Annotated in this window: 103 protein-coding genes and 1 pseudogene (2 of these 104 only partly in view); 58 read left to right on the top strand and 46 right to left on the bottom strand. The window is 70.0% G+C overall.

Going from position 1 to position 111,722, the window contains the following annotated elements; genetic code table 11:
- Positions 1–178, bottom strand: the beginning of a protein-coding gene (locus tag OF850_RS08635) for an alpha/beta fold hydrolase (RefSeq protein WP_301589622.1). It extends 635 nt beyond the left edge of the window; the window shows 178 of its 813 coding nt (coding positions 1–178); it begins with the start codon at positions 176–178; the stop codon falls past the left edge of the window.
- A gap of 177 nt (positions 179–355) precedes the next feature.
- On the opposite strand from OF850_RS08635, the gene hisD reads away from it, so the two are divergent.
- From hisD to OF850_RS08610, 5 genes are read left to right on the top strand one after another with little or no spacing between them, the layout of a single operon-like run.
- A complete protein-coding gene (hisD, locus tag OF850_RS08630; protein WP_301589621.1) occupies positions 356–1,651 on the top strand; it encodes a histidinol dehydrogenase in 1,296 nt (431 codons plus the stop codon).
- A gap of 40 nt (positions 1,652–1,691) precedes the next feature.
- Positions 1,692–3,056 (top strand): ABC transporter substrate-binding protein, encoded by a 1,365-nt coding sequence (locus OF850_RS08625; protein WP_301589620.1) that lies wholly within the window; start codon positions 1,692–1,694, stop codon positions 3,054–3,056.
- A 2-nt stretch (positions 3,057–3,058) separates the two neighbouring features.
- Entirely contained in the window at positions 3,059–3,955 is an 897-nt protein-coding gene (locus OF850_RS08620) for a carbohydrate ABC transporter permease (protein WP_301589619.1), read from the top strand.
- A complete protein-coding gene (locus OF850_RS08615; protein WP_301589618.1) occupies positions 3,952–4,839 on the top strand; it encodes a carbohydrate ABC transporter permease in 888 nt (295 codons plus the stop codon). The genes OF850_RS08620 and OF850_RS08615 overlap by 4 nt, the downstream gene beginning before the upstream one ends.
- Positions 4,840–4,844: 5 nt before the next feature.
- Positions 4,845–5,945 (top strand): ABC transporter ATP-binding protein, encoded by a 1,101-nt coding sequence (locus OF850_RS08610; RefSeq protein WP_301589617.1) that lies wholly within the window; start codon positions 4,845–4,847, stop codon positions 5,943–5,945.
- A gap of 64 nt (positions 5,946–6,009) precedes the next feature.
- Here the strand turns inward: OF850_RS08610 and OF850_RS08605 are convergent, their stop codons facing one another.
- Positions 6,010–6,303 (bottom strand): hypothetical protein, encoded by a 294-nt coding sequence (locus tag OF850_RS08605; RefSeq protein WP_301589616.1) that lies wholly within the window; start codon positions 6,301–6,303, stop codon positions 6,010–6,012.
- A 1,154-nt stretch (positions 6,304–7,457) separates the two neighbouring features.
- Between OF850_RS08605 and OF850_RS08600 the strand changes: the two genes are divergently transcribed.
- Genes OF850_RS08600 through OF850_RS08585 form a run of 4 tightly spaced genes read left to right on the top strand, consistent with a single transcriptional unit; the run spans position 7,458 to position 17,594 of the window.
- Positions 7,458–8,279: a cellulose synthase operon protein YhjQ/BcsQ gene (locus OF850_RS08600; RefSeq protein ID WP_301589615.1), complete on the top strand. Its 822-nt coding sequence runs from the start codon at positions 7,458–7,460 to the stop codon at positions 8,277–8,279.
- Positions 8,276–12,757, top strand: coding sequence for a UDP-forming cellulose synthase catalytic subunit (bcsA, locus tag OF850_RS08595; protein ID WP_301589614.1), 4,482 nt, complete (start codon positions 8,276–8,278; stop codon positions 12,755–12,757). Before OF850_RS08600 ends, bcsA begins: the two co-directional genes overlap by 4 nt.
- The gene (locus OF850_RS08590; RefSeq protein ID WP_301589613.1) at positions 12,757–16,419 is read left to right on the top strand and encodes a cellulose biosynthesis protein BcsC; all 3,663 of its coding nucleotides are present in this window, start codon (positions 12,757–12,759) and stop codon (positions 16,417–16,419) included. The genes bcsA and OF850_RS08590 overlap by 1 nt, the downstream gene beginning before the upstream one ends.
- Before the next feature lie 23 nt (positions 16,420–16,442).
- Entirely contained in the window at positions 16,443–17,594 is a 1,152-nt protein-coding gene (locus tag OF850_RS08585; RefSeq protein ID WP_301589612.1) for a mandelate racemase/muconate lactonizing enzyme family protein, read from the top strand.
- A gap of 4 nt (positions 17,595–17,598) precedes the next feature.
- Here OF850_RS08585 and OF850_RS08580 read toward each other — a convergent pair whose 3' ends face one another.
- Complete coding sequence (locus OF850_RS08580) at positions 17,599–18,690, bottom strand: enolase C-terminal domain-like protein (protein WP_301589610.1); 1,092 nt, start codon at positions 18,688–18,690, stop codon at positions 17,599–17,601.
- A 129-nt stretch (positions 18,691–18,819) separates the two neighbouring features.
- Between OF850_RS08580 and OF850_RS08575 the strand changes: the two genes are divergently transcribed.
- A complete protein-coding gene (locus tag OF850_RS08575; protein WP_301589609.1) occupies positions 18,820–19,791 on the top strand; it encodes a Bug family tripartite tricarboxylate transporter substrate binding protein in 972 nt (323 codons plus the stop codon).
- Here OF850_RS08575 and OF850_RS08570 read toward each other — a convergent pair.
- Together OF850_RS08570 and OF850_RS08565 are read right to left on the bottom strand one after the other, a co-directional pair.
- Complete coding sequence (locus tag OF850_RS08570) at positions 19,788–20,177, bottom strand: winged helix-turn-helix domain-containing protein (RefSeq protein WP_301589608.1); 390 nt, start codon at positions 20,175–20,177, stop codon at positions 19,788–19,790. The two genes, OF850_RS08575 and OF850_RS08570, sit on opposite strands and share 4 nt — an antisense overlap.
- A 24-nt stretch (positions 20,178–20,201) precedes the next feature.
- Positions 20,202–21,185, bottom strand: a complete 984-nt coding sequence (locus OF850_RS08565) for a Bug family tripartite tricarboxylate transporter substrate binding protein (protein ID WP_301589607.1) — start codon at positions 21,183–21,185, stop codon at positions 20,202–20,204.
- A 214-nt stretch (positions 21,186–21,399) separates the two neighbouring features.
- Here OF850_RS08565 and OF850_RS08560 point away from each other — a divergent pair, with 214 nt between their 5' ends.
- From OF850_RS08560 to OF850_RS08540, 5 genes are read left to right on the top strand one after another with little or no spacing between them, the layout of a single operon-like run.
- Complete coding sequence (locus tag OF850_RS08560) at positions 21,400–21,627, top strand: biotin/lipoyl-binding carrier protein (protein ID WP_301589606.1); 228 nt, start codon at positions 21,400–21,402, stop codon at positions 21,625–21,627.
- A complete protein-coding gene (locus OF850_RS08555) occupies positions 21,627–23,015 on the top strand; it encodes an acetyl-CoA carboxylase biotin carboxylase subunit (protein ID WP_301589605.1) in 1,389 nt (462 codons plus the stop codon). Before OF850_RS08560 ends, OF850_RS08555 begins: the two co-directional genes overlap by 1 nt.
- Positions 23,012–24,568, top strand: a complete 1,557-nt coding sequence (locus OF850_RS08550) for an acyl-CoA carboxylase subunit beta (RefSeq protein WP_301589603.1) — start codon at positions 23,012–23,014, stop codon at positions 24,566–24,568. The genes OF850_RS08555 and OF850_RS08550 overlap by 4 nt, the downstream gene beginning before the upstream one ends.
- On the top strand, positions 24,565–25,527 hold the full coding sequence (locus OF850_RS08545) for a Bug family tripartite tricarboxylate transporter substrate binding protein (RefSeq protein ID WP_301589600.1): 963 nt from the start codon (positions 24,565–24,567) through the stop codon (positions 25,525–25,527). The genes OF850_RS08550 and OF850_RS08545 overlap by 4 nt, the downstream gene beginning before the upstream one ends.
- Positions 25,528–25,532: 5 nt before the next feature.
- Positions 25,533–26,486 (top strand): Bug family tripartite tricarboxylate transporter substrate binding protein, encoded by a 954-nt coding sequence (locus OF850_RS08540; protein ID WP_301589599.1) that lies wholly within the window; start codon positions 25,533–25,535, stop codon positions 26,484–26,486.
- Positions 26,487–26,497: 11 nt separating this feature from the next.
- Here OF850_RS08540 and OF850_RS08535 read toward each other — a convergent pair whose 3' ends face one another.
- Positions 26,498–26,743 (bottom strand): DUF3297 family protein, encoded by a 246-nt coding sequence (locus OF850_RS08535; RefSeq protein ID WP_301589597.1) that lies wholly within the window; start codon positions 26,741–26,743, stop codon positions 26,498–26,500.
- A 153-nt stretch (positions 26,744–26,896) separates the two neighbouring features.
- On the opposite strand from OF850_RS08535, the gene rpmE reads away from it, so the two are divergent.
- Both rpmE and OF850_RS08525 read left to right on the top strand, forming a co-directional pair.
- The gene (rpmE, locus tag OF850_RS08530; RefSeq protein WP_301589596.1) at positions 26,897–27,124 is read left to right on the top strand and encodes a 50S ribosomal protein L31; all 228 of its coding nucleotides are present in this window, start codon (positions 26,897–26,899) and stop codon (positions 27,122–27,124) included.
- 187 nt (positions 27,125–27,311) lie between these two features.
- On the top strand, positions 27,312–27,776 hold the full coding sequence (locus OF850_RS08525) for an Hsp20 family protein (protein ID WP_301589594.1): 465 nt from the start codon (positions 27,312–27,314) through the stop codon (positions 27,774–27,776).
- A gap of 42 nt (positions 27,777–27,818) precedes the next feature.
- On the opposite strand, the gene OF850_RS08520 is transcribed toward OF850_RS08525, so the two are convergent.
- Positions 27,819–28,007 (bottom strand): DUF1192 domain-containing protein, encoded by a 189-nt coding sequence (locus OF850_RS08520; RefSeq protein WP_301589592.1) that lies wholly within the window; start codon positions 28,005–28,007, stop codon positions 27,819–27,821.
- Between the two features lie 110 nt (positions 28,008–28,117).
- On the opposite strand from OF850_RS08520, the gene OF850_RS08515 reads away from it, so the two are divergent.
- On the top strand, positions 28,118–28,681 hold the full coding sequence (locus OF850_RS08515) for a DUF1013 domain-containing protein (RefSeq protein WP_301589591.1): 564 nt from the start codon (positions 28,118–28,120) through the stop codon (positions 28,679–28,681).
- A gap of 30 nt (positions 28,682–28,711) precedes the next feature.
- On the opposite strand, the gene OF850_RS08510 is transcribed toward OF850_RS08515, so the two are convergent.
- On the bottom strand, positions 28,712–28,975 hold the full coding sequence (locus OF850_RS08510) for a YdcH family protein (protein WP_408906464.1): 264 nt from the start codon (positions 28,973–28,975) through the stop codon (positions 28,712–28,714).
- A gap of 96 nt (positions 28,976–29,071) precedes the next feature.
- On the opposite strand from OF850_RS08510, the gene OF850_RS08505 reads away from it, so the two are divergent.
- The 4 genes from OF850_RS08505 (at position 29,072) to OF850_RS08490 (ending at position 32,193) form a co-directional block, all read left to right on the top strand.
- The gene (locus OF850_RS08505; RefSeq protein ID WP_207538886.1) at positions 29,072–29,272 is read left to right on the top strand and encodes a YdcH family protein; all 201 of its coding nucleotides are present in this window, start codon (positions 29,072–29,074) and stop codon (positions 29,270–29,272) included.
- Positions 29,269–29,757 carry a 5-(carboxyamino)imidazole ribonucleotide mutase gene (gene purE / locus OF850_RS08500; protein WP_301589590.1) on the top strand — a complete coding sequence of 163 codons (489 nt, stop codon included), beginning with the start codon at positions 29,269–29,271 and terminating at the stop codon, positions 29,755–29,757. Before OF850_RS08505 ends, purE begins: the two co-directional genes overlap by 4 nt.
- Complete coding sequence (locus OF850_RS08495) at positions 29,744–30,826, top strand: 5-(carboxyamino)imidazole ribonucleotide synthase (protein WP_301589588.1); 1,083 nt, start codon at positions 29,744–29,746, stop codon at positions 30,824–30,826. Before purE ends, OF850_RS08495 begins: the two co-directional genes overlap by 14 nt.
- 203 nt (positions 30,827–31,029) lie before the next feature.
- On the top strand, positions 31,030–32,193 hold the full coding sequence (locus OF850_RS08490; protein ID WP_301589586.1) for an OmpA family protein: 1,164 nt from the start codon (positions 31,030–31,032) through the stop codon (positions 32,191–32,193).
- A 148-nt stretch (positions 32,194–32,341) separates the two neighbouring features.
- Here OF850_RS08490 and OF850_RS08485 read toward each other — a convergent pair whose 3' ends face one another.
- The 3 genes from OF850_RS08485 to OF850_RS08475 form a co-directional block, all read right to left on the bottom strand.
- On the bottom strand, positions 32,342–32,938 hold the full coding sequence (locus tag OF850_RS08485) for a hypothetical protein (protein WP_301589585.1): 597 nt from the start codon (positions 32,936–32,938) through the stop codon (positions 32,342–32,344).
- Positions 32,939–33,052: 114 nt separating this feature from the next.
- On the bottom strand, positions 33,053–33,607 hold the full coding sequence (locus tag OF850_RS08480; RefSeq protein WP_301589583.1) for a COQ9 family protein: 555 nt from the start codon (positions 33,605–33,607) through the stop codon (positions 33,053–33,055).
- A complete protein-coding gene (locus OF850_RS08475) occupies positions 33,604–34,104 on the bottom strand; it encodes a peptide deformylase (protein ID WP_301589581.1) in 501 nt (166 codons plus the stop codon). The genes OF850_RS08480 and OF850_RS08475 overlap by 4 nt, the downstream gene beginning before the upstream one ends.
- 143 nt (positions 34,105–34,247) lie before the next feature.
- On the opposite strand from OF850_RS08475, the gene rpsU reads away from it, so the two are divergent.
- Entirely contained in the window at positions 34,248–34,451 is a 204-nt protein-coding gene (gene rpsU, locus OF850_RS08470; protein WP_027286066.1) for a 30S ribosomal protein S21, read from the top strand.
- Between the two features lie 116 nt (positions 34,452–34,567).
- On the opposite strand, the gene OF850_RS08465 is transcribed toward rpsU, so the two are convergent.
- The 5 genes from OF850_RS08465 to OF850_RS08445 all read right to left on the bottom strand — a co-directional run bounded on the left by OF850_RS08465 (position 34,568) and on the right by OF850_RS08445 (position 40,779).
- The gene (locus tag OF850_RS08465; RefSeq protein ID WP_301589576.1) at positions 34,568–35,974 is read right to left on the bottom strand and encodes an NAD(P)(+) transhydrogenase (Re/Si-specific) subunit beta; all 1,407 of its coding nucleotides are present in this window, start codon (positions 35,972–35,974) and stop codon (positions 34,568–34,570) included.
- A 5-nt stretch (positions 35,975–35,979) separates the two neighbouring features.
- A complete protein-coding gene (locus tag OF850_RS08460; RefSeq protein WP_301589574.1) occupies positions 35,980–36,378 on the bottom strand; it encodes an NAD(P) transhydrogenase subunit alpha in 399 nt (132 codons plus the stop codon).
- Positions 36,379–36,391: 13 nt separating this feature from the next.
- Complete coding sequence (locus tag OF850_RS08455; protein WP_301589573.1) at positions 36,392–37,504, bottom strand: Re/Si-specific NAD(P)(+) transhydrogenase subunit alpha; 1,113 nt, start codon at positions 37,502–37,504, stop codon at positions 36,392–36,394.
- A 93-nt stretch (positions 37,505–37,597) separates the two neighbouring features.
- Positions 37,598–38,908, bottom strand: coding sequence for an ABC1 kinase family protein (locus tag OF850_RS08450; protein WP_301589672.1), 1,311 nt, complete (start codon positions 38,906–38,908; stop codon positions 37,598–37,600).
- A 41-nt stretch (positions 38,909–38,949) separates the two neighbouring features.
- Positions 38,950–40,779 (bottom strand): M3 family oligoendopeptidase, encoded by a 1,830-nt coding sequence (locus OF850_RS08445; RefSeq protein ID WP_301589572.1) that lies wholly within the window; start codon positions 40,777–40,779, stop codon positions 38,950–38,952.
- Positions 40,780–40,836: 57 nt separating this feature from the next.
- Here OF850_RS08445 and OF850_RS08440 point away from each other — a divergent pair, with 57 nt between their 5' ends.
- Entirely contained in the window at positions 40,837–42,528 is a 1,692-nt protein-coding gene (locus tag OF850_RS08440; RefSeq protein WP_301589570.1) for an AMP-dependent synthetase/ligase, read from the top strand.
- 67 nt (positions 42,529–42,595) lie between these two features.
- On the opposite strand, the gene OF850_RS08435 is transcribed toward OF850_RS08440, so the two are convergent.
- Positions 42,596–43,762 carry an OmpA family protein gene (locus tag OF850_RS08435; RefSeq protein WP_301589569.1) on the bottom strand — a complete coding sequence of 389 codons (1,167 nt, stop codon included), beginning with the start codon at positions 43,760–43,762 and terminating at the stop codon, positions 42,596–42,598.
- A gap of 130 nt (positions 43,763–43,892) precedes the next feature.
- Between OF850_RS08435 and OF850_RS08430 the strand changes: the two genes are divergently transcribed.
- A complete protein-coding gene (locus tag OF850_RS08430; protein WP_301589567.1) occupies positions 43,893–45,887 on the top strand; it encodes a protein-disulfide reductase DsbD family protein in 1,995 nt (664 codons plus the stop codon).
- On the opposite strand, the gene OF850_RS08425 is transcribed toward OF850_RS08430, so the two are convergent.
- From OF850_RS08425 to dnaG, 3 genes are all read right to left on the bottom strand, one after another.
- Positions 45,877–46,446: a GNAT family N-acetyltransferase gene (locus tag OF850_RS08425; protein WP_301589564.1), complete on the bottom strand. Its 570-nt coding sequence runs from the start codon at positions 46,444–46,446 to the stop codon at positions 45,877–45,879. The two genes, OF850_RS08430 and OF850_RS08425, sit on opposite strands and share 11 nt — an antisense overlap.
- Complete coding sequence (rpoD, locus tag OF850_RS08420; protein ID WP_301589562.1) at positions 46,446–48,365, bottom strand: RNA polymerase sigma factor RpoD; 1,920 nt, start codon at positions 48,363–48,365, stop codon at positions 46,446–46,448. Before rpoD ends, OF850_RS08425 begins: the two co-directional genes overlap by 1 nt.
- Before the next feature lie 64 nt (positions 48,366–48,429).
- Complete coding sequence (gene dnaG / locus OF850_RS08415; protein WP_301589561.1) at positions 48,430–50,202, bottom strand: DNA primase; 1,773 nt, start codon at positions 50,200–50,202, stop codon at positions 48,430–48,432.
- 52 nt (positions 50,203–50,254) lie between these two features.
- Between dnaG and OF850_RS08410 the strand changes: the two genes are divergently transcribed.
- On the top strand, positions 50,255–50,461 hold the full coding sequence (locus tag OF850_RS08410) for a DUF3126 family protein (protein WP_207538662.1): 207 nt from the start codon (positions 50,255–50,257) through the stop codon (positions 50,459–50,461).
- A gap of 27 nt (positions 50,462–50,488) precedes the next feature.
- On the opposite strand, the gene OF850_RS08405 is transcribed toward OF850_RS08410, so the two are convergent.
- Entirely contained in the window at positions 50,489–50,941 is a 453-nt protein-coding gene (locus OF850_RS08405; RefSeq protein WP_301589559.1) for a GatB/YqeY domain-containing protein, read from the bottom strand.
- Between the two features lie 91 nt (positions 50,942–51,032).
- On the opposite strand from OF850_RS08405, the gene carA reads away from it, so the two are divergent.
- The 6 genes from carA to OF850_RS08375 all read left to right on the top strand — a co-directional run bounded on the left by carA (position 51,033) and on the right by OF850_RS08375 (position 58,515).
- Entirely contained in the window at positions 51,033–52,391 is a 1,359-nt protein-coding gene (gene carA, locus OF850_RS08400; RefSeq protein WP_301589558.1) for a glutamine-hydrolyzing carbamoyl-phosphate synthase small subunit, read from the top strand.
- Positions 52,388–53,140, top strand: coding sequence for an SDR family NAD(P)-dependent oxidoreductase (locus tag OF850_RS08395; protein ID WP_301589556.1), 753 nt, complete (start codon positions 52,388–52,390; stop codon positions 53,138–53,140). Before carA ends, OF850_RS08395 begins: the two co-directional genes overlap by 4 nt.
- A 27-nt stretch (positions 53,141–53,167) precedes the next feature.
- Positions 53,168–53,425, top strand: a complete 258-nt coding sequence (locus OF850_RS08390; RefSeq protein ID WP_301589555.1) for a hypothetical protein — start codon at positions 53,168–53,170, stop codon at positions 53,423–53,425.
- 5 nt (positions 53,426–53,430) lie between these two features.
- Entirely contained in the window at positions 53,431–56,691 is a 3,261-nt protein-coding gene (gene carB / locus OF850_RS08385) for a carbamoyl-phosphate synthase large subunit (protein WP_301589554.1), read from the top strand.
- A 101-nt stretch (positions 56,692–56,792) separates the two neighbouring features.
- The gene (gene greA, locus OF850_RS08380) at positions 56,793–57,263 is read left to right on the top strand and encodes a transcription elongation factor GreA (RefSeq protein ID WP_301589552.1); all 471 of its coding nucleotides are present in this window, start codon (positions 56,793–56,795) and stop codon (positions 57,261–57,263) included.
- 46 nt (positions 57,264–57,309) lie between these two features.
- The gene (locus OF850_RS08375) at positions 57,310–58,515 is read left to right on the top strand and encodes a threonine ammonia-lyase (RefSeq protein WP_301589550.1); all 1,206 of its coding nucleotides are present in this window, start codon (positions 57,310–57,312) and stop codon (positions 58,513–58,515) included.
- Here OF850_RS08375 and OF850_RS08370 read toward each other — a convergent pair whose 3' ends face one another.
- Positions 58,516–59,016, bottom strand: a complete 501-nt coding sequence (locus tag OF850_RS08370; protein ID WP_301589548.1) for an Lrp/AsnC family transcriptional regulator — start codon at positions 59,014–59,016, stop codon at positions 58,516–58,518.
- Between the two features lie 62 nt (positions 59,017–59,078).
- Between OF850_RS08370 and trxB the strand changes: the two genes are divergently transcribed.
- Positions 59,079–60,125: a thioredoxin-disulfide reductase gene (gene trxB, locus OF850_RS08365; RefSeq protein WP_301589546.1), complete on the top strand. Its 1,047-nt coding sequence runs from the start codon at positions 59,079–59,081 to the stop codon at positions 60,123–60,125.
- Positions 60,125–61,030: a LysR family transcriptional regulator gene (locus tag OF850_RS08360; RefSeq protein WP_301589671.1), complete on the top strand. Its 906-nt coding sequence runs from the start codon at positions 60,125–60,127 to the stop codon at positions 61,028–61,030. The genes trxB and OF850_RS08360 overlap by 1 nt, the downstream gene beginning before the upstream one ends.
- A gap of 222 nt (positions 61,031–61,252) precedes the next feature.
- On the opposite strand, the gene OF850_RS08355 is transcribed toward OF850_RS08360, so the two are convergent.
- Genes OF850_RS08355 through OF850_RS08345 form a run of 3 tightly spaced genes read right to left on the bottom strand, consistent with a single transcriptional unit; the run spans position 61,253 to position 63,386 of the window.
- Entirely contained in the window at positions 61,253–62,203 is a 951-nt protein-coding gene (locus tag OF850_RS08355; RefSeq protein WP_301589545.1) for a Bug family tripartite tricarboxylate transporter substrate binding protein, read from the bottom strand.
- Positions 62,204–62,259: 56 nt separating this feature from the next.
- Positions 62,260–62,853 (bottom strand): thiamine pyrophosphate-dependent enzyme, encoded by a 594-nt coding sequence (locus OF850_RS08350; RefSeq protein WP_301589544.1) that lies wholly within the window; start codon positions 62,851–62,853, stop codon positions 62,260–62,262.
- Between the two features lie 5 nt (positions 62,854–62,858).
- On the bottom strand, positions 62,859–63,386 hold the full coding sequence (locus tag OF850_RS08345; protein ID WP_301589543.1) for a decarboxylase: 528 nt from the start codon (positions 63,384–63,386) through the stop codon (positions 62,859–62,861).
- Positions 63,387–63,502: 116 nt separating this feature from the next.
- Here OF850_RS08345 and OF850_RS08340 point away from each other — a divergent pair, with 116 nt between their 5' ends.
- Positions 63,503–64,570: an alpha/beta fold hydrolase gene (locus tag OF850_RS08340; RefSeq protein ID WP_301589542.1), complete on the top strand. Its 1,068-nt coding sequence runs from the start codon at positions 63,503–63,505 to the stop codon at positions 64,568–64,570.
- Here OF850_RS08340 and OF850_RS08335 read toward each other — a convergent pair whose 3' ends face one another.
- From OF850_RS08335 to OF850_RS08320, 4 genes are read right to left on the bottom strand one after another with little or no spacing between them, the layout of a single operon-like run.
- On the bottom strand, positions 64,571–65,944 hold the full coding sequence (locus OF850_RS08335) for an alpha,alpha-trehalose-phosphate synthase (UDP-forming) (protein ID WP_301589541.1): 1,374 nt from the start codon (positions 65,942–65,944) through the stop codon (positions 64,571–64,573). It abuts the gene before it with no gap.
- A complete protein-coding gene (locus OF850_RS08330; protein WP_368044680.1) occupies positions 65,932–67,749 on the bottom strand; it encodes a glycoside hydrolase family 15 protein in 1,818 nt (605 codons plus the stop codon). The genes OF850_RS08335 and OF850_RS08330 overlap by 13 nt, the downstream gene beginning before the upstream one ends.
- A complete protein-coding gene (otsB, locus tag OF850_RS08325) occupies positions 67,722–68,435 on the bottom strand; it encodes a trehalose-phosphatase (RefSeq protein ID WP_301589540.1) in 714 nt (237 codons plus the stop codon). The genes OF850_RS08330 and otsB overlap by 28 nt, the downstream gene beginning before the upstream one ends.
- A 42-nt stretch (positions 68,436–68,477) precedes the next feature.
- Positions 68,478–69,917 (bottom strand): MFS transporter, encoded by a 1,440-nt coding sequence (locus OF850_RS08320; protein WP_301589539.1) that lies wholly within the window; start codon positions 69,915–69,917, stop codon positions 68,478–68,480.
- A gap of 117 nt (positions 69,918–70,034) precedes the next feature.
- Here OF850_RS08320 and OF850_RS08315 point away from each other — a divergent pair, with 117 nt between their 5' ends.
- On the top strand, positions 70,035–70,955 hold the full coding sequence (locus OF850_RS08315; protein WP_301589538.1) for an ROK family protein: 921 nt from the start codon (positions 70,035–70,037) through the stop codon (positions 70,953–70,955).
- Positions 70,956–71,003: 48 nt separating this feature from the next.
- Positions 71,004–71,975 (top strand): Bug family tripartite tricarboxylate transporter substrate binding protein, encoded by a 972-nt coding sequence (locus OF850_RS08310; protein WP_301589537.1) that lies wholly within the window; start codon positions 71,004–71,006, stop codon positions 71,973–71,975.
- Here the strand turns inward: OF850_RS08310 and OF850_RS08305 are convergent.
- From OF850_RS08305 to OF850_RS08295, 3 genes are all read right to left on the bottom strand, one after another.
- The gene (locus OF850_RS08305; RefSeq protein WP_301589535.1) at positions 71,972–72,610 is read right to left on the bottom strand and encodes a phosphoribosyltransferase; all 639 of its coding nucleotides are present in this window, start codon (positions 72,608–72,610) and stop codon (positions 71,972–71,974) included. The two genes, OF850_RS08310 and OF850_RS08305, sit on opposite strands and share 4 nt — an antisense overlap.
- Before the next feature lie 32 nt (positions 72,611–72,642).
- Positions 72,643–72,837, bottom strand: coding sequence for a hypothetical protein (locus OF850_RS08300; protein WP_301589534.1), 195 nt, complete (start codon positions 72,835–72,837; stop codon positions 72,643–72,645).
- Between the two features lie 81 nt (positions 72,838–72,918).
- Positions 72,919–73,671: an SDR family NAD(P)-dependent oxidoreductase gene (locus OF850_RS08295; protein WP_301589533.1), complete on the bottom strand. Its 753-nt coding sequence runs from the start codon at positions 73,669–73,671 to the stop codon at positions 72,919–72,921.
- 95 nt (positions 73,672–73,766) lie between these two features.
- Between OF850_RS08295 and OF850_RS08290 the strand changes: the two genes are divergently transcribed.
- On the top strand, positions 73,767–74,699 hold the full coding sequence (locus OF850_RS08290; RefSeq protein WP_301589532.1) for a hypothetical protein: 933 nt from the start codon (positions 73,767–73,769) through the stop codon (positions 74,697–74,699).
- 2 nt (positions 74,700–74,701) lie between these two features.
- Here the strand turns inward: OF850_RS08290 and OF850_RS08285 are convergent, their stop codons facing one another.
- The 3 genes from OF850_RS08285 to OF850_RS08275 form a co-directional block, all read right to left on the bottom strand.
- Positions 74,702–77,905, bottom strand: coding sequence for an error-prone DNA polymerase (locus OF850_RS08285; protein WP_301589530.1), 3,204 nt, complete (start codon positions 77,903–77,905; stop codon positions 74,702–74,704).
- Positions 77,902–79,323 (bottom strand): Y-family DNA polymerase, encoded by a 1,422-nt coding sequence (locus tag OF850_RS08280; protein WP_301589528.1) that lies wholly within the window; start codon positions 79,321–79,323, stop codon positions 77,902–77,904. The genes OF850_RS08285 and OF850_RS08280 overlap by 4 nt, the downstream gene beginning before the upstream one ends.
- A 371-nt stretch (positions 79,324–79,694) precedes the next feature.
- Entirely contained in the window at positions 79,695–81,152 is a 1,458-nt protein-coding gene (locus OF850_RS08275; protein WP_301589527.1) for an amidase, read from the bottom strand.
- 283 nt (positions 81,153–81,435) lie between these two features.
- Here OF850_RS08275 and OF850_RS08270 point away from each other — a divergent pair, with 283 nt between their 5' ends.
- From OF850_RS08270 to OF850_RS08255, 4 genes are all read left to right on the top strand, one after another.
- Positions 81,436–82,398: a Bug family tripartite tricarboxylate transporter substrate binding protein gene (locus OF850_RS08270; RefSeq protein WP_301589525.1), complete on the top strand. Its 963-nt coding sequence runs from the start codon at positions 81,436–81,438 to the stop codon at positions 82,396–82,398.
- 126 nt (positions 82,399–82,524) lie between these two features.
- Positions 82,525–83,658, top strand: coding sequence for an acyl-CoA dehydrogenase family protein (locus tag OF850_RS08265; protein ID WP_301589524.1), 1,134 nt, complete (start codon positions 82,525–82,527; stop codon positions 83,656–83,658).
- A gap of 154 nt (positions 83,659–83,812) precedes the next feature.
- Positions 83,813–84,751: a 3-hydroxyacyl-CoA dehydrogenase NAD-binding domain-containing protein gene (locus tag OF850_RS08260; protein WP_301589523.1), complete on the top strand. Its 939-nt coding sequence runs from the start codon at positions 83,813–83,815 to the stop codon at positions 84,749–84,751.
- Positions 84,752–85,290: 539 nt separating this feature from the next.
- Positions 85,291–85,602, top strand: coding sequence for an EthD family reductase (locus tag OF850_RS08255; protein ID WP_301589522.1), 312 nt, complete (start codon positions 85,291–85,293; stop codon positions 85,600–85,602).
- Positions 85,603–85,680: 78 nt separating this feature from the next.
- Here the strand turns inward: OF850_RS08255 and OF850_RS08250 are convergent, their stop codons facing one another.
- Positions 85,681–86,058, bottom strand: coding sequence for a MerR family transcriptional regulator (locus OF850_RS08250; RefSeq protein WP_301589668.1), 378 nt, complete (start codon positions 86,056–86,058; stop codon positions 85,681–85,683).
- Between the two features lie 271 nt (positions 86,059–86,329).
- On the opposite strand from OF850_RS08250, the gene OF850_RS08245 reads away from it, so the two are divergent.
- Positions 86,330–87,157, top strand: coding sequence for a DMT family transporter (locus tag OF850_RS08245; protein ID WP_301589521.1), 828 nt, complete (start codon positions 86,330–86,332; stop codon positions 87,155–87,157).
- 113 nt (positions 87,158–87,270) lie between these two features.
- Here OF850_RS08245 and OF850_RS08240 read toward each other — a convergent pair whose 3' ends face one another.
- Complete coding sequence (locus tag OF850_RS08240) at positions 87,271–87,885, bottom strand: helix-turn-helix domain-containing protein (protein ID WP_301589520.1); 615 nt, start codon at positions 87,883–87,885, stop codon at positions 87,271–87,273.
- Between the two features lie 130 nt (positions 87,886–88,015).
- On the opposite strand from OF850_RS08240, the gene OF850_RS08235 reads away from it, so the two are divergent.
- The 10 genes from OF850_RS08235 to OF850_RS08185 all read left to right on the top strand — a co-directional run bounded on the left by OF850_RS08235 (position 88,016) and on the right by OF850_RS08185 (position 98,184).
- Positions 88,016–89,650: a peptide ABC transporter substrate-binding protein gene (locus tag OF850_RS08235; protein WP_301589519.1), complete on the top strand. Its 1,635-nt coding sequence runs from the start codon at positions 88,016–88,018 to the stop codon at positions 89,648–89,650.
- A 1-nt stretch (position 89,651) separates the two neighbouring features.
- Complete coding sequence (locus OF850_RS08230) at positions 89,652–90,602, top strand: ABC transporter permease (protein ID WP_301589518.1); 951 nt, start codon at positions 89,652–89,654, stop codon at positions 90,600–90,602.
- Positions 90,599–91,462 carry an ABC transporter permease gene (locus OF850_RS08225; protein WP_301589517.1) on the top strand — a complete coding sequence of 288 codons (864 nt, stop codon included), beginning with the start codon at positions 90,599–90,601 and terminating at the stop codon, positions 91,460–91,462. The genes OF850_RS08230 and OF850_RS08225 overlap by 4 nt, the downstream gene beginning before the upstream one ends.
- Positions 91,459–92,454 (top strand): ABC transporter ATP-binding protein, encoded by a 996-nt coding sequence (locus OF850_RS08220; RefSeq protein ID WP_301589516.1) that lies wholly within the window; start codon positions 91,459–91,461, stop codon positions 92,452–92,454. The genes OF850_RS08225 and OF850_RS08220 overlap by 4 nt, the downstream gene beginning before the upstream one ends.
- Positions 92,451–93,455, top strand: a complete 1,005-nt coding sequence (locus tag OF850_RS08215; protein WP_301589515.1) for an ABC transporter ATP-binding protein — start codon at positions 92,451–92,453, stop codon at positions 93,453–93,455. The genes OF850_RS08220 and OF850_RS08215 overlap by 4 nt, the downstream gene beginning before the upstream one ends.
- Positions 93,439–94,767 carry an NAD(P)/FAD-dependent oxidoreductase gene (locus tag OF850_RS08210; protein WP_301589514.1) on the top strand — a complete coding sequence of 443 codons (1,329 nt, stop codon included), beginning with the start codon at positions 93,439–93,441 and terminating at the stop codon, positions 94,765–94,767. Before OF850_RS08215 ends, OF850_RS08210 begins: the two co-directional genes overlap by 17 nt.
- A complete protein-coding gene (locus tag OF850_RS08205) occupies positions 94,767–95,684 on the top strand; it encodes a 2-hydroxyacid dehydrogenase (protein ID WP_301589513.1) in 918 nt (305 codons plus the stop codon). The genes OF850_RS08210 and OF850_RS08205 overlap by 1 nt, the downstream gene beginning before the upstream one ends.
- A gap of 287 nt (positions 95,685–95,971) precedes the next feature.
- Complete coding sequence (locus OF850_RS23435; protein ID WP_302474221.1) at positions 95,972–96,604, top strand: cold-shock protein; 633 nt, start codon at positions 95,972–95,974, stop codon at positions 96,602–96,604.
- 63 nt (positions 96,605–96,667) lie between these two features.
- Positions 96,668–96,862: a hypothetical protein gene (locus tag OF850_RS08190; protein ID WP_301589512.1), complete on the top strand. Its 195-nt coding sequence runs from the start codon at positions 96,668–96,670 to the stop codon at positions 96,860–96,862.
- A 320-nt stretch (positions 96,863–97,182) separates the two neighbouring features.
- Entirely contained in the window at positions 97,183–98,184 is a 1,002-nt protein-coding gene (locus OF850_RS08185; RefSeq protein WP_301589511.1) for a P1 family peptidase, read from the top strand.
- A 30-nt stretch (positions 98,185–98,214) separates the two neighbouring features.
- Here the strand turns inward: OF850_RS08185 and OF850_RS08180 are convergent, their stop codons facing one another.
- On the bottom strand, positions 98,215–98,412 hold the full coding sequence (locus tag OF850_RS08180) for a hypothetical protein (RefSeq protein WP_301589510.1): 198 nt from the start codon (positions 98,410–98,412) through the stop codon (positions 98,215–98,217).
- A 110-nt stretch (positions 98,413–98,522) separates the two neighbouring features.
- Here OF850_RS08180 and OF850_RS08175 point away from each other — a divergent pair, with 110 nt between their 5' ends.
- The 4 genes and pseudogenes from OF850_RS08175 (at position 98,523) to OF850_RS08155 (ending at position 102,497) form a co-directional block, all read left to right on the top strand.
- A complete protein-coding gene (locus OF850_RS08175; protein ID WP_301589508.1) occupies positions 98,523–99,050 on the top strand; it encodes a GNAT family N-acetyltransferase in 528 nt (175 codons plus the stop codon).
- A 742-nt stretch (positions 99,051–99,792) separates the two neighbouring features.
- Positions 99,793–100,167 (top strand): PRC-barrel domain-containing protein, encoded by a 375-nt coding sequence (locus tag OF850_RS08170; protein ID WP_301589507.1) that lies wholly within the window; start codon positions 99,793–99,795, stop codon positions 100,165–100,167.
- A 763-nt stretch (positions 100,168–100,930) separates the two neighbouring features.
- Positions 100,931–101,398, top strand: a complete 468-nt coding sequence (locus OF850_RS08165; protein ID WP_301589506.1) for a deoxycytidylate deaminase — start codon at positions 100,931–100,933, stop codon at positions 101,396–101,398.
- A 106-nt stretch (positions 101,399–101,504) separates the two neighbouring features.
- Positions 101,505–102,497 (top strand): annotated as a pseudogene (locus tag OF850_RS08155) (DDE-type integrase/transposase/recombinase).
- A gap of 394 nt (positions 102,498–102,891) precedes the next feature.
- On the opposite strand, the gene OF850_RS08150 reads toward OF850_RS08155, so the two are convergent.
- Both OF850_RS08150 and OF850_RS08145 read right to left on the bottom strand, forming a co-directional pair.
- A complete protein-coding gene (locus OF850_RS08150) occupies positions 102,892–103,497 on the bottom strand; it encodes a 2-hydroxychromene-2-carboxylate isomerase (protein ID WP_301589504.1) in 606 nt (201 codons plus the stop codon).
- Positions 103,498–103,632: 135 nt separating this feature from the next.
- Complete coding sequence (locus tag OF850_RS08145; RefSeq protein ID WP_301589503.1) at positions 103,633–104,058, bottom strand: H-NS histone family protein; 426 nt, start codon at positions 104,056–104,058, stop codon at positions 103,633–103,635.
- 420 nt (positions 104,059–104,478) lie between these two features.
- On the opposite strand from OF850_RS08145, the gene OF850_RS08140 reads away from it, so the two are divergent.
- Complete coding sequence (locus tag OF850_RS08140) at positions 104,479–105,336, top strand: alpha/beta hydrolase (RefSeq protein WP_301589502.1); 858 nt, start codon at positions 104,479–104,481, stop codon at positions 105,334–105,336.
- Here OF850_RS08140 and OF850_RS08135 read toward each other — a convergent pair.
- The 6 genes from OF850_RS08135 to OF850_RS08110 all read right to left on the bottom strand — a co-directional run.
- Entirely contained in the window at positions 105,290–106,264 is a 975-nt protein-coding gene (locus tag OF850_RS08135) for a Bug family tripartite tricarboxylate transporter substrate binding protein (protein ID WP_301589501.1), read from the bottom strand. The genes OF850_RS08140 and OF850_RS08135 overlap by 47 nt on opposite strands.
- Positions 106,265–106,366: 102 nt before the next feature.
- Positions 106,367–108,415, bottom strand: coding sequence for a CoA transferase (locus OF850_RS08130; RefSeq protein WP_301589500.1), 2,049 nt, complete (start codon positions 108,413–108,415; stop codon positions 106,367–106,369).
- Positions 108,412–109,371 carry a Bug family tripartite tricarboxylate transporter substrate binding protein gene (locus OF850_RS08125; protein WP_301589499.1) on the bottom strand — a complete coding sequence of 320 codons (960 nt, stop codon included), beginning with the start codon at positions 109,369–109,371 and terminating at the stop codon, positions 108,412–108,414. The genes OF850_RS08130 and OF850_RS08125 overlap by 4 nt, the downstream gene beginning before the upstream one ends.
- Positions 109,372–109,413: 42 nt before the next feature.
- A complete protein-coding gene (locus OF850_RS08120; protein WP_301589498.1) occupies positions 109,414–110,193 on the bottom strand; it encodes an enoyl-CoA hydratase/isomerase family protein in 780 nt (259 codons plus the stop codon).
- Between the two features lie 2 nt (positions 110,194–110,195).
- Positions 110,196–110,606, bottom strand: a complete 411-nt coding sequence (locus OF850_RS08115) for a Zn-ribbon domain-containing OB-fold protein (protein ID WP_301589497.1) — start codon at positions 110,604–110,606, stop codon at positions 110,196–110,198.
- Positions 110,603–111,722: the 3' portion of a thiolase C-terminal domain-containing protein gene (locus tag OF850_RS08110; protein WP_301589496.1), read on the bottom strand. The gene runs 41 nt beyond the window's last position; the window shows 1,120 of its 1,161 coding nt (coding positions 42–1,161); its start codon lies off the right edge, out of view; the stop codon is at positions 110,603–110,605. Before OF850_RS08110 ends, OF850_RS08115 begins: the two co-directional genes overlap by 4 nt.

Below are 111,722 nucleotides of genomic sequence, written 5' to 3'. Positions count from 1 at the left end.
AGGCGACGCAGGTACGGTGCGGCGCGAAATGCGCGACCTGCTGCCACCACGACATCAGGTTTCCGCCCAGCCCGTGCGCGAAGACAAGGGCGGGTCCGCTACCCGTCACCTCGTAAGCGATGCGGCAATCGGGGCGCTCAACAAAGCCGGCACGGCGCGGTGGGGCGGAGAAGCTCATCGGACGACCTCGGAGGTGACGGAGCGAGGCTAGGCCATGGCCGCGCAACCGCCCAGGGCAGCGACGCAACGCGAAGCGCGCAGCGTTGGGACTTTCGTTCATCGCCGGGATAGGTCTAGGCTGCGCGCCGGAGGCCAGAGGCCACCCAAGGAACGACACTTGAAGCATGGAGGAAGCGTGGCGCGCCGCTACCTGAAGCAGGCTCGTCCTCCCGCGCCCGGCGACCGGCGCGCGCTGGAGGACCGTGTCCGGCAGATCCTGGACGACATCGCCGCCAACCGCGACGACGCCGTGCGTCGTTACGCGCGCGAATTCGACCGCTGGGAGTCGCCCGAGTTCCGCGTCAGCGAGGACCAGATCCGCCGCGTCGCCCGCGACCTGCCCGAGACCTTCAAGGAGGATTTCGCCTACGCCCACGCCAGGGTGACCGACTTCGCCAGGGCGCAGCGGGACTCGCTCGGCGAGTTCGAGACGGAGATCGAGCCGGGCATCATCCTCGGTCAGAAGCAGATCCCGGTCGGCAAGGCGGGCTGCTACATCCCGGGCGGCAAGTATCCGCTGATCTCCGCCGCCATCATGTCGGTGGCGACGGCCAAGGTCGCGGGCGTCGGCCATGTCGTCGGTGCGGCCCCGCCACGCGACGCGGAAGGCATCTATCCGCAGACGCTCTATGCGCTGCACGCCTCGGGCGCGGACGAGATCTACTGCATCGGCGGCGTGCAGGCCCTCGCCTCCATGGCCTTTGGCTGCATTGGCATGACGTCCCGCGACATGATTACCGGCCCCGGCAATGCCTTCGTGGCGGAAGCGAAGCGCCAGCTTTTCGGCACGGTGGGCATCGACCTGCTGGCAGGCCCGACGGAGATCCTGGTGATTGCCGATGACAGCGCCGATCCGGCCCTGGTCGCCACCGACCTGCTCGGCCAGGCGGAGCACGGGCCGGACAGCCCGGCCTGGCTCGTCACCACCTCCGCGCGGCTGGGCGAAACCGTGCTGAAGGAGATCGCCCTCCAGCTCGAGACGCTGCCGACCGCCGCCATCGCCGGCAAGGCCTGGGAAAGCCTGGGCGAGATCATCGTCGTGGACAGCGACGAGGAGGCCGCGACGGTCAGCGACGAGTACGCGCCCGAGCACCTGGAGGTGCAGACCGCGCGCGACGACTGGTTTCTCGCCCGGCTGCGCAACTACGGCAGCCTTTTCCTCGGCGAGCAATCCACCGTTGCCTATGGCGACAAGGGCGTGGGCACCAACCACACCCTGCCGACCGGACGGGCCGCCCGGTACACGGGCGGGCTCTGGGTCGGGAAGTTCATCAAGACCGTCACGTGGCAGCGGCTGAGCGACGACGCGTCGCGCCGCATCGCGCCCATCATGGGCCGCATCTGTCACGAGGAGGGGATGCTGGCGCACGAGAAGACGGCCGATGTGCGCTTCGCACGCTATGCGCCCAAGAACGTCCAGGGAACCGACTGATCGGGGAAGCACCCGAGTCACGGAGGGAGGAGTTCACGCCATGAGCACGACCAGCCTTCTCGCCACGCGCCGCGCTGCCTTGCTGGGCGGCTCGGCCCTTGCCGCCGGACTCGCCGCCCCGGCCCTCGCGCAGAACCAGCCGCGCGTCGCGCGCGTCTGGGGCGAGCCCGGGCCCTATGGCGGCGTCTTCGTGCAGGGCATGAACGAATGGGCCGAGCGCAACAATGCCGGCATCCGCTTCGAGGTGGAGCAGATCCCCTGGGACGGGGTGACGGTGAAGCTCACCACTGACCTCGCGGCAAGGCGCCCTCCGGCGCTGATCAGCGTGGAAAGCCCCATCGCCTACCAGCTTGCGGCTGAAGGCTTGCTGGAACCGGTGGAGGACGTGAACAACGCCATCCGCGCGCGGGAGCGGCTGGTGGACGGGTTCTCGCTGGAGCAGTTCGGAGCCTGGAAGGGCGTGCAGTACGCCGTGCCCGTGCACCACCAGCCCTGCCTGCTGGTCGTGCAGCAGGACATCGTGAACGAGTTGGGGCTGGGTGACCCGGCCAGCTGGAACTGGGACCAGTTCGCCAACGCTGCCCGCACCATCAGCGAGCGCAAGCCCGGCATGGCGGGCTACACCATGGCGCTGGGCCGCAACCTCTGCGCCGATTACCACATCACGCAGTTCATCTGGCAGGCGGGCGGGATGACCTGGGACCCGCGCGACGGGTTCAAAACCGTCTTCGACAGCCCCGCCACGGTGGAGGCCTTCGACTTCATCCGCCGCCTGCACCCGTTCATGCCGCGCGCAGCGGTGGAGTTCTCCTTCCTCCAGGTCGTGGATCAGCACGTGGCCGGCCGCACGGGGATGTCCGCCTATTGGGGCCGCACCATGGGCCGAGCTGCGGAGGAAACTCCGCAGCTCTTCAACAACATGGAATACTACTTGAACCCGGCCCATCCTGGCACAGGAATGCGCTGGTCCTGGACCGACATCAACGGCTGGATCATCCCGCGCCGCGACAACGCCTTCATCCGCGAGACGAAGGAAGCCGTCACTTACGTTTCCAACAACGTCGACTGGTTGGTGCGCTACAGCCAAAGCCTGATGCCGAACGTGGGCCCAGTCTTCAAGGACGTGGCCACCGCGCCCGCCATGCTGGCCCACCCCTTCTACCAGTCGAAGCGCCGCTCGCTGGACGTGATTTTCAGCCAGTCCGTCCCGCACACCTGCAACACGGGGCTTGAGCTTCGGCACGGGGTCAACCCGCTGGCCGGCTCCGCACATGGACGCAGCGTCTGGGCGCAGGCGGTGCAGCGCATGCTATTGAACAACGAGCAGCCGCGTCAGGCGGTCCAGTGGGGCCAGCGGCAGTTCGAGACCATCCGGCGCGACAACGCGCGCATGCTGGCTGGCTGAGGATGCGGGGATTCCGCCTGTCCGACCGGCAGGTCGGAATCCTCTTCATGCTGCCCTTCCTGGTCACGGCCGGTGCCTTCATGGTCTGGCCCGTGGCCGAGGCGGTGCGGCTGGCCTTCTACAGCTATAACCCCCTCCGGCCCGACGATTTGACCTGGGTGGGGTTCGAGAATTTTGAGCGGATCTTTAACGATCCGCTGTTCTGGGAAAGCTTCAGCCAAGCCCTGGTCTGGACGGGGTGGTCCATCGTCCTGCAGACGCTGCTCGGCGTCGGACTTGCCATGCTGCTTCATGTGGCGCTGCCGGGCATCGCGGTATTCCGTGGGCTTTTGCTGTTTCCCTACATCGTGCCGACGGTTGTGATCGCGCTGAACTGGCGTTGGATCTTCAACTCCGAAATCGGCATCGTGAATCACGCGCTCGTCTCGCTTGGCATCATCGAGCAGAACATTGCTTGGCTCTCGACGCCGAACATGGCCATGACCTCGGCCGTGCTGCTGAACGTGTGGAAGTACACACCCTTCGTCATCATCTGCGTCCTGGCCCGGCTGCAGACCATCCCCACCGAGCTTTACGACGCCGCGAAGGTGGATGGCGCGGGCGCCTGGCGCCGCTTCACCGACATAACCCTGCCGATGCTGAAAGAGGTGCTTGTAGTGGTGATCGTGTTCCGCACCATTTGGACCTTCAACAAGTTCGAGGAAATCTACCTGCTGACGCGGGGCGGGCCGGGCACGTCCACCTTCAACCTCGCCGTCTATGCCTTCGAGGAGGGGATGGCCAATCTCCGTCTCGGCGTCGCGGCTGCAACGGGGGTGGTGATGATCGTCCTGCTGCTGGCGGGCACGGTGGTCTATGTCCGTGTCTCGGGCTTCGGGCAGGAGGAGAAGGCGACGTGAGCGCCAAGATCGTGCTGGGCCGCGTGGCGCTCTATGCGCTGCTCTCGGCCGTCACCTTCCTGGTCTGCTTTCCGCTGGTCTGGGCCTTCTTCACCAGCGTGAAGCCCAAGGAGGAGATCTTCCGCTGGCCGCCGACGCTGTGGCCTGAAAGCTGGACGCTCGAAAACTACCGGGCGCTGCTGGAAGGCAAGCAGGCCTATTTCCAGGCCGGCGCGGCGGCCGCCAGCGGTCCACCTCCCTCCGCCTTCTTCCTGGACTGGTTCCTCAACAGCGTCATCGTCACCCTCGGCACCACGGCGATCAGTACGATCGTCTCCACCCTCGCAGCCTACTCGTTGACGCGGTTCCGCTTCCCAGGGCAGCGCGCGGTGCCCTATCTCGCGCTGGTGGGCTACATGGTGCCGTCCATCATCTTCGTGTTTCCCATGTTCCTGGTGATGGCCGATCTGCGCCTGACCGACACGCTCTTCTCCCTCATCCTCGGCTATGTGTGCATCACCCTGCCCTTCTGCATGTGGCTGATGTGGGCCTTCTTCCGCGGCGTGCCGATCGAGATCGAGGAGGCGGCGCTGGTGGACGGCGCCTCCCGCCTGCGCGTGTTCTGGGAGATCGTGCTGCCGACGGCCTGGCCAGGCATCATCGCGGCGGCGATCTTCACCCTGATCGTCTCCTGGAACGACTACCTGTTCGGCCGCGTCTTCATGAACTCCATGGAGAACCTGCCGCTGACTGTCGGCGTGATGCACTTCTTCGACGGCACGCACGTGGATTGGGGGCTGATGATGGCTTCCTCCGTGATGATGACGGTGCCGATGGCAGTGCTGTTCATGCTGCTCCAGAAGCACCTCGTCGCCGGCTTCGGTGCCGGTGCGGTGAAGGGCTGACCGCGATGGATGTTCGCCTCGAGGGCCTCTCGAAATCTTTCGGCTCCAACCAGGTGCTGAAGTCGCTCGACCTGACCTTCCCCGAACGGCGCTTCGTCACGCTGCTCGGCCCCTCGGGCTGCGGCAAGACCACGCTGCTGCGCATGATCGCGGGGCTGGAAAAGGCGACGGAGGGCGCGATCTGGTTCGGCGGCCGCCGCGTGGACCACCTTTCCCCCGGCGAGCGCAACATCGCCATGGTGTTCCAGTCCTACGCCTTGTACCCGACCATGGATGTGGCCGCGAATATCGGCTACGGCCTCAAGGTGCGCGGCATGGCGAAGCCCGAGCGGGCAGAGAAGGTCGGCATCGTCGCCAAGGTGCTGGAGATCGCGCATCTCCTCGCCCGCAAGCCCAAGGCTCTATCGGGCGGTCAGCGGCAGCGCGTGGCGCTGGGGCGCGCCATGGTCCGCAAGCCCGACATCTTCCTGATGGACGAGCCGCTGTCCAACCTGGACGCCAAGCTCCGCACGACGATGCGCGGCGAGTTGCGGCGCTTCCACCTCGACCTCCAGACCACCTCCATCTACGTCACGCATGACCAGCTGGAAGCGATGACGATGTCCGACCTCGTCGCCGTCATGGATGCGGGAGTGGTCCAGCAATTCGGCACGCCGGAGGAGGTCTATGACCGGCCGGCCAATCTTTTCGTGGCGGGCTTCATCGGCTCTCCGCCCATGAACTTCGCGGAGGTTGAGCTGGGCGCCGAGGGTGGGCGCCCGGTGCTGCGGCTTGCGGGCACGGCGCTGCCCGCGCCAGACCATTTCGACCTCGCCGGCGCGCCGTCCCGCCTCGTCCTCGGCATTCGGCCACAGGATGTGAGCGTGGCCGAGCCCGGTGCCGAGGGTGCAGTGCCGGGCACGGTCTGGATGACAGAGCTCATTGGCTCTGAGCGGCTGATCGAGGTCGAGATCGCGCCGAAGCTTCGCTTCACCGCCGAGGTGAAGAGCAGCGTGCGATGCGCCCTGAACGCTCCCGCGACCCTGCGCCTCGACCCCGGGCGCATCCACCTCTTCGACGCCGCGACAGGGCAGAGCCTTGCGCGGCGGGACGCGCTGCGAGGCTGACCGCACCGCCAAGCCTGGGAAGCGGGTCACGGGCCGCCGGGACGCGGCGGCCCGTGGCTTCAGCTTAGCGCCAGCCGCCCTGCCACGGCATCACCGGCTGGTGCTGGTGGTAGGCGTCACGCCTGCCAGCCTCGTAGGCTTGGCGCTCCATCGCGTGGCGCTGGTGGCGCCAGTATTCCCGGCGGGCGCGGCGCTCCATGCGCTCCTGCCACTCCGCCTCCCGTGCCCAGGCGCGGGAATGGCGCCCTCGATCATAGGATTCATAGCCGCCCTGGCCGTAATACTGCGCCTGCGCCGCCGGCGCCGTGGCGAGGGCGCCTGCGACCAGAAACAAAGCCCCCAGCAAAGCCTTTTTCATCGTTGCCTCACACTGATAGGCCCCTTTGGCCTGTCGATGCGCAGTATCGGCACCATCAGGGCATTTGCATGACGGTTGTTGCCTTTCTTCGGTCGCACATGACGCCCGGCGGCGGGCGACCTCGCCATTCTTCCCGATGGCTACGTGTAAGCCCGCGTTGCTGGGGTGTGGGGGGATGCGTAAACCGGTTCGCGGTGCAGTTGCGTCCGTTGAATTTTTGCGGAGCGCCCCCGGAATTCTTCCGGGGGCGCTCCCTTTCTCGGGGCATCCACCTTTCCGGAAATTTAAGGTGCATCCTTCGCCATTTTTGTCTTGAGCATTCGCTGCGAACTCATATTTTGAGCATCGTCCCAAGGCGGACAGCGGGGCGACACAATTGGCGCGACTGCACCCTGCGTGGTCTGGCAGCCTCTCACGCCGGACCTCGCCCCGTTCCTGCCTTTGTTTGTCGGTCTCGGTTCTTCGCGCATTTCATTGAAGTCGCGATGCGGGTAATCGCGTACTTACGCCCGACGGCCGTGTGTGCCATCCACGGCAACGGGCAGATGATCGGGACCAAGCGTGACGTTTGCGATGGATGGGAGTCGGACCAGGGAGGCGCCAAGCGGCTTCCGCCACTTGTTCTCCTCGCGTCTTGCGAAGCCGGACGCGGCTGCATTCCAGGATCCGCAGGAATGCGGGCCGGGATGGGACGCACAGCTGCAACGCCCCACCATGATGATGGCAAGTGCTGTCTCTGGAGAGGCCGGCATGGCCTCTGCCTCGAATTCGCTGGAAGGTGAGGTGGGGCGGGTCGCCAAGGCGACCGGGCTCAGCGGCTTCCGTTACCTTGGGTTCGAGCCGCCGGCATTCGAGTCCTCCCTTCCCGCCTCCGCTCCGCCCGAGCCTCAGGAAGACGTGGTCGAGGCGCTGCCAATGGTGCAGCCCGCGCCGGAGGCGGCCGCATCTCCTCCTCCAATGGCCGAGCCTGCCGCACTCGAGGCTGCGGCAGCCCCCCCGGCACCGCCGCGACGCGAGGCCGCGGCCTTCCCATTTCTCGCCGAGGTGACGGGCTCGCCCGCGCCGAATCCGGCGGCCAGCCCTCCCCGTCCTCCCTCGCGGCGTCCCAGCGCCTTCGCCGCCTTGCACAAGCTCCGGCCGGAGCAAGGTTCCTGATGCCTCTGATCTGCCTGTCCTCGCCCAAAGGGGGCGTGGGCAAGACCACGCTCACGGCCCATCTGGCCGCGATCCTCGCCGCGCGGGGACACCCCGTCATCGCGCTGGACCTCGATCCGCAAAACGCGCTGCGCCTGCATCTGGGCCTCCCCTTCAACGAGGAGGGCGGGTTGTTCTCGGAGCCGCCCCGCCCCTGGCGCGATGCCGTGCGCAACACCGCATGGGGCGCGCGCGTGCTCCCGCACGGCTCGCTGGACCCACGCAAGGTCATGCGCCTGCAGGCGGGGCTGCTGGATGCCCCCGACCGCGTCGCTGGGCCGGTGGGGGAGATGCTTAGCCAGCCAGGGACCGTGGTGATCGTGGATTGCCCGCCTGGGCCTTCCGCCGGGCTTTCGGCCCTGGTCCCGCTCGCGGACCTGCTGCTGGTCGTGCTGATGGCGGATGCGGGCAGCGCCGCGATGCTGCCGCTGGTCGCCTCCGGCCGGGTGCTCGGGCATGGCACGCTGTCCAGCCGCCTTTCCGCGAAGGTGGCGGTGGCACTCAACCAGGTGGCGCTCGACCAGCCCCTCTCCAAGGCGGTGATGGAGGCTGCGTCCCGCACGCTGGGCGACCGCCTGATCGGCGCGGTGGCGCAGGATGAGACACTCGGTGAGGCGCTGGCCCAGAAGCGACTGCTGCTGGACGGATCCGAGGGCGGCGCCGGGGAGGACCTGCAGATGCTGGCCGACGCCGTCATCGAGCGCCTCGGCCTCCGACCGGCCGCGCCTGGCGCGCCGCGCCGGGACTACACCGCGCTGTCCGACTGGGGCCTGACCGAATGAGGATTCGTGCGGCGCAGGGCCGGGCCCTGCGAGGGGTCTCCATCGCGGCGGGGCTGCTGCTCGCCATTTCCGTCATCACCCTGCCGCTGAACGCGGCGCAGCAGGGGCTGCTGACCCTGCTCGGCATCGCCGTGTTCCTGGTGGTGAACCGCTTCCGGTCCCGGGCCGCGTCGCTCGTGCTGATTGCCCTCTCGGGCATGGTGACGCTCCGCTACCTGTTCTGGCGCGCGACCGAGACGCTCGAGTTCGAAGGATTTCTGCAGACCCTGCTCGGCACCGGGCTGGTCTGCGCCGAGCTGTACGCCGCGATCCTGCTGTTCCTGTCCTATTTCCAGGGTGCCTGGCCGCTCGGCCGGAAGCCCGTGCCGCTGCCGCCCAATCCGGAGGAGTGGCCCGAGGTCGACGTCTACGTCCCCACCTACAACGAGGATCTGGAGATCGTCCGGCCGACGGTGCTGGCCTGCATGCAGATGGACTACCCGCAGGACAAGCTGAAGGTCTGGATCCTGGATGACGGCCGCCGCCCGGAGTTCCGCGCCTTCGCGGAGGAGGCGGGCTGCGGTTACATCATCCGGCCAGACAACAAGGGCGCGAAGGCCGGCAACCTCAACCACGCGATGCGTCACACGAGCGGCAAGTACATCGCCATCTTCGACTGCGACCACGCCCCGACCCGCGCTTTCCTGCAGATGACGCTGGGCTGGCTGGAGCGGGATTCGCGCATCGCCATGGTGCAGACGCCGCACTACTTCCACTCGCCCGACCCATTCGAGCGCAACCTGGCCCGTGGGCGCCCGGTGCCGAATGAAGGCCTGCTCTTCTACGGGCTGATCCAGGACGGCAACGACACCTGGAACGCGGCCTTCTTCTGCGGCTCCTGCGCAGTCATTCGGCGCGAGGCGCTGGAAGAGGTGGGCGGCGTTCCGCACGAGACGGTCACGGAGGACTGCCACTGCTCCTTCCGGATGCAGTCCAAGGGCTGGCACACCGCCTATCTGCGCCTTCCGCTCGCTTCCGGCCTCGCCACGGAGCGGCTGGCGATCCATATCGGCCAGCGCATGCGCTGGGCACGCGGCATGATCCAGATCATGCGGCAGGAAAACACGCCCTTCGCCCGGGCGCTGAGGGTGACGCAGCGCCTCTGCTACTTCACCGCCTCCTATTCCTATCTGTTCGCGCTGCCGCGCGTCGTCTTCCTGACGTCGCCCCTGGCCTTCCTGTTCTTCGGGCAGTCGGTCATCGCCGCCTCGCCGCTCGCGATCGTGGCTTATGCGGGCGGGCACCTGTTCCACGCCGTCGCCACCTCGGCGCGGTTGAATGGGCCGAACCGCCACTCCTTCTGGTCGGAAATCTATGAAACCGCGATCGCGATCCAGCTTCTTCCCGTGACGGTCGTCACCCTCCTCGACCCCAAGCGGGGCAAGTTCAACGTGACCGACAAGGGCGGCATGCTGGACGAGGGCTACCTGGATTTCCGCGTCGTATGGCCCACGATCACCCTGTTCCTGCTGGTCTTCGCCGGGTTCTGCGTGGGGGTGGTGGGATCGCTGACCACCACGATGGGCACGCTGGAGTTCCAGGCCTATCTGCTCAACACCATCTGGGCCGGGCTGTGCCTCATCCCGCTCTCCGCCTCCATCGCGGTGGGGCGCGAACGGGAGCAGTCGCGACGCCGCGCCCGGTCCCCGGCCGTGCTCCCGGCGCGGCTCTCCATGCCCGACGGCACGGAGGTCGCGGCGCAGACGGTCGATCTTTCCCTTTCCGGCTCGCGTCTGACCATCGAGCGGCCGCTGGGCGTCGCGGAGGGCGACGCGATCCGTGCCTCCTTCCATGCCGGCGGCGAGTGGGTGACGGTTCCCGCGCGCATCGTCTCCTGGGAGGGGAGCGTGGCCTTCCTGGAGTTCACGCCTTCCGGCCTCGCGGACGAGGCGGCGATCGTGCGGGTCTTCTTCGGGCGCCCGGACGCCTGGCTGCACTGGGACAAGTGGCCCGCGGACCGGCCCTTGCGCGCCCTGGGCATGGTGGTGGGTGCCACGGCGGATGCGGTGTTCCGCCGCTACCGTTTTGCCCTGAGCAAGGCGCCGAAGCGCGTGCCGGACGCACCCGCCGCAGCGAAGGGTCCGGTGCGCGTGTCGGACGTGTTGCCGCCTCGCCGCGCCGTGGCCACCACCGCCGCGGCGCTGGCTTTGTTGCTGGCGGGGGCCGCGCCGGCCCTTTCGCAAGTCCGCTTTCCGCCATCGTCGGCGCCGGCCCAGCTTCCGCCGGCGCTTGCGCCCCTGCCTCCGCCCCTCCTGGCGCCGTCGCCCGCACCCTTGGAACTGCCCCCGGCCTCGGGCCGCGAGATCCGCCTGACGCTGCGCGAGCTGGGCCAGCAAGGCCCGATGCAGCTGCGCGGCACGGCCGACCTTCAGGGCGTCCTGTTCGGCATCCGTGCCGATGAGGTGGTGACGGAGGGCCGGCTCAGCCTTTCCGGCGCCGTGTCGCCCTCGCTCCTGCCCTCGCTGTCGCAGCTGGCGATCACGCTGAACGAGCAGCCGGTCGGGCAGATCACCCCCGACCCGGCGCGCCCCGCCTTCGGCCCGCTCGATTTCCCGCTCGACCCCGTCGCCTTCACCGAACTGAACCGGCTGAACTTCCGCTTCACCGGCCGCTACGCCGTGGAGTGCAACGACCCGCTCTCCGGCCTGCTTTGGGCGACGGTCTCCGAGCGCACGACGATGACGCTGCGGGTGGAGCGCCTGCCGCCGCAGCGCGACCTCGCCCGCCTGCCCGAGCCTCTCTTCGACCCGCGCGATCTGCGCTCCGCGCTGCGCCTGCCGGTGGTGCTGGCCGAAAGTGCGGGTCCGCAGGCGCTGCGTGCCGCCGCCATCGCCACTTCCTGGTTCGCGGTGCAGGCCGGGTATCGCGGCGCCCGCTTCCCGGTGGAGCGCGAGATTCCCGCGCGCGGCGACGCGATCCTCTTCGCCGTCGGGGCCGAGGCCTGGCCCGAACTGAGCCTGCCGCGTCTTGAAGGCCCGACCCTCGCCGTGGTGGCGAACCCTAACGACTCGTTCGGCACGCTGCTCGTCGTGGCGGGACGGTCGGAGGCTGAGGCGGCGCAGGCCGCCACCGGCCTGGCCGTCGCGCGCGCCGGCCTGTCCGGCCCGTTGGCGACACTGGGCGACGTGCGGCCCGCGCCCCGCCTTCCCTATGACGCGCCGCTCTGGCTGCCGCCCGACCGTGCCGTCCCGGTGGGCGAGTTGCTGCCGGCGGAGCGCCTCCAGGCATCCGGCTACCAGCCCGGTCCTATCCGCGTGCCGCTGCGCACCGCCCCCGACCTCTACACCTGGCGGAACCGCGGCATCCCGCTGGAACTCGCCTGGCGCGCCCCGCCCGGGCCGGTGGTCGACACCGGCTCCTCGCGCTTCGACGTGCTCGTTTCGGGCAACTACCTCCGTTCGTTCCCGCTCGGCGAATGGGAGCGATCGGCCTGGTGGGACTGGTTGATGCGACAGGCCGGCGCCAACGCCGACGTGCGGCGCGGGCGCATGGCGATCCCGACCTATTCACTGTTGGGACGCGAGGACCTGGAGCTGCGCTTCGACATGCGGCCCATGAATCGCGGCGATTGCGTGGCGGTGCCGGGCGACATCCGCGCCGCGCTGGATCCGACCAGCCGCGTGGACCTTTCCGGCGCCTATCGCTTCGCCCGCCTGCCCAATCTCGGCTTCTTCGCCTCGGCGGGCTTCCCCTTCACCCGCATGGCGGATCTCAGCGAAACCACCGCCATCCTCCCCGACCGCCCCAACGCGGTGGAAACCGGCGCCTTCCTCGACCTCGTCGGTGGGCTGGCCGCGCATGTGGGACTGGCGGCCACGGGCCTCCAGGTCGTGGGGCCGGGCGGGGTGCAGGCGGCCGCCGGGCGTGACCTCCTGGTCTTCGGGACGCTGGGCCGCCAGCCCGCCCTGGCGACGCTGCTGGCGGACACGCCCATGCAGATGCAGGGGAACCGCCTTTCCGTCGCCCTGCCGCCGATGCTGCAGGACGTGCGGGCCCTGCTTTCCGACGCACCGAGCAGCACGGAGCGCAACCGCGCCACCGCCCACCTCTCGTCCATCGGCGAGGGCATGGGCGCGTTGATCGGCGCACGCAGCCCGCTCAGCTCGTCGCGATCCGTCGTGGCGGTGACCGGCGCCACCCCCGCGGCGATGGGCGAGGTGGTGTCCGCCCTGCTCGACCCCGCGCGGGTTGCGCAGATCCAGGGCGACCTGTCCGTATTCTCCGGCACCGGCATCGCGGCCTTCCGCACCGGCGCCACCTACGGGGTCGGCGACCTGCCCTGGTGGCTGGTGCCCCAGGCCTGGATGCAGGGGCGCTTCGAGCGACTTGCCATCGCGCTCGTGGCGGCGGCCTTCCTGCTCGGCCTGCCCTGGTACTGGATCATGCGACGCAAGGCGGCATCCCGCCTGCGCGCCCGCACCCCGAAGGAGCCGCGCTAATGCGTCGCCTCGCGCTTCTCGCCCTGGTCGCTGCGGCCCCGCCTGCCCTGGCGCAGGAGGCGCCCAACGCGGCGCTGGGCGTCCTGCTGCGCCAAGCGGAGAACTGGCTGCGCCAGGATCGGCCCGACCTCGCCGCGCTTTCGGTCGAGCGCGCGCTGACGGTCGATCCCCGCTCGCGCGAGGCGCTGGTGCTGGGGGCGCGGGTCGAAGCGGCGCGCAACCGGCGCGAGGCAGCGGGCCGCTATCTCGCGCGCCTGCGGGAAGTGGGCGGCACGGCGGAGCAGGTGACCGAGGCGGAAGGCGCGCTGCGCGCCGGCACGATCGACCGCGCGGCGCTGGACGACGCGCGGCGCCTCGCGCGCGAGGGCAGGAGCGCGGATGCGGCCGCGCGCTACCGGTCGCTGTTCGGCACGGAGCCGCCCCAGCCCTTCGCGCTGGAATACTACCAGACCCTTGCGGGGAACCGCGCCACCGCACAAGAGGGTCAGCGGGGCCTGGAGCGCCTCGCTGCCGCCCCGAATGCCGACGGGCGGGCGCAGCTGGCGGCGGCTCAAGCCCTGACCTACCAGCCGGGCGGCCGCGTCGAGGGCGTGCGCCGCCTCGCGGGCCTCGTGGACCGGCCGGATGTGGGCGCGGAAGCGCGGGACGCCTGGCGTCAGGCGCTGATCTGGGCAGGCGGCGATCCGGCCTTCGGGCCATCGGTGGAGGCCTTTCTGCGCCGCTTCCCCGAGGATGCGGAGATGCGCCAGCGCGCGGCGGCGGCACAGCAGGCAGCGGCGCGCGAAGGCACGGCCGCGCTGCGCCAGGAAGGGTTTCAGCAGCTCGAGGCGGGTGCGGCCCGCCAAGCGGCACAGCGTTTCGATCGGGCCCTGGCGCAGAACCCCCAGGATTCCGATGCGCTGGGCGGTCTGGGCCTCGTCCGGCTGCGCGAGGGGCGCACGGCCGAGGCGCGGCAACTGCTGGAGCGCGCCATCGCCGCCAACCCGGCCGGGCGCGCGCAATGGCAGCGTGCCCTGGATGGCGCGCTTTACTCGGAGGAGCTGGCGGAAGGCCGCGCGGCGCTGCGGCGCGGCGCGCTGGACGCCGCCGAGGACGCGGCGCGGCGCGCCCGCAGCCGCGAGGCGGAGGACACCACCGACGCCGACGTGCTGCTGGGCGACATCGCCCTGCGCCGCAACGACGCTTCCGGAGCGGAGCAGCGCTTCCGGGCGGCCCTGTCCCGCCGCCCCGGCTTCGCACCCGCGCAGCAGGGGCTGAACGCCGCGCTGCGCGCCCAGGGCCGCATCGCGGAGATCCCGCGCACCGCCACGCCTTCCGGCAGCCCAGCCGCCCCCACGATGAGCGGGCTGCGTGCCGAGGCCGCGCGGACCCAGGACCCCGGCGTGGCCGTCGCGCTGCTTCGCGGGGCGCTGGAGAACACGCCGAACGACCCGTGGCTGCGGCTTGATCTCGCGCGCGCGCTGCGCCGCGCCGGCCGCCTGGGCGAAGCCCGCGCCGTTGCCGAGGAAGGCGCTCGCGCCGGGACGGCCGACGGGCTCTACGCCGCCGCGCTCTTCGCCGAGGAGGATGGGCGCCCGGGAGACTCCGAGGCGTTCCTGTCCCGCATCCCGGCCGGTTCGCGCAGCACGGACATGCAGCGCCTCGCCACGCGGCTGCGGGCGCAGCGCGAGGTGGCGACCGCCGCTGCCGGGCTGCGCGCGGGCGGGACAGATGCGCGCGCCGCACTGCTGACACTGGCGGCGCGGCCGGACCCCACCGGCTCGACCGGCGCCGCGGTGATCCGTGCCTTCGCCGCCAACAACGACAATTTCGGCGCAGCGGAAGCGGCGCGTGTTGCGCAGGCGGCGAACCGCACCGCCGGGCCGGCGCACCGCATCGCCCTGGCGGGGGCGCTCCTTTCCGCCGGGCTGGATGCCGAGGCCACGGCGCTGGCCGACGCGACGAATGAGCCAAACCTGACGCCGGAGCAGCGCAATTCCCTGGCCGGGCTGCGCTCTGGCCTCGCCATCCGTGCCTCCGACCGGCTGAATGCCAGCGGCGACCAAGCCAGCGGCTTCGAGCGCCTGCGTCCCGTGTTGTCCGGCGACCCGCAGAACGCCGATGCCAACCTCGCTCTCGCGCGGCTCTACCAGGGCGCGCGTCAGCCTTCCGAGGCGCTCCGCGTCGCCGAGGCCGTGCTGCGCCGCGACCCACGCAACGCCGATGCCCGATCGGGCGCGATCCAGGCGGCCATCTCGCTCGGCGACCGGCAGCGGGCCGAGGCGCTGCTGCGCGAGGCGCAGGCCCTAGCCCCTCGCGACAGCCGCACCCTGCTGCTGGAGGCGCGCATCGCCCGCGGCTTCGGCGACGACCTCCGCGCCCGGCAATTGCTGGAACAGGCGCAGCTTCAGCGCCAGGCGGAACTCGGGGTGCCCGCCCCGCCCCAAGCCGCACGCGCACTGCCGGTGCTGTCGGGCGCCCTGGAGAACCCTTTCGCGCGCGGCACGGGCGGCACGCTCGCCAGCGCCGCGCCGCAAGCCATGTCGACCGACGCGGTCGCGCGAGAAATCACGCAAGAACTGGCGCTGGTGCGCGGCGAGACGGCGCCCACCGCCACGCTGCTGGCAGCGGGCCGCATCCGCTCCGGCTCGGCGGGGCTGGACCGCTTGCAGGAATTCGGCGCGGGGGTGGAGGGCAGCGTGGCAGCGCCCGGCATCGGCGGTCGCCTGACCGCGCGGGCTCAGAGCGTCACGCTGCAATCTGGCAACATGGGCAGCGACCCGGCGACGCTGAACCGCTTCGGCATCAACGCGGTGGGCGGACCGGCCACGCGGCCCGCCGCCTCCGCCTCGGGCGTCTCGGTCTCGCTCGGCTACCAGCGGGGCGACCTGTTTCGTGCCGAGGTGGGGACCAGCCCGCTCGGCTTCCGCCAGACCACGGTGCTGGGCGCCGTGGAAATCGCGCCGCGCATCACCGACACGTTGCGCCTGCGCGTGCAGGGCGAGCGGCGATCCGTTTCCGACAGCATGCTTTCGTATGCCGGGCTTCGCGACGGCCGGACGGGCGCCTTCTGGGGCAATGTCGTCCGCTCCGGCGGACGGGCGCAGATCGAGATGCCGCTGGGGACCGGCGCGGTCTATGTCGGCGGCGGCTACGCGCAATATGCCGGCACCAACGTGCAGAACAACGCACGGGTCGAGGCGGGGGCCGGCTTCTCCCTGCCCGTCATCCGGCGTGATGGTGCGGAACTGACGGCCGGGGTGGACCTCGTGTATTTCGGCTTCGACCGGAACCTGCGCGAGTTCACATTTGGACAGGGCGGGTATTTCTCGCCGCAGCAATATTTTGCGCTGAACATCCCGGTGGATTACCGCGGTCGCTCCGGCAACGTCGCCTGGCGCGTGGGCGGCAGCGTCGGCTACGCCACCTATCGTGAGGATTCCTCGCCGCTCTTCCCGACCAGCGCGTCGCTGCAATCGGCGGTCGAGGCGCGGTCGCGGCTGGACCCGACCGTGCAGGCGCGCCTTCCCGACCGCACGCGCTCCGGCGTCGTGGCCGGCGTGCGCGGCGAGCTGGACGTGAACCTGACGCCGAACCTGTCGCTGCTCGGCGCCATCCGCTTCGACAAGGCGCCGCAATTCGACGAGACGCAGGTCATGCTGCGGCTGCGCAACCGGTTCTGAAACTCGGCGGACGGGGGGGCGTCATGCGGATCGCTTCGGTCGAGTTCCTCGGCGTCAATGTCACGCCCAAGACCAATTGGTGCTTCCTCCTGGTGCGGACGGAAGATGGGCGCACCGGCATCGGCGAATGCACCCTTTCCGGTCAGGAGGCCTTGCTGGAGGCGGAGGTCGTGCGCCTCGCGCCTGCCCCGCTTGGCGCCGATGCGAGGGACCGCAACCGCCTTGCCCGCCTGTTGCCGCATGCGCCGGGCGGCCTCGTCGCGCACACGGTGCTGTCGGCGCTGGAGCAGGCACTGTGGGATCTCGCAGGGCAGGACGCCGGGCAGTCGCTGCACCGGATGCTTGGCGGGGCGCTGCGTCCTACCGTCACGCTCTACGCGAACATCAATCGCGGCGCGAACCCCCGCACCCCGGAAGGCTTCGCCGCCGCCGCGCAGCGGGCCGTCGCGGACGGGTTCCGCGCCGTCAAGCTCGCGCCCTTCGAACCGCTGGTGTGGGAGGACGCCTCCGACCCTGCGCAGCGCGCCGCCTATGCAGAAGGGATCGCGCGCATCGCGGCGGTCCGCGATGCGGTCGGGCCGGGCGTGGAGGTGATGGTGGACGCGCATTGGCGCTTCTCGCCGGGTGGCGCCGCCGCGCTCATCCGCGACCTCGCGCCTCTCGGGCTGTTCTGGCTGGAGTGCCCCGTCGCCGAGGCGAACCACGCCGAGATCCGTCGCCTGCGCTCCATGGCCAATGAGCGCGGCATGCGCCTCGCGGGAGCGGAGACGCTCGCGGGCCTCGCCGCGTACCGGCCGTTGGTCGAGATGGGCTGCTACGACGTGCTGATGCCCGACGTGAAGCACGCGGGCGGGCATGAGGAGATCCGGCGGATCGCTGCCCTGGCGCAGAGCGCGGGGGTCGAGGTGGCGCCGCACAACCCCACCGGCCCGATCTGCCACGCCCATTCCGTGCATCTCTGTGCCACCCTGCCGAACTTCCTCCTGCTCGAGGTGCAGTTCGGCGAGACGGAGCGCTTCTTCACTCTCGTCGAGGGCGAGGAGCTGCGCTTTCCCGGAGGCGTCGCCCCCCTGCCCGCCTCCCCCGGCCTGGGCATCCGGCTGCGGGAGGAGGAGGCGCGCGCCGCGCCCTGGGTGGTGATGGCGCAGCCCTGGCTCGACCCACGCCTGGGCTGACCGCCTAGACCGAGGCAGCGTAGTGGCGCAGCGCCGCCTCGTCCCATTCCAGTCCGAAGCCCGGACGCTCGGGCACGATTGCCATACCGCCCTCCACGCGCAGGGGCTCGCGAAGCAGCGGGCCGGCGATGTCCAGGTGCTCCAGGTAATGCGCGGTGGGCGTGGCGGGCAGGAGTTGCGCGCTGGCTTCCACGAAGATGTGCGACGACATGGGGATTCGCGCAGCCTCGGCGATGGAAGCGGCCTTCATCCATCCCGTGACGCCGCCGATCTTCATCACGTCGGGCATGCACAGATCCGTGGCCCCAGCGGCGACGGACCGAGCCATGCCGGCGGGGCCCCACCAGTTCTCGCCACCCTGCACCGGCAGGGAGAGACTGCGCGCCAGGGCGGCGAGGCCGGCGTCGTCGTGGACGTGCAATGGCTCCTCGAGCCAGCGCACGTCCAGCGCCTCTAGCGCACGGCCGCGCCGCTCCGCCTCCGGGCGTCCCAGCCCCTGGTTGTAGTCCACGAGGATCTCCACCCCTTCGCCCACCGCAGCGCGCACGGCACGCACCGTGTCAAGGTCGTCCGCCAGCTTCGGATGGCCCAGCTTGAATTTCACCGCGCCCACGCTCATCCGCGCCACGGCCTCGCCAGCTTCGCGCTCCAGCATCCGCGGCCCCCAGCCGCGCAGCGATGCATAGGCAGGAAGCGGGCGCGGCTCCGCGCCCAGCAGGCGGCAGAGCGGCATCTCCGCCGCGCGCGCCAGCGCATCCCACATCGCCATGTCGAGCGCCGCGAGGGCGATGCCGACGAGCCCTTCCGCGCCGAGAAGTCGGTAGCGGTTGTGCAGTTCCATCCACAGGCTCGCAGGCGTGAGGGCGCGGCCCACGAGGCTCGCCCCGATGTCGCGCGTCAGCGCGGCGGTGGGCCCCAGCGCCTCCACCGCGTAGGGCCAGACATAGGTGGTGCCGCTCGCGCCTTCGCGCGTCCGGAGGTCCACGATCACGAGCGGGGCGCGGGTGATGGTGTTGAGGCTGTTGCGCAGGGGCGGGTCGAGCGGCGCATCCACCGCCCGCACCTCGACCGCCGCGATCGTGAGCGCCGGCGCCATCGTTGCTCCCTCTTGTTCCTTCGGGGCGACCATGCCGGAGGGAAGCGGCGACGGCAACGGACGCTTCCGTTTGACCTCAGCCGCGCCGCGTCCCGATACTCGCCTCCAACAAGGAATTTGGAGGAAACCATGGGTCACAGCCTCGCGACGCGGCGCGTCCTGCTGGCGGGGGTGGGCACGCTGCTCGCCGCGCCTTCCCTGGCGCAAGGTGACTGGCCGCAGCGCCCGGTGCGCATCGTGGTGGGCTTCCCCGCGGGAGGCACCACCGACATCCTCGGCCGTCTCGCCGCGCAGATCCTGCAGGAGGCGCTGGGCCAGTCCTTCATCGTGGAGAACCGGCCCGGCGCCGGATCCAACATCGCGGCGCAGGCCGTGCTGCGCGCACCGGCGGATGGCTACACGCTGCTGCTCGGCTCGCCGGGGACCAATGCCATCAACCCGCATCTCTACAGCAATGCGGGCTACGACCCGCTCACCGACTTCATGCCGATCAGCCAGATCGCGGAGGTGCCGAACCTGATTGCCGCGCATCCGAGCCTCGGCGTGCACGACGCGGCGGGGCTGATCGCCCTGGCGAAGCAGCGCCGCCTTTCCTACGGCGAGACGAGCATCGGCGGCTCCACCCACCTCGCGGCCGAGTTGTTCCGCGTGATGGCGGAGATCCAGGCGACGCACGTTCCCTATCGCGGCAGCGCGCCGATGATGACCGACCTCCTGCCCGGGCGCATCGATTTCGGCACGGACAACCTGCCTTCCATCCTGCCGCATATCCGCTCGGGCGCGCTGGTGCCGATCGGCGTCACCTCGAGGGCGCGCTGGCCCTCCGCGCCGGAGATCCCCGCCATCGCCGAGACGCTTCCGGGCTACGAGGTGGTGGCGTGGTTCGGGCTCGTGGCGCCGCGCGGCACTCCGCCGGAGGTGATCGCCCGCGTCAATGCGGCGCTGCGCGCGGGGCTGGGGAAGCCGGAGATGGTGTCGCGCCTCGCGGAGCTGGGCGCGCGGCCCATTCCCGGGACGCCCGAGGAGTACCAGGCCCGCAATGCCGCCGAATTCGCGCGGCTGGGCGAGCTGATCCGCCGCGTCGGCATCCGCGCCGACTAGGGCGCGGGGGCGAGTCGCGTCTCCAGCCAGCGCAGCGGCTCGGCCGCGGCGATTTCGGCCAGCGCCTCGATGCGGCGATAGGCGGCCAGCACCTCCTCCCCGAAGGGGGTGAGGTGACTGCCACCGCCGCGCGACCCGCCCTTGGCCGGCGCCACCACTGGCTCATGGAAATGCGAGTTCATTGCGGAAACCAGGTCGTGCGCGCGCTGGTAGGACATGCCGAGGCGCCGCCCGGCCGCGGCGATGGATCCCGTCTCGCGCACCGCCTCCAGCAGGTCGGCCTTGCCCGGCCCGAAAGGGGCGCCCTTTCCGAGCAGGATTCGGATGCGGAGGCGATGCCCTCGCGGGGAACCGGGCGTGTCGTCGGCCATGCGGCAGGGAAGCACGGAACGCCGCCCTGCCGGAACTCGCTACCCGGCGCGGATGTTGGCGCGGCGGATCACCGCACCCCATTTCTCGCGCTCGGAGCGCAGGATGTCGCCGAGTTCCTCCGGCGTGCTGGACATGGGCGGGGAGCTTCCGGCCTCGCGCATCCGGGCATGCAAGCCGGGATCGGCGAGCACCTTCACCAGCGCCTGGTTCAGCCGCTCGATGGCGGGGCGCGGGGTGCCGCTGCGGACACAGACATAGTTCACCACCCCGACCTCGAAGCCGGGCAGCGTTTCGCCGATGGTGGGCACGTCGGGCAGTTCCGGGTAGCGCTCGCGGCTCGTCACCGCGATGGGGCGGAGGTTGCCCGCCTGGATCATCGGGATCATCACGCCATAGGTGTCGATGGACATGGTGACGCGCCCGGCCGCAACGTCCTGCACCGCCTGCGCCGTGCCGCGATACGGCACGTGCGACATGCGCACACCCGTTTCCATGCACAGCAACTCGCCGGCCAAGTGGCTGCCCGCGCCGACGCCCGCGCTGGCATAGGACAGTTCGCCCGGCTGGCGGCGTGCCAAATCGACCAGTTCCCGCACCGTGCGCACCGGAACGTCGCGATGCACGGCCAGCAGGTAGGCGCCACGCGTCAGCAGGCTGACCGGCGCGAAGTCGCGCTCCGCGTCATAGGGCATGTTCTGCATCAGGAAGGGATTGGTGATGAGCGGCCCCGGCGTGCCGTAGAGCAGCGTGTGCCCGTCGGCCGGGGCCTGCGCCACCGCCGCCGTGCCGATGGTGCCACCGGCGCCGCCGCGATTCTCCACTATCACGCTTTGCCCGAGTTCCGCCGCCAGCGGTTCCGCCACGAAGCGCGCCGTGGTGTCGGCGCCCCCGCCTGGCACGAAAGGCACGATGAGGCGCAGCGGGCGGCTCGGAAAGGATTGCGCGTGGCCCGTCCCGACGAGGGGCATGGCCAGGGCCGCGCCCAGCGCGACGCGGCGCGACATCGTTGCCGTTGCGGACATGGCTCCACCCTCGTCTGGTTCGTTGCGGCAACGCTAGACAGCGCGCCGCCCCGCTGTCCAGCCCGACCGACCGGTCGGTCGAGGCTTGCCGAGCTCATGTCGGCTGACCTAGCCTCGCCCCGGCCCGCGTTGACAGCTTCGGGCACCCGCCCGACGCTCCGGGCCAAGCGCCCGCGCAGCATGGCGACGGGACACAAGGAACGAGGAAATATCCATGGCCGAGGGTGCCACCACCATCCATGCCGAGATCGGCGCCGCCGTGTGGAAGATCGCCGCCCCGGCCGGCACCGTGGTGGCCGAGGAGGAGCCGGTGGTGATCCTCGAATCGATGAAGATGGAGATCCCGGTCCTCGCGCCTCATTCCGGGACGGTGCTGGAATTGCTGGTGGAGGAAGGCCAGCAGGTGGAGGAAGGCCAGCCCCTCGCCACGCTGCGGCGCTGATGCTGGGCCCGGTCCTGATCGCCAATCGCGGCGAGGTGGCGGCGCGCATCGCCCGCACCTGCCGCCGCCTGGGCATCGAAAGCATCGCGGTCTTCTCCGAGGCGGACGCCGCCGCGCTCCACGTCGAGGCCGCCGACCGCGCGGAGCCCATCGGGCCGGCGCATCCGCGCGAAAGCTACCTGTCCATTTTCGCCTTGCTCGAAGCCGCGCGACGCTCGGGGGCGCGCATGGTCCATCCGGGCTACGGCTTCTTGTCCGAGCGCACCGAGTTCGCTGAAGCCTGCGCCTCAGCGGGCCTGGTCTTCGTCGGCCCTTCGCCCGCAGCCATCCGCGCCATGGGCGGCAAGGCGGAAGCACGCGCGCTGGCGGAAAAAGCCGGCCTGCCCTGCCTGCCCGGCGACCCCGGCGCGGACCAGTCGGATGAAGCGCTGGAGGCGGCAGCCGCGCGGGTCGGCTTTCCCGTGATGATCAAGGCCATCGGCGGCGGAGGCGGGCGCGGCATGCGCCTCGTCGCATCGCCCGAGGGTTTCGCCGCCGCCCTGGCTGCCGCGCGACGCGAGGCGGCGATCTTCGGCGATGACCGGGTGATGCTGGAACGCGCCGTCCCGTCTGCGCGCCACATCGAGGTACAGATCCTCGCCGACGCGCATGGCACGGTGCTGCACCTGGGCGAACGCGACTGCACCTTGCAGCGCCGCCACCAGAAGCTGGTGGAGGAGTGCCCCGCCCCCGGGATGTCCCCCGCCCTACGCGAGGAACTGGGCCGCCGCGCCTGCACCCTGGCCCGCGCCGTGGGCTACGTGGGCGCCGGCACGGTGGAGTTCATCGCCGAGGCGCCGCTGCATCCGGACCGCGTCTGGTTCATGGAAATGAACACGCGCCTCCAGGTCGAGCATCCGGTGACGGAAATGGTGACCGGGCTCGACATCGTCGAATGGCAGCTGCGCGTCGCCGCCGGGGAGGCGCTGCCCTTCCGGCAGGAAGACATTGCCTGGGGCGGCCATGCGGTGGAGGCACGGCTCTGCGCGGAGGATCCATCGCGCAACTTCCTCCCCTCGCCCGGCCGCCTCGCGCTCCTGCGCCTGCCGGCAGAAGCCGAAGGGCTGCGCGTGGATTCGGGCATCCGCGAGGGCGACGCGCTCTCGCCTTTCTATGATTCGATGCTCGCCAAGGTCATCGCCCACGCGCCGACGCGCGAAGCGGCGCTGGAGAAGCTGGCCGCGGCGCTGGATGGCTGCGTGGCGGAGGGGGTCAGGCTGAACGCCGCCTTTCTCGCCGCCGCCCTGCGCGCGCCGGAGATGCGGGAGGCGCGGATGGACACGCGCTTCCTTGAGGCGGCGCGCAAGCGCCTGCTGGACTCGCTCGCAAAGGAACCTGCCCTCCCATGAACTGGCAACCCGAACTGGACGAGCTGCGGCTGCGCGAATCCCATGCGCGGGAAATGGGCGGCCCGGACAAGGTGGCACGCCAGCACGCGGGCGGCCGCCTGACGGTGCGTGAGCGCATCGAGAAGCTGGCCGACCCCGAATCCTTCCACGAGACGGGCGCCATCGCCGGGCGCGCCGAGTATGACGAGGCCGGCAACCTCCAGCGCCTGACACCATCGAACTGCGTGATGGGCCGCGCGCGCGTGGATGGCCGCCCCGTGGTGATCGTGGGCGACGACTTCACCGTGCGCGGCGGCAGCGCCGACGCCACCATCCGCGAGAAGCCGGTGATGGCCGAAAAGCTGGCGATGGAGTTTCGCCTGCCCATCCTGCGCGTGATCGAGGGCTCGGGCGGCGGCGGGTCGGTCAAGACCATCGAGACGACGGGCCGCGCGAATTTGCCGGGCGGCGTGGGGATGTCGCAGCTCTTCCACCTGACGACGGAGAATCTGGCGCACGTGCCGGTGGTCGGCCTGGGCCTGGGTTCCGTCGCCGGGCTGGGGGCGGCACGGCTCGCCGCCGCGCATTTCTCCGTCATGACCAAGGAGAGCGCGATGTTCGTGGCTGGCCCGCCCGTGGTGGCGCGGCTGGGCCAGGACCTGTCCAAGAAGGAATTGGGCGGCTGGGAAATCCAGACCAAGTCCGGCGCCGTGGACAACGCCGTGGACACGGAGGAGGAAGCCTTCGCCGCCGCGCGTCGCTTCCTGTCCTACCTACCCTCCTCCGTCCACGCCCTGCCGCCCGTCACGCCCGGCGACGACGACCCGGCGCGGCGGGACGAGAAGCTGTTCACTGCCATCCCGCGCGACCGGCGCCGCGTCTACCAGATGCGGCCCATCGTGGAGTCCGTGGTGGATCGCGGCTCCTTCTTCGAGATGGGGCGGATGTTCGGGCGCCCGATCATCACCGGGCTCGCGCGGCTGAAGGGCGTGCCGGTGGCGCTGATGGCCAGCGACCCGTTCTTCTATGGCGGCTCCTGGACCGCCGATGCCTGCGCCAAGATCATCCGCTTCCTCGACCTCGCCGAAACTTTCCACCTGCCCGTCGTGTATCTTTGCGACTGCCCGGGCTTCATGGTGGGGCTGGAGGCGGAGAAGGCGGCGACGATCCGTCTCGGCGTGCGGGCCATGGCGGCGATGGGACAGACCACCGTGCCCTGGTGCACCGTCATCATCCGCAACGCCTTCGGGGTGGCGGGCGCCGCCCATGCGCCGGCCGGGCGGCTTTCCCTGCGCTATGCGTGGCTTTCGGCCCGCTGGGGCTCGCTGCCGCTGGAAGGCGGGATCGAGGCTGCCTACGCCGCCGACATCGCCGCGGCCGAGGACAAGGACGCCAAGCTGGCGGAGATCGAGGACCGGCTGAACAAGCTGCGCTCCCCCTTCCGCACCGCCGAGACCTTCTGGGTCGAGGAGATCATCGACCCACGCGACACGCGGCGCCTCCTTTGCGAGTTCGCCGATCTGGCGCTGCCCCTGCTCTCCCCCACCCCATCCAGGTTGAGGATGCGTCCATGAGGAAACGCCTGCTTCCCCTGCTCGCCGCCTGCCTCCTGCCCGCCTTCGCGGCCGCGCAGGGCTTCCCGGACCGCCCGCCGCGCATCCTGGGCGGCTTCGCGGCCGGGGGCACCAGCGACATCGTCAACCGCATCCTGGCCGAGAGTGCGGCCCAGACCCTGGGCCAGCGCCCGGTGGTGGAGGTGCGGACCGGGGCCAATGGCTTCATCGCCGCCGCCGAGGCCGCGCGCTCCGCCCCCGACGGGCACACCATCGTGCAGTGCTCGACCGGGATGCTGACGATCTCGCCCGAGCTGCCCGGCGTGCAGACACCGATCGACCCGGCGCGCGACCTCCAGCCGATTGCCAATTTCGCGCATTCGACACAGGTCATGGCCGTCACGGCGAACTCGCCGCACCGCACGGTGGCGGGGTTCCTGGACGCCGCCCGCGGACGGCCCGGCACGCTGACCTATGCCAGCGCGGGCATCGGCTCCGTTTCCCACTTGTCCGGGGCGCGGCTGGAGCAGATGGCGCGCGTGCCCTTGGTCCACGTTCCCTTCCGCGGCGCGGCGCCGGGCGTGCTCGACGTGATGGCCGGGCGCGTGGACACGATCATCACCAACCTCGGCGACGTGGCGCAGCAGGTGCGCGGCGGGGAGATGCGCCTCCTCGCCTTTGCGGACGGCATCGGCATGGACGGGTTCCCGGGAGTCGGCCAGATCGGCGACACCGTGCCGGGCTACGCCGTGTCCGGCTGGTTCGGCTACTGCGCGCCGCGCGGCACGCCGGAGCCGGTGGTGGCGCGCTGGGCCGACGCCATCCGCGCTGCGACCGAGGATGCCGCCACCCGCCAGCGCCTGCTCCAGAGCGGCCTCGTGCCCCGCTTCGAAGACCCGGCCCGCTTCAGCCAGACCATCGCCGCCGACCGCGCCGCCTGGGGGGCGGTGATCCGGAGCGGCAACATCCGCGCGGAGTGAACCCCATGCGACGCATTCTCCTGGCCGCCCTCGCCGCCAGCCTCCTGCCGCTTGCCGCTTCCGCGCAGGAACGGACGATGCGGATCGTTTCCGGCTTCGCGCCGGGCGGCACGGCCGATCTCGTGTCGCGCCTCATCGCCGAGGCGGCGGGGCCGCATCTCGGGGCGCGGGTGGTGGTGGAGAACCGCACCGGCGCCAATGGCTTCATCGCGGCGGAGATGGTGGCGCGCAGCCCGGCTGATGGCTCCGTGCTGCTGCAATGCCCGATGGGCACCATGACCATCTCGCCGGAATTGCCGGGCGCCGTGCTGCCGGTGGACCCGCGCACCGAGCTGGTGCCGGTCGTCAACATCGCCCTCTCCTCCTACGGCGCCGTGGTCGGGGCGCGCAGCCCCTACCGCTCGGTGCAGGACGTGCTCGCCGCCGCGCGGGCACGGCCGGGCACGGTCAGCTATGCCAGCGCGGGCGTCGGCTCGGCGCAGCACCTCACGGGCGCTCGGCTGGCGGCCATGGCGGGGCTGGACCTCGTGCACGTGCCCTATCGCGGGGCGGCGCCCGCCGTGGTGGACCTGATCGCAGGGCGGACGGATCTGCTCATCACCAATCTCGGTGACGTGGTGCGGCAGATCCAGGGCGGCGAATTGCGCCTGCTGGCGCTCGCCGATGCCGAGGGTGTGCCAGAATTCGCCGCCGCGCCGCGGCTTTCGGAGGCGGTGCCGGGGCTGGAGGTCGCGGGTTGGTTCGGGCTTTGCGGCCCGCGCGGCCTGGCGCCGGAGGCAATCCGGCGCTGGTCGAGCGCCGTGGAGGCCGCCTTGCGCGACCCCACCGTGCGCCAGCGCCTGCTGGAGAACGGGCTGACCCCCAGCTTCGAGGGTCCGGAGCGCTTCGCCGCGCGCATGCAGCGCGACCGCCAGGCCTGGGGCGACACGATCCGCCGCGCCAACATCCAGGCCCAGTGAGGCGGAGCGCGTCAGTCCTGCTCGCGCAGATAGGGCTCCACCGGGCCGGTGAGCTTCATGGTCAGCGGCTTGCCCTTGCGGTCCACCTTGTTGCCCAGGCTGACGCGTACCCATCCCTCGGAAACGCAGTACTCCTCCACGTTGGTCCGCTCCGCGCCGCGGAAGCGGATGCCGATGCCGCGCGCCAGCAACTCGGCGTCGTGGAAGGGGCTGGAGGGGTCGGTGGAAAGCCGGTCAGGCAGGTTCGCGTCGGTCATGCGGGTAGGTTTCCCAGAAGCCAGGGCGCGGCGATAGGGCATGGCACGGCCGCTGCCAATCGCCCGCCTTGCCGTTCCGCCGCTCTTGTCCTATGTGGCCCGCTTCACGGCCGGGCCGCCATCGTGGCCTGCCGCATCCCCGAAAGCCCTGCCATGAAGCCCGACACCCATCCCGCCTACCATGAGCTGAACGTCATCATGACGGACGGCACGACCTTCAAGACGCGCACCGCCGGCGGCAAGCCGGGCGACACGCTGCGCCTCGACATCGATCCGAAGTCGCATCCCATTTGGACCGGCGTGCAGCGCATCATCGACACGGGCGGCCAGGTGGCGAAGTTCAACAAGAAGTTCGCGGGGCTGGGCGCCAAGCGGAAGTAATCGCCCGATATTTTTTGGCGACGGCCGAAGGGCCGCCCCCTTGAACGAGGGGGCGGCCTTTTCCATTTCTGCGCTGTCGGGGCGCCCCTGCGGGCCCCGGCGCGAGCATCCGAGGCCCTGCCCGATCGGGGGGACCGTGACGGATCGCCCGCTGTTCCTGGACCTTGCTCCCTGAAGGAGGTTCTTCGTGAACGCGATCGACTTTTCCCCGCTTCTCCGCACCGCCATTGGCTTTGACCGCTTTGCCCGCCTGCTCGACGGCGCGCGGCTCCAGTCCGAGGGCCAAGCCTACCCGCCCTACAACATCGAGGTGACGGGCGAGGACCGCTATACCCTCACCATGGCCGTCGCCGGCTTCGGCTCCGACGACATCGAGCTTGTGGTGAAGGACGACACCCTCACCGTGACCGGCAAGGCGCCCCAGGCGCAGGAGGGCGAACAGCGCCGCTACCTGCACCGCGGCATCGCCGGCCGTGCCTTCGAGCGCCGCTTCGTCCTGGCCGACCACCTCGTGGTCGAGGGCGCGCGGATGGAGAATGGCCTGCTGCACGTGTCCCTGCGGCGCGAGGTGCCGGAGGCCCTGAAGCCCCGCCGCGTCGCGATCGAGGCCGCGCCGCCGCGCCAGCCGGTGCTGACCCAGGAAGCCGCCTAACGTTTTCCTTCCGGGCCGGGGGACCTCCCCCGGCCTTTTTCGTTAGGGGCGCCGGAAGAATGCCTCCGCGGCGCTCTTGTGTCCGTCGAGCTTGGCGATGGCCGCCTCGGCGCGGCCGATCTCGGTCCGCAGCGCCTCGATGTAGTCCCGCAGTTCGCCGACATCCCAGCCGTCCAGCTTGGCAGGTTCCAGCCCCGGACGGCGCCTGGGGCGTGGCTCTTCCTCGAACATCAGCTCCTCCTTGGGGGTTGGCCCCCTGGCGGGGTGCGATTATAGGGCAATCCAGCCGGGCACGCCTGCCCATTCGGCACCGTTGCCGTTCGACCTTTTGAGAGATCACCATGGCCCAGCCCCTGATGCCCAAGGCAACCGCCGTGTGGCTGATCGAGAAGACCTCGCTTTCCTTCGACCAGATCGCCGACTTCGTGCAGATGCACCCGCTGGAGGTGCAGGCCATCGCGGATGGCGAGGTGGCGCAAGGCATCATCGGCTACGATCCGGTGCAGAACGGGCAGGTCTCGCGGGAGGACATCGCCCGCTGCGAGGCGGACCCGAATGCCCGGCTGCATCTGGCGGCGAACGCCATCCCCGCTGCCAAGTCGCGCGGCAAGGGCGCGCGCTACACGCCCATCTCCAAGCGGCAGGACAAGCCGGACGGCGTCGCGTGGCTCCTTCGGAACCATCCCGAGCTGACGGTGGCGGAGATCGGCAAGCTCCTCGGCACGACCAAGGAGACGATCGAGAAGGTGCGCGACCGCACCCACCTGAACAGCGCGAACATCAAGCCGCGCGACCCCGTGATCCTCGGCCTGTGCACGCAGAGCGCGCTGAACGCGCTGGTCGCCGCGGCGCGGGAGCGGATCACCGCCCAGGGCAAGCCCCTGCCCGAGCCGACGGCGGATTGAGGCGCCCTTTCCGGGCGCCTCTTTAAACCCTCAGTGGCCCCGGCTGGTCCGGAGCCGTTCCAGCTCTTCCTTGAGCGCCAGCTTCTCGCGCTTCAGTCGCGTCAGCACAGCGTCGTCCGGCCTGGGCCGCGATCCTTCGGCCGCGATCTGGCTCTCAATGCTTTGGTGACGGGATTCGAGACTGCGGATTCTGGGCGCATGCATCATGCAGCTGTTTCCTTTCTCGGGATCGCGGAATGCGGGCCGGGCCTCGCCCTGCGGGAATGTCCCGGCTGTTGCATCCGCGCCTGCCATGCTATCGCTCCTGCCCATCAAAAGTGAACGATTTCCTGCACGCTTGCGACGATTCGCCGGGGGATCGTTCCCGTTTCTGGATGGCTGCACGAGACGATGCTCGAAGACCGCGAATCCCTCCTGCGCCGCCTGCACGAACTCCGCAGCGAGCACCGCGACCTGGACACAGTCATCGCGCGATTGGAGGGAAGTCCCTCCGATCAGCTTCAGATCCAGCGCCTGAAAAAGCGCAAACTGAAGCTGAAGGACGAAATCTCCTGGCTGGAAGGGCGCCTCGTGCCCGACATCATCGCATGAGCGGCCAAGCGCCGATCGTCGGCATCATCATGGGCAGTCGCTCCGACTGGGAGACGATGCGCCATGCGGCGGAAACGCTGGAACGCCTGGAAGTACCGCACGAGACGCGCGTCGTTTCCGCGCACCGCACGCCCCGGCGCCTCTACGAATATGCGGAAGCGGCGCGCGGACGCGGCCTCAAGGTCATCATCGCCGGGGCCGGCGGCGCGGCGCACCTGCCGGGCATGGCGGCCAGCATGACCCCGCTTCCCGTCCTTGGCGTACCGGTCGAGAGTCACGCGCTGAAGGGTATGGATTCGCTCCTTTCCATCGTGCAGATGCCGGGGGGCGTTCCGGTCGGTACATTGGCCATCGGCAAGGCGGGCGCGATCAACGCCGCGCTCCTCGCCGCCTCTATACTCGCCCTATCGGACCGGGCGCTCGGGTCCCGCCTGGATGTCTGGCGGGCGGCGCAGACCGAGGGCGTGCCGCATGACCCGGCCTGAGCCCCTTCCCCTTGGGGCACGGATCGGCATTCTCGGCTCCGGCCAATTGGGGCGCATGTCGGCCATGGCCGCGGCGCGGCTGGGCTATCGCGCCCATGTCTTCGGCCCAGAGGCGGATGGGCCGGGCATGCAGGTCGCGGCGATCCGCAGCGTCGCCGATTACGGCGATGCCGAGGCGCTGCGCCGCTTCGCCGACGCGGTGGACGTCGTTACCTTCGAGTTCGAGAACGTGCCCGCCGCGACGCTGGCGGCGCTGGAAGGGCGCGTGGAGTGCCGCCCCGGACTGCGCGCCCTGTCCATCTGCCAGGACCGCGTGGCCGAGAAGCGCTTCCTCGAATCCGCCGGCGTCCCGGTCGCGCCCTGGCAGGAGGTGACGGACCGCGCCAGCCTGGAAGCCGCGCTGGAGGCGGTGGGCCTGCCCGCCGTGCTGAAGACGACGCGGCTGGGCTATGACGGGCGCGGCCAAGCGGTGATCCGCACCGTGGAAGAGGCGCGCAGCGCCTTTGCCCGCCTGGCCCCGCACCCGCTCGTGCTGGAGGGCTTCATCCCCTTCACCCATGAGATCTCGGCCATCGCGGCGCGCAGCGCCGACGGGACGGTCGCGGTGTTCGAGGCGACAGAAAACGAGCACCGTCACCACATCCTGCACCGCTCTGTCGTGCCGGCCCGCGTGGCGCCTGAGGCCGCGGAGCAGGCAAGGCAACTCGTCGCACGCGTCGCGGAGGGGCTCGACCTGATCGGGGTCGTGGCGCTGGAAATGTTCCTGCTGCCCGATGGCCGCCTGCTGGGCAACGAGATCGCCCCGCGGCCGCACAATTCTGGCCACTGGACGATGGATGCCTGCACCTGCTCCCAGTTCGAGCAGCACATCCGCGCCGTGGCGGGGCTTCCGCTTGGACCGGTGGCGCGGCGCTGCGACGTCGTGATGGAGAACCTGATCGGACCTGAGGGATTGGCCGCCTGGCCGCCTCTCCTGGGGCGTCCAGACGTTGTCGCGCACTGGTACGGCAAGGGCGAAGCCCGGCCCGGACGCAAGCTTGGGCACGCGAATTTCCTGCTTTCGCAATAGCTTACCCCTTCCGTTACCCCCTGTTGCAAATGTGCCAAACTGCCCTGTGGCGATTCCGCAACAGCCTCGGGGAAATCCCGGAGGAGGAGGTGCAAGCGCCCGGACGATGGTGTTAGGGTTGCACCACGCAGCGAGGGATTCGCTCCCATCGGGGTGCACCGCGCAGCGACCGAACGAACGAGTTTGGATTAAGGAGAACGAGGATGAGCCTCAAGAAGGCCCTTCTGGCCGCGACCGTTCTGTCGCTGCCCGTGGCCGCCCAGGCCCAGCCGGTCACCGGCCTCTACATCGGCGCCGGCGCGGGCACTAACTACCGTCACCAGAGCGAGTTCAGCTACGCCACGACGCCCGCCGGCGCCGCTGCGCTGGCTGGCGCTGGCATCACTGGCGACGTCCGCGTCCGCACCAATTGGGGCTACACTGGCGTTGGCGCGATCGGCTGGGGCTTCGGCAACGGCATCCGCGCTGAGATCGAGGGCAACTACCGCTACAACGCCGTGGACAATGTCCGCGTCCTGGGCGGCACGGGCACCTCGACGGGCCGCATCCACCAGTACGGTGTGATGGCGAACGCCTACTACGACTTCAACGCCTTCGCGGCGATGAGCCCGATCCCCGGCCTCACCCCGTATATCGGCGTCGGCGCCGGTTACGTGTGGAGCGACTGGCGTCGCGTGGGCGGCGGCACGGCCCTCCCGGCCGGCCGTGCGGCTTCCGTGTTCATCAACGACCGTGACGGCCGCTTCGCCTACCAGGGCATCGTCGGTCTGGCGTACAACCTGGGTGCCATGGTCCCCGGCCTCGCCCTGACGGCCGAGTACCGCTTCATGGGCACGCTGGAGCCCCGCCTGGCCACCGCGAGCGCGGTGAACTCGGTGACGCTGCCGGTTGCCGCCCGCCCGCAGGTCGCGACCTACAACTCGCGTCCTGAGAACTACAACCACAGCATCCTGCTCGGCGTGCGCTACGCGTTCAACGCGCCGCGTCCGGCCCCGGTGGTTGCCGTGGCTCCGGCTCCGGCCCCGCAGGCGGCTCCGGCCCGCACCTACCTGGTGTTCTTTGACTGGGATCGTGCGGACCTGACCGACCGCGCCCGCCAGATCATCGCCGAGGCGGCGCAGAACTCCCAGCGCGTCGGTGCGACCCGGATCGAGGTGTCGGGCCACGCGGACCGCTCGGGCACCCCGCAGTACAACCAGCGCCTGTCCGAGCGCCGCGCTGAGGCGGTGGCGGCTGAGCTGGTCCGCCGCGGCGTGTCCCGCAGCCAGATCGGCGTGCAGGCGTTCGGCGAGAGCCGCCCGCTGGTCCCGACGGCCGACGGCGTGCGCGAGCCGCAGAACCGCCGCGTGGAGATCGTCCTGCGCTAAGCAGGACGGCCTTCCAAGGCAAAGGGAAAGGGGCGTCTTCGGACGCCCCTTTTTCTTTGCGTCCGCCCCAGCGCGGGCCTGGGGCGCAGACACGAAAAAGGCGGCCCAAAGGCCGCCTTTCCCAATTGTCCAACAGGCGTGCCGGAGATCAGCGCGTCGCGGTCTGGCTCTGACCCTGGGCGCGCTGCTGGCCCTGCGAACGCTGGCCTTGCGCGCGCTGCGGCTGCTGGCTCCGCGGACGCTGGGACTGCGCGCGCTGCTGACCCTGCGCCCGCTGCGGGCTGGCGGTGCCGCAGGCCGGCGCGTCGTAGAAGTGCGGGATCTCGCGCGCCACGCTCAGCTGCGCCAGCGCCTGCACATTGGGGGCGGCGATCGCCTCCTGGAACAGCGGCGCCTGGTTGCGGCAGAAGAGGGTGCCCTGCGCGATGCCCGCCTGCGACTGGCCGTTCGCCAGGTTGGTGATGTACTGGTCGGTCTGGCGCTGGCCGGCCGACCCCGCCGCGCGACGGAAATGGCCCTGGATGCCGCGGAAGGCAGTGGCCAGATGTGGCTGGAACTTCGTGACGAAGCGGTTGTAATCGTCCTGCAGCTCGCAGGAGATGGCGACCACCATGAGCTGGCTCTGCAGGGCGCGCACATGGAAGTGCGTCTGCTCGGCCGGCTGCAGGCATGTTGCCGCCGAAGCCAGGGTCGGCGTCAGGACGAGCGCGGCGGCGCCCGCAAGAAGGCTACGCAGAGGCGTCATTGCGCCCGATCTCCTCTCCCAGCTCCTGCCCGGACGATCCGGGCAAAATGAAGCAGAGCCAATGGGGTCGCGGGGGTTCTACACCTGACATATGAAATCGCGAAGCCTTGATTTTCACGCGGCCCGGCGCCGTGGCGCGATGTCGGCGAGGCGTCGGTCAAGGAAAGCAAGGGCTTGCTCGATATCCGGGTCGCGCGGGGACAGCCAATACGCAATCATCGCAGTGTAGATGGCCGCCAGCGTCGCCCGTCGGGTGTACCAGGAAAAATCGGCCGAACTGTCCCCGGCTGCGTGCCACATCGTGGACGCGGTGCGCGCCGTGATCCGGGCGGCCAGGCCCAGGTTCCAGGGCAGCGCCAGCACGCGCAGCGCCCCGCGCAGCGCCTCCTTGTCCGGCTCGGCCGCGCGCAGGCGCAGCTCCACCACTCGGCGAATGCGCTGGGGCACGCGAAGCGCCTCGATGCCCTCTGCGGACGCCGCCTGATCCATCTCGGCATCGGCCAGCGCGGCCCAATCCTCGATGGCGCCGGTGACGCCGCGCGGGAAGTGGCTTTCGAGCAGCGCCGGATCCTCGCCTGAATCCTCGCAGGCCGCGCGCAGCGTCGCCTCGCTCCAGCCATCGAAGTTGGCGATGGCGACGGCGGCGCGGATCAGGTGCGGTTCGGTCATGCGCTTTTCTCCATGGCGCGGGCGAGTTCCTCGACAAAGCCAAGCTGCGACAGGTCGCGCATCCGGCTGAGGTAGAAGAGGCCCTCCAGATGGTCGTTCTCGTGCTGGAGCACACGGGCGGACATGCCTTCCGCTTCGCCGGAGACGGTCTGCCCCTCCTCGTCCAACCCGCTCCAGCGCACCCGCGCGGGCCGCTCGACCAAGCCGCGCAGCCCGGGGATGGACAGGCAGCCTTCCCAGGCGCTTGCCAGGTCGTCGCCGATGGGTTCGATCCGGGGGTTGAACAGGACACGCAGCGTCTCGCCGTCGCGCCACAGGAACAAGCGCAGCGGCTGATGGACCTGCGGGGCCGCCAGCCCGATCCCGCCCGCATCGGCCAGCGTCTCGGCCATATCCGCGACGAGGCGGCGCATGGCCGGCACGGTCGGGTCCGCGACCTCGACCGCGCGGCCGAGCAGGATGGGGTTCCCCATTCGGGCAATCTTAAGAAGCGCCATGAACCCTCACATGCGCGCGAAAAACCCCTTTGCGAAGGGGGCGGGCGGTGCTATCCCCTCAGCGAGGGTCACGGGCGGCTGCCGCACCGTGGCCTATGCTCGTTTGATTTCATCGATTCTGGCCGTCAAGGAGATCGCGCCGCGTGCAAGTCGTCGTTCGGGACAACAATGTTGACCAAGCGCTGAAGGCGCTCAAGAAGAAGCTTCAGCGCGAGGGCGTGTTCCGCGAGATGAAGCTGCGCCGTCACTATGAGAAGCCGTCTGAGCGCCGTGCCCGCGAGGCCGCCGAGGCCGTGCGCCGCGCCCGCAAGGTCGAGCGCAAGCGGATCGAGCGCGAGGGCTTCTGAGCCTTCGGGGCGGCACAGCCGCCCCAGCGTGCCTGGACAGAAAAAACCCGCCCGGCAGTGCCGCGGCGGGTTTTCTCGCTTGGGCGGGGCCACGCATCACGCGGCCCCTTTCCTTTTCAGCGCTGGAGCGCCTGTACGATCTCCTGCGTCACCTTCTTGGCATCGCCAAATAACATCATGGTGTTGGGCCGGAAGAACAGCTCGTTCTCCACGCCCGCGTAGCCCGAGGCCATGCCGCGCTTGACGAAGAACACGGTCTTGGCGCGCTCCACGTCCAGGATCGGCATGCCGTAGATGGCCGAGGACTTGTCGGTCTTGGCCGCCGGGTTGGTCACGTCGTTCGCCCCGATCACGTAGGCCACGTCGGCATCGGCGAATTCGGGGTTGATCTCCTCCAGCTCGTGCACCTCATCGTAGGGGACGTTGGCCTCGGCCAGCAGCACGTTCATATGGCCGGGCATACGGCCCGCGACGGGGTGGATGGCGTAGGAAACGTCGGCGCCCTCCTTCTTCAGCAGGTCCGCCATTTCGCGCACCACCTGCTGCGCCTGGGCCACCGCCATGCCGTAGCCGGGCACGACGATGATCTTCTGCGCGTTCTTCATGATGTAGGCGGCGTCTTCGGGCGAGCCGGCCTTGACTGGCGCCCGGTCCGCCGCGGCGCCGCCCGCGGCCGCGGCACCACCGGCATCGGCGCCGAACCCGCCGAGCAGCACGTTGATGATGGAGCGGTTCATCCCCTTGCACATGATGTAGGAAAGGATGGCGCCCGAAGCGCCGACCAGCGCGCCGGTCACGATCAGCAGCAGGTTGCCGATGGTGAAGCCGATGCCCGCCGCCGCCCAGCCGGAATAGCTGTTCAGCATGGACACCACGACCGGCATGTCGGCGCCGCCGATGGGAGTGATCAGGAGGAAGCCCAGCGCGAAGGACAGCAGCGCGATCATCCAGAACAGGAAGTCGGACCCCGTCGCGACGAAGGCGATGACCAGCACCAGCAGCAGCACGCCCAACCCAGCGTTCAGCATGTGCTGGCCTTTGAACAGGATGGGCGCGCCCGACATGCGCCCGTCCAGCTTCAGGAAGGCGATGACCGAGCCGGAGAAGGTGATGGCGCCGATGGCGAGGCCCAGCGACATCTCGACCAGCGAAGCGCCCTTGATGTCGCCGCGCACGCCGATGCCAAAGCTTTCGGGGCTGTAGAAGGCCGCCGCCGCGACGAAGACCGCCGCCATGCCGACCAGGGAGTGGAAGGCGGCAACAAGCTGCGGCAGCGCCGTCATCTGGATGCGCCCGGCCACATAGGCGCCGATGCCGCCGCCAATGACGAGGCCGGCGATGATCAGCGCGATGCCGCCAAGATCCATGCCCGGGCGCAGCAGCGTGGCGACGATGGCGATCGCCATGCCGATCATGCCGTACAGATTACCCCGCCGCGACGTCTCCGGGTGGGACAGGCCGCGCAGCGCCAAGATGAAGAGGACGGAGGCGACGAGGTAGGCGAGGGTCGTGAGGGTGGTCATCCCGGTCAGCCCTTCTTCTTGCCCTGGAACATCGCCAGCATCCGCCGCGTGACCAGGAAGCCGCCGAAGATGTTCACCGAGGCGAGCATAACGCCCAGGAAGCCGAAGAACCGCGCCACGCCGCTCTCAGCCAGACCGGCGGCGAGGATGGCGCCCACCACGATCACGGAGGAGATGGCGTTGGTGACGCCCATCAGCGGCGAGTGCAGCGCCGGGGTGACGCTCCAGACCACGTGGTAGCCGACGAAGCAGGCCAGCAGGAAGATCGTCAGCAGGAGGAGGAAGGGCTCGGCCGCCGCGGCAACGGGGGCCACGGTGTCGGCCATGGCGCGGGCATGCAGGGCCAGGGCCTGGGCGCGGTCGGCCAGCGCCTGCGCCTCGACCGCGATCACGTTCGGGTTCATCGGGGGCCTCCGTTCAGGCGAAGTTCTTGTGGACCACGGCGCCGCCGCGGGTGAGCGTCACGCCCTGCACGATCTCGTCCTCGGGCGGGAGCTTGGGGGCATTCGCCTCCTTGTCCCAGAAGGTGGACAGGAATGTCAGCAGGTTGCGGGCATAGAGGGCGCTGGCAGCGGCGGGAATGCGCGCAGGCCAGTTGGTCCAGCCCAGCACCTTCACGCCGTTCTCCGTCACGTGCATCTCGCCGGGGCGCGTTTCCTCGCAATTGCCGCCCGCGTCGGACGCGATGTCCACGATCACCGAGCCGGGCTTCATGTTGGCGACCATGGCCTTGGTCACCAGGGTCGGCGCCTTGCGGCCCTGCACCAGCGCGGTGCAGACCACCACGTCCTGCTTGGCGATGTGGGCCGCCACCACCTCGGCCTGCTTCGCATAGAACTCGGCCGAAAGCTGCTTGGCGTAGCCACCGGCGGTCTGGGCCTGCCGGCTTTCCTCGTCCTCGTAGCCGACAAAGGAGGCGCCGAGCGACTTGATCTCCTCCTTGGCCGCCGGGCGCACATCGGTGGCGGAGACGCGGCCGCCCAGGCGGCGGGCGGTGGCGATGGCCTGGAGGCCGGCGACGCCCGCGCCCATCACGAAGACGTTGGCGGCGGGCACGGTGCCGGCCGCGGTCATCAGCATGGGGAAACCGCGGTCGAAGGCGGCCGCGCCCTCGACCACCGCGCGGTAGCCCGCGAGGTTGGCCTGGGAGGAGAGGACGTCCATGCTCTGCGCGCGGGTGATGCGCGGCAGGAGTTCCATGGAAGCGGCCTCGACGCCGGCCTCGGCGTAGCGGCGCGTGGCGTCGGCATCGGCGCCCAGCGTCGCGATCAGCATCGTGCCGCGCGGCAATGGCGCCTCGGGCGCACGAACCGCGAAGACGATGCCGGCGCCGGCCAGGGCGGCGGCGGCATCGGGCTCCATCTCGGCACCCGCCGCCGCATACTCGGAATCCGGGAAACCGGAGGCGAGGCCCGCCCCCTGCTCCACCGCCACGTCGAGGCCCATAGACCTGAGTTTCTTCACCGTCTCCGGCGTGGCCGCGACGCGGGTTTCACCCGCGCGCCTTTCCTTCAGGACCGCAAGACGCATGAAAAGGGCTCCGTCATGGATGGGAACCCTTTTGCTTAGGCATGGCTGGCCGCGCCGCGCAATACACGGCGCGACCCTGACCGGCTGTGAGGCTCAGGCCGGACGCGGGACCCCAGCGGCCGATAGCGCCTCCTCCTGCCGAGCGGCCAGTATCGCCTCGTCGTAGTCCTGGATCAGCTCCATGAACATGCGGTGCCAGTTCAGCTCGGCCCGCAGCCGTAGGAAGACGCTGCCCAGGCCGATGGCGGCGCGGTCCATCAGCGGGAACTCGCGTGGGATGCGGACCCCACCGGTGCGCTTCAGGCCGCGATGCACCTCCTCGGCGACGCGGCGGCCGAAATTCGGGTCGTCGGTCTCCTGGATCAGCCGCACCCGGTCCTGCATCAGCGGCTCGTAGAGGAAATCAGCCCATCGCTTGAGCACGAGCATCGTCTCGCGCGACAGGTTGCGGAACCCCCAGGTCTCGAAGGCATGCGCTGCCTTCTCCTCGTCGCCGTCGCGCACCGCCTCGTAGAGGGTGATAACGCCGGTGACGAAGGAAGGCGGGAAGACGCGGATCGTCCCGAAATCCAGAAGGTTGATGCCGCCATCCTCCGGCCGGACCTGATAGTTGCCGAGATGGGGGTCGCCATGGATGACGCCGAAGCGATAGAGCGGCTTGTACCAGGCGGCGAAGAGGGAACGCGCGTAGGAGTTGCGCTCCTCGAGGTCCGGGTTTTCCTCGATGCGGCGCAGGATGGAGCGCCCCTCAAGCCAGGTCATGGTGAGAAGGCGGCGCGTGGTCAGTTCCGGGATGGCGGTCGGCACCCGCACGCTGGGCTCGTCGGCTAGCATGATGCTGTAGAGGCGCTGCTGCGACGCCTCGCGCTCGTAGTCCAGCTCCTCCCGCAGGCGGACGCAGAGCTCGGCGTAGGCCTCCTCGTTGTCCAGGGCGGAGTCCATGCGGCGATACAGCTGCATGGCGAGGCGAAGCTGGCGGAGGTCCGCTTCCACCACGCTCGGCATGTCGGGGTATTGCAGCTTGCAGGCGACCTGGGTGCCATCGTGCAGCCGCGCCTTGTGCACCTGCCCGAGCGAGGCGGCCGCCGCCGCCTCCTGCCCGAACTCGGCGAAGCGGGACTGCCAGTTGGGGCCAAGCTCCGCCGACATGCGGCGCTTCACGAAGGCCCAGCCCATGGCCGGCGCATTGGCCTGGAGCGTCGCCAGTTCCCGCGCATACTCCTCGGGCAGCGCGTCGGGGACAGTGGACAGGAACTGCGCTACCTTCATCATCGGGCCCTTCAGCCCGCCGAGGATCTGCTTCAGGTCCTCCGCATGCGCGCCCTTGTCGGTCTTGATCCCGAGGAAGCGCTCGCCGGCCACGCGCGCCGCGATGCCGGTGACGGCGCCGGAGGTGCGGACCATGCGCCGCACCTCGCCGAACAGCGAGTTCTCGCGCCGGTCGCTCACTGGGTGGCCTCGAGCTCGTCGATGAAGCCGGCAATCACGTCCAGGCCACGCTTCCAGAAATCGGGCTGCGAGGCGTCGAGGCCGAAGGGCTCCAGCAGCTCCTTGTGGCGCAGCGTGCCGCCAGCGCGCAGCATCTCCAGGTATTTCCGCTCGAAATCCGGCACCGACCCCTCGCGATACACGCCGTAGAGCGCGTTCACGAGGCAATCTCCGAAGGCGTAGGCATAGACATAGAAGGGCGTGTGCACGAAGTGCGGGATATAGGCCCAGTAGCAGGAATAGTCGGGCGTCCATTCGAAGGCGGGGCCGAGGCTCTCGGTCTGCACTTCCATCCAGATCTCGCCGATGCGCTCGGCGGACAGCTCGCCCTGGCGCCGCTCCTCGTGCAGCCGCGTCTCGAAGCGGTAGAAGGCGATCTGCCGCACCACCGTGTTTAGCATGTCCTCCACCTTGCCGGCGAGGAGCAGGCGCCGCTTCGCCGGGTCCTTCTCGGCGTCCAGCATGGCGCGAAAGGTCAGCATCTCGCCAAAGACGCTGGCCGTCTCGGCCAGGGTGAGCGGCGTGGAGGAACGGAGATAGCCCTGATCGGCGGCGAGGCGCTGGTGGACGCCATGGCCCAGCTCATGCGCCAGCGTCATCACGTCGCGCGCCTTGCCGTGGTAGTTCAGCAGCAGATAGGGATGCGCGGAGGGCACGGTGGGGTGGGCGAAGGCACCCGAGGCCTTGCCGGGCCGCAGCGCCGCGTCGATCCAGGGCTGCTCGAAGAAGGGCGCGGCCACCCGCTCCAACTCCGGCGAGAAGGCCGCGTAGGCGGCGCGCACCCGCTCCACCGCCGATGGCCAGGGGATGGTGCTGTCCTCGTCGCGCGGCAGGGGTGCGTTGCGGTCCCAATGCATCATCTTCGGCAGACCGAGCCACTTCGCCTTCATGGCATAATAGCGGTGCGACAGGCGCGGGAAGCTTTCGGCCACGGCGGAAACGAGGGCGTCCACCACCTCGTCCTCCACCATGTTGGCGCGGTTGCGGGAGCTGCCGGGACGGGCGTGGCGGCGCCACTTGTCCATCACCTCCTTGTCCTTGGCCAGGGTGTTGGTGATCAGGCTGAACAGTCGGATCCGCGACCCGAAGGCCTCGGAAACACCCTTGGCCGCCGCCTCGCGCACGGAACGATCGGCATCGGACAGCTTGTTCAGCGCCGCGGAGACGGAAAGCTCCTTGCCGTCCACCGGCACGGTCATGTTCGCCATCGTCTCGTCGAAGAGGCGGTTCCAGGCGGCGCGGCCCGTCACCTCCCTTTCGTGCAGCAGCTTCTCCATCTCGTCGGAAAGCTGGTGCGGGAGCCAGACGCGCAGGTCGCGCAGCCAAGGGCGCCACGCCTCCAGCGCCTCGCTTTCCGCAAGCTTCGCCTCCAGCGCCGTCTCGGGGACGCGGTTCAGTTCCAGCGTGAAGAAGACGAGGTGGGAGGAAATGCCCGTCACCCGCTCGCTCATCGTCTGCTGGAAGCGGCCATGCTCCGGATCCTGCGCGTCGGAGGCGAAGAGAAGCTGGGCGAAGCTCATCACCCGGCCCAGCACTTCCTCGATGCGCTCGTAATCCGTCAGCGCCTGCGCGAGCGCCTCGCCGGACAGGGCTTCCAGCTTGCCGGACAGCCGGTCTTCGAAGGCACGCGCCTCGGCCTCCGCCCGGTCGAGATCCGCGGCGATGCGGGGGTCCTCCGTGCCGGCGTAGAGGTCGGCCAGATCCCAGGACGGGAGTGCCGGCTCGCCCCCCGCGGCGTCGAGAGGGGCACGGAGGAGGGCGGGAAGGAGGCTTTGGCGGGGCTGCATGGCTTCCATATAAGCGGGGCAGCGGCCGGGCCAAGCGCCGCAAGGGGAGGAGGATTCATGGCGCGAGGTCTGGCGAACGCGACGAGCCTGCCGAGGCTGCTGCTGGGGTTGACGCTGGAGGATCCGGGGCGGCCCATGCTCGGCTACTGGCGCGACGGCGCGTGGCGCCGCATGGCGCGCGGAGACTTCGCCCAGGCCGTCGCGGATGCCGCCGCGGGGCTGCGCGCCCAGGGCGTGACGCCCGGGGACCGCGTCGTGCTGGTGGCGGAGAACCGGCCGGAGTTCATGATCGCGGACAACGCCGTCATGGCGGTCGGCGCCGTCACCGTCCCCACCTACGTCACCAACACCGTCGCCGACCACGCCCATATCCTGCGCGATTCCGGCGCCCGCGCTGCCATCGTCTCCACCCCCGCCCTGGCCGCCCGGCTGCGTCAGGCGGGGGAACTCGACCTGCTGGTCTGCATGGACGACGCGCCGGCGGGCACGCTGCCATGGGCGGAGCTGACGGGCACCCACGCCGATGCGGCCGCCCTGATCGCGGAGGTGGAGCAGATCCCGGAAGGGCGCCTCGCCTGCCTCGTCTACACCTCGGGCACGGGGGGCACGCCGCGCGGCGTGATGCTGCCGCACCGGGCGCTACTGGCGAATTGCCGCGCCGTCAGCGTCCTGGTCGGCAAGCTGCTGCGCATGCCGCGCGAGGCGACCTACCTGTCCTTTCTGCCCATGTCCCATTCCTACGAGCACACGGTGGGCGGCTTCATCATGCCCTCGGCAGGGGCGGAGGTCGTGTTCTCGCGTGGCGCCGACCGGCTGGCGCAGGAATTCGCGCAGCACCGCCCGCACATCATCACCGCCGTGCCGCGCCTGTTCGAGGTGCTGCGCGAGCGGATCACCGCGCAGGTGGAGAAGGCCGGCGGGCTGCGCGCGACGCTGTTCCGCCGTGCCCTGGCACTCGGCCTGCGACGCCTCGACGGGCCGAAGCTGGGCTGGCTGGAAAGGCTGGAGGATGCGGCGCTGGACCGGCTGGTCCGAAACAAGGTGCGCGACCGCTTCGGCGGGCGGCTGGAGGCGTTGGTCTCCGGCGGCGCGCGGCTCGACCCGGCCCTGTCGGGCTTCTTCCTGGCGCTCGGCATCCCGGTCATCCAGGGATATGGCCAGACCGAGGCCGGGCCGGTGATCAGCGTGAACCTGCCCTGGGACAATGACCGCCGCAGCGTGGGCCGCCCCCTGCACGGCGTGGAGGCGCGGCTGGGCGAGGATGGCGAGCTTCTGGTGCGCGGCGCGCTGGTGATGGACGGCTACTGGAACAATCCTGCGGCGACGGAATCGGCGCTGCGCGAGGGCTGGCTGCACACGGGCGACGTGGCGGAGATGCGCGACGGCCGCATCTACATCACCGATCGCAAGCGCGACTTCATCAAGCTGAAGGGTGGCGACATGGTCGCCCCCGCCAAGATTGAGGCGCTGCTGGCCGGGGAGCCCGAGATCGCGCAGGCTGTCGCCGCGGGCGAGGGACTGGCCGGGATGGTGGCGCTGGTCGTCCCCGCCGAGGGGCGCGAGGCGGAGGTGGAGCAGGCGATCCGCCGGGTGAACGGGAAGCTCTCGCCGGTCGAGCGCATCCGCCGCCACGCCGTCCTGCCCGAACCCTTCACGGTGGAGAACGGGCTGATGACGCCCACCATGAAGGTGAAGCGCCGCCAGGTGCTGGAACGGCACGGCGGGCTGGTCGAATCCCTCGCCTCCTGACCGGCGCGCATGAAAAAAGGGGCACCCGGAGGTGCCCCTTTCCCTTTGCCTCGGAAGGCCGTCCTGCTTAGCGCAGGACGATCTCCACGCGGCGGTTCTGCGGCTCGCGCACGCCGTCGCCGGTCGGAACCAGCGGGCGGCTCTCGCCGAAGGCCTGCACGCCGATCTCGCTGCGCGACACGCCATTGCGGACCAGTTCCGCGGCCACCGCCTCGGCGCGGCGCTCGGACAGGCGCTGGTTGTACTGCGGGGTGCCCGAGCGGTCGGCATGGCCCGAGACCTCGATCCGCGTGGACTGCGTCCGGCGCGAGTTCTGCGCCGCGTCGCTGATGATCTGGCGGGCGCGGTCGGTCAGGTCGGCGCGATCCCAGTCAAAGAACACCAGGTAGGTGCGGGCCGGGGCCGGGGCCGGGGCCGGAGCGGGCGCTACGGCGGCGACCGGCGCCGGGCGCGGCTGGTTGAAGGCATAGCGCACGCCGAGCAGGACGGAGTGGTTGTGGCTTTCCGCCTTCAGCGTGCCTCCGGCGATGCCGAGATTGCCCGGCGTGGTCACGGCGCGCGTGTTGAAGCGCTGCGGCTCCATGCCGAAGTAGCGGTACTCGGCCGTGATGGACAGGCCGGGCAGCGCGGTGATCGGGAAGGCCGCGCCGACGATGCCCTGCCAGGCCAGGCCGCCCTCGGTCGCGCGCGAGCGGAGCGCCGCCGTGCCGGGGACGTTGTGGACGCTCACCTGGTCCCACTCGCGCCAGGCGTAGCCGATGCCGCCGCCGATATAGGGGATCACGGCCGGCACGCCGGGGATCAGGAAGTCGTAGTAGACGTTGCCCATCACGCCATAGGTACGCTGCAGGCCGGAGGCGCGGCCGGCGAGATTCGCGCCGGGGAAGCCGCGGACCTTCTGGATATCGTTCTCGCGGTAGTTGCCCTCGATCTCCAGGCGCAGGCCGTTGCCCAGGCCCCAGCCGATGGCGCCGACGCCGACGAAGCCCGGCTCGAACACCGCCGTGCCGCGGCCCGTCACGCCCGCCGCGCCCAGGCCAGCGGCCAGGGTGCGGTCCGGGCTGACGCGCACGTTGTTGTGGAAGTTCACACCGGCGCCGGCGCCGATGTACAAGCCGGTCACGGCCTGTTGCTGCGAAACGCGGAAGCCGTCCATGAAGCCCTGGGCAGCGGCGACGCCCGGCAGGGCGAGCACGGCGGCCCCGGCCAGGAGCGTGGTCTTGATGCGGGACATGGAATTCTCCCCTCGGAGTTGCACGATCATGCCGGGCCGAACCCGATCCGGAGACCGGAGTTGCTGCACTGCGTCGCAACCGGTCGCGGGGTTGCATAAAAGCCACAGCCGATCCTTGTATCGCCTTGTCATGCCGCGCTTCCTGCTCCTGCTGATCCTGGCCCTGCTGCCCCTGCGCGGGCTCGCCGTGGAATCGGCCCCCGTTTCCTCGCCGCGCGCGACGGCGACCTTGCTCGCCGACCGCGCCGCCATCGCGCCAGGCGAGGAATTCCGGCTGATGCTGTTCCTGCGCCTCGCCCCTGGCTGGCACAGCTACTGGTCCAACCCGGGCGATGCCGGCGCCCCGCCCGAGGTGACGCTGCGCCTGCCCGAGGGCTGGTCCGCCGGCGACCTCCAGTTCCCCGCGCCAGAGCGCATCCCCTTCGGGCCGCTGATGAATTTCGGATACAAGGGCGAGGTCGGCTTCCCCTTGCCCGTCAGCGCCCCCGCGACGCTCCGCCCGGGCGAGGCGGTAACCATCGAGGCCGAAGCGACATGGCTGGCCTGCGCCGATGTCTGCATCCCAGAGGAAGGGCGCTTCATGCTGACCCTGCCGGTGGAGGCCGCGCCCTCCCCCGCCAGCCTTCCGCGCTTCATGGCGGCCGAGGCAGCGATGCCACGCCCCTCCCCTTTCTCGGCACGGCTTTCGCCGGAGGGCGTGCTGGCCGTCGAGGGCGAGGCGATCACCCCTGCCGCGGTGCGCGGCGCCGCCTTCTTTCCCTTCGAGCAGTCGCGTTTCCTCAACGCTTCGCCTCAGCGCCTCGCCCTGCGCGAGGGCAGGCTGACCCTGGCGCTTACCCCTGCCCCCGGCGCTTCGCCTGGAGCCGCCGAAGGGGTGCTGGTGCTGACGGATGCGGGCGGCCAGCGCGCCTCCTTCACCCTGCGCGCCGAACCCGGGCCGACTGTCCCAGCCGAGGGCACGGGACTGTGGCAGGCTCTGGCGCTGGCGGTGCTGGGCGGGCTGATCCTGAACCTCATGCCCTGCGTCTTCCCGGTCCTCGCCATGAAGGCGATGGCGCTGGCCCGGCTGGGCGGTGCGGAAGCGCGGGCGGTGCGCGGCGACGCCATGGGCTACGTGCTGGGCGTGCTGGCGGGTTTCGTCGCCCTGGGCGGCGTGCTGCTGGCGCTGCGGGCCGGTGGCGCCGCGGCGGGCTGGGGCTTCCAGTTTACCCATCCGGCTTTCGTCGCCGCCTTGGCCTGGGTGATGCTGCTGGTGGGGCTGAACCTGTCCGGTGTCTTCGCCATCCGTGGCCCGGCGCTGGGCGGCGCGCGCGGCGCCTTCGGCACCGGCCTCCTCGCCGTGGTGGTGGCGACGCCCTGCACGGCGCCCTTCATGGCGACTGCGATCGGCGCCGCCCTGCTGCTTCCCGGCTGGGGGGCGCTGTTGGTCTTCGCCGCCATGGGGCTCGGCCTCGCCCTCCCCTACGCCGCGCTGGCCGCCTTTCCGGCGCTGGCGCGCAGCTTCCCGCGCCCCGGCCCGTGGATGGAACGGCTTCGGCAGGTCCTCGCCTTTCCGATGTACGGCGCGGCAGCGTGGCTGGTCTGGGTGTTGGCGCAGCAGGCTGGTCCGGACGGGGTTCTGGTCGCGCTAGCCGGCGGTGTTCTGGTCGCCATGGCCGCCTGGGCCTTCGGCACCGGGGCACGGCCGGGCCGCCTGCTTGGGCTCGTTGCCGCCGCACTGGCCCTGGCCCTGCTGCCGGGGCTGGAAGGCTCACCTGCCGCCGCGTCGCGCCCTGCCCTGTCCGGCGAGGCCTGGTCGCCCGACCGCCTGGCCGCGCTGCAGGCAGAGGGTCGACCGGTCTTCGTGAACCTGACCGCCGCCTGGTGCATCACCTGCAAGGTGAATGAGCGCATCGCCCTCGACACGGAGGCGACGCGCGCCGCCCTGGCCGAGCGGAACGTGGCGGTGCTGGTGGGGGACTGGACGCGGGGCGATCCGGCCATCACCGCGCTGCTGCGCGCGCATGGCCGCGACGGCGTGCCGCTCTACCTGCTGTATCCGGCCGGGCGCGGCGCACCCGTCATCCTGCCCCAGCTCCTCACCGAGGGCACGATGCTGGAGGCGATCTCCGCCCTCAGATCTTGAGGTGCTCCGGGATGGGCAGGCCCAGCCGGTCCGGCACCGGCCATTCCTCGCGCACGGTGCGGAGCCGGGTGAATCCGGCCTTTTCGTAGTTCGGCAGGGCGCGCGGGTGGTCCGCGGTGCAGGTGTTGACCGTCAGGGTCGCGCAGCCCTCGTCCCAGGCGGCGCGGATCGCATGGTGCAGCAGCGCGATGCCCAGCCCTTGCCCGATCGCCCGCGGCAGCAGGCCGAAATAGGCAAGGTTGATCGCGGGCCAGGGGCGCCGGTCCAGCTCGTAGAAGCCCAGCTCCCCCGTCGCATCGCGCGCGACATGGATGCTGATGCGCCGGTCGGCCAGAATCACGTCCAGCTCCGCATCCGACAGGGTGCGGCGCAGCCACCAGACATAGTCGCGCCCCACCGCGTCATAGAGGTGGCGATACTCTTTCACCGAAGCGCGGGGCCGCCGCCGCTCCACCGTCACCCCTGCGGGCAGGCCGGGGACCGGCCCCTGGGGGGCTCGGTCCATGCGCAGAAAGGTCACGTCCACCACGATGCGGGTGACGGGCTCGGCCAGGAACATCAGTGCTCCAGGAAGGAGCGAAGCTTCCGGCTGCGGCTCGGATGCTTCAGCTTGCGCAGCGCCTTGGCCTCGATCTGACGGATGCGCTCGCGCGTCACGTTGAACTGCTGTCCGACCTCCTCCAGCGTGTGGTCGGTGTTCATGCCGATGCCGAAGCGCATGCGCAGCACTCGCTCCTCGCGCGGGGTGAGGGAGCCCAGCACCCGCGTCGTCGCCTCGCGCAGATTGGCCTGGATGGCGGCGTCCAGCGGGATGACGGCGTTCTTGTCCTCGATGAAGTCGCCGAGGTGGCTGTCCTCCTCGTCGCCGATCGGCGTCTCGAGGGAGATCGGCTCCTTGGCGATCTTCAGGACCTTCCGCACCTTCTCGAGCGGCATCCCGAGCTTCTCCGCCAGTTCCTCCGGCTGCGGCTCGCGGCCGATCTCGTGCAGCATCTGGCGCGAGGTGCGGACCAGCTTGTTGATCGTCTCGATCATGTGAACCGGGATGCGGATGGTCCGCGCCTGGTCCGCGATGGAGCGGGTGATCGCCTGCCGAATCCACCAGGTGGCGTAGGTGGAGAACTTGTAGCCGCGGCGGTACTCGAACTTATCCACCGCCTTCATCAGGCCGATATTGCCCTCCTGGATCAGGTCCAGGAACTGCAGGCCGCGATTGGTGTATTTCTTGGCGATGGAGATCACGAGGCGCAGATTGGCCTCGATCATCTCCTTCTTCGCGCGGTTCATGTCGCGCTCGCCCTCGGCGACCGTCTTGTAGACGCGACGGAACTCGCCGACCGGCAGGCCGGAGGCGGTGGCCACCTGCGCGATCTCGGCGCGGATATCCTCCAGCTGCTCGCGCGACTTCGCGGCGAAGGCCTGCCAGTACTTGTTCTTGATCTTGCCGACGCGGTCCAGGAAACCCGGGTCCAGCTCGGAGCCGATCCAGTGCTCCAGGAACTCCTCGCGCTTCACCTTGCTGGCGAGGGCGAGGCGCATCACCTGCCCATCGAGCGTGGTCAGCTTCTTGTTGAGCGCCTTGAGCTGCTCGACCAGTTCCTCGATGCGGTTGTTGTGGAGGTGGACCTTGCCCACCAGCGCCACCAGCTCCTGCCGGGACTTCTCGTAGGTCTTCTCCGACCGTCCGGCCAGCTCCCCGCCCGAGGTGTAGGCGTCCATGCGCTTCGAGGAGAGCTTCTGCAGCTTGCCATAAGCGTCGCGGATCGCGTCGAAGGCGGCCAGCGCCTCCGGCTTCAGCTTCTCCTCCAGCGCGGAAAGGGACAGGCCGACGCCCTCGCCTTCCTCGCCCTCCTCGAACTCCTCCGGCTCGGCCGGGGCGCCCTCGGGGTTGTCGGCGTTGTTGGTGGCCTCGAGGTCGATCACGTCGCGCAGCAGCATGCGCGGCGGGTCGGCTTTCAGCGCGTCATGCCAGGCGAGGATGGCCTTGAAGGTCAGGGGGCTCTCGCAGAGCCCGCCGATCATGGTGTCGCGTCCGGCCTCGATGCGCTTGGCGATGGCGATCTCGCCCTCGCGCGAAAGAAGCTCGACTGAGCCCATCTCGCGCAGGTACATCCGAACGGGGTCATCGGTGCGGCCGAGGGTTTCCTCGTCGACGTTGCCGCCGGACTCCTCCTCCTCCTTCTCCTCGCCATCCTCCGAGCGGGCGGCCTTCTGGGTCTCGCCTTCCTCGGCTTCCTCGTTCTCGACGACGTTGATGCCGGCTTCCGACAGGGCGGCCAGCGTGTCCTCGATGAACTCGCTCGACACCTGCTCCTGCGGCAGGGCCTGATTCACCTCGTCCACTGTAACGTAGCCGCGCTCCTTGCCGCGGGCGATCAGCTTCTTGACCGCCGCCGAGGTCACGTCCAGCAGGACGCCCTCCACCGCTTCCTCGCGGGCTTCGGCCGTCTCGCCGCCATTCGCCGTCTTGCTCGCCATGCGCGTCACGCTCCGTTCGAGTCCGGGGGCCGAAAAAAAGCCCCCCTATAATATGGGGTCCGCCCTAGGCCCCCTCCGCCGGCTCTTCCGCCTCGCCCCGGCGCAGCGCGTCGAGCGCGGCGGCCAGGCGGATGACGCGGGTTTGCGCCCCGGCATCGGCCGTCTCGGTCAACTGCACCGCGGCGAGCCGGAGATCCTCCACCAGCTCGCTTTCGCCACGCAGAAAGCCGAAGAACTGCCAGAATGCCTCCAGCGCCTCGGCCGGGGTCGCATCGGGCTGGGCTCCCGGCGGCAGATCCGGCCGGCGCAGGACATCCACCGCCACGTCCGAGTTCGCGAGGTGGGCAAGAAGTTCCGCCGAGTCAAGGCGTTCCGCCGAAGGGAGCCACGCGAGCACGGCATCCCTCGCCTGCCGCAGCCGGCCCTCGGGGAAGTCCAACATGGCCAGGGGCTCCTCCACCTCGGGCAGGAGATGGGGGTGACGCAGGCAAAGGGCGAGCAGGATGGCGGCCCGCCCTTCCCTCACCTTTCCTTCGTCCGGCACCGGGCGAGCGTGGCGCGGCGGCGCCTTCAGCCCGGGACGGCGCGACTGGGCGAAGAAGCGGTCCAGCAGGACGCGACGGTATTCGGCGGACAGGGCCTTGTCCGGGATGGCGCCAGCGGCGGCCATCAGACGGTTCCGGATCAGCGCCCGCGCCTCGGGCTTCTCGGGGAGGGAGGGGCCGGCGATCAGCCCGAACAGCGCCTCGCCCATCGGCTGCGCCGCGTCGAGCACGGCCTGCATCCCACGCGGCCCATCGCGGCGGATCAGGCTGTCCGGGTCCTCGCCGCTTGGCAGGGTGGCGAAGCGCAGCGACTTCTCGGGCGTCAGCAGGGGCAGAGCCACCTCGGCCGCGCGCCCGGCCGCCCGCGCCCCGGCCGCGTCGCCGTCGAAGCACAGCACCGGCTCGGCCGAGACGCGCCACAGCTCCGCCAGCTGCTCCGCCGTCAGTGCGGTGCCCAAGGGCGCGACCGCGCCGCCGAACCCGGCCTGGTGCAGGGCGATCACGTCCATGTAGCCCTCGACCACCACGAGCGCCGCGCCGCGGAACACCGCCTCCCGCGCCAGGTCGAGGGCGTAGAGGGAGCGCCGCTTGGAGAAGAGCGAGGTTTCCGGCCCGTTGACGTATTTGGGCTGGCCGTCGCCCAGGATGCGCCCGCCGAAGGAGATGGTCCGCCCGCGCCGGTCGCGGATCGGGAACATGACCCGGTTGAAGAACAGGTCGGTGAGCCGGCCTTCCTCCCGCGCCTGCATCAACCCGGCCTCGACCAGCTGCGGCGCCTCGATCCCCTCCTCCCGCAGCTCGGCCAACAGGGCGCCGCGCCCGGCGCCGGACCAGCCCAGGCCGAAGCGGGCGATGGTCTCATCGGACAGGCCGCGTCCGCGCAGGTAGGACAGGGCTTCGGCGCCTTCGGGCTGGCGCAGGCGGCGAGCATAGCTGGACTCGGCGGCCCCCATCACGTCCTGCAGGTCGCGGGCGCGCCGCTCCCGCTCCCGGGCCTGGGGGGTGGGCTTGGGCACCTCCATCCCCGCCTCGGTGGCGAGGCGCTCCACCGCCTCCATGAAGCTCGCGCCCTCGGAGCGCATGAGGAAGGCGAAGGCATCGCCATGCGCGCCGCAGCCGAAGCAGTGGAAATGCTCGTCATAGACGTAGAAGGAGGGCGACTTTTCGTTGTGGAACGGGCAACACCCCTTCCATTGTCGCCCCGCCTTGGTGAGGCGCGTGCGCCGCCCGATCAGCCCGGGCAGCGGCGTGCGGAGCCGCAGCTCATCAAGAAAGGTGGGGGGCAGCGCCATGGGAATGCTGCCAAGGGTAGAGCAAAGCCGCCGGAGGGGGTAGGAGCGACCCATGAAGCCGAACGAAATCCAGGCCGTCCAGGCCCATCTCCGCAAGCTGCTGGGCTCCCAGCGCCTCCACATCCGCGCCGCCGCTAATCGCGGAGGGCCGGTGGAGCTGCTGGTGGACGGCGAGACGATCGGGACGGTGGACCGTGACGAGGAGGAAGGCGAGGTCGCCTACCACGTCACGATCACCGTCCTTTCCGAGGATCTCTGACGAAGCGGGGCGGGCGCGTCCCGCCCCTCAGCCGCCCAGCGCGGCCTTCACCAGCGGCCCGGCCTTGCTCATGTCCAGGCTGGCCGCGTGCTTCGCCTTCAGCGCGGCCATGACCTTGCCCATGTCCTTGGGACCGGCGGCGCCAGTCTCCGCCACGGCGTCGCGCACCGCGGCCTCCATCGCCGCCGCGTCCATCTGCTGCGGCAGGAAGGCCTCGATCACCGCGATCTCCGCCTCCTCCTTCTCGGCCAGTTCCGGCCGGTTGCCCTGGCGGTAGAGTTCCACGCTTTCCCGGCGGCTCTTGGCCATGCCCCGCAGCATCCCCACAATCCCTGCTTCATCGAGCGGCGGGCCGGGGCGGGCCGCGATGTCGGCGTCCTTCAGCTTGGCCGTGATCATGCGCAGCGTCGCCACGCGCGGGGCGTCCTTGGCCAGCATCGCCGTCTTCATTTCGGTGGTGAAGCGCTCGCGCAGCTCCATGATTCATTTCCCTTTCGCATCGGACTGGAAAGAATTTCCCATCCGCGGTTTCCACTTGCCAGTGGGAAGTCTTTTCCCTTATGCCGCCGCCATGCGCTCCGTGGAAGACATCCTTGCCCTGCTGGGTGGGGCCGAGGCCGCCGCCGCCCATTGCCAGGTCGGTACCGAAGCCATCCGGAAGTGGCGCCAGTCCCGTTCCATTCCCGCGAAGCACTGGCCTGCCATCCTGGCCGCCACGGGGCTTTCCCTGGCAGACCTCGCCGGCACCCCGCAAGAGAAGGAACAAGTCCCCATGGCCGATGAAGTCCCCCAAAGCGCCACCGCGGTGCTGGTGCTGGATGACGGCATGGTCCACTGGGGCGTGGGCTTCGGCGCCCATGGCACGCAGGTCGCGGAAATCTGCTTCAATACCGGCCTGACCGGCTACCAGGAGACGCTGACCGACCCGTCCTATGCTGGCCAGGTGATCTGCTTCACCTTCCCGCATATCGGCAACGTGGGCGCCAATCCCGAGGACATGGAGGCGGCCACTCCGGTCGCGCGCGGCGTCGTGGTCAAGCAGGACGTGACCGAGCCCTCCAACTACCGCGCCACCATGGACCTGCAGGAGTGGCTGAAGCGCCACGACATTCCGGGCATCGGCGGGCTCGACACGCGGGCGCTCACCGCGCGCATCCGCGACGGCGGCGCGCCCAACGGCGTCATCTCCTTTCCCGCCGACGGCCGGTTCGACATCCCCGCCCTGGTGGCCCAGGCCAAGGCCTGGCCGGGGCTGGAGGGAATGGACCTCGCCAAGGAGGTCACGGCCCGGCAGGCCTACAAGTGGAACGAGACGCGCTGGGCCTGGGGTGCCGGCTTCGGCAAGCTGGAAAGTCCGACCAAGCGCGTCGTCGCCATGGATTACGGCGCCAAGCGCAACATCCTTCGCTGCCTCGCCGATGCCGGCTGCGAGGTGACGGTGCTGCCCGCCACCGCGACAGCGGAGGACATCCTGCGCCACGAGCCCGACGGGGTGTTCCTGTCGAACGGCCCCGGCGACCCGGCTGCGACCGCCGAATACGCCGTGCCCGCGATCCGCGCCGTGCTGGACAAGAAGGTGCCGGTCTTCGGCATCTGCCTGGGGCACCAGCTCCTGGCGCTGGCCCTGGGCGCGAAGACCTACAAGCTCGATCGCGGCCATCGCGGCGCCAACCAGCCAGTGCAGGACCTGGGCACCGGCAAGGTGGAGATCACCTCGCAGAACCATGGCTTCGCCGTGGACGAGGCATCGCTGCCGCAGGGCGTGCAGGTCACGCACCGCTCCCTCTTCGACGGATCGAACGAAGGCATCGCCGCCACCGACCGCCCGGCCTTCTCCGTGCAATACCACCCGGAAGCCTCGCCAGGGCCTTCGGACAGCCACTACCTTTTCCATCGCTTCGTGAAGCTGATGGAGGACAACAAGGGATGATGTGGGACCTGTCGGGGCGCGTCGCGCTCGTCACCGGGGGCAACGGGGGCATCGGCCTCGGCATGGCGAAGGCGCTGGCAGCGAACGGCGCCGCCCTCGCCATCACCGGCCGCAACGCTGCCAAGAACGAGGCGGCGGCGAAGGAGCTGCCCGGGCAGACGCTGGTGATCGAGGCGGACCTGACGGCCAAGGGCGCGCATGAGCGCGTGCTGGACGAGGTCCGCAACCGCCACGGCCGCCTGGACATCCTGGTGAACAATGCCGGCACCAACATCCGCAAGCGGCCCGAGGAAGTGACCGACGCCGATTGGGAGACGGTGCTGGACACCAATCTCGGCTCGCTGATGCGGATGACGCGCGGCGCCTATCCGATGCTGAAGCAGCATCGGGTCGGGCGGGTTATCAACATCGGCTCGATCCTCAGCATCTTCGGCATGCCCTTCTCGCCGGCCTATGGCGCCTCCAAGGGTGCGGTGGTGCAGTACACCAAGTCGCTGGCCACGGCCTGGGCGGCGGAGGGCATCACGGTGAACGCGGTGCTGCCCGGCTGGATCGAGACGGAGCTGACCGACGGCGCCCGCGCCACCGTGCCCGGCCTCTACGAGCGGCAGGCCGCCCGCACGCCGATGGGCCGCTGGGGCAAGCCGGACGACCTCGGCGGCATCGCCGCCTTCCTCGCCTCCGACGCCGCCGGCTTCGTCACCGGCACCGCCATCCCGGTGGATGGCGGCTTCGCGGCAATGGGCTGAGCGGCGGAAGGGACGGCAAGCCAGGCCATGAACTTTGCTGTCCCCGTCATGGCCCTCGCCTATTCGGCGCTGGTGCTGTTCTGGCTCGCGCACGCGCTGCGCAAGCTCTACGCGCCGATGCGCGCCGCGATCACGGCCTTCGCCATCTCCGTGGCCGTGCATGCGGTGACGCTGCTGAGCCTCGACGGGGAATACCGCCTCGTCGCCCTCCTTTTCTGGGGCGTGCCGCACGCGCTGCTCCTGCCCCTCCTGCTCTTCCGCGCCCAGCGCGCCCAGAAAGGCTGACTGCCATGCCCAAGCGCACCGACATCCAGTCCATCCTCATCATCGGCGCCGGCCCGATCGTGATCGGCCAGGCCTGCGAATTCGATTATTCGGGCGCCCAGGCCTGCAAGGCGCTGCGGGCGGAGGGGTACCGGGTCATCCTGGTGAACTCCAACCCCGCCACGATCATGACCGACCCCGGCCTGGCGGACGCGACCTATATCGAGCCCATCACGCCCGAGGTGGTGGAGAAGATCATCGCCAAGGAGAAGCCGGACGCGCTGCTGCCCACCATGGGCGGCCAGACCGCGCTGAACACCGCGCTGAAGCTGGCCGATGCGGGCGTGCTGGAGAAGCATGGCTGCGAGCTGATCGGCGCCAAGGCCGAGGTGATCGACAAGGCCGAGGACCGCCAGAAGTTCCGCGACGCGATGACCAAGATCGGCATCGAGAGCCCGCGCAGCACCATCGCCCATACGATGGAGGAGGCGCGCGAGGGCCTTGCCCAGGTCGGCCTTCCCTGCGTCATCCGCCCCTCCTTCACCCTGGGCGGCACGGGTGGTGGCATCGCCTACAATAAGGAGGAGTTCGAGCAGATCGTGGCGGCCGGCCTCGACGCCTCCATGACCTCCGAGGTGCTGATCGAGGAAAGCGTGCTCGGCTGGAAGGAGTTCGAGATGGAGGTGGTCCGCGACCAGGCGGATAACTGCATCATCGTCTGCTCCATCGAGAACCTGGACGCGATGGGTGTTCACACCGGCGACAGCGTGACCGTCGCCCCGGCGCTGACCCTCACCGACCGCGAATACCAGCGCATGCGCGACGCCTCCATCGCCTGCTTGCGCGAGATCGGCGTGGACACGGGCGGGTCGAACGTGCAGTTCGGGATCAATCCGGTGGATGGCCGCATGGTCATCATCGAGATGAACCCGCGCGTGTCGCGTTCCTCCGCCCTCGCTTCCAAGGCCACCGGCTTCCCCATCGCCAAGGTCGCGGCGAAGCTGGCCGTCGGCTACACGCTCGACGAGCTTCAGAACGACATCACCCGCGTCACGCCCGCCTCCTTCGAGCCGACCATCGACTACGTGGTGGTGAAGATCCCCCGCTTCACCTTCGAGAAGTTCCCCGGCACCCCCGCCACCCTCACCACCTCCATGAAGTCGGTCGGCGAGTCGATGGCGATCGGCCGCTCCTTCGCCGAGGCTTTGCAGAAGGGGCTGCGCTCCCTGGAAACCGGCCTTTCCGGGCTGGATGAGCAGGTGCCGCCAGGCGACGGCGCGAAGCAGGCCTTCATCGCTTCCCTCGCCACGCCGCGGCCGGACCGCGTCCTGACCGTGGGGCAGGCGCTGCGGGCCGGGCTTTCCGTCGACGAGATCCACGCCGCCTGCAAGTTCGACCCCTGGTTCATCCGGGAGGTGGAGCGCATCGTCCGCGCCGAGGCCGAGGTGAAGGAAAAGGGCCTGCCGACCACGGCGCACGGCTTCCGCCGCCTCAAGGCGCTCGGCTTCTCCGACCTGCAGCTGGCGCGCGTCACTGGCAAGGGAGAGGCGGAAGTCTTCGCCGCGCGCGACAAGCTGGGCGTGCATCCGGTGTTCAAGCGGATCGACACCTGCGCCGCCGAGTTCGCCTCTGACACGCCTTACATGTACTCGACCTTCGAGGGCGGCTTCGGCACCCCGCACTGCGAGAGCCGCCCGACCGACAGCAAGAAGGTCGTCATCCTCGGCGGCGGGCCGAACCGCATCGGCCAGGGCATCGAGTTCGACTATTGCTGCGTCCATGCCTGCTATGCCCTGTCCGAGAAGCATGGCGGCGTCGCGGGCATCGAGACCATCATGGTCAACTGCAACCCCGAGACCGTTTCCACCGACTACGACACCGCGGACCGCCTGTATTTCGAGCCGCTGACGCCCGAGGACGTCATCGCCCTGATCCGCAAGGAACAGGAGCGTGGCGAGGTGCTGGGCTGCATCGTCCAGTACGGCGGCCAGACGCCGCTCAAGCTCTCCCAGGCGCTGGACAAGGCGGGCATCCCCATCCTTGGCACCAGCGCCGAGGCCATCGACATCGCCGAGGACCGCGAGCGCTTCCAGCAGTTGCTGAAGGGCCTCGGCCTGAAGCAGCCGCAGAATGGCATCGCCCGCAACCTCGACGAGGCGCTTAAAGAGGCGGAGCGCATCGGCTACCCGGTCGTCGTCCGCCCCTCCTACGTGCTGGGCGGGCGCGCGATGGAGATCGCCCACAACGCGGAGCAGCTTCGCCGCTTCGGCGCCGAGGCGGTGCGCGTTTCCGGCGAGAACCCCATCCTGATCGACCAGTACCTCCAGGACGCGATAGAGGTCGACGTGGACTGCATCGCCGACCGGGCGGGCAATGTCTACGTCGCCGGGGTGATGGAGCACATTGAGGAGGCGGGCATCCATTCGGGTGACAGCGCCTGCTCCCTGCCGCCCTACTCCCTCGCGCCGACGCTGGTGACTGAGCTCAAGCTGCAGACCGACGCCATGGCCCGCTCGCTGAAGGTGCAGGGGCTGATGAACGTGCAGTTCGCGGTGAAGAGCGGCGAGATCTTCGTCCTGGAGGTGAATCCCCGTGCCTCCCGCACCGTGCCCTTTGTCGCCAAGGCGACGGGCGTGCCGGTGGCGAAGATCGGCGCCCGGGTCATGGCGGGCGCGCTGCTGACCGAGTTCCGGCTGGATGACGACGCGGTGTCCCGCCACGTCGCGGTGAAGGAGGCCGTCTTCCCCTTCAACCGGTTCCCGGGCGTGGACGTCCTGCTCGGGCCCGAGATGAAGAGCACCGGCGAGGTCATGGGCCTCGACACCTCCTTCGAGCGCGCCTTCCTGAAGTCGCAGATGGGCGCGGGCGTGAAGCTGCCCGAGGGCGGGACCGCCTTCATCTCGGTGCGGGAGTCGGACAAGGCGGCGGCGGTCGGCATCGCCCGACGCCTGTCGGAGCTGGGCTTCCGCATCCTGGCCACGCGCGGAACCGCCGCGCGGCTGCGGGAGGCGGGGCTGGAGCCTGGCCTCGTCAACAAGGTGCTGGAAGGCCGCCCGCATTGCGTGGACGCCATCAAGTCCGGCGAGATCCAGCTGGTCATCAACACCTCGGGCGGCGGGCAGAGCGTCTCGGACAGCTTCGACATCCGCCGCTCGGCCCTGACCCAGGGGGTGCCGCACTACACCACCATGGCCGGGGCCCGGGCCGCGGTGGGAGCGATCGCGGCGCTGCGCGCGCAAACCCTTGATGTAGCGCCGCTGCAATCCTACTCTACCGCGTCGTTCTGACCACGGGCGGGGGCGATCAGGCCCCCTCCCCACCCCTCACCGCCGGAGCGAAGGAACGGGTCGTTGGCCCCGGCGGAAAAGCATCGCGAAGGACCGGAGCCTTGCAGAAGTTCCCCATGACCGCCGAAGGTCTGGCCAAGCTGGAAGAGGAACTGCGCCTCCTCAAGAGCGAGGAGCGCCCGTCCATCATCCGCGCCATCGCCGAGGCCCGCGCGCATGGCGACCTGAGCGAGAATGCCGAGTACCACGCGGCGCGCGAGCGGCAATCCTTTATCGAGGGCCGAATCGGCGAGCTAGAATCCATCATCCCCTCCGTCGAGGTGATCGACGTGTCCCGCATGACCGGCGACCAGGTGCGCTTCGGCGCCAAGGTCACGATCCTGGATGAGGAGACGGAGAAGGAGCAGACCTACCGCATCGTCGGCCAGTACGAGGCGGACATGAAGTCCAACTCCATCTCCCTGTCCTCGCCGCTGGCGAAGGCGCTGATGGGCAAGAAGGTCGGCGACAGCGTCGAGGTCCCTGCCCCCGGCGGCTCCCGCGCCGTCGAGATCACCCAGGTCAGCTTCTGACCGCGCCTGCGGCCGCCCGGCGACGGGCGGCCGGAAAGCCTGACCCATGCCCGTTACCCTCGCCGACATCCAGGCGGCCGCTGGCCGGATCGCCGGGCGCGTCCTCCGCACGCCGCTGATCGAAGCCCCGTCCGTGTCCCGCGCCGCGGGCGCGACCGTGCTGCTGAAGCTCGACAACCTCCAGGCCACGGGCGCCTTCAAGGAGCGAGGCGCGGCGAACCGCCTGGCCCTGCTTTCCGCGCGCGAGCGTGAGGCGGGGGTGATCGCCATGTCGGCCGGCAACCACGCCCAGGCCGTGGCGCGCCACGCCACGCTGATGGGGGTCTCGGCCACCATCGTGATGCCGCGCTTCACCCCGGCCAACAAGGTGCTCCGCACCGAGGGCTTCGGCGCGCGGGTGGTGCTGCACGGCGAGACCCTGGCCGAGGCCGCCGCCCACGCCCATGCGCTGGCGCGCGAGCACGGCTTCGTCTTCATCCACCCCTATGACGACCCAGGCGTCCTGGCCGGCCAGGGCACGCTGGCCCTTGAGATGCTGGAGGAAGCGCCGGAGCTCGAGGCGCTGATCCTGCCCACGGGTGGTGGCGGCCTTGTCGCCGGCTGCGCGGTCGCGGCCGCCGCGCTGCGCCCCGGCCTTCCGGTCTTCGGGGTGGAGGTGGAGGGCTACCCGGCCATGGCGCAGCGCCTCGCGGGGCGGCCGGTCCAGGTGGGCGGCCCGACCATCGCCGAGGGCATCGCCGTGCGCGACGTAGGGGAGTTGCCGCTGGAACTGCTGCGCAAGCACGGCGCCGAGGTGCTTGTGGTGCCGGAGCGCGCGGTGGAGCAGGCCATCGCCCTGCTGGCCGAGGGCGCCAAGGTGGTGGCCGAAGGTGCCGGCGCCGCCGGCCTCGCCGCCATCCTGTCCTTCCCGGAGCGCTTCGCCGGCAGGCGCGTCGGTACGCCGGTCTGCGGCGGCAACATCGACCCTCGCATCCTGTCCAACGTCCTGCTGCGGAACCTGCTTCGCGACGGGCGGCTCCTGCGCCTGCACCTGGACATCCCGGACCGCCCGGGCGTGCTGGCGGACATCGCCACCCGCGTGGCGGAGGCGGGCGGCAACGTGATCGAGGTCAGCCACCAGCGCCTCTTTGCCGCCCCTTCCGTCCAGACGGCGGAGCTGGAGCTGATGATCGAGGTGCGCGACCGCATCCAGGCCGATGCGATCGTGGCGGCGCTGGAGGCGGGCGACTACGTGGTGCGCCGCTCGCCCTGATCAGGGCGTGACCGGCACCCCGGCCTCGCTCTTGCCGATGCGGATGGTCTGCAAGGTCTGCACCCGCAGCACGTGCGGCGAGCCGGTAAGGCGTGAGGTCAGCTCGTTCTCGTGCGGCGTGTCCCGCGCCACGAGGCGCAGCAGGAAATCGCCCCCGCCGCGAATCATGTGACACTCGCGCACCTCGGGCCAGGAGGTCACCTCGGCCTCGAAGGCGTCCAGCACCGCCTGCTTCTGCGACTCCAGCCCGACGATGGCGAAGAAGGTGACATCGAAGCCGAGCGCCGCCGGCTCGATGTCGGCATGATAGCCGCGCAGCACGCCCGTCTCCTCCAGCCGGCGGACGCGGCGGAGGCAGGGCGGCGCGGACAGGCCGACACGCTGCGCGAGGTCGACATTGGTGATCCGCCCATCGGCCTGCAATTCGGCTAGAATCCGCAGGTCGATGGCGTCCAGATCGGCCCGGAGTCGGGCAGTCGTTTCCTTGCTGGTACCGGGCATGGCGCGCAATATCCTTGCGGATGCGGAGAAAGGCAAGCTCCGGGCTTGTCCCACATGGCTCGATGGGCAGATATGCACGCAACGCACACGACGCCCCGGATTCAACTGTGCCCACACACACGCCCCGCTTGCTGATCATCGGCGCAGGCCCTGCCGGCTACACCGCCGCCATCTACGCCGCCCGTGCTGGGCTCGCGCCCGTTCTGGTCGCGGGAATGCAGCCGGGCGGACAGCTGACCATCACCACCGATGTCGAGAACTACCCTGGTTTCGCCGAGGCGGTGCAGGGCCCCTGGCTGATGGAACAGATGCGTGCGCAGGCGGAACATGTCGGCACGAAGCTCGTCTACGACCTCGTCACCCGCGTGGACTTCTCCAGCCATCCCTTCGTCGCGGAGTGCGATTCGGGCGACCGCTACGAGGCGGATGCGGTGGTCATCGCGACCGGCGCACAGGCGCGTTGGCTCGGCATTCCTGGCGAAAAGGAGCTTTCGGGCTTCGGCGTCTCTGCCTGCGCCACCTGCGACGGGTTCTTCTTCCGCGGCAAGGATGTTGCAGTGATCGGCGGCGGCAACAGCGCGGTGGAAGAGGCGCTCTACCTCTCCAACCTCGCGAGGCACGTCACGCTGGTGCACCGGCGCGACTCCCTGCGGGCCGAGAAGATCCTGCAGCAGCGTCTCTTCGCCAAGGAGAACGTCACGATCCTGTGGAACCAGGTGACGGAGGCGATGCTCGGCACCGATACGGCGCGCCCCATCGCCCGCGCCCTGCAGCTGCGCGATGCGCGAAGCGGCGAGAGGCGGGAACTCCCGGTGGACGGCGTCTTCGTCGCGATCGGGCATGAGCCGGCCACTGCCCTGTTCCGCGGCCAGCTTGCGATGGACGAGGGCGGCTACCTCCTGGTGGAGCCGGGCTCGACCCGCACCACCGTCCCGGGCGTCTTCGCGGCGGGCGACGTGGCCGACCGCATCTACCGCCAGGCGGTGACCGCGGCCGGAACCGGCTGCATGGCGGCGCTGGATGCCGAGAAGTGGCTGGCGCACCGCGCGGCCTCGGCGCCCTCGTCCGCCTCCTACGGAACGGAAACCAGCAAGGAGAGGGTCGCGTGATGCCGCTCGACTGGGACAAGCTGCGCGTCTTCCACGCCGTCGCCGAAGCCGGTTCCTTCACCCATGCGGGCGAGACGCTGGCCCTGTCGCAAAGCGCGGTGTCGCGGCAGATCCAGGCCCTGGAGGAAGCACTCTCCGTGCCACTCTTCCACCGCCATGCGCGCGGCCTGATCCTGACCGAGGCAGGCGAGACGCTGAACCGCACGGTTCGCGAGGTCTTCGCCAAGCTCGCCATGACCGAGGCGCTGCTGACCGAGGGACGGGAACGCCCGGCCGGGCGGCTGAAGGTGACGACCACGACCGGCTTCGGGTCCACTTGGCTCGCGCCGCGCCTGCACCGCTTCCTGGAAGCGTATCCAGACATCAACGTGTCGGTGATCCTGGACGACGCCGACCTGGACCTGGCGATGCGCGAGGCGGATGTCGCCATCCGCATGCACCCGCCCCGCCAGCCGGACCTGATCCAGCGCCATGTCGCCACCTTCGGCTGGCGTATCGTCGGCGCGCCCGACTACCTGAAGCGCCACGGCATCCCGCAACGGCCGGAGGAGCTGGACGCGCACCGGCTGATTGTCTGGGGCGACTACCGGCCGCCCGTCGAGGAGATCAACTGGCTGGCCGAGATTGGCCGCAAGCCTGGACAGGGCCGGCGCGGCACGGTGGAGTGCAACAGCCTCATCGGCATGCTGCGCGCCGTGCAGTCGGGCCTCGGCCTCGCCGCCATGCCGGACTACATGGGTCCGGAGCTTGAGGGCCTGCTGACCGTCCTGCCGGAGCTCAAGGCACCGAAGATCAATGCCTACTTCGTGTATCCGGAGGAAATGCGCGCCTCGAAGCGGGTTTCGGTCTTTCGGGACTTCCTCGTCTCCGAACTGTCGCACCCTGCGGGCGGCGACCGAGCCTGATCATCTCCTTTCCACATCCTGGAAATTGCCCCGCGTCGCGCGCATGACTGAAGCGATGTTTTGCTGATTCCGCATGGCGGTGGGAGGAGTATTGATTCCTCCAACGGCGCGCGAGCGCTGTCGGGGCCTTCGGGTCCCACGTCTCCCAGACGTGAAGCCTCCCTGTATGACTTGGCCGCTAACTCCCTGAGTTAGCGGCCATTCTTTTGCCTGCAGCTCCCTTCAATCCACCGTGACGCCCGTGGCGCGGACCACTGGCGCCCACATCGCGTCCTGGCTGCGGATCGTCTCGGCCAGTTCGGCGCGGGTGGAGCCCACGGCTTCCGCGCCCAGTTCCCGCAGCCGCGCCACGACGCGCGGCTCACGTGCTGTCTCGCGCATCACCTGCTCCAGCCGCGCCAGGACCGGCTCAGACGTGCCGCGCGGCGCCATCAGCGCCAGCCAGGTCTCAGCGGAATAGCCGGGCACCGTCTCCGCCACGGTGGGCACGTCCGGCGCGAAGGACAGGCGCTGCGGCGAGGCGATGGCCAGGGCGCGGGCGCGGCCGTCGCGCGTCGGCGGCAGGCCGGTCACCACCGTGTCGGTGTAGGTGGTGATGGTGCCGTTCAGGAGGTCCGGCAGGGCCGGGCCGGTGCCGCGGTAGTGGACGATCGTGCAGTCCCGCTCCAGCGCGCGCATCAGCAGCGCGGTCGCTAGGTGCTGGGTGGTCCCCGCCCCCGGCGTGCCGCATGGGATGGGACCGCGCGCCAGCGCCGCCCGCAGCCCCGCCATGTCGGTGATGCCCGAATTGGGCGCGCTCATGAAGATGACCGGAATGGCAGCGAAGCGGCTAACGGGGGCAAGGTCGTTCAGCGGGTCGAAGGGCATGGAGCGGTAGAGGTGCCGGTTGATCACCAGCGGCCCCGCCGGGACCGCGCCCAGCGTGTTGCCATCCGGCGCCGCCTTGGCGACGGCGTCGGCGGCGATGTTGCCGCCCGCCCCGGTGCGGTTCTCCACCACCACGGTGCGGCCGAGGCGGCTGCCCAGCTCCTCCGCCATCACGCGGGTCAGCAGGTCGATGCCGCCGCCCGGCGGGAAGCCGACGATGAGGCGCATGGGCGGCTGGGCCTGCTGCGCCACCGCGGTGCCGGAGAGCAGCAGCGCGGCGGCGAAGGCAAGGAAGGGTCGGCGCATGATGGATTCCTGGTTGAGTTTCCCAGGCCGATCATGCCGCAGCGGAACGCGCCGCCCTAGCCCTTGCTGCCGACCCCGCGCATGAAGGCGTCGCGGATGCGCGACGGATCGCGCTCGGGCTGCGCCACCGCGGGCTGGCTGTCCACGCGCACGCCGATGAAGAACGGCCCCTCCCCGGCCAGCGAAGCGTCCACCAGCGATTCGAACTCCGCCTCGTCCGCCGCCCAATGGCTCTGCGGGAGGCCGCTGGCCCGCGCGATGGCAACGAAGTCGGTGCGCGCCGTCGCGGCCGGCGTCGGCTGCGAGCCGGTGATCTGGTAGACGCCGTTGTCCCACAAGATGACGCAGAGGTTGCGCGGCGCCCGCGTGGCGATCGTGGACAGGCAGCCCAACTGCATCAGCAGCGAACCGTCGCCCTCCAGCGCAAAGACGCGCCGCTGCGGCTGCGCCAGGGCGAAGCCCAGCGCGATCGGCGCGGCGAGGCCCATGGAGCCCAGCATGTAGAAATTCTGCGGCCGGTGGCCCGAGGCCCAAAGGTCGAAATTGCTGTTGCCGATGCCGCCGATCACGGCCTCGTCCTTCAGCTTGGCGACGAGGCGCTTCGTCAGGTCGAAGCGGTTCATCACCTTGGCGTTGTGCAGGGTTTCCATGGTCCTCACGCCTTCACGGTCTTGCCGCCGGTCAGCAGCGGCGAAAGGATCAGGCAGGCGGGCGCCTGCGTCGCGAAGGCCTGGCGCAGCGTGCGCTCAACGGTGAACTCTGTCTCGTCCAGCCGCGTGACGGTGTGGTGCTCCATCGCCAGCGCGTCCAGCACGGGCCGCATCGTCCGGCACACCAGTGCCTGGCCCAGGTTGAACTCGCCCAGCGTCCCGCGCTCCGACACCATCATCACCATCGGGATCTGCGCCGCGCAGGGCAGCGAGGCGATGACGTTGGCGAGGGTGGCGAAGCCGCTGGTCTGCATCAGCAGGATGCCACGCAGCCCGCCCATCCAGGCGCCGCACACGATGCCCACCCCCTCCTCCTCCCGCGCGACCGGGAAGGCGGTGAAGAAGGGATCGGCCTCGATCTCGCCGATCAGGGGGCGCAGCACGTTGTCGGGCACGTAGGTGACGAGACGGACCTCGCTTCGCCGCAGCACCTCCGTGATCACCCCGTGCCAAGTCATGGCCGCCTCCGCCATCCGCTTCCCCTCCGTTCGCGCGGCCGATGATAGGAGCCCCGGGGCACACGGAAAGCCCTGGCCCCCGCCTGCTCCGCTCCGCTAGCCTCGCGGCAAAGAAACGGGAGCGCAACGTCATGATCCTTCCCCTTCCAAGCCGACGCGCCGCCATGGCGCTTGGTCTCGGCCTTGCCGCCCTCCCCCTTGCCGCCAGGGCACAATCCTATCCGACGCCGCGCGAGGAAAGCTGGATCGCCCGCGACTTCCGCTTCCACACTGGCGAGGTGATGCCGGAGTTGCGCCTGCACTACACGACGATCGGCGATCCACGCGGAGCACCGGTGCTCGTGCTGCACGGCACGGCAGGGTCGGCTCGCTCCCTTCTCACTCCCGCTTTCGCCGGGCAGCTTTTCGGTCCTGGACAGCCGTTGGATGCGGCGCGCCACTTCATCATCCTGCCGGATGCGCTGGGTGCGGGTCGCTCCTCCAAGCCGTCCGACGGGCTGCGCGCGCGATTCCCGCGCTACAACTACGCAGACATGGTCTCCGCGCAGCACCGGCTGGTGACTGAGGGGTTGGGGATCGAGCGGCTGCGCCTCGTCATCGGCAACTCCATGGGCGGGATGCACGCCTGGCTCTGGGGCGTCACCTATCCCGACATGATGGAGGCGCTGGTCCCCATGGCGTCGCAGCCGACCGCCATGTCGGGGCGAAACTGGATGATGCGGCGCCTGCTGGTGGAATCCATCCGGCAGGACCCGGCCTATCAGGACGGCAACTACACGACGCAGCCGGCCTCGCTGCGCCTCGCCAACGTGTTCTACGCGACGGGCACCAATGGCGGCACGCTGCGCCTCCAGCAGCAGGCCGCGACGCGCGAGGCGGCGGACCGGCTCGTGGAAGCGCGCCTCGCCGCGCGGGTGACGGCCGATGCCAATGACTTCGTCTACCAGTGGGACTCGTCGCGCGACTACGACCCCGAGCCGCTACTCGACCGCATCCGGGCGCGTGTGCTGGCGGTCAACGCCGCCGATGACGAACGCAACCCGCCGGAGACGGGGCTGATGGAGGCAGCGATGCGCCGCGTGCCGCGCGGGCGCCTCCTTCTCCTCCCTGCCGGCGCCGAGAGCCTGGGCCACGGTACCACCGGGCAGGCGCGCTTCTGGGCGGAGGAGCTGCGCGCCTTCCTGGCGGAGCGCGAGTAGTCAGGCCGCCAGCGGGACGGCCTCGAATGCATCGAGGTAGGAGGCGCAGAATTGCGCGGCGGTGCCCTGGAACACCGCCTCGCGCAGCGAGTCGTGGCGGCGCTTGCGCTCCTCCAGCGGCATTTCCAACGCCGCGTGCATGGCGTCGGCGATCTCGTCCGGATCGTAGGGGTTTACGATCAAGGCGTCGCGCAATTGCTCCGCCGCACCGGCGAAGCGCGACAGGACCAGCACGCCGGGATCCTCGGAATCCTGTGCCGCGACGAATTCCTTGGCGACGAGGTTCATGCCGTCCTGCAAGGGCGTCACCAGCCCGATCCGCGCCATGCGGAACAGTCCCGCGAGGCGCGGCCGCTGCACCATCTGGGTCATGTAGCGCAGCGGCACCCAGTCGAAATGCGAGAAGCGGCCGTTGAGGTCACCGGTCATCCGGTCCAGCTCGCGCCGCAGCGACTGGTACTCCGCCACATCCTCGCGCGAGCGGGCGGCGATCTGCAGGAAGCTGACCTTGCGATGATGCTGCGGGAAGCGCGCGAGCAGCCGCCCGAAGCCCTCCAGCCGGTTCGGCAGCCCCTTGGAGTAGTCGAGCCGGTCGGCACTGACGATCAAGGCGCGGCCTTGCAGGCTTTCGCGGACGCGCGCGATGTAGCCTGTCTCCAGCGCGCGCACGGCCGTGCGGGCAAAGGCGGCCGCGTCGATGCCAATGGGGAAGGCGCCCACCGCCGTTTCCCGCCCGTCGAGGCGCACCGAATTCTCTGTCACCTCCGCGCCGGCCAGGTCGCGGGCGCTCGCCAGGAAGTCCTGCACGAAGCGCGACGTGTGGAAGCCGGTCAGGTCATAGGCGCAGAGCATCCGCACCAGCTCGGCGGCGGGCGGCAGCACCTGGAGGACAGCGGGCGGCACGAAGGGGATGTGGAGGAAGAAGCCCAGCCGCCCCTTGTAGCCCAGGCGCCGCAACTCCTCACCGAGCGGAATCAGGTGGTAGTCGTGCACCCAGACGAGGTCGTCGGGGCGAAGCAGCGGCATCAGCGCCTCGGCGAAGGAGCGGTTCACCGAAAGATAGCCCGCGTAGTCGTCCCGGCTGAAGCGCATCAGCCCGGTGCGGAAGTGGAAGAGCGGCCAGAGCGTGGCGTTGGAGAAGCCGACATAGAACTGCCCGTAGTCGGAGGCGGACAGGTCGAGCGTCGCGTAGCTGACGCCCCTCGCTTCGCCGATGCGGGGTTCGGTCGCAGTCTTTGTCGCGGTCTGCCCGCTCCAGCCGAACCACAGCGTCCCCGGCGAGGCGACGGATTGCAGCGCCACGGCCAGCCCGCCCGCCTGCGCGCGCCGGCCAAGGGTCGGCACGCGGTTGGAAACGATGACTAGCCGCGCCAAAGACCTTCCTCCCAGGAACGGGACAGCCGCATCGCCGACAGGATCAGCCCGACCTGCGAATAGGTCTGCGGGAAATTGCCCCAGAGCAGGCCGGTGCGGGGGTCCACGTCCTCCGCCAGCAGCCCGACATGGTTGCGCCAAGACAGCGCCGTCTCGAATACGGCCCGCGCCTCCTCGCGCCGGCCGACACGTGCAAGGGCATCGATATACCAAAATGAACAAACAATGAAGGCCGTTTCAGGAAGGCCGAAATCATCCGCCTCGTCGTAGCGCTTCACGAACCCGTCCCGCACGAGGCGTCGTTCCGTGATTTCGAGCGTGCGCAGGAAGAGCGGGTCGTTTGCGCGCAGCAGCCCGATCTCCGGCAGCAACAGGGAGGAGGCGTCCACGCTGCGCCCGCCCAGCGCGCTGGCGACCCAGCCTTCCTCCGGCACTACCGCCTCGCGCAGCAGGCGCTCGCGGATGCCGGCGGCCTGGACCTCCCAACCCTTCGCATCCTCCGACAGCCCGACGCGGCGGGCGATGCCGGCGAGCCGGTCCACCGCGGCCCAGCACATGGCGGTGGAGTAGGTATGGACCGATTCCCGCTCGCGGTATTCCCACAGCCCCGCATCCGGCTCGAAGGCGGAACGGGCGGCGTCGCGCCCGATCACGGCCAGCTGGCGATAGAGATCGGCATCGCCCCGGCGCGGCAAGCGCGTGTCGAAGAACATCTGCGACGCCGTGAGGATGATCGAGCCGTAGCCGTCATTCTGCCGCTGCGACACGGCGGCGTTGCCCACCCGCACCGGCCCGTTGCCCAGGAAGCCCGGCAGCGCCTGCGCGATCCGCTCCTCCGTGCCCAGGCCGGGCGCGATGGCGAAGAGCGGCGGGACCGGGCCTTCCAGGTCCTGCAGCACGCTGTCCAGCACGAAGCGGACGAAGCCCTCCATGGTCAGCGTCGCGTTGAGCCGGTTCAGCGCGGAGACGGTGAAGAAGGCGTCGCGCAGCCAGCAGAAGCGGTAATCCCAGTTGCGGGAGGAGCCCGGCGCCTCGGGCACGGAGGTGGTCAGCGCCGCGACGATCGCCCCCGTATCCTCGAAGGAGCAGAGCTTGAGGGTGATGGCGGCGCGGATCACCGCCTCCTGCCAGTCGAAGGGCACGTTCAGGCCGCGCACCCAGTCGGCCCAGTAGGCGATGGTTTCCGACAGGCAGGTGCGCGCGTGCTGCTCCGCGCTTTCCGGCAACGTCTCGTCGGGACCGAGGACGAGGTTCACCGGGCGGTCCAGCCCGAACTCCGTCTCGTAGAGGATGTGGGAGAGCGGCGCGTCGGTGGTCAGGCGTAGCACCTGGTCGGCGCTCACGTAGCGGATGTGGTTGCTGCCGTTGCTGACGACCGGGATGCGCTGACCGTACTCGAAGGTCGGCCGCAGCCGGATGCGGATGCGAGGGCGGCCGGCGACCGGCTCGATCCGCCGCAACAGCGAGGGCGGGCGATAGATGCGCCCGTAGCGCTTGAATCGCGGCGCGAGGTCGAGGATGCGCAGGCTCGCTCCCGCATCGTCGGTCAGCACCGTTTCCAGCACCGCCGAGTTCGGGAGATAGGCTTGGCGGCTGGCGGCCTGACCGCGCAGCGTCACGTCAAAGAAGCCGCGCTCCGGATCCTCGCCGCCGAGCAGCGCGTTCAGCACGGGCTCCGCATCGAAGCGGGGGTAGCAGAACCAAAGATGCCGCCCCGTGGGGGAGACCAGCGAGGAAACGGCGCAATTCCCGATCACCGCGAGGTCGAGCGGCCGCGTCATGCCGAGGCCCCCCGCGCCAGCCACGCCCTCACCTCGGCCGAACCGCCTTGGAAATCCCGCCCGACATGCAGCCCGAAGCCGCCGTGGCGGCGTGCCGCTTCCATTCCATCCTCGTCCGTCACGTCATCTCCCACGAAAACCGGCCGCCGCCCGCCAAAGGGGGCGTGCCGCATCAGCACCTCCACCGGCAACGCCTTGCTGGCGCCGGTGGGACGAAGCTCGAAGGCCATATGCGCCGGCAGCAGCGCGTAGCCCTCGCATTCGGACGCGCAGCGCTGCATCAGGCCGTGAACCTCCGCCTCCCGCTCCGGAGCGAGGCGGAAATGCATGGCGACGCCATGCGGCTTGGGTTCCACCAGCACGCCCGGCCAGCCCGACGCCGCTTCGCGCAACCGGTCAAGCCATTCCCGGGGCACGGTGCGCGCGGCCTGGGAGGGGGTGGGGGCGCCGCCAGGCAGGCGGATCTCGGTGCCGTGGCCGAAGCCACCCGGCATGGCGAGGGGCGCCAGGAAGCGGTCCACGTCGCTCACCGGTCGGCCGGACACGATCGCCGCCGCCCCGCCCAGACGCGCCGCCACGCCGCGCAGACTGTCCACGAGGCCCAGCGGCACCACCACCGCGTCCGGTCGCGGCGCGATGTCCAGCAGCGTCCCGTCCAGGTCGAGGAACAGCGCCCAGTCGGACGCGATCTCGGGAAGATTGGATGCCATGTGAACTACCTATCGCGGGAAAGGGATGCCGTCACGCTTGCCTCAGCCCTCGCTGGACAGGGGCTTGGCCAGCAACTCCAAGGGCTGGCGTTCGGCGGCAAAGGCGAGGCGCCAAGCCGTCGCAGCGGCAACGAGCATCAGGGCGGCTCCGAAGAGGTAGCCAACCATGATGTTCACCCGCTCGCCGGACTGGATCAGGGCGCCGAACACCGCCGGCCCCGCGATGCCGCCGATGGCGGTACCCATGGCGTAGAACAGGCTGATGCCCATGGCCCGCATCTCCAGCGGAAAGCTTTCTCCCACAGTCAGGTAGGCGGCGGAGGCGGCGGCGGAGGCGAAGAAGAAGATCAGCGTCCAGGACGCGGTCTGCGAGACGGCGCCGAACCAGCCCAGCGCGAAGGCCACGGCGGTGAATGCCATCAGCAGCCCGGCCATGCCATAGGTGAAGGTGATCATCTTCCGGCGTCCCACCGTGTCGAAGAGCGGCCCGAGCAGCAGAGGCCCGAGCAGGTTCCCGATGGCGAAGGGCAGCATGTACCAGCCCACATCGGCCGTCTCGACGCCGTTGTATCGCGTGAGCACGAGGGCATAGGTGAAGAACAGCCCGTTGTAGCAGAAGGCCTGGCTGGCCATCAGCGTCAGGCCCAGCACGGTGCGGGACCTGTAGTCGTGGATCATCGTGCGCCACACGTCGCCGAAGCTGATCCGGATGCCGCGCCGCAGCCGCACCGGGCCATGGGTCAGGGGCGGCAGCCGCCCATGGATCTTCTCCGCTTCCGCCTCCAGCCGCGCCACGATGCGCTCCGCCTCATCCTCGCGCCCATGCGTCATCAGCCAGCGCGGGCTTTCGGGGATGAAGCGGCGCAGCCACAGCACGATGAGGGAGATGCCGCCGCCGACGATGAAGGCGAGGCGCCAGCCCATCTCCGGGTCGATCACCTGCGGGTTCAGCAGGAAGAGCGAGGCGATGGAGCCCAGGGCCGCGCCGCCCCAGAAGGTGCCGTTGATCGCCAGATCGGTGGTGCCACGGCGCCGCGCCGGAATCAGCTCCTGGATCGCAGAGTTGATGGCGGCATACTCGCCGCCGATCGCGGCGCCGGTCATGGCGCGGAAGAAGGCGAAGGACCAGAAATCCCAGGACAGGCCGGTGCCGATCGTGGCGGCGAGGTAGATCAGCAGCGTGATGGTGAAGAGGCGCTTGCGCCCCAGCCGGTCGGCCAGCCAGCCGAAGACCAGCGCCCCGCTGACCGCCCCAGTGAGATAGGCGGAGGCGGTGAGACCCACCTGCGTTTCGGTCAGCCCCAGGGTCGGGCTGTCGCGGATTGCCGGCGCGAGGGAGCCGACCAGCGTCACCTCCAGCCCGTCCAGGATCCAGGTCACGCCCAGGGCGATGCAGATGAGCCAGTGGAAGCGGCCCCAGGGAAGGCGATCCAGGCGCGCGGGCACGTCGGTCTCGAAGCTCTCCGTGCGGGTCGCGGACATGAAGGCTCCCAGGGCTGGTCCAGTGGTTCCGGAGGCAGGAAGCCCCCAGGCGGCCCCTGCGTTGCGTTGCCGACAGGTTTCCCGGGCAGGGGAGCCCCGCCCTTCCGGAGGAACCGCGTGACCCGACCCAGCCCTTCCGCCCCAGTCCTCGCCCTGGATGTGGGGGGCACCAACCTCAAGCTTGCCCTGGTTTCCGCGGAAGGAGAGGTCCTGGCGCGCGACGCGCTTCCCTACGACGACCAGCGCGACCTCGGGACGATGCTGGAGGGGCTGGCCAAGACGGCAAGGCGCGTCGAGGAGGCGGGCGGTGCCCGGGCCGTGGCGCTGGGCGTCGCGACGCCGGGCTATGCGCGCCCCTCGGATGGCGTGCTGATCAGCGGCACGCACAACGTCCCGCTCCTGGCGGGCGTGCCGCTGGCACGCCTGCTGGAGGAGCGGCTGCACCTGCCCACGGTCATGCTGAACGACGGCACCGCCGCGGCGCTGGGCGAGGCGCAGCATGGAGCCGGGCGCGGCTTGGCGCGCTTCGCGGTGCTGGCGCTCGGCACCGGGGTGGGGGGCGGGATCGTCGTCGGGGGGAAGCCGGTGCTCGGCGAGGGCCGGGTGCCGCCCGAGTTGGGCGCCATGGTGCTGGACGACTCCGCGCCGCCCTTCCGCACGCTGGAGGATTTTTGCTCTGCAAGCGGGTTCCGCCGGGCCTATGAGCAGAAGGGAGGCGCGGCCGAAACGCAGGTGGAGGAAATCTTCCGCCGTGCCGCCGCGGGCGAGGACCGAGCGGAAGCGGCGCTTTCTGCCGCCTGCCGCCGGCTCGCCCAGGCCTGCGGCATCCTGGTGAACGCGCTGAACCTTCAGGCCTGCATCCTGTCGGGCGGGGTCGCGGCATCGGGCGAAGCGTTGCGCAGCCGGGTCGAGGCGGCGCTGCCCGATTTCTGCTGGCCCTTCCTGCTGCCGCGCGCCTCGATCCTGCTGGCGGGGCGCCCGGCCGATGCCGGGCTGGTCGGAACCGCGGTGGCGGCGCGCGAGGGGCTGACGGGCTGACGGACGGCGCCTAGGGTTCCCGAAAGAATCGATACGCCTGGAGGAACGATGCGCCCCACCCGCCGAACCCTGATGCTGGCCGCGCCTTCCCTGCTCGCCGCGCCGGGTGCCCGCGCCCAGGCCTGGCCGGACCGGCCGGTGCGGATCATCGTCGCCTTCACGGCTGGCGGGACGACCGACATCATCGCGCGCCTCGTCGGCAACCAGCTGGCGCAACTTTGGGGCCAGCCGGTGGTGGTGGAGAACCGCCCCGGCGCAGGCGGCAACATCGGCACCGAGACCGTCGTCCGTTCGGCGCCGGACGGGTACACGCTGCTGGTCGGCTCCAACGGGCCCATGGCGGTGAACCACTCGCTCTACCGCAATCTGCCTTATGACGCGCGGCGCGACCTTTCCGCCATCACCCTGCTGGCCGAGGTGCAGAACCTCCTCGTCGTGCCGCAGGCCTCGCCGATCCGGGACGTGGCCGGGCTGGTGGCCCTCGCGCGGTCGCGGCGGAACGACCCGCTTTCCTACGGCTCCACCGGCGTCGGGACCGCCTCGCACCTCGCGGGCGCGCTGCTGTCGCGGATGCTGGAGGTGGAGCTGACACACGTGCCGTATCGCGGCGCGGTGGCGGTGAACGATCTGCTCAGCCGGCGCCTCGACTTCATGTTCGCCACCGCGCCTTCGGTGAATGAACAGGTGCGGTCGGGGCAGCTGCGCGCCCTGGCCGTTTCGGGTCGCCGCCGCTCTCGCTCCATGCCGGAACTGCCGACCATGGAAGAATCCGGCTTCCCGGGCTTCGACGCTTCCTCCTGGTTCGGCATGGCGGCGCCGGCCCGTACCCCTCCGGAGGTCGTTTCCAAGATCGCCACGGATGCGATCGCCGTGCTGCGCCGCCCGGAGATCGAGCGGGCGCTGGTGGAGCAGGGCGCCGACCCGGTGGGCAATACCCCTGCCGAGTTCACCGCCTTCATCGCCTCGGAGATCGACCGCTGGTCGACGGTGGTCCGGGCCGCTGGCGCGACGGCGGATTAGCGCCGCAGCAGCGCCAGCATCTCCACCTCGTCCACCTGGCGGAAATCCTCGAAGAAGAAGCCGACGGCGTCGAAGCTGGCAGGTTCCTCCAGGATGATCGCCTCGTCGCACTCAGCGCGCAGCGCGGTCGCCACCTCGGCCGGCGCGACGGGGGCCGCGACGATGCGCCGCGCGGCGCCCATGCGCGCCAGAGCGGCCAGCGCGACGCGGATCGTCGCCCCGGTGGCGATGCCGTCATCCACCAGGATCACCACGCGCCCCCCCACCGCGGGCGGCGGCGCGTCGCCGAGCCAGAGCCGCCTTCGCCGCGCGATCTCCGCGACCTCGTCCGCCCGCCGCTCCTCGATGAAGGAGGCCGGCACGCCAAGGGCGCGGATGATGGTGTCGTTGACGACGAAATCCGGCGGGTCGCCCTCGACCACCGCGCCCACGGCAAGCTCCGGCTGTCCCGGCGCCCCCACCTTCCGCGCAAGAAGCAGGTCCAGCTTCGCGCCGAGCGCCTCGGCGATGGGGGCGGCCACCGGCACCCCTCCGCGCGGCAGGGCCAGAACCAGCGGCGCCGCGCCGCGCAGATGCTCCAGCCGGCCGGCGAGGCGGCGCCCCGCCTCCTCCCGGTTCCGGAATGGCCGCGCCATCGGCCTTGCCTCAGGCGGGGCGGGTCAGCGCCTCAGGGGCGCTCATTGCGTTCCGGCATGTTGCCGGCCTCGCGGAAGATGGCCTCGTCCATCTCCTCGCGCGTGGTGCGGTGGCGGGCGTCGTCCTGGCGGTCGCCCTCCTGGCGCTTCGCCTCCTCGCCGGTTTCGGCCGCCGTCTCGTGCCCGCTGGGCTGCGGCGCGTCCGTCCGCTTCTGGTCCTGCGCCATGGCTGCGCTCCCTCGCTGCTTCGAGCGGGTTCAACGCCCCCAGGCGCCGGGTGTTGCCCCCGGCGCCTCACCTGGGGCGGTTCAGTGAAAGACGCGGCCCGAATCGATCACCACGGTCTGGCCGGTCATGGTTCCGGTCCGGCACATGGTCACCACCATGTCGGCGCAGTCGTCCTTGTCCGCGGCGCGCTTCAGCAGCGCCCCGGCCGAGGAGCGCTCGATCTGCTCCTGCCGGAGATTGGCCGTGGCGCGCGTCCCTTCCAGCAGCCCCGGCGCGACGCAGTTCACCAGCACTTCCGGCGCCATCGCGACCGCCATGCAGCGCGTCAGGTGGATCAGCCCGGCCTTGGAAACCGCATAGGCGATGGAGGAACCCGTCGGGCCAAGACCGGCCACGGAGGCGATGTTCACCACCCTGCCCTGCCCCTGCGCCTTCATCACCGGCGCCACCGCCTTGGTCAGCAGCATCGGCCCGGTGAGGTTAACCGTCATGATGCGGTCCCACACCTCCAGTGTCAGGGAATCGAGGTCAGGAAACGGGATGGCGAGGTTGTAGGCCGCGTCGTTCACCAGGATGTCGATGCGACCGAAGCGCCCCCGCACCGCTTCCACCAGCGCCTCGATCGCGGCGGGGTCGGCGAGGTCGCAGGCGAAGGCTTCCGCCTCCACCCCGTGCTGCGACCGCAAGTCCCTGGCGACGCCCTCCGCCTGCTCGCGGCTGCGCGCATAGACCACGGCGATGTGCGCGCCCTCGCGCGCCAGGGCGTGGACGATGCGCTGCCCCAGCCCGCCATTGCCGCCCGTCACCAGCGCGACGGCTCCCTTCAGTTCCATGGGTCCCTCCCGAGATTTCCGGCAAGAGTGACGCGCGGCGCGGACGCCGTCACCCCTCCGGGATGCGTTCCCGGTGTGGGCGATGGGAGGATGCGATGAGGCGGATGCTGCTGGGTGGCGCGGCGCTCGCCCTCCTCGCCCTCTTCCTGGGACGCGAGCGTGCGGCGCCGGTGCCGGAGGCGCTGTCCTGGCCGGAGGCAGTGTCCTTCCTGGCCCAGCACGAATGCGCCGACCCGGTCCGGCTTCCGGTCGAGCCCGGCTGCGCCGAGCCCCGCCCGGCCACGGAAGGACGCCTCGCCTATCGCCGCATCGACTGGTCTGGCGTGCAGGCCAGCGACGCGGTGCTGGCCACCCGCGCCGGCGGGCCCGTCGTGGTGCAGAGCTTCGATTTTGGCGATGGCGAGCGGCGCTTCGGCCGCTTCGACGAAGGCAAGGGCGACGGCGCCGATGCGGTGCGGCTGGATCGCGGCGGCGTCGGCATCTACGCCACGGAGGACGGCGCATCCGGCCTGCTGCACTGGGCGGGCGCCCCCTGCCCCGCCACGGCCGGCTGGCTGCTCTGGGACCGCACGCCCACGCGCGACTGGCGTGCCCGCACCGTGCGGCTCAACGGGGTCCCCGCACGCGATGCCTGCCCCACGCAATGGAACCTGGCCTTCACGCGCTGGCGGATGGTGGAGCTGGCGCTGCCCTGGCGCGACGATGACGGCCGCTCCGGCACCCATGCTGCGGAGGCGATCGTTTCCGAGCATTTCGGCGGCGAGTCCGTCGAGCGGTCCGGCCACATGGAGCGCTTCGTCCATGCGCGCTGGCTCGGCAAGGTGCGCTGGGAGCGGTGGGAGCATCGCGAGCGCACGTCCCTCGCCAATCTGCCGGAAGCGGCGCGGGTGCTGGCGGGAAGCGGGCGCTGCCCGGATGGCGGCGCGATGCTCGGCTCGCCGGGACGCGACTGGGTGCTCGCCGATTGCCGGCTCTGGACCCATTACCGGCGCGGCCCGTCCCACTCCATGCCCTGGCCGCGCGAGTAGCGTCAGTGGAAATCCCGGCTGCGCCCCAGGCGCTTCGGGACGCGGGCGCCCGGCTCGGGCCGGCGCACCTCGTCCGCATGGCCCAGCGTGCGCTCGGCCCAGCGCGTGCCGTCCTCCGACAGCCGGTCCAGCAGCGGGGAGATGTCCGTCAGGCGCCGCACGATCAGGTGGGTGATCGGCACCTCCGCGTGCTGTGCCTCCCGCTCCACCCGCCCCTCCGCCAGCAGGAGACGCGCGCCCACCAGCGCCGCGCGGTCCCGCGCCGCCACCACCTCGTAAACCACGAGGTTCCCGACGCCGTGCTCGTCCTCCACCGTCAGGAACACCACGCCCTTGGCCGAGCCGGGGCGCTGGCGCATCAGCACCAGCCCGGGCAGGCGCAGCCAGCGCCCCGCGGGCAGGTCGTTCAGCCGCTTCGTGTCGCCCCAGCCCTCGGCGTCGAGCAGCGGGCGCAGCAGCGCCAGCGGGTGCCGGCCCAGCGTCAGACCGGTGGCGCGGTAATCCTCGGCCACGGCCTCGCCCTCGGTGGGCTGCGGCAGGCGGATGGCGGGCTCAGGCAAGGGGATGTCCGCCAGCAGGGGCAGTTCGGGCATGACGGCCTTCGCGTCCCACGCCGCCTCGCGCCGCCCGGCGCCGAGGCTGCGGAACGCATCGGCCGCCGCCAGGGCCGACATGGCCTTGCGGTCCAGCCGCGCCCGTCGCGCCACCTCCTCCACATTCGCGAAGGGGGCGCCGTTGCCGGAATGGCGGGCGCGCGCCACCGCCTCGCCAGCCTCCTTCGCCAGCCCGGTCACCAGGCGCAGCCCCAGCCGCAGCGCGGCCTCGTCCTCGATCGCGCAATCCCAGGCGGAGCGGTTCACGTCCACCGGCCGCACCTCCACCCCATGCTCGCGCGCGTCGCGCACGATCTGCGCGGGGGCGTAGAATCCCATGGGCTGCGCGTTCAGCAAGGCGCAGGCGAAGATCGCCGGGTGGTGACACTTGATCCAGCTGGAGGCGTAGACGAGGTGCGCGAAGCTGGCCGCGTGGCTCTCGGGAAAGCCGTAGGAGCCAAAGCCCTCGATCTGCGAGAAGACGCGCTCGGCAAAGGCGGCGTCGTAGCCGCGCCAGACCATGCCCTCCACCAGCTTGTCGCGATACTTCGACACGCCGCCGGTCAGCTTGAAGGTCGCCATGGCGCGGCGAAGCTGGTCCGCCTCATCCGGCGTGAAGCCGGCGGCGACGATGGCCACCTTCATCGCCTGCTCCTGGAAGAGCGGCACGCCGAGCGTCTTGCCCAGCACCTGCGCCAGCTCGTTCGGCTGGCCGTCGCGGCGCGGTGGGTAGTCTGGCTTCTCGATCTCCTGCCGGCGCCGCAGGAAGGGATGAACCATGTCGCCCTGGATCGGGCCGGGCCGCACGATCGCCACCTGGATGACGAGGTCGTAGAAGCAGCGCGGCTTCAGCCGCGGCAGCATGTTCATCTGCGCCCGGCTTTCCACCTGGAACACGCCGAGCGAGTCCGCGCGGCGCAGCATGGCGTAGGTGTCGGGGCAGTCGCGCGGCATGCCGTGCAGCGTCAGCGCCAGGCCGCGATGCCGGCGCAGCAGGTCGAAGCCCTTGCGCAGGCAGGTGAGCATCCCGAGGCCGAGCACGTCCACCTTCAGCATGCCCAGCGCGTCGATGTCGTCCTTGTCCCATTCCAGCACGGTGCGCCCGTCCATCGCCGCGCGCCCCACCACGGCCAGCTCGGTCAGCTTGCCGCGCGTGATGACGAAGCCGCCCACATGCGTCGCGGTGTGGCGCGGAAAGCCGATCAGCTCCTCCGCCAGCGCCAGCGTCATGCGCAGGCGCGGCTCCTCCGGGTCCATCCCCTCGCGCGCCGCCAGCTCGGCGAAGGAGGATTCCCGCCCCGGCCCCCAGCTGGCCTTGGCGAGGCGCGCCGTCACGTCCTCGGAGAGGCCCATAGCCTTTCCCACCTCGCGGATCGCGGAGCGGGGGCGGTAGCGGATCAGCGTGGCGCAGATCGCCGCGCGGTCGCGGCCGTATCGCTCGTAGAGGTGCTGGATCACCTCCTCGCGCCGCTCGTGCTCGAAGTCGATGTCGATGTCCGGCGGCTCGTCGCGGGAAGCGGAGACGAAGCGCTCGAAGAGCAGGTCGTGCTTCTCGGGATCCACCGCCGTGATGCCGAGCACGTAGCAGACGGCCGAATTGGCGGCGGAACCGCGCCCCTGGCACAGGATGTCCTTCGCCCGCGCGAAGCGCACGATCTCGTGCACCGTCAGGAAATACGGCGCGTAGCCCAGCTGGGCGATCAGCCGAAGCTCCTCGTCGATGCGGCGCCGGATGCCCTCGGGGGCGCCATCGGGCCAGCGCTCGGCCAGCGCCGCCTCCACCCGCGCTTCCAGTGTTTCCTGCGGGGTGCGGCCGGGCTCCATCACCTCGTCGGGGTATTCGTAGCGCAGCACGTCCAGCGAGAAGCCGCGCCCTGCCTCCAGCACGCGCAGCGTGTTGGCGAGGGCTTCCGGGTGGCGGGCGAAGAGATGCGCCATCTCGCCGGGTGGCTTCAGGTGACGCTCGGCATTGGGCTCGGCCGCGAAGCCCAGCGCCTCCACCGTCGTGCCGAGGCGGATGGCGGTCAGCACGTCGGCCAGGGGGCGACGGGCGCGGTCGTGGTAACGCACCTCCCCGGTGGCGAGCAGCGGCCCCAGCCGCGCGAGGCGGTCGAGCCGCGCCGCCTCGCCCGCTGCCATCCGTCGCCCCGCGGCGAGCAGCAGCGGCAGGGCGAGGCGGCCGCGCAGCACCGCCCCGGCGGCCTCGTGATCGGCGACAAAGGCGCGGTCCAGCCGGGCGGGCGGGATGCGCGCCAGCACCCAGTCGCACGCTTCCTCCATCATCTCCGCGCGCGACAGGTCGGGCTGGTTCTTCCCGGCCCGCATCCGCCCGCGCGACAGCAGCGCGGTCAGCCGGCCATAGCCGTCGCGGCTCGTCGGCCAGGCGAGCCAGGCCGATCCATCCGTCAATTCCAGCCGGCAACCCACGATGAAGGACAGCCCTGCCGCCTTGGCCGCGGCGTGGCCGCGCACCACCCCGGCCAGGCCGTTGGTGTCGCAGATCCCCATCCCGGCGAGGCCCAGCGCCCTTGCCTGCTCCGCCAGTTCCTCGGGATGCGAGGCGCCGTCGAGAAAGGAGAAGTTGGAGCGGGCGGCGACCTCGGCATAGCTCATGGCAGGTGGCCCCGCAGCAGCCAGCGCCATTCCGCCTCGCGCGACAAGAGCAGCCGGGCGCCGGAGGAGATCTCCACCCAGTGCAGGTCGCGCGTGGCGCCCGGCCCGTGCCACCAGGGCGCTTCCAGCCGGGCCGGGCCGTCCAGCACGCGCAGCCGCCAGGACTGACCGCGCCACAGCATCCGGGCCGGGGTGCCGTCGGGCGGCGTCACCCCGACCGTCTCCGGTTTCCGCAGCCACAGCACGGGCCAGTGGGTGCTGGCCCATCCGTCGGGCATCGCGGCGGGAAGCGCATGGGGGGAGACGGGTTCCGCCATGTGCTCCGGCCAATGGCTCGGGGCGGGCGCCAGGCGCCGCAGCCGCAGCCGCTGGTCCAGATGGTCCAGCGGCCCGGCAAGATCCGTCGCGCCCCGCCCCAGCAGCGAGGCCTGGGCCGCATCCTGCCGCTCGGTTTCCAGCGCCTCCAGCGCCATGCGCTCGAAGCCCAGCCCCGGCTCCAGCTGCTCCATCCGTCCTGCGAAGAGCCGGGCGAGATGGAGGGGATCGCGCGATGGGGCACCGGTGCCGACCGTCAGTTCCTGCACCAGCCCATCCACCCGCCAGCACAGGAGGCGCAGCCGGCGCAGCCCGAGCCCCGCCGCGGCGCAGCGCGCGGACACGTCTTCGAGGAGGAGGGCCAGGGCGCGGTCCAGCGCGGTGCGCGTCACCAGCGGCTCCACGAAGTCTCGCATGGCCGCGATCTCCAGTGGCGGCGGGAGGGGCTGCACGGGCAGCGGGCGCTGCCCTGTCCATCGCTCCAGCGCGTTCAGCAGGCCCTGACCGAAGCGCAGCGCCAGCGTGGCGGGCGGGAGGACTTGCAGGTCCCCAACGCGGCGCAGGCCCAGCGCGGCCAGTTCCGCCGCCGGAACGCCGGGCAGGACGCCGAGCGGAAGCGCGTGGATGAATGCGCCCTCGCGCTCCGGCGGCACGACGCCTTCCGCCCCGGCCCGCACCAGCGGCACGGCGGCGTGGCCTGCCACGACCGCCCGCACGGCGAAGCCGGCACGCCGCAGGCGCGCCACGGCATCCTGGCGCAGCGCTTCCTCGCCGCCGAACAGCCCGACGCCCGTGATGTCCACGAGGACGACATCCGGCGCATCGGTGGCCGTGAGGGGGGAGTAGCGCCGCGCCCACAGGGCAAGGCGGCGCAGCGCCGCGGCCTCGGCGGGCTCATCGCTGCGCGCCAGGGCAAGCTTGGGGGAGATCGCCAGCGCGGTAGCGACGCTTTGGCCGGGACGCAGGCCGACGGCCTCCGCCATCTCGTCCACGCTGACCAGCAGGCGGCGGGGACCGACGGTGTTCCACGTCGCTGCGGGGCCGAGCGTGCGAAGCCGGTCGGTCGGCAGGCGCGGCAGGTGGAGAGCGAGGAAACGCCTCATCGCGCTGCCCGCGATGCGGCGTCTGGTGGCAGGCCTTGGCCATGAGGGGGCGAATCGCTCGCGCGCATGGTTACGAGGCTGCCGCCAGTTTCGGAACATTACAAGAACATCAAGCCCCGCGCGAATGCATTGCCTTGCGACGCCGGTGCAAAAGCCCCGTCCAAGAATGTGGATGAGGTGCGTCTGCAGCCATGGGCACGGGGAGAGGCGAGCGCACCATCAGGCGCCCGCCAAAGCTAGGGTCAGCCCAAGTTCGTTGGGCTGCCGCCAGTGATGGCCGAGCGGACCCTGATTGAAAGACCTTCCGCTCCAGTCATGCACGGCGTCCTCCGCCCGGCCGCCGAGGCGAACCGAACATCCTCGAATGCCCTTCAGGTTTCCGGCGGCGGCACCGTTCCCGGCCGCGGGTGCACCGGAAGCAAGTGAGCGAAGCCCGTCAACTCCTCAAACAATGCCGCGGCCCGCAGCGCCACATCCTCGCGGCGCGGGGGAGCCGCGATCTGCAAGCCCACGGGACGCCCATGGCGGTCGAAGCCGCAGGGCACCGCAACGGCAGGGCAGCCCGCCAGGGTGATCGCCGCGTTGAGCATGGACCCCGCCACGTAATGTTCGAGCTTCACGCCCGCGATGCTGTCCGGGTTGCGCAGCATCACGTCAAAGGCCGGCGTCGCGGCGCCGGGGGTGACGAACACATCGTACTCCGCGAAGAGGGCGGCCATGCGCCGGTAGAAGGCCGCACGCTCGCGGTCCGCCCAGGCGAGGCGGCTCGGCGTTGCCGACAGGCCGCGCTCCGTATTCCAGATGATATCGGGCTTGAGCTGGTCGCGCATGGCGAGAAGCTGCTGCTCGCGATCCACCACGAAGGCCTGGCTGCGCAGAACGAGAAAGGCCTCGGCCAGTTCGCCGAGATCGGGCGCGACCTCCTCGACCGTGCAGCCGAGTTCCTCGAAGCGCCGGACCTCGCGCGTGCAGATCTCGCGCGTTTCGTGGTCCACCGGAAGCTGGCCGTTGAAGTCCGCCGTGAAGGCGACACGGCGCGGGCGGTGGCGCCCGGCCTCGGTGACGGTCTGGGCATAGGAAACGGAGGGAGCGTCGTAGGTGAGCGGGTCGAGCGGGCACCAACCCGCCATCGTGTCGAGAAACAGCGCCACATCGGCAACCGTCCGCCCCATCGGCCCCTGCACGGAAAGCGGCGAGAAGAGGTTGTTCGGAGTTCCGCGAGTCACGCGCCCGGGCGAGGGCCGCAACCCCACGACGGAACAGTAGGTTCCGGGCCGACGCAGGCTGCCGGCGTGGTCCGTTCCCTGGGCCAGCCAGGCCTCTCCGGTGGCGACCGAAACGGCGCCTCCCCCCGTGCTGCCACCGCAGGTGAGCGAGGTGTTCCAAGGGTTGCGCGTGCGGCCGAAGACCTCGTTGAAGGTCGAGCCGCCGGCGCCGAACTCGGGCGTGTTCGACTTGGCGATCACGATCCCGCCCCGTGCCTCGATCCGCTTCACCACCGCATGCGAGTCCTTCGGCACGTGATCCTTGAAGATCGGCGATCCGTAGGTGGTGCGCACGCCCGCGACGTCGGTCAGGTCCTTGATGGTCACGGGAAGGCCGCCGAGCCAGCCGGGCGCGTCCTCAAGCTCCCGTCCCTCCCCTGCCACCAGGCGCTTCGCATGGGCGCGAGCACGGTCAAGGCAGAGCGTGGGGAGCGCGTTCACGGCAGGCTCCATCTCCGCGATGCGCGCGGCTGCCGCCTCGACAAGGTCGAGGGGCGAGATCTCCCCTCGTCGCAGCAGCGCAACGGCTTCCGTCGCCGTGAGGCGGGTCAGGTCCGGGTGCATCTCGTGTGGGCCTCCCATGAAGAACGGAAATCGCCTCGCCCTGAAGCGACCAGTGCCCGTGGCAGGCGCCGCGGAAGCATGCCCTTCATCGTGCGGCACGACTAGGCAAGTCCATCGGCATGGCGATCCTCGGCATCGGATGGCCTGGATGGATCTCCCGACGCCGAGCAAGGCAGCATCCAGGACCAGCACGCCCCGGCCAGGGTCCTCGGCTCCAGCGAAGCAGCGTCTAGCGGGAGCGCACCCGGCATGCGTCAATGAAGCAGGGAATGCGGAGGAACGAATGAGGCGGCGTGAGCTCTCGACGCTGGGTCTCTCACTGGCGGCGTCAGGCCCGGCCCTCGCGCAATGGGCCCCCAGCCGCCCGGTGCGCATCGTCGTCGGCTTCGCGCCGGGCGGGCCCGCGGACGTCATCGCGCGCGTCATCGCGGATCGCCTCGCCGAGCGGCTCGGGCAGGGCGTCGTGGTGGAGAACCGGGTGGGCGCGGGCGGAAACATCGCCTCGGACCACGTCGCCCGTGCCGCCCCGGATGGGCACACGCTGATGCTCGCGGCCTCGGCCCTCGTGCAGAACGCCGCCATGTTCGCCCGACTGCCCTATGACCCGGTGCGCGACTTCTCGGCCATCAGCCAGCTCACCTCCTATCCGCTCATCGTCGTGGTCGCGCCCTCCGTGCCGGCCCGCGATCTTGCAGGCCTCGCGGAGCTTGCGCGGCGGCAGCCGGGCGGCGTCACCTATGGATCGGCCGGGGTGGGGACGCCCCTGCATCTCACCGGCGCCTTGTTCGGGCTGCTGGCCGAGGTCGAGATGACGCATGTTCCCTTCGGCGGCGCGGCTCCGGCCCACGCCGCGCTGCTGGGCGGGCAGGTCCAGGCCATTTTCCACAACCCGATCCAGGCCTCCCCCTCGTTGCGCGCCGGGCTGATCCGCCCCCTCGCAGTGACCGGCGAGGCGCGCATGGCCGCCTTCCCCGAGGTGCCGACCGTGGCCGAGGCCGGCTTCCCCAGCCTCGTGGCCAGTGTCTGGCACGGGCTGGTCGGCCCGGCGAACATGCCCGCTCCGGTGCTGGCGCGGCTGGGCGAGGTCGCGGCGGAAGTGATGGCGCTGGAGGAGGTGAGGACGAACCTCATCCGACAGGGCTACGAAGTCCACGGCACGGCGCCAACGGAATTCGCACGCTACATGCGCGCCGAGAACGAGCGATGGTCCGACGTGATCCGTCGCGCCCGGATAAGCGCGGAGTAGGAAGATGCCGCAAGCTGACCGGCACTGCGGATGGCGTGGTCACGCCGCCCGCCATGGCACCGATACCCACCACCGGGCGGGCTCCTCCACGGCAGGCAACCAGCCCGCGCGAAAAGGAAGCAGGTCATGATCCGCGACCCCGCAGCGCAGGAAGCGCGCCTCCTGGCGGCAAAGCGCCTGGTGGAGGAGGTCCTCCTTCCAGCCGAGGCCGAGATGGACCGGACGGATGAGGTACCGGCTTCCGTTCTGGCCGCGATCCGCGAAGCCGGGCTTTTCGGCATCTCGATTCCCGAGCGCTTCGGCGGCCTGGGCCTGACGATGGAGGAGGAGGCCGAACTGATGCTGGTGCTTGGCCGTGCCGCACCTGCGTATCGCTCGCGCTATGCCCTGAACAGCGGCGGCGCCGCGCAGATCCTGCTGCACGCGGGCAGCGAGGCGCAGCAGGCGCGGTGGCTGCCCTCCATGGCCAGTGGCGAGGTCGTGGCCGCCTTCTGCCTGTCGGAGCAGGAAGCAGGATCGGACGCGGCCTCGCTGCGCAGCGAGGCACAGCCCGACGGCGCGGGAGGCTGGGTGCTGCGGGGCAGCAAGCGCTGGGTCACGAATGGACCCGAGGCCGGCCTTTTCGTGGTCATGGCACGGACGGGCGAGGCCATCAGCGCCTTCGCCGTTCCGGTCGGTTCGCCAGGCCTCACCGTCCTGCCCACGCAGGGCAAGATGGGGCTGCGTGGCATGCACGTGGCGGATCTTCGCTTCGATGACGTGCGCCTGCCGGGCGATGCACTGGTCGGCGCGCCAGGGACCGGGCTGAAGTCGGCCCTGGCCGGCCTGGACAAGGTGCGGCTGCACCTGGCCGCGCTCTGCGCCGGCCTGTCCGAGCGGATGGTGAGCGAGGGCGTGCGTCACGCCGCGCGGCGCCGGCAATTCGGCCGCCCCCTGCATGAGCACCAGATGGTGGCGGCCATGCTGGCGGACAGCGCGACCGAGGCCTTGGCCGCGCACTGCATGGCGCTCGAACTGGCACGCAAGCGCGATGAGGGAAAGCTTGCTCCAGGCGAGGCAGCGGCGGCGAAGCTCTTCGCGACCGAGGCGCTTGGCCGCGTCGCGGACCGCATGCTGCAGATCCACGGTGGCGAGGGCTACATGGAAGGCTCGGCAATCGAACGGCTCTACCGGGACGCGAGGCTGTTCCGCATCCTCGACGGCACGTCGGAGGTCCAGCGCATCGTCGTGTCGCGCTGGGCGATGCAGGCACGGGGATGACAAAGGGCTGGCTCCATCAGCCCTTCTGCTGATGGTGGATGAGAACCAGCAGATCCACCCGCACGAGCCTCCGGAAGCCACAAACCTCCCATGCCTCGGCCTACCCTTGCGTAAGACAGCCAGTACTGGAGCAAGACCGATGCAGACGGGCGTAGTGAGAGACCAAGCAGCGCCGGGAGGACATGTTGTCGTTCTCGGCCTCGGGCTGATGGGCTGCGACATCTCGGCCATCTTCCTCGCAGGAAACTGGCGCGTGACGGCGGTCGAGCCTGGTGGAGCGACGCCTGAGCGGCTGGAGCGCATCCGCACCTCGATCGGCCAGCTTGATGCAGACATTGCCTCGGCCAGCGCGCTCGACATCGTGACGGCCCTGGAGAACGCAGACTTCGCCTCCGCGATGCTGGTCATCGAAGCCGTGCCGGAGAGGCTCGAACTGAAGCGCGAGGTCTTCGCCAAGCTCGATCGCCTCGTGCCCCCTGGCGTCCCTGTCGTGACCAACGCATCGGGCTTCCGCATCACCGATATTGCACGGGATTGCGCGACCCGCGAGCGCATGGCGAACCTGCATTTCTTCCTGCCAGCCCATCTCGTTCCCGGCGTCGAGGTGGTAAGGGGCGAATACACCGATCCCGCGGTCTGTGGCCGGCTGGCGGCAATCATGGAATCGCTCGGCCGCAAGCCGATCCGCGTTTCGCGCGACGTGCCGGGCTTTCTCGCCAACCGCATCCAGCACGCCCTGATGCGAGAGGCTTTCGCCGCCATCGACGAGGGTCTCGCGACGGCCGAGGACGTGGATACCGCGGTGCGTTACGCCTTTGGGTTCCGCTACATCGCGGCCGGGCCCATCCTGCAGAAGGAGCTTGCCGGGCTCGAGACGCAGCTCGCTGCGGCGCAGGCGATCTATCCCTCCCTCTGCAACGACACCAGCCCAAGCCCAACGCTGCAACGGTTGGTTTCGGAGGGACGCCTCGGCGCGAAGACGGGGCAAGGCTTCCGTGCTTGGCCGCCCGAGGCCGTCGCGAGGGAGCGAGCGCGCTACGAACGGACGCTGCTTGCCGCGATGCGCGTGCTGCGGGAGGACGGACCAAGCTGAGCGCTGTCCGGCTTTCTTAAGGCGCTGATCGAGCATAAGAAATGCAGGCGGTGATGCCCCCCCGTCCGACGGCGCCGTGGTAGCGACCGGACGCGTCGAACAAGGCCACCGCCTCGTGGGGACGCTGCAGGGCGGCCTGCTTGTGAGCAATCCGCTGCGCTTCTTCGGCGGAGTGGGCGGCTCCTGCCCGGAGGACCCGTCGTCACTGCCGGGTGGCCCCTCCTCCCGCGTCTTCCCTTTGGTGACCGAAGGCTGGGTGGGGAGCGCTGCCAGCATGCGGCCGCCGCCCGCTTCCAGGATCTTCCCAGCACGCCGTACTTCTCCTGCCGGCAGGAGCGCCGGAAAAGACTCGTTCAGTCGTGCCGGCCTCCAGCAATCGGGGCGTAACCCGCGATCCCTCACCCGGCGATCAAGTCCTTGGCTGCGCCCATCGGGCCGGTCCAGCATGGTGGTGCGCGAGTGCTGTCGCGGCCCCTTGCCCTCACGACCGCACTGACGCGGAGGCGCTGCACGGGCAGCGCCACAGGGAGGAAGCGATCATGGTCCTTGCCACAGTGCTCTACCCCAACCAGGAAGGGTCGCGCTTCGACCATGGCTACTACATGGCGAAGCACAGCGCCCTCGTCCGGCAGCGTTGGGAGCCGATGGGGCTGACGGAGGCCCGCTTCCTGCGCGGGCTGGGCACGCCTGACGGCAAGGCGGCATCCTATCAGGTGATCGCCCTGCTCACCTTCTCCTCGGCGGACGCGCTACAGAAGGCCGTCGCGGCACACGGTGCCGAGATCTTCTCCGACATCCCCAACTTCACCGACGTCCGTCCGATCGTCCAGGTGAACGAGGCGCTGGAATAACCCGGCGCCACGTTTCTCCTCGCCTCCTGGTGCGGGGGCAATTTCCTTGCAGCCCCCGCGACCGCCGAAGCTCGTGAATCAAGCCGCCTCGAAGCGCGGCGCCTCAGGCTTCTCGCGTGAGTCGATCGTGTCGGCCAGATCTCGCAGGGCCTGGGCCATGGCCCTCATGGAGTGCGCTTTCTCCTCCAGCGCTTCCACATGGCCCATGGCACTGCTCCGCAGCTCCTCGGGACCCTTCTTGTCGTCGCCCCAGAGCGCCAGGATGCTTTTCACCTCGGCGAGCGGAAAGGCCAGGTCGCGGGCGTGGCGGATGAAGCGCAGCAGCGAAATGGTCTGGTCGGTGTAGGAGCGATAGTTGTTGGACCGCCTCTCCGGACGGATCAGTCCAAGGGACTCATAGTGGCGGATCATCTTTGCCGAAACTCCGCTTCGGCTCGCGGCCTCGCCAATGTTCATCATAGCCCTCCCTACTCAGGATCGCTTGTCCTCGCCTCATAACGTTCCGGACCGAGAGTCCGATGCGTTAGAATGAAAAAATGTGAAGGAATGGGGTGGGGCTTGCAAGCCATTGCCGCCTCGCCCTGGCCACCTGATCAGGCTGCATCGGCCACCCGAGTTGCCGGGAGGACGCCGCTGCGCCAATCTTCCCACAGATGTCGAGCCATGCCTCTTGACCACGTCGGCTGCGGCGGGGCCCCCGCGCCGAACCCTGCACGGTATCCTCTGCATGTGCACGGCTGGGCTACTCTTCCCGATGATGAGCGGCTTCGCCAAGCTGCTGGGCGAGGATTACTCCTCGCTCCAGGTGTCCTGGGCAAGGGCCTTCGTCCACCTGCTTTTCCTGTCGGCGCTGTTCCTGCCGCATTCGGGATTGGGTGTGCTCCGCAGCCGGAGGCCGGTCCTGCAGCTGGCGCGGGCAGCGATGCTGACGACCTCCAACCTCGCCACCTTCTACGCCCTGACCTTCATCGCGCTCGCCGAGCAGGCGGCCATCCAGCTCGCCGCACCGCTGATCGTGGCACTGCTGGCGTGGCCCGTGCTGCGGGAGCGCACGACAGTCGCCAGCTTCACCGCCGTGGCGATCGGCTTCGTCGGTGTGCTGGTGCTGCTGCGCCCGGGCAGCGGCGTCTTCCAGTGGCCGGCGCTCTGGGTGCTGCTCTCGGCAGTCGCTTACGGCGTGTACCAGATCCTCACCCGCCTCGTGGCGCCGCATGACCCGCCGGCCACCTCGGCGCTCTGGTCCCCGCTCGTCGGGGCATTCGGGCTGATGCTCGTCCTGCCTTTCGTGTGGCGGACGCCCGCCACCCTGCCGGATCTGCTGCTGTTTCTCGGCTGCGGCGCCTTCGGCGCCATCGGGCATTACTTCGTGGCGCGGGCCATGGTTTACGCGCCGGCCAACATCATCGCACCCTTCCAGTACTTCCAACTGCTCGGCTCGGTCGTCATTGGCTGGCTGCTGTTCAGCCACTTGCCGGACGCGGCCACCTGGGTCGGCGCAGCGATCATCGTCGCATCCGGCCTTTTCCTTGGCTGGAGCCAGCGCCGGACCCGCTGACCGCGGAAGCGGTCAAGGGCCCCAGGCATGCCAAGGACGAGAACCGCTTGGCGATCACAGGCCAGCACCACCCCCACAACGAGTCTTCCGGGCCGGGCTGCCAGGCACCGGCCTCACCCCGGAGCGGCGCGGCCCTGCGTGGTAATCCAGATGACGCGGGCGACCTCCTCGCCGGGATTGTCGAACATGTGCGGCACGGAAGACGGGAAGCAGAAGGTATCGCCCGGCTCCAGCACCTCCACCGCGCCGTCCAGCGTCAGTCGGAGGCGCCCTGCCAGCACATACCCGGCCTTTTCGCCCTCGTGCTGCATGAAGTCGGTCCCGGAGGCGCCGCCGGGGTTCAGCGCCAGTTCGTACATCTCCAGCAGGCCCTTGCTCGGGGGCAGCAGCGCTTCCTTCAGCACGCCGGTGCGCGTCAACCGCAGCAGCCGCCGGTTCCCGCGGCGCACCACGTAGCGCCCGGCCGCATCCTGCTCCTGCGCCTCGAAGAAGTAGGAGACGGGAACGTCAAGCGCGAGGCCGAGCAGCCGCAGGGTCCGCAGCGAGGGCGTAGCGCGGCCGCGCTCCAGCAGGCTCACCATGGCGGTGGAAAGCTGCGCCTTCTCGGCCAAGGCGCCAATGGTCAGCCCGGCGCGGCGGCGCAGCAGGCGGATCGCCTCGCCCAACCGGCGATCATCCTCGCCCTCGTCGGGGCGGGCCAGGGCCTCGCCTCCCACCGCATCATCCATCCCGCGCGTCCCTCCGCTCGCCGCACGCCTATGCCGCGCCTGGAAAACGTAATCCAGTTAAACTTGCTTGCAATGATGCGGAGCTTGCTTAACACTTGCCGGCAAGAACGATATCCCATTGGGGGCGAGCATGGTTGATTTCCGCACCGACCGTCGTGCCGTGCTGGGGCTTGGGGCGGCTGCCGCCCTGGCCCCCCGCGTCGGACGGGCCCAGCCCCGACCGCCAGAGCGCCCGCGCGGGCAGGTGGTCGTCGGCCTGTCGCAGGAGCCGACGGTCTTCAACCCGCTGATGCCGGGCATCGAGGTGGACCAGGGCGTCTGGTGGAACCTCTTCTCCCCGCTCTGGTTCACCGATCCCGAGGGCAACCTCGTCGCCGATCTCGCTCAGGATGTGCCGACGACGGAGAATGGCGGCATCTCCGCCGACGGCCTGGCCTGGAAGGTGAAGCTGCGCCCGGGCGTCACCTGGCACGACGGCACGCCCTTCACGGCCGAGGACGTGAAGTTCACCCTCGAGCTCATCAACAATTCCGCCTTCCGCGCCCGCTCGCGCGTCGGCCACCAGCTGGTGCGCGACATCCAGGTGACGGCGCCCGACGAGATCACCTGGCGGATGGAGAGGGCCTATGCGCCCTATCTTTCCATCCTCTCGCTCACCTTCATGGTGCCCAAGCATATCCTGGGCGCGGCGGGCGATCCGAACACGGCGCCCTTCAACAATGCCCCCGTGGGCACCGGGCCGTTCCGGTGGGCCAGCCGCACGGCGGGCGACAACATCACCCTCACGGCCAACACCGCCTATCACGGCAACGGCCCGTTCCTGGAGCGGGTGGTGTTCAAGTACATCCCCGACCTGACGGTGCTCTACACCCAGTTCCGCACCGGGCAGGTGGACCACACCTCCATCCAGGGCATCTCGCCCCCCTTCGTGCGCGAGGCGCGGACGCTGCGCGGCCGCACGATCCACGTGAACCAGCAGGCCTCGGTGGAGCACATCGCGCCGAACCTGGAATACGGCCCGCTGGCGGACAAGGCGGTGCGCCAAGCCCTCTACATGGCCATCAACAAGCGCGCGCTGATCGATGCCATCTATTACGGCCTGCCCACGCCCTCGGAATCCTTCCTTCCACGCCAATCCTGGGCCTTCAACCCGGACCTGCCGGCGCACCGGCACGACCCGGCGGCGGCGAACGCCCTGCTGGACCAGGCTGGCTGGCGCCGTGGCGCCGGCGGGGTGCGCGAGAAGAACGGGGTGAAGCTGGAGTTCACCAACAGCACCACCACCGGCAACCCGGTGCGCGAGCAGTCGCAGCTTCTGCTGATGCAGGATTGGCGCGCCATCGGCGCCGGCATGCGCGTGCAGAACATGCCGGCCGCCGTGATCTGGGGCGAGTTCTGGCAGCAGTCGCGCTTCCAGTCCGTCATGGTGGCGGTGAACTTCACCCTGGGCGCCGACCCGGACGTGACGCCACGCTTCCATTCCTCCGCCATCGGCGCCAAGGGCGGGCGCGGCCAGAACAACTACCAGTTCGCGAATGAGGAGATGGACCGCCTGCTGGTGCTGGGCGCGACCCAGTTCGACCAGGCGCAGCGCCGCGCGACCTATCACCGCATCCAGGCCCTGCTGCGCGAGGAGCTGGCCATCCTGCCGCTGTTCCAGCGCGCGGATGTGGAAGGGGTGAAGGAAGGGCTGAACGGCTACCGCCCCAACCAGAACTGCTCCTCGAATTGCTGGAACATCCGCGAGTGGTTCTGGACCGCGTGAGGTGAGCGGCTTCCTCGTTCGCCGCCTCGGCCAGTCGCTGGTGCTGCTGGTCCTCGTCTCGATGGTGGGCTTCGCCATCCTGCACCTGGCGCCGGGCGGGCCGATGTCGCAATTCGCCAGCGGCTCCGACATGACGCAGGAGGATCTGGACCGCATCGCCGAGCAGCTCGGGCTGAACCGGCCCCTGCCGGTGCAGTACGCCGAATGGTTCTGGCGGATGCTGCAGGGGGACTGGGGCCGCTCCTTCCGCGACGGCGAGGCGGTGCTGAACGTCATCGGGTCCCATCTTGGGGCCACGCTGCAACTGATGCTGACGGCGACGCTGCTGGCCATCCTGCTGGGCGTGGCGATCGGCACGCTGAGCGCCATCCGCCGCCATTCGGTCTTCGACACGCTGGCGACAGTGGGCGCGATGATTGCGCTCTCCATCCCCACCTTCTGGTTCGGGCTGGTGGCGATCTACCTCTTCTCCGTCTGGCTGGGCTGGCTGCCTTCGGGCAACCGCTCCACCCCCGGCGACGGCTCCCTGCCGGACCTGCTGCGCCATCTGATCCTGCCGGCCATGGTGCTGGCGCTGGTGGAGACGGCGATCTGGAGCCGCTTCATGCGCTCCTCCATGCTGGACGTGGTCAACCAAGATTACATCCGCACCGCGCGCGCCAAGGGCGTGCCGGAGGGGCGGATCCTGCTGCGCCACGCCTTCCGCAACGCCGCCCTGCCGATGATCACCGTGCTGGGGCTGCAGCTGCCCACCCTGCTGGGCGGCGCGCTGGTGACGGAGACGGTGTTCACCTGGCCCGGCATGGGGCGGCTCTTCCTCGATTCCATCTCCTACCGCGACTACCCGGTGGTGATGGGCATCCTGATGTTCAGCGCCACGCTTGTGCTCCTGGGCTCGCTGCTGGCGGACCTGCTGCACGCGGTGGCCGATCCGCGGATCCGCCTCGGATGAGCCTCACGATCACTCGCCCCCTGGCCGCCCCGGCCTTCCGACGCTTCCGCCGGCACCGTCTGGCCGCCTTCGGCGCGGCCACCATCCTTCTGCTGACGTTGGGCTGCTTCCTTGGCCCTTTCTTGCTGCCTTTCGACGACACCACCATCGACATCATGAACCGCTTCGCCCCGCCGCTCTCGGGCGTGCACGTCCTCGGCACGGACGAGCTGGGACGGGACATGCTGGCGCGACTGATGATGGGCGGGCGCGTCTCGCTCATGGTCGGCTTCACCGCCATGGCCATCGGCATGGCGGTGGGCATCCTGGTGGGCGCCGTCGCCGGCTTCCATGGCGGCTGGCTCGGCGCCGCGCTGATGCGCTTCGTGGACGCGGTGCTGTGCTTTCCCTCCATCTTCCTGCTGCTGGCCCTGGCCGCGCTGGTCTCGCCTGGTCTGCTTTCCATCATCATCCTGATCGGAGCCACCTCTTGGATGGATGTGGCGCGCATCGTGGAAGGCCAGGTGAAGTCCCTGCGCGAGCGCGACTTCGCCGTGGCGGCGGAGGTGCTTGGCGCCTCGGATGCGCGCATCATCGTGCACGAGCTGGTGCCCAACGCCGTGGCGCCGATCGTGGTGGCGGCGACGCTGAACGTGGCGCGCGCCATCCTGCTGGAAAGCTACGTTTCCTTCCTCGGCTACGGCATCCAGCCGCCGGTGCCCTCCTGGGGGAACATGCTGAACAACGCGCAAATCTACCTCACCTCCGCCCCCTGGCTCGCCATCCTGCCGGGGCTGGCCATCACCCTCGCTGTCACCTCCTTCAACTTCCTGGGCGATGGCCTGCGCGACGCGCTGGACCCACGGATGCGCGCGCGATGAGCGACGCGCCCATCCTCGACGTGCGCAACCTGTCCGTTCGCTTCCGCACGGAAGGCGGCGAGGTCCCCGCGGTCAATGAACTGTCCTTCACCCTTGGTCGCGGGGAAACGCTGGCGGTGGTAGGCGAAAGCGGGTCGGGCAAGTCCGTCACCTCGCTCGCCTTGATGCGCCTGCTGCCGAAGGACGCCGCCGTCGCGGTGACCGGCCAGGCGCTGCTGGAAGGGCGTGACCTGCTCTCCATCCCGGAGGCCGAGATGCGCCGGCTGCGCGGCGGCGCCATCTCCATGGTGTTCCAGGAGCCGATGACCTCGCTCAACCCCACCACGCCGATCGGCGAGCAGGTGGCCGAGGCAGTGCGGCTGCATCGGGGCATGGACGGTCGCGCGGCGCGCGAGGAAGCGGTGAGGCTGCTGGACCTGGTGGGCATCCCCGCGGCGCGGCAGCGGCTGGACGACTACCCGCACCACCTTTCGGGCGGCATGCGCCAGCGCGTCATGATCGCCATGGCCCTGTCCTGCGACCCCAGCGTGCTGATCGCCGACGAGCCGACCACGGCGCTCGACGTCACCATCCAGGCGCAGATCCTCGACCTGTTGCGGCGCCTGCAGGAGCGCACGGGCATGGCGATGGTCTTCATCACCCACAATCTGGGCGTAGTGGCCGAGATCGCGGACCGCGTGCTGGTGATGTATGGCGGCCGCGCCGTGGAGCAGGCGCCGCTGCGCCCGCTCTTCAGCCGGCCGCTGATGCCATACACCGCAGGCCTCTTGCGTTCCGTGCCGCGGATGGAGCTGGCGGGGCGGCGCGCCGGCCCGCTGCCGGCCATTCCCGGCAACGTGCCTGACCCGCGCCACATGCCGCCGGGCTGCGTCTTCCACCCGCGCTGCGGCCACCACCAGCCCGGCCGCTGCGACGCCGCCGCCCCGGTGCTGGAACCGGCCGACGAGGCGCGCGAGGTGCGCTGCCTGCGTTGGCGGGAACTCGCGGCATGACGGCGCTGGTGGAACTGCGCGAGCTGCGCAAGTGGTTCCCGATCGGCGGCGGGCTGTTCCGCCGCGCGCAACAGGTGAAGGCCATCGACGGCGTCACGCTGGACATCCGCCGCGGCGAAATCCTGTCCCTGGTGGGCGAGAGCGGCTCGGGCAAGACGACGGTGGGCCGCGCCATCCTTCGCCTGCTGGAGCCCACAGGCGGCACCATCCGCTTCGAGGGGCAGGACATCACCCATCTGGGCCGCGCGGCCATGCGCCCGCTGCGCCGGAGGATGCAGCTGGTCTTCCAGGACCCCTTCGCCTCGCTGAACCCGCGCCACACGGTGGAGCGCATCGTCGCCGCGCCGCTGGCCATCCAGGGCGAGGGCGGCGGGCGCCAGCGGGTGATGGAGGCGCTGGAGATGGTGGGTCTGCAGCGCCACCATGCGGCGCGCTACCCGCACGAGCTGTCCGGCGGCCAGCGACAGCGCGTCGGCATCGCCCGCGCCCTGATCCTCCGACCCGAGCTGCTGGTGGCCGACGAACCGGTGAGCGCGCTGGACGTCTCCATCCAGGCGCAGGTGGTGAACCTGCTGCTGGAGCTGAAGGAGCGGCTGGGGCTGACCATCCTGTTCATCTCCCACGACCTGTCCGTGGTGGGGCATATCAGCGACCGCATCGCGGTGATGTATCTCGGCCGGCTGGTGGAGGTGGCGGAGACGGGCGACCTGTTCCGCACCCCGCACCACCCCTACACCGAGGCGCTGCTCTCCGCCGCGCCGGACCCCGACCCCGATGCGCGGCGCCGGCGCATCATCCTGCAGGGCGACATCCCCAGCCCGCTGGACCCGCCACCAGGCTGCGCCTTCGCCGGGCGCTGCCGCTTCGCCCTGGACGCCTGCCGCGCCGCCCCGCCGCCCCTGCGGGAGATCGCGCCGGGGCACCTTTCCGCCTGCATCCGCGACGATATCCACCTGCAATCGCCCCTCGACGAAGGAGCCACCTATGTCCCCGCCGGTTGACCGCATCCCCAGCGACGAACGCCTGCCCGAGGCCGCGGACGTCGTCATCATCGGGGGTGGCATCATCGGCGTCTCCGCCGCGCTGCACCTAGCGCGGCAGGGGCGCTCGGTCGCGCTGATCGAGAAGGGGCAGGTCGGCGCCGAACAGTCCTCGCGCAACTGGGGTTGGTGCCGCGTGCAGGGGCGCGACCCGGAGGAGATCCCGCTCGCCCAGGCCAGCCTGCGCCTGTGGGGCGACATGAACGAGGTGATCGGCGGGGAGTCGGGCTTCCGCCGCACCGGCATCATCCGCGCCACGCGCGACCCGGCGCAGATGGCCGAGTGGGAAAGCTGGGCTGCCGAGGCGCAGGGAATGCAGCAGCACACGCGCGTCCTTTCCGCCGCCGAGGTGAAGGAGATGCTGCCGGGCAACGTCGAGCCCTTCATCGGCGGGCTGCACACGCCGAGCGACGGCCGCGCCGAGCCCTCCATGGCCGCGCCTGCCATCGCCGCTGGCGCGCGCAAGCTGGGCAACCTTTCCATCCATCAGGAATGCGCGGCGCGCGGGCTGGAAACGACGGGCGGGCGCGTCAGCGCCGTGGTGACCGAGAAGGGACGCATCCGCTCCGATGCGGTGATCCTGTCCGGCGGCGCCTGGTCCTCGCTGTTCCTTAAGCGCCATGGCGTGACGCTGCCGGCGGCGGTGGTGAACGCCACGGCCTTTCGCACCCAGCCGGGCCCCGATCTCACCGAAGGCAACCTGTCCACCCTCGCCTATTGCCTTCGGCGGCGCCTCGACGGCGGCTACACGGTGGCGCTGAGCGGCGTGGGTACGCTGGAGCTGACGCCGGACAACCTGCTGAACGCGCGCGCCTTCTGGCCGATGTTCAAGAAGCGCCGCAAGAACCTGCGCTTCCGCCTTGGCCGCCGCTTCCTGGACGGCATGCGCCAGCGCGCCGACTGGTCCATGGACGCGCCCAGCCCCTTCGAGGCCGAGCGCGTGCGCGACCCCGTTCCCGACCCCGCTCTGGTGGAGCGCGCGCTGTCCTCGCTGCGCGCCGCCTATCCGGGCCACCGCATCGAGGTGGCGGAGGCCTGGGGCGGCGCCATCGACAGCACGCCGGACGCGGTGCCGGTGATCTCCCCCTGCGAGGGGATGCCCGGGCTGACGCTGGCGACCGGGTTCAGCGGCCATGGCTTCGGCATCGGCCCCGCTGCCGGCACGCTGGCGGCGAACCTCGCCACAGGCGAGGCGCCGATCGTGGATCCGCGCGCCTTCCGCCATTCGCGTTTCCTTTCCGGTGAGCCGATCCGGCCCTCGCGCTCGCTCTGATGGCCTTCGTCTACAAGGCCGACCCGGCGCGCGGCGAGGTGTGGAAGCGCCATTTCGCCGAGCGCCGCCCGGACCTCCCCTTCCACCTTTGGCCCGAGACGGGCGACCCGGCGCAGGTGCGCTACCTGTGCGCCTGGATGCCGCCCGACGACATCCCTGGCACCTTTCCGAACCTCGAGATCCTGTTTTCCGTCGGCGCGGGAGTGGATCAGCTCCCGCTGGACACGCTGCCGCCGAGCCTGCCGGTCGTGCGGATGATCGAGGAGGGGCTGACCGCCGGCATGGCGGAATACTGCGCCGCCGCCGTGCTGGCCTTGCATCGCGACCTGCCCCTGTATCGCGAGCGGCAGGCGCGGGGCGACTGGACGGCCGAGCCCGTCCGCCTCGCCGCGCAGCGCAGCGTCGGGGTAATGGGGCTGGGAGTGCTGGGCCAGGCCGTGCTGGCGGCGCTTCGCCCCTTCGGCTTCCGGCTACATGGCTGGAACCGCTCGCCCCGCGCCATCGCGGGCGTCACGGTCCACGAGCGCCTGGAGGCAATGCTGCCACAGGCGGAGATCCTCATCTGCCTGCTTCCGCTGACGGAGCAGACGCGCGGCATCCTGGATGCGCGGCTGTTCGGGATGCTGCCGCGTGGCGCGCGGATCGTGAACGCCGCCCGCGGCGGGCATCTCGTGGAGGCGGACCTGCTGGCGGCGCTGGAATCCGGCCAGCTCGCCGCCGCGGTGCTGGACGTGGCAGAGCCGGAGCCGCCGCCGCCGGGCCATCCCTTCTGGGCGCATCCACGGATCTGGCTCACGCCGCACATCGCCAGCATGACCCAGCCCGAGACGGCGGTGGAAGCGGTTTTCGCCAACCTGGAGCGGCACGCGCGCGGCGAGCCCCTGGTGGGCGTGGTGGAGCGCGGGAAAGGATACTGAGGCGGCGCGGACCCGAATCGCGGACGTCGCCGGTGCCATGAAGGCATCGACCGGCGCCTCCGTCCTGCCGGCCTCGCGTCAAACGGCCGGTGCCCCGGCCTTCGTCCTGTTGCATCGGAGGGCGGAACCTTGCCAAGTTCCACGGCGTGCAACCACTCGCCCTCGGGGCGTTTGACGATGCTCAGGGCGGGCCTGGCTTCCATTTCTTTCCGGCCGACCCACCCGCGAGCCCTGGCGCGACATGCGCCCGGCACGTATTGGTTCTGCTGTTAGGGAGATTTGTTGTCTTGAGGCGAGATGGTGGAAGGGACCGCAAGTCCCGTGGCAGGAGCAGGCCTGAGGAAGAGGCCTTTGGCGGGGCATGGTCGCCTCCCCCACGCGAACCCGGCCGTGGTCCGGCGCCCTTCTCCGCCGCCGGCTTCGGTCCGGAGAGCGAGGCGACGGTCAAGTGGTTCAATGCCGAGAAGGGCTTCGGCTTCGTCGAGATCGCGGGCGGCGGCGGCGATGCCTTCCTTCACGCGAGCGTGCTGGAGCGCGCCGGGACCAAGCAGGTCGAGCCCGGCGCGATCCTGCGGGTCCGGACCGGACCTGGCCAGAAGGGGCTGCAGGTCACCGAGGTGCTCAGCATCGCCGAGGGCGAAGCCCCACGTGGAGGGGAAAGGCCGCCGCGCTTCAGGGAGCCGCGCCCGTCCATGCCGCCCTCCGGCGAAGCGCAGGAGATGCAGGGAACCGTGAAGTGGTACGATGCCGGAAAGGGCTTCGGCTTCGTGGCGCCCGCGGATGGCGGCAAGGACGTGTTCGTGCACGCCACCGCGCTCGAGCGAAGCGGCCTGCGAGGGCTGAATGAGGGGCAGACCGTCCGGATGCAGGTCGTGCAGGGACGCAAGGGACCCGAGGCCTCCACGATCTCCGCGGAGTAGTCGAGCGGGGCAGGCACTGCTCGACCGGGCGGGGCCGGGCACTCATTCTTTCAGCAAGGATCCATGATGCGGAAGCCGAACTACAGTATGGAACGCAAGGACCGCGAGCGCGCGAAGCAGAGCAAGGCCGCGGCAAAGGCGGACAAGCGCGCGGCGAAGAGCATGGAAGATCGGGAAACGGGCGCTCCGACCGCGGATGAGAACGTGGACCTTCACGAAGCCGGGAAGACAAAGCAGGACGGATCGGCAGCCGATTGAGGCTTGCCCTCGTCAGCGTGTCGCAATGCCCTTCAAGCACCAGGGTGGCGCAGCGGAGTTGACTGCGCCCCCACCGGTTTGCGGGTTCCGCCCGCATCGTCCCTTCCCTCCCCCAGACCCCCACGTGCGACATCACATCGCCGCATGAGCCGATGTGAGGCTTGGCCGGACAACGTGACCGGGTCCACCCACGGTGGACAGGTTGCGGCGCGGCTTCCAGGATAGGCGCCGCACCGCCGGCCGCCCCAGTGGCCAGCGCCGTGCGATCGAGGATCGCCACGGGATCGCTCCCCTCCGGCCTCCCTTGTCCGAGGACCGCCATGAACCTCTTCGCTCATCCCGAATTCTCTGGCGCCATCACCGACGTGCCGGGCATCAAGGTCGGGCATTTCACCGAAACGCGCCGCCCCACCGGCTGCACCGTCATCCTCTGCGAGGAGGGCGCGGCGGCCGGGGTGGATGTGCGCGGCGCCGCCCCCGGCACGCGGGAGACGGACCTGCTGAACCCCGCGAACATGGTGGAGGCGGTGCATGCCGTCCTGCTCTCCGGCGGGTCGGCCTTCGGGCTCGCGGCGGCGGGCGGCGTGGCGCGCTGGCTCGAGGAACGCGGGCACGGGATTGCCGTGGGGCCGATCCGCGTGCCGATCGTGCCGGCCGCCGTCCTGTTCGATCTGCCCGTCGGCGACCACCGCATCCGCCCGGACGAAGCCGCGGGCTATGCCGCCTGCGAGGCGGCGAGCGCGGATGCGCCCGCGATGGGCAGCGTCGGCGCCGGCACGGGGGCGACGGTCGGCAAGCTGTTCGGGATGGAGCTTTCGATGAAGGGCGGCATCGGCACCGCCGCTGTCAGGGTGGGTGGCGTCACGCTCGGCGCGATCGTCGCAGTCAACGCGGTGGGAGACGTGTTCGACCCTGGGACGGCGACGGTGCTGGCGGGGACGCGCAACCCTGCGGACGGCAGGCCCCGAAGTGCCACCGCCGCCATCTTGCGCGGCGAGCGACCGCCTTTCCTCGAGGCCGGGACAGCCACCACCATCGGCGTGCTCGCCACGGATGCCGTGCTGACCAAGGCACAGTGCCAGCGCCTGGCCGGCGCCGGGCATGACGGACTCGCGCGGACGATCGACCCCGTCCACACGCTCTGGGACGGCGATACGATCTTCGCGCTGGCGACGGGACGCGGCGGCAAGGCAGGAGACATGATGCTGCTTGGCGTGGTCGCGCCGCGCGTCATGGCGGCGGCTGTTCTGAACGCGGTGCGAGCCGCAAAGGGCGTGCCGCCCAGCCCACCCGGGATATCCGAGCTGATCCAAGCTTCTTGACGGGGCTGCAGGGGGCTTGGGCCAGCCCGGCTAGCGTTCCTTGCGAGCCGCCCGCACCAGCACCGCGGTAGAAAGCAGGATCGACGAAACGAGCACGCCCACGGCGATGATGCCCGCCGGCGTGGTCCGAGCCGTGGCGTGGATCGTCGCGCTTCCGAAGCGAAGATCCAGCTCGGCCCGCATCTCCTCGGGATGGGGAATTGCGGTCGGCAGGGTCGCGTCGCTCATGCGCTGTGCTCCTTCAGGCCTGCGGCCTGCCTTCTCAGCGAAGAAGCCCGATTTCGGTTTCCCGCATCGTTCAGGGGGAGTGCGCCTTGGCCTGCCGGACGCGCCGCGGAATGGCTCACACGCGGCACGTTCAATCCGGCATCCTGCTGCTCATGGCTCGCGAAGCACCTCCCCACGAGATCGTCACCGTCACCGACCGTCCCGACCTAGTACCGACCTTGGCGCGCTGGATGCAGGAGACGTTCGGAAATCCCAGTGGCCGCACTTTGGCGGAAACCGAGGCCCTGTTCCGCGCTCCGCCCCGCGGGCCAGAGGAAAGCTTCGTGTTGCTGCTGGATGGCCAACCCGTGGGCACGGCCAGCCTTGCGCATGATGATCTGGAAACACGACGAGACCTTTCGCCCTGGCTGGCAGGCGTGGTCGTCCAGCCGCAGTTCCGAGGGCGCGGCTTCGCCTCCGCGCTCGTGCGACGCGTGGAGCGTTTCGCCGCTGCGTCCGGTGTGCAGACCCTCTGGCTCTACACCTGGACCGCCGACGCACTCTACGCGCAGCTTGGGTGGGAATATGCGGGGCAGGAATTCGAGCCGAAGCGCGGGATCGAGGTGACGCTCATGCGCCGCACCCTTCGCGAAGGATGACGCCGCGTCTCGATCCAACGGGCGCCAGCGTGAGGGGAGTTCTGCGAACTTCCTCTCTATCTCAGGGCTCGTCCCGAGGATCAGCACGGCTTCCAAGATGGGTTGATCCCCATCGGCCACAGGGCTTCGGCCTCACCGCCTCGGTGACCACAACCTCTGATCTCTATGCAAAAAAGACCCCCGCCAAGTCTGTCAAACCGAAGGCGGGGGCCAGTGGAGAGCACCCTGCTAACCAGGGGCAGTGGATGGCTGCCGGGAGGCAAGCACACCATCTAAAAAAGACAAATCATCGACAAGTGTGGCGGTTGCACCTTTGACCGCACGTTCAACCGATTTAGTCGGGTTTTGCATGAAATCTATACAATCCAGGGAACGATACGCATGGTCTGCCGGTTCGGCGCTCCCGGTGCCCGTGCCCGCGCCGGCCGGCTTCGCCCTGCTGGGCGCTGGCCTGCTGGGCCTCGGCCTCCTACGCCGCAAGGCCGCCTGAAACTTCCAGGTCAGCGGACACAATTCAGCGCTCCGGCCCCACAAGGGCCGGAGCGTTTTCCATGTCAGGCCGGGAAGATTCACGGTTTCATTGTCGTCGATGACGACGAACCGTCCGGCGCAAGAACGTGTATCCGCCCTGATCCGCCTCGTCCCATCCGAAGGCAGCTATGACCGGGTCTCCGTCACCTCGCGCGCGGCAACGAGGCGCGTGCGCCCGCGTTGCGCCAACGCCCGAACAGGAGGACGAACCATGCTCAAGCCCACCCTCGCCGCTGCCCTCGCGATCAGTCTGGCCGCACCTGCCGCGCCGGCACAGACGACGGCATCCGGCACGACAAGCGCACCTGCGGCCATGGCGCAAGGTCAGTTCCGGGCCAAGGCGATCATCGACCGCGACGTGCGTAGCTCCGACGGCCACAATGTGGGCGAGGTCGAGGACATGGTCCTCGACGCGCAGGGCCGCGTGGTCGGCGTCGTCGTCGAAGTCGACCGCGGCATCATGCGCAGCGACCGGCATGTGATGATCCCCTTCGACCGCATCCGCATGGGCGAGAACCGCCGCATCGAATTGCCCATGACCCGCGACGAGGTCCGGGCCATGCCAGGCTTCGACTACCGCGACTGACCTCCGCAACGGAGTTGCCCCAAGGCGAGCATGCGGCCGCGGACAGCCTGCCCGGCCCGCACACAGGATAGCCTCACCCAATGGCTATCCTGCCAAGGCATCGCAAGGCTTCATCAGGTCTCTGGTCTCCGACCGCCAACGCAATGGCGACCGTGGTAACCGGGGCGCTGATGGTGCCCGAGACCAGGGACCGCGACATCGTCACGGACGACGACACGGATATGACACACCGCGGCGAGACTATCGTCCGGTGAAGTGAAGTGAGACCAGCGGTGAAACAGTAAAATAGGGGGTCCTCCGGCCCCTTTTCTTGTCCTGGGAAAGGAGGCCCAGCGCTCGGGGCGCGCGTCCGCGCTGGGGAAGAAGCGGTTCTCGGGGCACCATAGGCCCGGATGATCACGCAGCGTCGTGCCCACGTAATCGCTGCGGAGCACGCCGCGCCGTCGCTGAACTCCTTCAGCCCACTCGACACGTGCTGGGACATCACGTTGGAGGCATCGGCGGCCTCTCTCTCCAGCAAGAAATGCATCTCGTCGACAATCGAATTAGGGGTGCCGACCATCGCCGCCCTAGGATAGCCGCCGAGGCGCTGCACCATCTGCCGCACGGTGAGCTACTGGAGAACGGCATGAACTCCCAGGGGCGCGATCAGCAAAGGCAGCGAAGATCAAGTGTAAGCGAGATCGATCGAAACGGTGCCGGCCTCCTGGGAACCGGCGCTGCCCCGTTAGGCGACAGTCTTTGCTTGTGGCAAAAGGCAGGCATGGACTGGGACACCTATTTCATCAACGAAGCGCACCTGGCCGCCTTGAAAAGCAAGGACCGCAAGCGGCAGGTGGGCGCGGTGATCGTGGGCCAGGACCACGCCATCCGCTCGAAGGGCTACAACGGCCCCCCGCGCGGCATCGACGACAACGACCCCGCGATCCACGTCAAGCCGCTGAAGCTGAACGTCTTCGAATGCGCCGAGCGCAACGCGATTTTCAACGCCGCCCGGATCGGGGTCTCGTGCCTCGGCTGCTCGATCTACGTGACGCACCCGTGCTGCGCCCCCTGCGCCCGCGGCATCGTGCAAAGCGGCATCCAAGAGGTGGTGGTTCATGCCGCCGCGCCCGAGATGCCCAGCTGGCACGAAAGCCAGGAAACGGCGCGCCGGATCTTCGCCGAGTGTGGTGTGGTGTATCGCCGCTGGGCCTGCGAAGTGGTGGTTGGCCGCCCTCTCCCCAGCTAGCTGTCTGGTTGCGGAGCATTGCTGGGATCCGGTAGGCTTGGCAATCGTGGGGTACCGGCGCCGGTTTGAGCGTCTGCCGCGCGCCATCCTGGGACGGAGGTGAGCCATGCATCAGATCCACCCCAATGCCCGCACCACCCCCGCGGTGCGCGCTGAGATCGCCCGCTCAAGCGAGCCGTCCGGTGTGCTGGCCCGCCGTTTTGGGGTCAGCGCCGAGACCATCCGCAAGTAGCGCAAGCGTGGAGCCGAGGACTGCCTCGATCATTCGGCCCGTCCCCATAAGCTGCCCTGGAAGGCCACGGAGGAGGAGCGCGCCGTGGTCTGCGCCTTGCGCCGGGCCACCAACTTCGCGCTCGACGATCTCACCTTCGTCGTCACCCACTTCCTGCCGCACCTGAACCGCGACAGCATCTGGCGCATGCTCAAGGCCGAGGGGTTGAACCGGCGGAGGCCTCCCGCTTCCGAACGACCGGCCAGGGGCACCGGGCGGTTCCGCGACTACGACCTCGGCTTCATCCACATCGACATCAAACAGCTGCCCAAGCTGCAGACCACCACGGGCGAGCGCCGCAAGCGCTATCTCTTTGTCGCCATCGACCGGTGCTCGCGGTCGGTCCATCTGGCGGTCAAGGACGACATGACCACGAGGAGCGCCATTGCCTTCCTGCGAGAGGCAGTTGCGGCCTTCCCGTTTCGGATCACCCACGTGCTCACCGACAACGGCAGCTGCTTCTCGCCAGCCTTCGAGAAGGTCTGTGCCGCGCTGGGGGCGACGTACCGCCACACCCGGCCCTATACGCCGCAGACGAACGGGATGGCAGAGCGCTTCAACGGTCGCGTTGAGAGCGAGGTGCTGGGCCTCACCATCCCCTTCCATCGCGATCTCGAGCAGCTTCTGCGCGGCTTCAACGCCGCCTACAACGCGCGCCGTCAGCGGGTTCTCGGTGGCCGGACGCCCAATCAGGTCGTGGCCGAGCGCCTCGCCGCCAGGCGAAGACTTCGAGGCACGAAGCCCTCGGGTCAAGCGGACACAGAGGACATCGCCAAAGCACGCCTCATCGTTGAAGCCGCCAAGGAGGTCTCACAACCAGACAGCTAGGGGCCGCCGGCGAAGGCGTGCCTTGTGGGCCGATGTCCTAGCCGACTGCCGGTCGCGCATGAGAAGGCGCAGCGTCTTCTTGTCCACCTTTCCCGTGACCGCATGATCGATCACGCGATGCATGAGCATCGATCAGTCCTGCAGCAGGTCCAGAGTGGTGTCCTCCCTCCGCCCGCGAGGCCGGCCTCCGAAATCGCAGCCCCACGGCCCGCTCGTCGCTGCAGAGCCTAGTGGAGTGATTCCAGCAGACGGTTCCCGCGCTGATGCTCGGCCTCCGTGCTCGTGGGCCCGGCACGTACAGAGTGGGAGCACGGCATCCCGCACCTAAGCAGCCTGCGTTTTTCTGGGACCTTCAGGAAGCTGCGCCGTGCACGAGAGTGATCCTTGTGCAGCTTTACCCGAGTGCCAGCCTGCGCTCGAGGAAATCCAGTCGGTCCTGCCCCCAGAAGATCTCCTCGCCAACCACGTAGCTTGGCGCGCCAAATACGCCGCGTGCAAGTGCGGCTTGCGTATCAAGGGCCCGCTGTTCCATCCAGCGGTCCTCCGCACCCAGCTTCAACAAGCGAGAAGCGTCGAGCCCGATCTCCTCGATCAGCACAGCGAGGACGTCCGGATTGCCGGTGTCACGTTCTTCCTCCCACAGGGCCTTCAGCACACGGTGCGCAAGGCGGATCGCCGGCTCGTCGCCGAGCGTTTCGCGCGCCGCGATCACACAACCGGCGGACAGCTTCTCATCCGCCGGAAAGAAACGGGGCTTGATCTGGATGGGAATGCCGAGATGCAAGCGCCAACGCTCCAGCTCCTGCAGGCGGTAGGCCTGACGCTGCGGCGAGCGCTTGGGCAGGGGAAGCCCGCCCGTCGCCGGGAAGATGGTCCCGAAATCGACGGGGAAGATGCGCAAACTCGCTCCATGGCGCGCGACATTCGCCTCCAGCCGCGCCGCGCCCAGATGGGTCCAGGGCGAGTTCAGCGATGCGAAATAGTCGACATGCAGGCTCATCGTCGTTTCCCACCAGGATGCGGGCTGCACCATAGAGCAGATCGGAACGCCCGCCTGCCCGCCAGGGAGTTCGGCGCCCGCAGAAACGAGAGGGCCTGCCTCGGCCGGTCGTGAAACCGGCCAAAGCTTTGCGGGTCACGATCTGATCAGATAGTCGTCCTTGGACTTGCCCTCGGCCTGGGCGACCTGCAGCCATTTCGGCATGCGGCCGCGGCCGCTCCAGCCCTCTCCATTTGGCCCACGGTATTTCGGAGCAGGAGCTTCAGTCTCGGCCTTCCTGGCTGGTCTTCCTCGGCCGCGGCCGCTGGCCTGGACTGGCTCGCCGAAAAGATCGCGAATGCTGATACCCAGATCGGCCGCCCTGCGCTCGATCTCCTCCTTGAGGGACCGCTTCTCGTCCTCTGCCTTTCGCTGGATCAAGGATTCTGCCGCGCTGGCAAGCTCGCGCAGTTCCCCGACATTCATTCTTTCAAGCTCGGCCATCATCCTGTCAAAGGCCTGCTTGTCGTCCGCCTCGCGCCCGCGTGGGCGGGATTTGGCGTCCGCTTGATTGTCTGACATCGAATCATCTCCTCAGCAAAGTGCACCCGGCATTGTGCAAGCGGCCGAAGTGGGGGCCGCGAATTCGTAGTTCCGAGATATGGCCGGATTGGCGACCTTCAATGGTTGGGAGAACTGATTAAGGCTCCTGCCTAATCTTGAATGAATCGCCCAATGGAACATTCGTGCCTCCGCAATCGCGATTCTGCAACGGGGGCAGTTTCGCGACTTAGCCCGTAGATTTCGATCCGATCAAAACTTAACGGTCGGGCAATTTTTGAGCCGATCAACGACCGCATCGCAGGGCAGATCTATGGAACCTCCACTGGCAACAGCGTTCCCTTCCTGGCTTTTCCCAGGCGGGGAAAACTCCGGCACAAGCGATCATGTTCACGAGTGCCAGCCCGCAGCGGCTGTCACGAGAGGGAGCGGAGTTGTCGAATGTGGCTCGCTTACAGTGCGCTGATCTTGGCTTCTTTCTACGCCGCTCTCCTGGGCGGGATGTACCTCGCCCAGACCGGGCTCATCTTCCCAACGGCGCTTGCCCGAATCGAGCGGGTACAACTCCCCGGGTCGGCGCAGCACCTGGAGATCAGGATGCCCGATGGCGCCATCCTCTCGGGTGTGAAGCTGCCTGGGACCAAGGGGACGACAAATGAGAGGACACCGAGGCTGCTGGGGTTCGGCGGGAATGCCTGGAACGCCGAGGCCATGGCTCTGTACCTTCACAACCTCTTCCCTGGTCAGGAAACCGTTGCCGTCCACTACCGTGGCTATGCGTCAAGCAGCGGGCGACCAAGCGCGGATGCGCTGCTCTCCGACTCCACGCTGATCTTCGATCACCTCCAACAGCAGGACCGCGAGCGACCGGTCATCGCCATCGGGTTCAGCCTGGGTGCCAGCGTCGCGGCCTATCTGGCGAAGCGCCGGCCGGTTGCCGGTCTGATCCTGGTCACCCCCTTCGACTCCCTGGAGGCCCTGGCCCAGGACCTTTACTGGTGGGCTCCGGTCGGCCTGCTCCTGCGTCACCGAATGCCAACCGTCGAGTTCCTGCGCGGCTCCCCCGTTCCGACGGCCCTCATCCTGGCGGGCCAGGACCGCGTCGTGCCGGCACGGCGCAGCGCCGCGCTGCGCCCCGTCATCGACAACCTGGTCTTCGAGGCGATCATCGCTGCCGGCCACAACGATCTTTACGGCCATGCCGACTTCGCGCCCGCCATGCACGAGGCACTGGCCAGGATCGGGGCTGCCGCTACTGCGGCTCGATCCCCGCCTGGTGCATCAGCCTCTGATTGGTGACGCGGTCGCTGGCGATGCGCGCGCGCATGTCCGCGGCCCCGCGTGCCGCCGGTACGAGGCCAAGCGCCGCGAGCCGTTGCTTCGCGGATTCCTTGGCGAAGGCCGCACGGGTCACCTCCTCAAGGGCCAGCGCCGTTTCCTCCGGCAGGCCGGCAGGGCCGGACAGGCTGAACCAGGGGAGTTGGACGAAGTCCGAATAGCCATGCTCGACCATCGTCCGGATCTCGGGGAAGCCCGGGATGCGCTCGGGGGAAGGCGTGGCCACGGCCCGCAGCCGCCCGGCCTCCACATGCGGAAGGCAGCTCGACAGGATGCAGAAGATGAAGTCGGCCCGGCCGGCGATCACCTCGGTCACGGCGGCGGCGGTGCCGTTGAAGGGAACGTGGATCATGTCGATCCCTTCCCGCCTGCAGAAATCCACTCCGGTCAGGTGCGCAACGGAGCCGACGCCCCAGCTGGTATAGGCGAGCTGGCCCGGCCGGCGGCGTGCTTCCTCCACCACCTCCTGGACGCTCTGCCATTTCGGGTTCACGCACAGGAAGTACAGCGCCTCCGCCAGCAGGCTGATGTGGGCGAAGTCGCGGTCGGGGTCATAACCCGGGTTGCGATAGGCGAATTGCGCCTGGGCAAAGGTGACGTTGGTGCCCACCAGCAGGGTTTGCGCGTCTGGACGGGCGCGTGCGACGTGGCGGGCGGCCAGGGTCGTGCCGGCGCCGGGACGGTGATCCATTACGAAGCTGCCGCCGAAGCGCTCGGCGAAACCCTCTATCAGGATCCGGCCGAGCAATTCCTGCCCGCCGCTGGGCGCGTATGGCATCACCAGCGACGTGACCCGTCCGCCCTGGGCGCTTGCGGTTCCGGCGCACAGCGCGGCACCGGCCATGGCCCCGCCCAGCAGGGCGCGGCGGGTCGCTTGGACCTCTCGCATGTTTCCTCCAGTCTTCCTTGTTTGCCGTTTGGTAGTCCGGACGGCTTCCACAGCGGTCCAGGCACGACCCCGTATCCATCGAAGATCCGGGCAAAGTCGGGCTCATCCGGCCGCCTTCCGCGGCCGCGTCCCCAGCACCTCATCCCGCTCCAGCGCCGCGATCTGCTCCGCCGTGAACCCGGCCTCGCGCAGCACCGCCGCGTTGTCGGCGCCGAGCGCATGACAGGAATCCTCCACGGCCACGCGGCGGCGTCGGAAGCGGAAAGGGATGCCCTTGGCGGGCGTGCCGTCCGGGCTGCGCAGGACCGCCGTGCCACGCGTGAAATCCTCGGCGGCGGCCAAGTCGGTGCCGCTCCGCACCGGCTGGGCCGCCCCCTGCGCCAGGACGCGCCATCCGCCCGCACCGTCCGGTTCCAGCCTTTCCCCGGGCTCGGCTGGATCGGCATTGCCGCGCCGTGGCGAGGGCGATCCGGCGGCAGCGGCGAGGAACTCCTCGCCCAGCAGGAAGCTGGTCAGCTCGCGCTGCGACAGGTCGAGATGCGCCCCCTGCCCCGTCCGCTCCCGCTCCTCCAGCGCCGCGATGATCGCGCCCGAGGCGAAGAGGCATACCACCTGGTCCGGGTAGTTCACGTCGCGCCCGGTGATGACCGGCGCGTCCCCCGCGCCGGACAGAGCGGCCAGCCCCGCGGTCGCCTCCAATGTGGATCCGTAGGACACCATCAGCCGGTCCGGCCCCGTTTCCCCCTGCGAGGAGATGCTGGCGATGACGAGACGCGGGAAGCGCCGTCGCAGCTCGGCGGCGTCGAGGCCGAAGGAGGCGAGGACGCCGCGGCGGAAATTCTCCACCAGCACGTCCGCCTCCGCCAGCAGGCGCAGCACCACCTCACGCCCGCGCGGGTCCTTGAGGTCCACGCAGACCGAGCACTTGCCGCGATTGGTGAAGTTGAAGAATGGGCAGCGGTTCCACCAGTCGCCGCCCGCCTTGGCGCCCTCCCAGATGCGAAAGGGGTCCGGCGCGCCCGGTCCCTCCACCTTCACCACGTCTGCCCCCAGGTCGAGCAGCATGGTGGAGGAGGCCGCCCCGGCGGTGATCCAGCCGAGATCCACCACGCGCACGCCGGAGAGCGGCTTGCCGCCGCGCGGCGTGCGGATGGGAGGCGCGGAGGGAACGGCGCGGAGCGGCAGGCGCCGCCCGTCCCACGAGACCGGCAGGCTCGGCATGCCGTCGGGACCGAGGAAATCGCGCGCGCGGTACTGCGCGTCGTCCAGCAATTCCTCCGGCCACAGCACGGGGCCGATCGGCACGCGGCGCGCCTGGGCGGCGGCGGTGATCTCGGCGCGGCTGCGCGCGGCGAACCACGGCCCGATGATCTCCAGCAGCGCGGACCGGTTCGCTCCACGCGACGCGTTGCTGGCGAAGCGAGGATCGTCGAGGCGCGCATCGCCGATGAGGTCGCGCAGCGGCGGCCAATCCTTCTCCTGGTAGACCAGCGCCACATGGCCGTCGGCGCAGGGCACGGTGAACCAGGTGACGCGCTCCGCCCGCCGCTCCGGCGCCGTGCCCATCACCAGCACCCCGGCGGCCACCTTCCAGTTCAGCCAGGCGCAGACGTCGAGCAGGGAGATTTCCACCTCCTCCTCGCCGCCGCCATGCAGCGCGGCGAGCAGCGCGGTCACACCCGCCAGCCCCGCCGCGTAGGCCACCTGATGCCCGGCGAGGCGCGAGGGCGGCGCGGGCATCGCCTCGCCGACGATGCCGAGCAGCCCCGACAGCGCCGCAATGCCCAGTTCCGTCACCGGCGGTTCCTCCTCCTCGGGACCGAAGACCGAGAAGCAGGCCTTCACCGGGACTCCCGCCGCATGCGCCGCCAGCGACGCGCGGTCGCCGATCGCCGCGTCGAAGCGGCCCGTGGCGGCTGCCGTCACCTTGCCCGCATTGAGAAACCGGTCGAGCGCCGAGGCCCCGTCCGGCAGCAGCGGCGCGTCGGCGGCAAAGGATTCGCCGCCGGGCGGCAGCGGCCGCACCACCTCCGCCCCGTATCCGGCGCAGAGCCGCGCCGCCATGGAGGCGGCAAGCGCGTGCGGCCGCTGCGCGCAGAAGGCGCCGAGGTCGAGGATGCGCCGTCCGGCGAGTGGAGCGGGACCGTTCACAGGCGCAGATTCCCCCTTTGCACGACGAGGTCCCAGCGAGCCCGGTCCTCGCGGATCAGCCGATCGAAGCTTTCGGGGCTCGTCTCGGGCGCGACATCCACCCCCGCCTCGCCCAGCCGCGCCCGCAGCATCGGGTCGGACAGCAGCTTCGAGACGGATTGCGACAGCCGCTCCAGCCGCTCCGGCGGCGTGCCCGCGCGGGCGACGACGCCGAACCAGGACGCGCTGATGATGCCGGGGAAGCCCTGTTCTACCGTCGTGGCCAGTTCCGGCATGACCGGGCTGCGCGTCGTCGAGGCGATGGCGATGGCGCGAAGCCCGCCGGAGCGGATGTGGGTCAGGATGCCCGGCAGCGCGATGCTGTAGGCATCGACGCGCCCCGCCAGCAGGTCGTTCACGACGAGGCCGGTGCCCCGGTAGCGGATCTCCTCCACCTCGATGCCCAGCTCCTGGCCATAAAGGTGACTGGTCAGGCTCACTCCGGGCGAGCCGACGCGCAACGGCCGTCCGGAGCGCCGCACGTGCTTTCGCAACTCGGCGAGGTTGGTGGCGGGGATGGAGGGATGCACCACCAGCGAGATAGCGCTGGTGCCGACCAGGCCGACCGGTGCGAAGGCCGCGACCACGTCAAAGGGCAGCGGCGTGCCCAGCGCCTCGGCCTGGTTCAGGCCGCCGGATTGCAGCATCAGCACGTGGCCGTCCGCCGACACCTGCAGCATGGCAAGCGCCGCCGGAACACCGCCCGCACCACCGCGATTCTCCACCGCCATGGGTTGGCCGAGATCCTGCCCCATGGCCTCAGCCGCCACGCGGGCGACGATGTCCGTGGTGCCACCCGGCGCGAAGCCGACCAGCATCCGCATCGGCCGGTCCGGGAAGGCCTGGGCATGGACGGCGCCGGCGACGGGCACCGCGGCGGCCAGCAGGGCGCGTCGGGCGATGGCGGGTTGGTTCATCGGGCTTCCTCCTTCGCGCCGAGGGGCCTCAATCGTTGGCGATCACGCCCCCTGGCCGGGATTCTTGATGCCTGCGGCGAAGCGCGCTTTGCCCTCCGCCTGGGCATCCGTCTTCGAGCGGATGGAAAGGTTCACCATCTGCCCGTGATCCATCGCTTCCTGCCAATCGGTGATGAAGGCGGGGATGCGGTCCAACGCTTTCTTGCTTTCCGCCAGCGCCACCGCGTCGAACTGCGCGACCTTGCGCGCGAGGGCCTGCGCCGTGGGGATCAGCGCATCCGGCTCCACGCACTGGTTCACCATGCCCCAGCGCTCGGCCGTGGCGCCGTCGATGCGGTTGGTGGTCAGCACCAGCCACGCCGCCTGCTTGCGGGTGACGCCTGAGAGCTGGATCGCCGGACCCGCCATTCCGGGATAGGTGGAGAAGCCCATCTCGGGGCAGCCGATGCTGGCCTGGGTGCTGGCGATGGCGAGGTCGCAGCAATTGATCAGCGTCGCGCCGCCACCCAGCGCCAGCCCGTTCACGGCCGCGATGAAGATCGAGGGATGCTGCTTGATCGCCATGTTCACGGCGATCCATTCCTCGCCCGCTCCCTCGATGCCGACCTTGCGGTCGGCCTCGCGCTCCTTGAGGTCCATTCCCGCGCAGAAGGCGACGCCCGTGCCGGTGAGGATGATGGCCTTCGCCTCGCCCTTCAGCTCCTCGAAGGCGCGCAGCAGGCCCTGGCGCGTCGCGCGGTTCATCGCATTCCGCTGTGCCTCGCGGTTCACCTGGATCTGCGCCCAGCCCTCGCCGCGCTCGATAATCAGCTCGTCGGACACCGTCATTCCTCCGGCCCGAATTGCGGCAAGGCGAAGCCGTCCGGCCCGCCCGGGAAGCGGACGGAAAGCCGCATGCCGACCTTCGCGTCCTCCGCCTTCATGCCGTCGAGGTTGGTGAGGAGGTACGGCCCCTCATCCAGCTTCACCATCGCCACCGGGTAGGGAAGCTCGTCCTTCATCCCGGGGAAGTAGCTCTGGTGGAACACCACGAAGGACCACAGCTCGCCCTTGCCGGAGGCGGTAATCCATTCCCAGTCCGGCCGGCCGGTGTAGGGAGAAACGGGAGCAGGCGGGAAGAAGCAGCGCCCGGTTTCCACGCAGCGCTGCAACAGCAGCCGCCCTTCCACGCAGGCCTCCCAGAAGGGCCGGTTCCAGTTGTCCACCACCGGCTTGGGACGTGTCTGGAGGCTCATGCGTCGTCCCTCCGGAACAGGATGCTTTGCGCGATGTGGGTGGCGCAGATGTACTGCATCGCGCGGGCATCGGGGATCTGCCGTCCCTCGCAATCGCCACGCAGCTGGCGCACGCATTCGCCGATGATGCCCCAGCCCTGCATGTAGCTGTCCGACAGGTGCCCGCCCGAGGTGTTGGTCGGCCAGCGACCCGTGCCGAGTTCCAACGTCCCGTCGCGCACGAAGTCGCCGCTCTCGCCCTGCCCGCAGAAGCCCAGCCCCTCTAGGCTGAACATCACCGTCGGCGAGAAATTGTCGTAGATGCCGAGGCCCTGCACGTCGTCGCGCCCGAAGCCCGCGCGGTCGTAGACGCTGCGGCAGGCGGAGAGGGTCGGGTACCAGTAGTCGTCGGCCGGCGCGCTGCCATAGGAGAAGCGGTCCTGCCGCGCATAGCCCGAGACGAGCACGGGCGGGCGGCGCAGGTCTCGCGCGCGCTCGGCGCTGGTCAGGATCCAGGCCACGGCGCCGTCGTTGATTAGGCAGTAGTCGAGCAGCTTCAGCGGCTCGCAGATCGGCCGCGCCTTCGCGTGGTCTTCCAGCGTGATGGGCTTGCCGTGCATCACCGCGTCCGGGTTTAGGCAGGCATGCTTGCGGAAGGCGACGGAGACAGGCCCGAGGTCGGCGTGAGTGGTGCCGAAATCATGCATGTGCCGGCGCCACATCATCGCGTGGACGGCGCCGGGGCTGGTCATGCCCCAGGGGCTCCACTGGCTGTCGCCGCCGCCATACATCATCCGCACGGAACGGCCGTTGTTGCCGTAGACCAGCGCGACGGTCTTGGCCGCGCCCGTGGCAATGGCCTGCATCGCCAGGGCAAGCGACACGCCGGAGAAACGGCCCGGCGCCTCGGTCAGCAGGCAGTATTGCGGATTGACCCCCATCATCTCCGCGAAGCGCTCATAGCTGGGAATGCGATTGACGATCAGCCCGTCAATGTCCGAGGGCCGCAGCCCGGCATCGTCCAGCGCGGCGTTCAGCGCCTCGCAGCCCAGCCCGTAGCTGTCCGTCTCGGGGAAGTTGCCGTAGCGCGTCGTGCCGACCCCGGCGAAGGCGACCTTGTCCCGGAGGCTCCAGGGG

Origin of the sequence: Sabulicella glaciei, from assembly GCF_026183895.1 — a bacterium.
Lineage (GTDB): Bacteria > Pseudomonadota > Alphaproteobacteria > Acetobacterales > Acetobacteraceae > Roseococcus > Roseococcus glaciei.
Note: the sequence above shows the minus strand (reverse complement) of the source record. Positions and strands in the feature narration are given on the sequence as shown.

Coding starts and splice junctions, on each gene's coding strand:
- OF850_RS08625 (WP_301589620.1), top strand. CDS start 1,692: ATGAGCACGACCAGCCTTCTCGCCACGCGCCGCGCTGCCTTGCTGGGC.
- OF850_RS08620 (WP_301589619.1), top strand. CDS start 3,059: ATGCGGGGATTCCGCCTGTCCGACCGGCAGGTCGGAATCCTCTTCATG.
- OF850_RS08610 (WP_301589617.1), top strand. CDS start 4,845: ATGGATGTTCGCCTCGAGGGCCTCTCGAAATCTTTCGGCTCCAACCAG.
- OF850_RS08605 (WP_301589616.1), bottom strand. CDS start 6,303: ATGAAAAAGGCTTTGCTGGGGGCTTTGTTTCTGGTCGCAGGCGCCCTC.
- OF850_RS08600 (WP_301589615.1), top strand. CDS start 7,458: ATGCCTCTGATCTGCCTGTCCTCGCCCAAAGGGGGCGTGGGCAAGACC.
- bcsA (WP_301589614.1), top strand. CDS start 8,276: ATGAGGATTCGTGCGGCGCAGGGCCGGGCCCTGCGAGGGGTCTCCATC.
- OF850_RS08590 (WP_301589613.1), top strand. CDS start 12,757: ATGCGTCGCCTCGCGCTTCTCGCCCTGGTCGCTGCGGCCCCGCCTGCC.
- OF850_RS08585 (WP_301589612.1), top strand. CDS start 16,443: ATGCGGATCGCTTCGGTCGAGTTCCTCGGCGTCAATGTCACGCCCAAG.
- OF850_RS08580 (WP_301589610.1), bottom strand. CDS start 18,690: ATGGCGCCGGCGCTCACGATCGCGGCGGTCGAGGTGCGGGCGGTGGAT.
- OF850_RS08575 (WP_301589609.1), top strand. CDS start 18,820: ATGGGTCACAGCCTCGCGACGCGGCGCGTCCTGCTGGCGGGGGTGGGC.
- OF850_RS08565 (WP_301589607.1), bottom strand. CDS start 21,185: ATGTCCGCAACGGCAACGATGTCGCGCCGCGTCGCGCTGGGCGCGGCC.
- OF850_RS08560 (WP_301589606.1), top strand. CDS start 21,400: ATGGCCGAGGGTGCCACCACCATCCATGCCGAGATCGGCGCCGCCGTG.
- OF850_RS08555 (WP_301589605.1), top strand. CDS start 21,627: ATGCTGGGCCCGGTCCTGATCGCCAATCGCGGCGAGGTGGCGGCGCGC.
- OF850_RS08550 (WP_301589603.1), top strand. CDS start 23,012: ATGAACTGGCAACCCGAACTGGACGAGCTGCGGCTGCGCGAATCCCAT.
- OF850_RS08545 (WP_301589600.1), top strand. CDS start 24,565: ATGAGGAAACGCCTGCTTCCCCTGCTCGCCGCCTGCCTCCTGCCCGCC.
- OF850_RS08540 (WP_301589599.1), top strand. CDS start 25,533: ATGCGACGCATTCTCCTGGCCGCCCTCGCCGCCAGCCTCCTGCCGCTT.
- OF850_RS08535 (WP_301589597.1), bottom strand. CDS start 26,743: ATGACCGACGCGAACCTGCCTGACCGGCTTTCCACCGACCCCTCCAGC.
- rpmE (WP_301589596.1), top strand. CDS start 26,897: ATGAAGCCCGACACCCATCCCGCCTACCATGAGCTGAACGTCATCATG.
- OF850_RS08520 (WP_301589592.1), bottom strand. CDS start 28,007: ATGTTCGAGGAAGAGCCACGCCCCAGGCGCCGTCCGGGGCTGGAACCT.
- OF850_RS08515 (WP_301589591.1), top strand. CDS start 28,118: ATGGCCCAGCCCCTGATGCCCAAGGCAACCGCCGTGTGGCTGATCGAG.
- OF850_RS08510 (WP_408906464.1), bottom strand. CDS start 28,975: ATGGCAGGCGCGGATGCAACAGCCGGGACATTCCCGCAGGGCGAGGCC.
- OF850_RS08505 (WP_207538886.1), top strand. CDS start 29,072: ATGCTCGAAGACCGCGAATCCCTCCTGCGCCGCCTGCACGAACTCCGC.
- purE (WP_301589590.1), top strand. CDS start 29,269: ATGAGCGGCCAAGCGCCGATCGTCGGCATCATCATGGGCAGTCGCTCC.
- OF850_RS08495 (WP_301589588.1), top strand. CDS start 29,744: ATGACCCGGCCTGAGCCCCTTCCCCTTGGGGCACGGATCGGCATTCTC.
- OF850_RS08490 (WP_301589586.1), top strand. CDS start 31,030: ATGAGCCTCAAGAAGGCCCTTCTGGCCGCGACCGTTCTGTCGCTGCCC.
- OF850_RS08485 (WP_301589585.1), bottom strand. CDS start 32,938: ATGACGCCTCTGCGTAGCCTTCTTGCGGGCGCCGCCGCGCTCGTCCTG.
- OF850_RS08480 (WP_301589583.1), bottom strand. CDS start 33,607: ATGACCGAACCGCACCTGATCCGCGCCGCCGTCGCCATCGCCAACTTC.
- OF850_RS08475 (WP_301589581.1), bottom strand. CDS start 34,104: ATGGCGCTTCTTAAGATTGCCCGAATGGGGAACCCCATCCTGCTCGGC.
- OF850_RS08465 (WP_301589576.1), bottom strand. CDS start 35,974: ATGACCACCCTCACGACCCTCGCCTACCTCGTCGCCTCCGTCCTCTTC.
- OF850_RS08460 (WP_301589574.1), bottom strand. CDS start 36,378: ATGAACCCGAACGTGATCGCGGTCGAGGCGCAGGCGCTGGCCGACCGC.
- OF850_RS08455 (WP_301589573.1), bottom strand. CDS start 37,504: ATGCGTCTTGCGGTCCTGAAGGAAAGGCGCGCGGGTGAAACCCGCGTC.
- OF850_RS08450 (WP_301589672.1), bottom strand. CDS start 38,908: ATGGTCCGCACCTCCGGCGCCGTCACCGGCATCGCGGCGCGCGTGGCC.
- OF850_RS08445 (WP_301589572.1), bottom strand. CDS start 40,779: ATGCAGCCCCGCCAAAGCCTCCTTCCCGCCCTCCTCCGTGCCCCTCTC.
- OF850_RS08440 (WP_301589570.1), top strand. CDS start 40,837: ATGGCGCGAGGTCTGGCGAACGCGACGAGCCTGCCGAGGCTGCTGCTG.
- OF850_RS08435 (WP_301589569.1), bottom strand. CDS start 43,762: ATGTCCCGCATCAAGACCACGCTCCTGGCCGGGGCCGCCGTGCTCGCC.
- OF850_RS08430 (WP_301589567.1), top strand. CDS start 43,893: ATGCCGCGCTTCCTGCTCCTGCTGATCCTGGCCCTGCTGCCCCTGCGC.
- OF850_RS08425 (WP_301589564.1), bottom strand. CDS start 46,446: ATGTTCCTGGCCGAGCCCGTCACCCGCATCGTGGTGGACGTGACCTTT.
- rpoD (WP_301589562.1), bottom strand. CDS start 48,365: ATGGCGAGCAAGACGGCGAATGGCGGCGAGACGGCCGAAGCCCGCGAG.
- dnaG (WP_301589561.1), bottom strand. CDS start 50,202: ATGGCGCTGCCCCCCACCTTTCTTGATGAGCTGCGGCTCCGCACGCCG.
- OF850_RS08410 (WP_207538662.1), top strand. CDS start 50,255: ATGAAGCCGAACGAAATCCAGGCCGTCCAGGCCCATCTCCGCAAGCTG.
- OF850_RS08405 (WP_301589559.1), bottom strand. CDS start 50,941: ATGGAGCTGCGCGAGCGCTTCACCACCGAAATGAAGACGGCGATGCTG.
- carA (WP_301589558.1), top strand. CDS start 51,033: ATGCGCTCCGTGGAAGACATCCTTGCCCTGCTGGGTGGGGCCGAGGCC.
- OF850_RS08395 (WP_301589556.1), top strand. CDS start 52,388: ATGATGTGGGACCTGTCGGGGCGCGTCGCGCTCGTCACCGGGGGCAAC.
- OF850_RS08390 (WP_301589555.1), top strand. CDS start 53,168: ATGAACTTTGCTGTCCCCGTCATGGCCCTCGCCTATTCGGCGCTGGTG.
- carB (WP_301589554.1), top strand. CDS start 53,431: ATGCCCAAGCGCACCGACATCCAGTCCATCCTCATCATCGGCGCCGGC.
- OF850_RS08375 (WP_301589550.1), top strand. CDS start 57,310: ATGCCCGTTACCCTCGCCGACATCCAGGCGGCCGCTGGCCGGATCGCC.
- OF850_RS08370 (WP_301589548.1), bottom strand. CDS start 59,016: ATGCCCGGTACCAGCAAGGAAACGACTGCCCGACTCCGGGCCGATCTG.
- trxB (WP_301589546.1), top strand. CDS start 59,079: ATGGGCAGATATGCACGCAACGCACACGACGCCCCGGATTCAACTGTG.
- OF850_RS08360 (WP_301589671.1), top strand. CDS start 60,125: ATGCCGCTCGACTGGGACAAGCTGCGCGTCTTCCACGCCGTCGCCGAA.
- OF850_RS08355 (WP_301589545.1), bottom strand. CDS start 62,203: ATGCGCCGACCCTTCCTTGCCTTCGCCGCCGCGCTGCTGCTCTCCGGC.
- OF850_RS08350 (WP_301589544.1), bottom strand. CDS start 62,853: ATGGAAACCCTGCACAACGCCAAGGTGATGAACCGCTTCGACCTGACG.
- OF850_RS08345 (WP_301589543.1), bottom strand. CDS start 63,386: ATGGCGGAGGCGGCCATGACTTGGCACGGGGTGATCACGGAGGTGCTG.
- OF850_RS08340 (WP_301589542.1), top strand. CDS start 63,503: ATGATCCTTCCCCTTCCAAGCCGACGCGCCGCCATGGCGCTTGGTCTC.
- otsB (WP_301589540.1), bottom strand. CDS start 68,435: ATGGCATCCAATCTTCCCGAGATCGCGTCCGACTGGGCGCTGTTCCTC.
- OF850_RS08320 (WP_301589539.1), bottom strand. CDS start 69,917: ATGTCCGCGACCCGCACGGAGAGCTTCGAGACCGACGTGCCCGCGCGC.
- OF850_RS08310 (WP_301589537.1), top strand. CDS start 71,004: ATGCGCCCCACCCGCCGAACCCTGATGCTGGCCGCGCCTTCCCTGCTC.
- OF850_RS08305 (WP_301589535.1), bottom strand. CDS start 72,610: ATGGCGCGGCCATTCCGGAACCGGGAGGAGGCGGGGCGCCGCCTCGCC.
- OF850_RS08300 (WP_301589534.1), bottom strand. CDS start 72,837: ATGGCGCAGGACCAGAAGCGGACGGACGCGCCGCAGCCCAGCGGGCAC.
- OF850_RS08295 (WP_301589533.1), bottom strand. CDS start 73,671: ATGGAACTGAAGGGAGCCGTCGCGCTGGTGACGGGCGGCAATGGCGGG.
- OF850_RS08290 (WP_301589532.1), top strand. CDS start 73,767: ATGAGGCGGATGCTGCTGGGTGGCGCGGCGCTCGCCCTCCTCGCCCTC.
- OF850_RS08285 (WP_301589530.1), bottom strand. CDS start 77,905: ATGAGCTATGCCGAGGTCGCCGCCCGCTCCAACTTCTCCTTTCTCGAC.
- OF850_RS08280 (WP_301589528.1), bottom strand. CDS start 79,323: ATGAGGCGTTTCCTCGCTCTCCACCTGCCGCGCCTGCCGACCGACCGG.
- OF850_RS08275 (WP_301589527.1), bottom strand. CDS start 81,152: ATGCACCCGGACCTGACCCGCCTCACGGCGACGGAAGCCGTTGCGCTG.
- OF850_RS08270 (WP_301589525.1), top strand. CDS start 81,436: ATGAGGCGGCGTGAGCTCTCGACGCTGGGTCTCTCACTGGCGGCGTCA.
- OF850_RS08265 (WP_301589524.1), top strand. CDS start 82,525: ATGATCCGCGACCCCGCAGCGCAGGAAGCGCGCCTCCTGGCGGCAAAG.
- OF850_RS08255 (WP_301589522.1), top strand. CDS start 85,291: ATGGTCCTTGCCACAGTGCTCTACCCCAACCAGGAAGGGTCGCGCTTC.
- OF850_RS08250 (WP_301589668.1), bottom strand. CDS start 86,058: ATGAACATTGGCGAGGCCGCGAGCCGAAGCGGAGTTTCGGCAAAGATG.
- OF850_RS08245 (WP_301589521.1), top strand. CDS start 86,330: ATGTGCACGGCTGGGCTACTCTTCCCGATGATGAGCGGCTTCGCCAAG.
- OF850_RS08240 (WP_301589520.1), bottom strand. CDS start 87,885: ATGGATGATGCGGTGGGAGGCGAGGCCCTGGCCCGCCCCGACGAGGGC.
- OF850_RS08235 (WP_301589519.1), top strand. CDS start 88,016: ATGGTTGATTTCCGCACCGACCGTCGTGCCGTGCTGGGGCTTGGGGCG.
- OF850_RS08225 (WP_301589517.1), top strand. CDS start 90,599: ATGAGCCTCACGATCACTCGCCCCCTGGCCGCCCCGGCCTTCCGACGC.
- OF850_RS08220 (WP_301589516.1), top strand. CDS start 91,459: ATGAGCGACGCGCCCATCCTCGACGTGCGCAACCTGTCCGTTCGCTTC.
- OF850_RS08215 (WP_301589515.1), top strand. CDS start 92,451: ATGACGGCGCTGGTGGAACTGCGCGAGCTGCGCAAGTGGTTCCCGATC.
- OF850_RS08210 (WP_301589514.1), top strand. CDS start 93,439: ATGTCCCCGCCGGTTGACCGCATCCCCAGCGACGAACGCCTGCCCGAG.
- OF850_RS08205 (WP_301589513.1), top strand. CDS start 94,767: ATGGCCTTCGTCTACAAGGCCGACCCGGCGCGCGGCGAGGTGTGGAAG.
- OF850_RS08190 (WP_301589512.1), top strand. CDS start 96,668: ATGATGCGGAAGCCGAACTACAGTATGGAACGCAAGGACCGCGAGCGC.
- OF850_RS08185 (WP_301589511.1), top strand. CDS start 97,183: ATGAACCTCTTCGCTCATCCCGAATTCTCTGGCGCCATCACCGACGTG.
- OF850_RS08180 (WP_301589510.1), bottom strand. CDS start 98,412: ATGAGCGACGCGACCCTGCCGACCGCAATTCCCCATCCCGAGGAGATG.
- OF850_RS08175 (WP_301589508.1), top strand. CDS start 98,523: ATGGCTCACACGCGGCACGTTCAATCCGGCATCCTGCTGCTCATGGCT.
- OF850_RS08170 (WP_301589507.1), top strand. CDS start 99,793: ATGCTCAAGCCCACCCTCGCCGCTGCCCTCGCGATCAGTCTGGCCGCA.
- OF850_RS08165 (WP_301589506.1), top strand. CDS start 100,931: ATGGACTGGGACACCTATTTCATCAACGAAGCGCACCTGGCCGCCTTG.
- OF850_RS08150 (WP_301589504.1), bottom strand. CDS start 103,497: ATGAGCCTGCATGTCGACTATTTCGCATCGCTGAACTCGCCCTGGACC.
- OF850_RS08145 (WP_301589503.1), bottom strand. CDS start 104,058: ATGTCAGACAATCAAGCGGACGCCAAATCCCGCCCACGCGGGCGCGAG.
- OF850_RS08140 (WP_301589502.1), top strand. CDS start 104,479: ATGTGGCTCGCTTACAGTGCGCTGATCTTGGCTTCTTTCTACGCCGCT.
- OF850_RS08135 (WP_301589501.1), bottom strand. CDS start 106,264: ATGCGAGAGGTCCAAGCGACCCGCCGCGCCCTGCTGGGCGGGGCCATG.
- OF850_RS08125 (WP_301589499.1), bottom strand. CDS start 109,371: ATGAACCAACCCGCCATCGCCCGACGCGCCCTGCTGGCCGCCGCGGTG.
- OF850_RS08115 (WP_301589497.1), bottom strand. CDS start 110,606: ATGAGCCTCCAGACACGTCCCAAGCCGGTGGTGGACAACTGGAACCGG.